Below are 115,343 nucleotides of genomic sequence, written 5' to 3'. Positions count from 1 at the left end.
CATTCCGGACCCGATTGCCATAATGGAATACATTTGCTGGGCAAAATCATTGGAATTCTCATCAGGGTGCAAAAAGGTCAGGATTCTTCTGACTTGATATCCCTGCAAAATCGGAATCTTATCGTATAATCCCGAAGAAAAAAGATAAAAAAGCAAAGCCAGAGCTATAAGCGCAATTCCGACAAAAGCCAGAATATAGCGTAACTTAAGCGGAGAAGCAAAAGTCATGGCAAACACGGTTACCGTCATAATAATAGCCGTGGAAAGATTGGGCTGAATCAAAACCAAACCAACCGGTAAGAGTAGGTATAATGCCTCCATAAGCAGTCCGTGAGGGGTATTAATGTCTTCCTTAACCCTTTGTAAATAGTCCGCAAAAAATAGAATCAAGGCTACCTTCACAAATTCCGCAGGCTGTATCTTTCCTAAAACAGGTACCGTAATCCATCTCATCGCACCATGTCCCGATGCGGTTCCGTATATTCGAACACCGGCCAAAAGCAGAATGGATGCTGCATATAGATAAGGAGAATACTTACAAAGTTTCCTATAGTCAAACAAGGAAATACCGATACTCATAGACAGGCCGACAAAAGACCCCATAATTTGTCTCACAACCAAGGTGTCTTTAAAGCTTTCCGCAGAAATAGCGGACCGCACAATAAAGACACCGGCGGTATTTAAGCAAATCATTAAAAACAAGAGCCTAAAGTCATATTGTTTAAAATCGTAATCCAACTTCATATCTTCTCTATCCTAATCACTCACAGTCAAAGAATTGATGTTACTTGCATCCCGAGAAAGGATTGTGTCCATACTTAATTTTCCGAAGCAATAGTCATACACCATATTGGCAAGGCTGGCTGCATTACCGGAAGAATAACCGTAAGGAATATTCACTGTTACGGAGATTTCAGGGTTATCATAAGGAGCATAAGAAACAAATACGGCGTGATTTCCTCTGTCCTCTCTCTCCTGGGCAGTACCTGTTTTTCCGGCCACAGCTATATTTTGTCCGATAAATACACTTTTTGCCACACCTTCGGTAATCACCTTTCTAAGCCCTTCATGTACCGCATTCCAGGTCACATCACTATAAGAAAGGGTTTTTTCAAGTTCCGGACTCCTCTCTTCTACTGCATTATTCCGGGGATCTTTGATTTTATCCACAATCGATAATTTATAAAGAGAACCGCTGTTTGCTACAGCCGTAATGTAGCGGGCTAACTGCGCTGCATTAAATGCATGATTGGCCTGTCCCATTGCGGAACGTTCCGGGTCATACGTAGAAATTCTGGGTTCCGCCTCATCCAGTTCCACGCCCGACTTCTCATTTAAACCGAAGTCACTCGCATATTTTCGAATTCTTTCCATGCCCAGCTCTGAGTTATAATTTCCCTTACTGTCCGTCGCAAGACGATGGCCCAAATCGGCAAAGAAATAGTTACAGGAATTCTTGATTCCGTCTACCAAGTTCTCGTTTCCGTGTTGAGAAGGCCAAATCCAACAACGAATATTCGGCGTTACTTCTTCATATTTTCCGGTACAATCAATAATTGTATCGGTATTGATTACCCCTTCCTCAAGCGAAGCGATAGAACTGATCGGCTTAAAGGATGAACCCGGTGCAAGCTGTGTTTGTGTTGCTCCGTTTAATAAGGGGAGGGAAAGATCTTCATTGCATTTTTTCAAATAGGCGGCATCGCTGATTCTGTTGTTATCAAAACCGGGGTATGTGACAAGTGCACGGATTTTTCCGGTCTTAACATCCGTTACCACGACTGAACCGTTACAGGGGTCCAAAGCCAGCTGTGCGGGAGTAAGCTCAATTTTCCTGATTTTATCCAATAGGAAGGTAAAAGCCGTATGGGCATCACCGGCAGCCAGGGCCTGGTAAGACGCATCATCCTGTGTCAGTACATTTTGCTCAAAAAGAGCTCGGAGAAGCAGATTTCCGGAAATGGTCTGTTTTGCAATAGCGTACTTATAAAGCAATTTATCAAACCCGGCATCACTTCGCAGATATTCCATGATTTTCTGCACAAAAAGCGCATAAATCTCATTCGTATCGGAATACTCCGTATTTAAAGACAACTTTCTGGTATCAATCCAGCCTTCCTCAATGCCTTTCATTAGAAAATCATGAAGAGAGATGGCATCATTTTTCCATTGTGTATAAGCTGAAGAGGATTTGTATCTTGTATCTTCCGGATCAACAATTTCTCCTTTTTTACTGAGTAGATAATCATAAATATAGACCATGTAGGCCTGCAATTCCTGTGGCAGTCCGGAAAGTTCTCCTCCGTTTTCTTCATTTAAAATGGTCTCAATTTGAGAAAGCATCTCCTCCTTATTCTGCTTAAAACGAGAAGCTATCTCCTTCTCCGCCTCACCGGCCTCTTCTGTAAAAAAATGATCCTTATTTAAGACGTTGTTGTTAATCAGTTGATAATAGGCGTCTTTTACCGGAATCATAAGTTGCGATTGTTTTATCTTACTTTGATCCAAATCATTATTTTCTGTCAGCTTGGAGGATAATATTCCGGCAAGTTCCTGTTCCAGAAGATGATAAATGGAAATCTGATCATTTGCGGAAATAGTGGTATAGATATCATTTCCGGCCATGGGTTTTTCTTCGGAAATCACTTCCATAATACTTCCCACATTGTTCAGATACATTTCCTTATATCCTTTTTTCCCTTTGAGAATCAAATCCTCACTTTTTTCCAGTCCCCAAACTCCCACGATATCATTAACCTCGTAGGAATCATCAATCTTTTTTAAATCGGACAGCTGTCCTTCCTGTACCTGTCCCGTATATCCGACAATATGCGATAAATACGGCGCATAATTGTACTTTCTGACGGAAACATTTTCCACGTCAACTCCGGGAAGATCATACTTCGACTCCAGTATTTCAGCCATGCATTCTCTGGAAATATTCTCCACAATGTTTGTACTCATATAACGTTGATACGAGGTAAGGCGCAAAGTATAAATAATCCCAATCATATCCAGAGCAGTTCTGTCCGAAAGAGAAATCGGATTTCCGTTCTCGTCCGTCAGTTTGTTGAAATGATATAGTTTTTTAGCCTGTTCAAAGCATTCCTCCGCTGTACTGTTCCGCTCCTTCTCACTTAATTTATCGGGATCCTTACGAAAGACATTGGCCAGAAGCCGAAGCCTGTCCTGGTCGGACGATGTCGCATAACTAAAGCTCCCGTCTTCGTTGAGTATTACTTTAAACTGGCTTAAAATCGGATACTGATATTTTTCTATGATTATGGCCAGTTTATGCAACATTCTGTTTCGATTGTTGATTCCCTTCGGGGTCGAATTAAAAGCACCCGTATCCGCTATGGTAATGTTGTACTGTAATTCATTGTAAGCAAGCAGTTTACCGTCTTTATCGTAGATATTCCCTCTTGTTCCCGGAAGCACCAGATTTTTTCTGGTACTCTTCAAATGACTTTCCAGATAGCTCCGGCCCTGCATAATCTGCATCTGAAAAAGATGGATACCCAGTACGGAAAAAAGACCGGTAAAGATAAGAGCCAACGCGAAAAGACGGGATGAAAAAAGCCTGGAAAACAGTTCCTTAATCAAGCTGTATATTTCTTTAATCATAGCGCTTTTTCCTCCAATTGTTTGCTTGCACTAAAGAAGAAACGGTACATAATCAGCGTCAGTAAAAACGAAAAAACGATGGATGGAAGAACGATATGTACAGCGTAATAAGGAAGGTTCCATTTTCCACGAATCAAAAAACGTAAAAGATAAATATAGCTGTGGTAGGCTAAACCGCTTAAGACACAAAGAAACAAGGGAAGCTGAATGTACTCCTCGTAATAAAAAGCATGAAAATATCCGTTTACATAACCGATAAAGACAAAAATCAGGGAATAAAAGCCGAAAGGCCCCGAATAAAACAAGTCCATAAGAAGTCCTGCAGCCAAACCGTAAAGCATCCCCGGAAGGGAGCCATAATAAAAGCCGAAGGAAAAGCAGAGAATTAAAAGAAGGTTTGGACTTGCGGAAAGAAAAGGGAGCAAAGGAAATACACTGGTTTGCAGTAAAAAAGCCAGAATCAAAAGAACAAAATAAAATAAAAATTGGGTATGGTGTTTTTTCTTTCTTCTAACAAATTTATTCCCCAACGTTACTACTCTCCTTTTGGAAGCGATCATCCTTCCTGTCTGTCAACACCAGAACTTCCTGTAAGTTTGTAAAATCGGCAGCCGGAATCAGATAACCGTTTTTCATCAGCCTTTTCTCATCCACCTCTATATCAATTGCGAATCCGACAAGGATTCCCGGAAGAAACTTGGAAGAAATATTGGAAGTTACGATACGGTCTCCATCTTGAATCACCGCATCTTTCTTCATATTGGTGATACGCAGTCGTCCTTCTTCATACAGCCGTAAATCCCCTGCTACAATACAGGTATCACTGGACTGAATTCCCATACAGGAAACTCTGGATTCATCATCGATAATGGAACGAACCGTGGCATAATTTAAGCCCACATCCGTGACAATTCCCACAAGACCGCCCTTTGCCATGACATTTTGATCTACCTTGATGCCATCCTTTGAGCCTTTATCGATTCGAAAGACCTGAAACCAATTTTCCGAGTCCTTTGCAATAACTCTGGCCGCAACCTTCTTGTACTGTAAATACTCCTGATCCAGGCTGTAAAGTTCGCGCAGTCTTTGCAGCTCTTCCTCATTCTGTTTTAGAATATTATTCTCTTCCGTAAGCGTGTCGATTTTGGTTTGCAATTTCTGATTCTCCGCTTCCGCTTCCACAAGACTTTTATGCTTTTCCCATTGCAAATACATGCCTCTACCGACACGGTTCACACCGGATTGCATGGGAACCAGAACGGTTCCTACCGCATTTCTCAAGGGATTCATCAGACCGTCCTTAATGGAAGACAGAACCACCATCATAATGCAGAGCACGGTAAGAAATATAAAGATGTATCTGCTCCTTCTATTTTCCACTAAAACTTCCCCTGTTCTTTAAAACTATAATAACGATTATCTCCAATGATAATATGGTCCACTAAGGGAATCCCCATATATTCTCCTATCCTTCTGACCGAATCCGTAAATGTCTCGTCTTCCTTGGAAGGTTCCGGGTCTCCGGAAGGATGATTGTGTACTAAAATAATGCAATTGGCCGCAACCATCAAGGCTTCCCGGAAAAGCTCTCTTCCCGAGATACTTGCGGAATTCCCGCTTCCCTTTGCCAGAAAATGTTCCTTTATGAGTTTCGCTTTTGTGTCCAGATACAGTACACGAACCTCTTCATGATCCAAGTAACGCATCTCTTCCTTGAAGTATAAGAGAACCTCATGTGGGGAGCGGAAGCATTGCACTTTATCGCGAATTCTGCTGTTCCAAATCCGACGCGCAATCTCCCCTATGGCAAGAAGTTCCACCGCCTTAGTCGTTCCGATTCCTTGTATTTGCGTAAGTTCCTGCAAGGAAAAGTGCATGAGTCCGGTAAGGCCCTTACAACATTCTCTTAGATGAAGAATTTCCTCGGAAAGCTCCAAAACCGAAGCATCTTTTCTTCCTGTACGAAGAATCAGGGCTAAAAGCTCCGCATCGCTCAAGGCGGAAAAGCCCCTTTGACTTGCCTTCTCCCTGGGTAATAAATCCTGACGGTTTTTCCATTCTTCTTTCATATTTTCCTCCTTTTTATGGAGGAGTCTACAGAGGTTTTATTTTACCACGAAAACGAAGCTTTGCATAAAAACTTTTCTTAAGCTTTATTGCATAAAATGCTTTCTGCCCTATTCCGGTAAAAGCAAGAATAAACCATCAAAGTTTTATAAAGCCTTTTTTATACATGGTGTCCAAGGCTTTAATAACACCATACTTTCCATGCGGGAAGGTCAAACCGCCTTGGAAATATACGGTAAAGGGAGGACGAATCGGAGCATCTGCGGAAAGCTCGATGCTGGAGCCCTGTACAAAAGCTCCTGCCGCCATAACGACCTGATCCTCATAGCCCGGCATGTCATCCGCTTCAGGGCGCACAAAGGCATCTACAGGCGCTGCGGCCTGTATGCCCTCGCAAAAGGCAAGAAGTGCTTCCTTACTGCCCAGTGTAATCGCCTGAATAATGTCCATTCTTTTCGTATCTGCCGTAGGATGGCAGGAAAAACCTACTTTTTCAAAAAGACTTGCGGCAAGAATCGCTGATTTTTCCGCGGAAGCGGTCACGGTCGGTGCAAGGAAAAATCCCTCAATGAGATCTTTATTTAAGTTCAAAGACGGTCCCTGCTCTTTTCCGAGTCCGGGTGCATAAAGACGAACCGCACATCTCTCGATGCAGGCTTTTGTTCCGGCAATGTAACCTCCTATAGGAGCCAGTCCGCCACCCGGGTTCTTGATGAGAGATCCAACGACCATATCCGCTCCGAAGTCACTAGGCTCCTCTGCACAGACAAACTCACCATAACAATTATCCACCATACAAATAAGATCCGGCTTAATGGACTTTACAAAACGGATGATTTCTCCGATTTCCTCCGGACTGAAGCTTTTTCTATCACTATAGCCCTTAGAGCGCTGGATCTCCACAAGACGCGTTTTTTCATTGATGGCATTTTTAATGCCTTCCCAGTCAAAACCTCCGTCCGGGAGTAAATCCACCTGCCTATATCGGATTCCGAATTCCTTTAAAGAACCTAAGGATTCCCGAATCCCGATAATCTCTTCCAAAGTATCGTAAGGCTTTCCGACCGGAGAAAGCATTTCCTCACCCGGACGAAGATTGGCCTGTAAAGCAATGGCAAGGGCATGCGTTCCGCAGATAATCTGTCCTCTTACCAAGGCATCCTCCGTATGAAAATAGGCGGCATAGGCCTCTTCTAAAGCATCTCTTCCCGCGTCATTATGACCGTAACCGTTTGTTCCCGTAAGATGTGCCTCGGAAATCCCCGCCTTTTGCAGAGCGGCAAGCACCTTTAATTGATTCAGCTCTGCGATTTCATCTATTCTTTTAAATCTCTCCTCAAGGCTTTTCACCACAGACTCACTGTAGTCTACGACCTCTTTAGAAATCCCCATTTCGACATACATTTCTCTATAATCCATTCCGCTTCCTCCTCGCGACTTTGAAAATTTTCCGCTTCGACAAAAATCGTATTTTTTTCTCTCTTAAACCAGGTTAACTGTCTTTTTGCATAGTGTCTGGAATTTTGCTGAATCAGGGCTTTGCACTCACTAAGACTGCATTCTCCTCGAAGATAAGGGAAAAGCTCCCTGTATCCGATTCCCTTAAAACCCGGAGAATGCTCCGTATAGCCCTTTTTGTAAAAAGCTTCCACTTCCGAAACGAGGCCGTCTTGAAACATCTTCTCCACTCGAGCGTTAATGCCCTCATATAAGTCTTCTCTATTACGATTGAGAACCAGAAAAAGGCTGTCATAGAGTGCTTCTTTTTCCTTCTCCTCCCGATTATGCTTCGATATCGGACTTTTATGAAGATAAAAATACTCCAAAGCACGCATAATTCTTTGCCGGTTATGCGGATGAATTTCTTCTGCCGATACCGGGTCCGCCAATTTTAATTCCTCATGTAAGGCTATACTCCCCCGCTCTTCCATCTCTTTTTCGAGTTTACTTCGAAGTCTTTCCTTTTCCGCTTCATCCTCTTCCTGAAAATCAATATCTCGCAGCATAGCCTGAATATAGAAACCGGTTCCGCCCACTAAAATCGGAAGTCTTTCCCTTAGGTAAATTTCCTCTACCGTCTCTCTGGCCATGCATTGAAAGGCACTGGCATCATAGTCTTCCTTCGGATCCAGGATATCCAAAAGATGGTGGGGAACCCCCTCCATTTCCTCTTCCGTGATCTTTCCCGATCCGATAGTAAGCCCCTTGTACACCTGTATGGAATCCGCGGAAATACATTCTCCGCCTAAGGCCTTAGCCACTTTAACGGAAATATCGCTTTTTCCCACGGCAGTGGGTCCCGCAAGAATCAATAGCGGTTTATCTTGTTGATACCGATTCATAGCCTTCCACTTTTCCTATCTCTACACAATTCTCTTAAAGATAATTTTCGAAATAAATATAAACATCATTACACAATTCTCTTGAACATCATTACACAATTCTCTTAAACATCTTTTCCAAATCCTGCTTCTTAAAAGCAACAATGGTGGGTCTTCCATGCGGGCAGGCAAAGGGATTCTCCAGCTGTAAAAGTTCTTGCAAAATGGTATCACATTCCGCTACGGAGATTTTTTGATTTCCCTTTACAGCCGCCTTACAGGACATGGAGGCAATCTTATTGTATATGCTCTCTCCTTCTAAGATAGCGGAATCCTCCATTAAGCCGTCTAAAATCTCGAGAAGGACTTCCTCCTGCCTCACGGTCGGAAAATCGACAGGAATCGCCGTAAGCGAAATCCCGTTTGGCTCTTCCTCCCAAAGGTAGCCCATCTCCAGAAATTCTTTCTTATATTCCTCTAAAACCTCTCTTTCTCCGGTAGAAAGATGAATCGAGAGCGGAATAATATTTTGACTGAAAACGTCCTTTTCTTTCTTCCGTCTCATCATACGCTCAAAATTGATTTTCTCGTGTGCAGCATGCTGATCCATGATGTAGAGGCTGTTTCCATACTCAATTAACCAATAAGTCTGAAAAACTTCCCCGATAATTCTATGAGAAAGTCTGGCTTCTTCCGAAAGGAAGGGGGCGGTAAACAGGCTTTCCTGCCCTTCCTTCGTTTCTTTGGCTTCGTTACGTAAGTGTTCCCTCTCAGGACTCGGTGTATTATCTTTTTTCTTTTCCTGAAAAGCTGTATCGAAGACTTTGTCTACTCCAAACGATTGCGAAGAAACGACATCTTCTTTCAGAGTAAAAGTTTTCTCTGATGCAAAACTGTTCTTTTCTTGAGAATAGCTTCCCTCCTGAATGGAATTTAGCCCTTTTGTAAGATCGAATTCTTCATAACGTACGGGCTGTACCGGCTTCTCTGTGCCTTCGTTCTCCTGTTTACGCTCAGTATCCTTTGGTACTTCCGACGCCCTATCCTTCGTCAGTCCCTGCGCCCTCTCCTCCGACTCCTTCCGAAGTAGAAGCTCCGACTGAAATTCCACCTTCTTTTTCTCTTCTTTCAAGAAGACGGAGAGCGGATTCTCATCGATGAGATTTGCTTCGGAAAGCGTCTTATTCACCGAATTAAAAACAGCCTGATAGATGCTGTCACGATTTTGAAAGCGTACCTCAAGTTTCTGCGGATGAACATTTACATCCACTAAATTCGGAGTTAAATCCAGAAAAAGAATGGCAAAGGGAAACTTGTGTTGCATTAAAAAAGGTTTATAGGCGTCTTCCAGGGCACGGCTTAATAGACCGTCATGCACAAAACGCCCATTGACAAAAAAGAGTTCATACTGCCGATTTGCCCTCGTAATACTCGGTCTTCCAAGAATCCCCCGAATATGTACGGTCGGCATACCGGTGATTTTGGAGGGATAATACGCCCCTTCTAAAGGAAGACTTTCCTTGCTCTGTTCTTTCCCGTAAATGCTGTAAACCACATCCTCGATACGAGGGGAACCGATGGACTGAAAGCGGGTCTTTCCGTCTCGTATAAAGTGAAAGGAAACACGGTGATTCGCTAATGCAAGCTTCTCCACCATTTCCTCCACTCGATTACTCTCTGTACTCTCACTATATAAAAATTTCTTTCTTGCCGGCACATTAAAGAAGAGGTTTCGAATAATAAAGCTGGAGCCGTCCACTCCCGCAACTTCCTCGACCTCTCCCCTTTCTCCGCCGTGAATCTGTATTCTATGGGCAAAGAAATCTTCTTTCGTCTTCGTAATCAGCTCCACATCGGAAACGGCGGCAATCGAAGACAGCGCCTCTCCACGGAAGCCGAAGCTTAAGATACTGTTGAGATCGGAAATCCCCCGAATCTTACTTGTCGCATGGGGAAGAAAAGCATTTACAATATCGTCCTCCCCGATTCCGTCTCCGTTATCGCTGACACGAAGATATTCTATTCCGCCTCCTCTTATTTCTACGGTAATCTGCGTAGCATGGGCATCGACAGCATTTTCCACAAGCTCTTTCACCATACTGCTCGGGCGCTCAATCACTTCTCCCGCCGCTATTTGATTTACGGTATCCGTTCCCAGTACATGAATTTTCACTGTAAAAGCTCCTTTAATTCAAACAAAAGACTGCAAGCCTCAAAGGGACTGATTTTCTCCGGAATGATACTCCGGAGCTTCCGAAGAACCTCCTCTTCTCCCTCGGTAAGAGCGGGTTTGTCCTCCAGTTTATTTAAGCTCTTAAGAAGCTTTGCCCCGGAGGCACCGTTCTTTGATTCGCCTTTCTCAAAGGCACCATTTTTTGTCTGCTTTTCTTGACTTTCCAAGTTATCGTCTGTTTCCAAACCGCCCTCTTTTGCAACGATATTTTTATTTTCCTGCATAAAATCATTGTCCGATAAAAAGGCGGAAATCTCTCTTGCGCGGCTTAAAACGCCCTCCGGCACACCTGCAAGCTTTGCTACATCAATACCGTAGCTTTCGTCTGCACCTCCGGGAATAATTTTCCGAAGAAAGCTGATTTCGCCGTCCTTTTTGGAGACGGCAATGCAGTAATTCTTCACATTGTTCAGCTTTCCTTCCAGCTCCGTAAGCTCATGGTAGTGTGTCGCAAAAAGCGTCTTCGCCTGAATATGTCTTGCAATATACTCCACAACCGCCCAGGCAATGGATAGTCCGTCGAAGGTCGAGGTTCCTCTTCCGATTTCGTCAAGAATAAGAAGGGACTGCTTTGTGGCATTTCGTAAAATGTTCGCGACCTCGCTCATTTCCACCATAAAGGTCGACTGCCCCTGCGCAAGGTCGTCCGATGCTCCAACACGGGTGAAAATTCTGTCGCAAATCGGAAGCTCCGCCTCTTTTGCCGGAACAAAGGAGCCGATTGCGGATAACAGCACGATTAGCGCAACCTGCCGCATATAGGTGGATTTTCCCGCCATATTAGGGCCGGTAATAATCGCAATCTCCTGATTTTCCTCCAAAGAGGTATCATTCGGAATAAAATGCTCTTCCTCTAAGAGCTTCTCCACTACAGGATGTCTTCCCTCTTTGATGAAGAGACTTCCTCCCTCGCTAAGACGGGGACGCACATAGTTTTCTTTTATGGCTAGCTTCGCCAAAGAAAGATAGGCGTCCAAATGAGCAAGCTCTCTTGCCGTTTTCTGTATTCTCGGAAGCTCCTCTGCAATTTCCTCTCTCAGGGTACAAAAAAGAGCATATTCCAGATCCTTTAACTTCTCTTCCGCACCGAGAATCCGATTTTGAAGTTCCTCGAGTTCCGTTGTGATATAGCGTTCTCCCTGTGCAAGAGTCTGTCTCCGGATAAAATAGTCCGGAATTTCCCCCTGATAGGCTTTGGAGACCTCAAAGCAATAGCCGAAGATACGATTGTACTTGATTTTTAAATTCTTAATACCGGTTTTATCTCTTTCCCTTGCTTCCAGCTCCTGCAGCCATTCCTTTCCATTCACTCCGGCATTTCGGTAGTCTTCCACATCCTTACTGAAGCTCGCCTTAATAAGGCCTCCCTCCTTAACGGATAGAGGCGGCTCCTCCACAATTTCTTCTTCAATTTTTCGGTATATATCCTCTAATGAGTCCATCTCCTCCCCCATTTTGGAAAGAAGCGAGGATTGGAATGGCGAAAGTGCCTTTTTTATGTCCGGTAAATATTGAAGAGAGAGCTTTAAAGCAAGAAGATCCCTTGCATTTGCCGTAGAAAGACTGATACGGGCAAGAAGCCTTTCTATATCGTAAATGCTGTCCAAATACTCCCGAAGCTCCTCCATATCGATATAATGCCCGGTGAATTCTTCCACGGCATCGAGTCTAGCTTCTATTTTCTTCTTATCCCGAAGCGGTCTTTCCAGGAAATGGCGAAGCATACGACTTCCCATAGCCGTTTTCGTATAATCCAGCACCCAAAGAAGGGTTCCCCTCTTCTTTTTCTCTCGAAGTGTCTCCCAAAGCTCCAAGTTTCTCTGACTGTAGCTGTCTACAATCATGTAATCCTTATTTTGAAAAAAATCTATCTTTCGAATATGCGAGAGCAGGTTCTTCTGCGTGTCATAAAGATAAGAAAGACAGCCTCCTAGAGCTCTTCTAAGATCCGCCTGGTCGGAAAGCCCGAGTCCCATGATGGAGGACTGAAAATGCGCCGTAATCAGCTTATCCGCTTCTGTTAAGGAGAAAAACCGTTCTTCCTTTTCGGTAAGGCTTATACTAAAACGACTGTTTATCTGAGAAAAGAGCTCTTCCTCCTCTTTTAAAGAAGGATTTATCAGGATTTCCTTCGGAGAAAAGCGGGAAATCTCGTCAAGACATTCTTTAGACGAATCCACCGCTGTCGCATAGCATTCTCCGGTAGTGATGTCCACCGTCACAATGCCTCTTTTTTTCTCCCCCAAATAAATAGACAACAGGAAATTGTTTTTTCCTTCTTCTAAAGCCGTTTCCTCCGTCTGCGTTCCCGGGGTAATCACCTTAATAATTTCCCGCTTTACCAGTCCCTTTGCTTTCTTCGGATCCTCTACCTGTTCCCCTATTGCGACCTTATAACCTTTAGAAACCAATTTGCTGACATAGGAGTCAGCCGCATGATAGGGCACACCGCACATGGGCGCTCTTTCCTCTAGGCCACAGTCCTTCCCGGTTAAAACCAGATCCAGTTCCCTCGATGCCGTTAGCGCATCGTCAAAGAACATCTCGTAGAAATCCCCGATTCTGTAAAAGAGCAGGGCATCGGGATATTCTTTTTTACTGTCTAAATACTGTCTCATCATTGGCGATAACTTACTCTCGTCCATTCCCCTAACTCCTTTACATCTTAATATTGATTCAAAATTCTATTCAAACAAAATTGACAAACAGCTCTACAAACGCTTGCAAGTTTATGCTAAACAATCAACTAACTTAGACTACGCTCCCGTAGTAGTAAAAGCCCATCGACTTTTCAAGCTTCACCGGAACAATCTCTCCAAGGAGTCGCTCTCCGCCTTCAAAATGCACTAAAATATTGTTTTCCAGGCGTCCTGTCAGCATATTGCTTTCCGGATTTCGCTCTTCCACAAGGACCTCCATGACCTTACTAAGATCCTTTCCTTCGCGCTCCTTGGAGGACTCACGGATAGTATCCAGTAATCTCTGAAAACGCTCCGCCACAATCTTTTCATCCACCGCTTCCCACTTCGCAGCGGGAGTTCCGGAACGCTTCGAATACTGGAAGGTAAAGGCAGAGTCAAACTGTGCCTCTCTAACCACGGAAAGGGTATCCTGAAAGTCTTCCTCCGTCTCTCCCGGAAAGCCCACAATAATATCCGTGGTAAGTCCAAGATCCGGAAGGCTTTCCTTAATTTTACGGAGTAAGGAGAGATAAGATTCCTTCGTATAATGCCGGTTCATTCTCTTTAAAATGTTTGTGGAGCCCGACTGTAAGGGGAGGTGAATATGATTACATATGTTCTCATTTTCCTTTATCACAGAAAGGAGTTCATCCGAAAAATCCTTCGGATTCGGAGTCATAAAGCGGATTCTCCTAAGCCCCGGAATCTTTGCAACCTCGCGAAGAAGCGCGGGAAAGGAAAGCTCCTCTTTTCGATCTAAGCCGTAGGAGTTCACATTTTGCCCAAGCAGCATAATTTCCTTCACGCCATCCCGAACTAAAGCCTCGCACTCCTTCACGATTTCTCTCGAATCTCTGGACTTCTCCCGTCCGCGCACATAAGGGACGATGCAGTAGGTACAGAAATTATTACAGCCGAAGCTGATATTAACGGATGCTCGGAAGGGATATTTCCGCTTGGAGGGGAGATTTTCCACGATAAGACCGGTATCCTCCCAAGTTTCCACCTTTCGCTCCTTGGAAATCAAAGCCTCCAAAAGAAGCTCGGCAAGCTTATAGATATTGTGCGTACCGAAAATAAGATGCACATACGGATACTTCTTTTGAATGGTTTCCACCTCGTCCTTTTCCTGCATCATACACCCGGTAATCCCGATTACCATGTCTTTATTATTTTTATATAAATGCTTTAACTGCCCGATTCTGCCATATAGTTTCTGGTTGGCATTTTCCCGGACGGTGCAGGTCGTAAAGAGAATCACATCCGCTTCCTCTTCCGACTCCGTGCTCTGATAACCGGCCCCTTCTAAGATACCTTGCAGCTTCTCTCCGTCCTTTGCAGACATCTGGCATCCTATCACCGAGACCATGGCTTTCGCCTCGTACCCTTCACCCTTCTTCATCTCCACAAAAGAACGAAGAGCCTCTATAAAATAAAGCTGCCGAGCCGGCTCCTCCTTCGGCGCATTTCTCTCTATCTCTTCAAACACTAAATCCTTCACTACAAATTTCCTCTCTATACTCTTACGGGCTTATAAAAATTGGATGTAAACAATAGAACTGAATTCTTTTCTTTGTTTGTGGATATGGGAACAAGGGGTAATCTGAGCCCGCCGGTACTTGCGGAAAACAAAGGTACTGCAGTTTTTCGCTTAGTACTGCTACAAGGACAAACTTTTCATCAGAAAAGTTGTACTGTACAAGACCAACTTCCGAAGGAAGTTGCTTTGCGTAGCAAAGTGAGCAATGGGCTACCGTGCCCATGCTCAGTCAGGCGAGGTTAGCGAGAGCGTGCTCCAATTCTCATACTTTCTAAAACAAAGCAATAACAATGAAATGAATTTTACCCCTGCTTATCATAAGACAAAATCAAACTTTCCGCTACCTTTAAGCCGTCCATTGCGGCACTCATGATTCCTCCGGCATATCCCGCACCTTCTCCTGCAGGATAAATCCGCCTTCCCATAGTGCTGTAGTCCTCTCCCCTAAGAATACGAAGCGGAGAAGAAGTACGACTTTCTACACCGTAAACCAAGGTATTTCCCTTGGAAAAGCCTTTGATTTTCTTTTCGAAGGCTTCCATGGATTCCACGAAATCCTCCTCCAAATGACTTAATTTCGGGTAGTTTTCCAACCGGAAAAGGGACGAAATATCACATTCCTCTCCCTCACCTTTCAGCATAAGCTCTTGCGCTTTCTCCTCGCTTGCGACATTTTTAATTCTGTCGTACCTACTGTAAGGAACTTTTCCTCCTGCTAAGCTAAAAGCCTTCTTTTCAAAATCCCTTTGCAGAGCAATTCCGGCTAAAGGATCCTCTTCTCCCCCGTATTCTTCCTTAGAAACGGAAAAAATAATGGCCGAGTTGGCCTTTCCGCTATCTCTACCGCTATAGCTCATCCCGTTCACGCAAAGCCCGCCTTCCTCCGAAGAGGAATTTACGACATAGCCCCCCGGGCACATACAGAAGCTGTAAAAAGCTCGATTATGCTTTGTGTGATGACTGATTTTATAGCTTGCTGCGCCAAGCAGTGCTCTCGTCTTTTCGTCTATTTCTCCGTAAAGCGCAAGGTCTATATCCTTTTGCTCATGCTGCACACGAAATCCCATCGCAAAGTCCTTCGCAGTCATAGGATACCCCAGCGTATGAAGCTCCCGGAAGCTATCTCTTGCACTATGCCCTATGGCAATAATGAGCGGTTTTTTTTCATGCTTTTCAAAATGGTATTGGCTCTCAAAACGAACTTCTCCACCCAAGCTCTCTATTTCCTTTCGAAGAGAGGCAACAATAGAAATCAGGGCATCCGTTCCGACATGAGGCTTTGCATCGTATAAAATCTCTTCCTTTGCACCGTAATGAACAAAAGTTTCCAAAACAAAACGAGAGCGGCCGCAGCTGTCCTTTACCAAGGTGTTCAGTTTTCCGTCCGAAAAGGTACCGGCTCCTCCCTCGCCAAACTGCGGATTGGAGTTTGGATCAAGCTTTCCTTCCGTCCAAAGTCTTGTGACCGCTTCCTGTCGTTTTTCTACAGCCTGTCCTCTCTCATAAATGATGGGACGAAGCCCTGCTCTTGCAAGGAGAAGTCCGGAAAACATACCGGCAGGTCCGAAGCCGACAATCACAGGCCTGTTTTCTTCTTTTTGAAAATACTCTTCCTGCGGTATTCCTTCTATTTCCAAGGGAAGCTCCGGAGCTTTATATCGCACCGGTGCTGTGAGAACGATATCCTTCGAGCGAAGCTTTTTCACAAGCTTCTCTTCATTTACCCCTTTTAAACTGAGATAAACCGAATACACAAAGTAAAGCTTCGGCTTTTTTCTGGCATCTATAGAGCGTCTTTCTATCAAAAAATCGGAAATTACGGAGCTGTCCAGATGTAATAGCTTGGCAGCCGCTTTCTTAATTTCCTCTTCTTTATGAAAAAGCTCCATTTTTATTTGCGAAATTCTAATCATTTCTTCTCCCCATCGCCCTTCCCGAAAGGATTCCCGAGCCAAAGGCAAAATGCAGGTTATATCCCCCGCAGAGTCCGTCTACATCCAGGATTTCTCCCGCAAAATAAAGCTTCGGGCAAAGCTTACTCTCCATGCTTTCGGGATACACTTCCAAAACGGAAATTCCTCCAGCAGTACACTGCGCCTTAGTGAAATCCGCTATTTTACTTGCTTTAAAAGGAAAATGAAAAAGCAGCCTGCAAAGCTCTCCGATTTTCTCTTTGGAAATCTCGGAAAGCGTTTTGTCTACGGGAAATTGTGCTTTTTGGAATAGAACGGACACAAGCTTATCCGGAAGGAGTGCAAGAAGAAAATCTCTTCCATATTGCGCACTTCTTTCTTCCTTTCTTTTCAGTAAAAAGTGAAGGAATTCCTCTTCTTTAAACTCCGGAAAAAAGGAAAGGGAAAGCATCGCCTTTCCGTTTTTTTCTAGTACGCTATGCACTAGACGACTGCACTGAAAAACCACAATGCCGGAAATTCCGTATTCCGTGCATTGTAATTCCCCTCTATCTCTAAAAAGAAGCTCCTCTCCCTCAAAAAGACTAAGCTCCGTATCCACTCGAACACCGGCCCAAGCTTTTACAAACTTCTCTTCCGTATAAATCGGGCAAAGAGACGGATAGGGGCTAAGTACAGTGTGTCCCAGTGCTTCCGCAAAACGATACCCCTCTCCGGTAGAACCCGAGCTTGGCATTGCAAGTCCTCCTGTACAGACTAAGAGCTTCTTCGCTTGCAGTTTAAAAGTTTTTTTCGGCTTTATATCTTTTTCCGCTTTGAAAGCCTTCTCTTTTTTTAGCTCTTCTTCTGTACAACAGTTGATTTCAAAAAGAGAATTCTCTTTCTTTCCACTATTCCGAATGGCCTTTACTTCCGTAGAGCACATCAGCTCTACACCTAATTCTCGCATTGTATTTTCCAAAGAAAATACCAAAGACTTCGCCTGGTCGGAATGCGGGTAGACATAGTCTCCCCGCAGCTTCTCCAAAACACCGATAGAGTGGAAAAAGCGGAGGCAGTCCTCATAGGAAAACTGTTTTAAAAAAGCCTCAATAAAAGTAGGAGATTCCGAACGAAAACAAGAGGCTTGCATATTCCGGTTCGTAAAATTACACCTGCCGTTTCCCGTCTGCTTAAGCTTCTTCCCTAAACTGTCATTTTTTTCTATAAGAAGAACCGACTGCGCGCCGGAACGCTTCGCCGCAATCGCTGCCGCCATTCCTGCCGCTCCTCCTCCGATTATCACACAGTCCTGCATCCCCACTCCACTCCATTCTATTCCATTCCTCATGCCTTAGTCTTTTTCATCTTTATGTAAGCTTAGATTAATACCATTTTTTAGAGAGCGTATTCTCATTCACTTTTTCGAGCTCGGCCCGTATCCATACGCCCAAATCTATAAATAAATCTATATCCTTCCATTTTACAGGAAGCGCTTGAGTCTTCCGCTTTACAGGAAGCGCTTCAGTCTTCCGCCCATCGGCATTTCATCCAAATCTTCCCTTGTCAAAGTATGGCTCTTTAAAAGAAGGAAGAAGTAAATCAAAATGGCGATAAAAACAGCAGGAAGAAGAGACAGCGCCGATCCAACTCTTCCCTTTCTCAAGCCTTCCGGAAGCACAATATGAATCACAAAGTAAATCACATAGGCTGCACCGCCCATAATCAGTCCCGAAAGCATCGGCATCACAAGACTTCGGAAGAGATCAATCCGAAAACGGGTATGCCGGAAAATAGCACGTTGATTTAAGAAACACATAATCAGCGCAAAAACAATATTCGATAAAACGACGCCATAGATTCCTAGACCCGCATAGAGGAAAAGCACCAGGGATAGAAGGTGTAAAACGAGGGCAACCATGGAGTGATAAAGAGGCAGATTCAAGTGCCCGAGTCCCTGTAAAATGGCATTCGTAATCGTAGAAAGCGAGTAAAGCAGTACGGCAAAGGAACCGACTCTTGTAAGTTGAATTAAAAGCTGTACATTTTTCCCGGGGAAAAGCATGCGGGAAAGCGGATCCGCAAGCACGGCCATACCGATGGAACAGGGAATGGCAATGAGGAGGGTAAAGCGAATACTCACCCGAATCTGAGTCAGCGTTTTCTTTCTGTCGTGAGATGCTACCGCCATGGTAAGAGCCGGTATCAAAGACGAAGAAAGCGCATTGGCCAAGGCAACCGGGATATTAAAGAGCACATGGTACTCTCCGAAAATTCCCCATTCCATGACAATCTGCTTCGTTTTTGAGCCGAGGCTTGTCATAATCGAGGAATAAAGAAAATCGTCCAAAACGGAAGAAATATTGTAAACCGTACTGGAAAAAAGAATCGGCAGCATGGTAAAGAGAAGGAGCATCGCTGAACGCTCATAACTCTCCGTAAGCCCCTCATCCCGCTTCGCCTTTCTTCTTAATGCAGGGCTCTGATAGCGGTATAAGAGGAACATAAAGAGTAGGGCCAATCCCGCACCCGCACCGGTTCCGATTGCTCCCCCCATTGCACCGTAGGCATAGGAAAACTCCGTATTTTTATAAAGCAAATCCGCCTGCTGTCCCTTGGCAAATAAAACATAGGCCATTAAAACGGATACGACGGCATTCGCAATCTGCTCCAAGATCTGTGAAATCGCAGTGGGAATCATATTTCCCATTCCCTGAAAATAACCGCGAAGAAGTCCCAAGTAGGCCATAATCCAAACGGTCGGGGCTAAAGCGCGAAGTGCAAAGGCCGCATAAGGCTTCTTTAAAAGCTCCGCAATCCCGTCCGCTCCGAAGAAAAGAACCGACGCCATAACCGCCCCCATTAAGGAGGAATACAGGAAAGAAACGCGAAGCACACGCTCCGTGTTTCTGTATTGCTTCTTGGCTAAATTTTGGGAAATCAGCTTGGAAATTGCCGTAGGCATAGAATAGCTGGAAAGAATGAGGAGCAGAGTATAGATGGAAAACGCGGAGGTATAATACCCGTTTCCCTCATCGGAAATAATCGCCGTCAAAGGAATACGGTAAACCATTCCGATGATGCGGACTAAAATCCCCGCTACGGCAAGAAGAGAGCCTTGCAGTACGAAATTATTCCTATGTCCTGTAGCCTTAGTAGAAACTGTCGCCTTAGAAGAACCTCTTCCCTTACTCATCTTAGATACCCTCTATTTTGTAAAATCGCTTCCTGCTTCTCTTCCATCACCTTTCGCTCCTCCTCTTCCATGTGATCAAAGGAAAAGAGGTGCAGCATGGAATGAGCAATCAAAAAGGCAAGTTCTCTCTCTACACTGTGTCCGTATTCTTCCGCCTGTGAAAGCACCCTGTCCCAGTTGAGAATAATGTCTCCAAGCAGAAGCTCACCACTGTCCGGATCAAAGTTACCGGGATCCTCTTCCAGTTCCTCCGTAAAAGCTCCGGGACTCTCCAGTTCGAACATCGGAAAAGAGAGGACATCGGTAGACTTATCGATTCCCCTATTCTCCAGGTTAATCCTGTGCATTTCCTCATCCTCTATAAAAAGAACGGAAATGGAAATATCATAGGGGCAGCCGACAAAGTCCACTGCCTCTTCCACAATTTCTCTCGCAATCTTCTCATACGGAACGCTTGTTTCTTTCCCTACTTCCCACTCTATGTCGATTTGCATGGTTTTCCCTCTTTTTTCTCTCCTCATCCTTCTCGTAGGCATTGACAATTCTCTGCACAAGAGGATGCCTTACCACGTCTTCGCTGGTCAGCTCCGAAAAGGCGATTCCTTCCACATTTTTTAAGATAAACATGGCATCTTCCAGACCGGAACGCTTTCCCTCTTCCAGATCCTTCTGCGTAAGGTCTCCTGTCACAATCACCTTCGAGCCGAAGCCGATTCTTGTCAGAAACATCTTCATCTGCGCAGGAGTGGTGTTCTGCGCCTCATCAAGGATAATATAGGCATTGTCCAGTGTTCTTCCTCTCATATACGCAAGAGGAGCCACTTCAATGAGTCCCTTCTCGGCATTCGCAAGGTACTGCTCCGGACCCATGATATTATAAAGGGCGTCATAAAGCGGGCGAAGATACGGGTCCACCTTCGACTGCAGGTCTCCCGGTAAGAAGCCGAGCTTCTCTCCCGCTTCAATAGCAGGTCTTGTCAGAATAATACGGGAAACCTCTTCCTCTCTAAAGGCGGTAATCGCCATAGCCATCGCAAGATAGGTCTTCCCAGTTCCGGCAGGACCTACACCGAAGGTAATCATATTTTTTCGAATCTTATCGACATAGGACTTCTGCCCCAAGGTCTTCGGCTTTACCGGCTTTCCAAGAGCGGTTCTTGCCACAAAATCCTCTTCCAGCTGTAAAAGCTGCTCCGCCTTTCCTTCCTTTATGGTAAGGGAAATGGCATAGTCCACATTTTGCTCGGAAATCCGATTGCCTTTTTGGGATAACTTTAAAAGGGAAAGAAGAACCTCTTTTGTCTTTTCCGCATTTTCTTCTTCCCCGATAATCTTTAATAAACCGTCCCGGTCAATGATGTTCACCGAAAACTGTCTCTGTAACTTTCGTAAATATTTGTCCATATCCCCCAGGATGTTCATTTCATGTTCTAAGGGGATGTCTAAAACCAGTTCTTTCTCCGCCATTATACTCCTTCATGGAAGGAAATAGCCCCAATTCAAAATGAATCGGGGCTATCTCTACGCTATAAACGAGACCAATAGCCTCGCATGAATTAATTGAACTTACGCTTTCTAGCCGCTTCAGACTTCTTCTTACGTCTAACGGATGGCTTCTCGTAATGCTCTCTCTTACGAATTTCTTGCTGGATTCCTGCCTTAGCACAGTTTCTCTTGAATCTGCGTAATGCACTGTCCAAAGACTCGTTCTCTTTTACGATAACACTTGACATGCGAACTCCCAAACCTCCCTTCGGGCACAAACTACGCTTTATTATAGCAAAATTTTCCTTTAAGTCAAATGATTTTTTAAGGCATGGAAAAAGTTTTAGCGTAAGTTTATATCATGATGAATCTCTGCTTTCCCATAATTGGGAAAGCTTTCTGTTTGGCTTGTCCGTACATCCCCTTACGGTCCTGTGAAGCAGATGCAATCCGAGTCCGGACTTCTTTCCATCAGCTTTCTGACTCTTTTTACAAAACGAGCATAGAAATCAAGTGCAATGCCAAGATTTTCCCGAATAATCTGTCTTCTCTTTTCCTCATTCCAATCCTCTTGATGCGGCAAATTCCATAATTCATCCGGAAGAAAATAAGATATGGAAAATTCATCTATCAGTTCGATAAGTTCCGGATTTTCAAAGTCCTCTTGTAAGAGTCTTGCCTTTTCTTCTATTTCCAGCAGCATTTCTTTCATGGCAGGGTAGCTGTAGAGATTCGGGTCTAAGTATGATTCAAATCTCACACTATCATAAGGATCTCTATCAGCATATTTTTTATTGTAGTCTTTGTCAAAATACTTATACAAGAAATAAAATAGGAAGGATTTCACATCATCTTCTTCTATCATTATTCCATTTTGATAATAATCTTTTGTTTCCCAAGAAAAACTAGAGTCTATTTCTTGCTCTTCTGCCATTGTGGGAACAATCATAAAATAACTGCTATAATCTGTTCCTTCCAAAATTGGAATTTGCTGAACATCCTTTAGAGCTTCGTTTATTCTTCCCAAAGAAATCTTATGGATGTTTTGCTCCCAATTAAACTGATATCGGAAGTTCAGACCGCAAGTATACGCGGAATCATGCCCGGCACGGATAAAAAAACGCAAATCGGAGTCTCCGGACAGTGTAAAAACAAAGGCATATTCCTCCCTTTGCACGCTTTCTCCTTCACCGGAGCCTTGATAGCTGATTCTATGATAGAATTCCGGTCTTCTGCACTTCCGGGATAGTATTTCAGAAAAGAGGATATTGGCATTGCAGTCCCCGTGATTCGTGCCTTCCGTCGTATCAGGATCAATCTGATTCACGGACACGCCGAGTACTCCATCAGGAAAAATCATAAGCTCAACCGTGGAACGATCCTCGAGTACAAAAACAATTGGCTCCCAAAGTTTCAACTCGGCGTTCAGTTGAATATTGTCATGCCAATCCCAGTCCATTTTCTGCATAAGCTCATCCGAAACGCCTGCGGAACTTAAAGTTTCCTGTATGCGTTCTCCTAAAGACCACCCATCCAGATTAAGCGCTATTCCAATGGCATTTATTTTCATGATTTTCTTTCTTGCAATCTGATGTTCTTCCCAAAAAGCCTTCAACTCTTCTTCCGTCTTACAAATTGTCGGTTTCCATTCCTGAATATCAAAGGGATTCATCATACGCTTTCTCCTTTAAAGAACTTATTTATGTTTACATGGTAGCAGTCTGTTCACCTTCTTGCAGTAATTCTCATATTCTTCCCCGAAGAGCTCCTTTAACCACTGCTCCTCCGTTCTCTTTAAAACTACCGTTAAAAGCACCCACTGCAAGGGTATCAGGGGAAGGGTCCAAAGGTTATGGAAAAGAAGCAGAATCCCGATTAAAACAAACCACCAGCCCGTATACATGGGGTTCCTTGTCCATGCGTAAATTCCGTCGGTTTTCAGTCTGTTTTCCTTAATATAAGTATCCACATCGGAATGCACCGCTCCGAAAAACCAAATCAATAATCCCGAGGAAATCAATAAAAAAGCGGCAAAATAAAACCATAGCTTTCTCGGTCCATTCACCGTTCCTCCCGATAAAACGGTAAGGGATAAGAGGATTCCCAGTAAAGAAAGAAGGGCAACGGCCAAAATCAGAAAAGGTCCTATGCCGTATAGAGGCATTTTCTGATGTTCATTACAATAATTTTTCATACGACGACTCTCCTATAAGGAGAGTTTACCTCGCCTAACTATAGAAAACAAGCAACAAAGTTCCTAAAATCGAGATATTTCATACTTAAAAGACGCACGACATCTTTCAAAAATAAATACAATTTCATTTCTAATTACATATGATTAAATGTTTTTATTTAGATATTATTATCATTGTATTATTTTAAGATTATGATATTATTAATTTATGAATTAACTATTAAATTCAAGAAAAATTAGGAGGTATTTACATGGTTACAGATTGTGCCCAATTCATTAAGAAGTGGGTTCGAGGAGAAGTACCGGCAATTTTGGTATTTTTTCTTGCATTCATCTTATCTGCATCCTTTCTTCCGTCCGATATGAAGTTTGCCTACGCTCGAGAAGCGGGCAGCATCTATCTCAACGGAGAAACGGGAAATGACGAAAATGACGGAATGTCGGAAGGAAATGCAGTAAAAACTTTTGAGAAAGCTAAGGAACTCGCAGGAGCGGATCTCGACATAGAAACGATTTATATTAACGGTACTGTAGATATCTCCGGTGAAATCAGTCTGGACGGAACAAATGCCGTTTTGATGCGTAACCCCGGTTTTCGTGACTACCTTTTACGGGTAAAGAAGGGTGAGACTGCAACACTGAAAGACATCACGGTCGATGGTGGCGGGTTGAACGACCGTCTTACTTTGAAATCTCTGCTTCTCGTAGACGGAGATTTGAATGTGACGGACGGAACGATTCTGGAGAACAACATCGTCCTCGATTTGGAAAACTGGCTTGCCTTTGGAGGAGCAATTTACACAGATCGTGATAAGGAATATAAACGAACCATCAATATGACGGGCGGCATTATCCGAAACAACAGCGCACACCAGGGAGGGGGAATCTATTTAGGACGGAATACCGTTCTGAACCTGTCCGGCGGTGCAATTGAAGACAACAAGGCTTATATGGATCGCAGTAAAAAATCCCTTACCAATGCTGAGGCCGGTGGCGGTATCTGCACCTATATGTCTTCTACAATTAACTTAAGCGGAGATGCCGTTATAAGCGGAAACAGTGCAACGGAATGCGGTGGAGGAATCTCTCTGGGTTCCTATGAGCCGTATGGCGGATTGAAATGCATCCTGAATATGACCGGCGGAGTTATTAAGGAAAATAAAGCCGGATCCGCCGGTGGAGGCATTTTCGTTCAAACCGATAACCAAAAACGGGATACAGACGGTTCCAATATTGCAAACATCAGTGCAGGAGAAATTCTGGACAATGAAATGACCGGATACGGTACCTCCGATAAGATGTTCGGCGGCGGCGGTATCTACGTCAACGGCTTAAGCCAGACTCTGCAGGGTGTCTTAAACCTGAAGAATGCCTTAATTACGGATAATGAAGCGCTCATTGCCGGTGGTGGTTATGCGTCCTGTCCGGTATCCACGACGAACATCTTTGAAAAAGACGGCCTTGCCATTTATGGAAACCGAGCAGCGGTAGGACAGGATATCGATATTGAATCGGGTATCTTCGGTTACGGGGCACACAACGGATTCCCGCCGTATACCATTTCTCCCGTAATGCTTGGAGGCACTCCGTATCGCTGGAAATATAACAACAACACCGAAGTTTCTCTGACAAGGTTGACCGGGGTTTTGGATGGTTCCAGATTCCAGACGATGCAATTGCACACCGATGTAACAGAGGACGCACAGGCAGAAAGTCTTGCCACGGTCATCATTAAAGGAAACAAATCTTCTACTCGCGGCGGCGGAATCGGTTCCAATGGCGGACTCGTTGCCGGAAAGAAGGAAATAACGAATATTAAGGTCACTAAGCTCTGGAAGTATGATGATGCGGCAAATCGTCCGAGAAGCATTACGGTTGAACTCTACCGAAAGGCGGAAGAAGATCCGGATAACCCCACTTTAATCGGTACAGGCATCATGTGGGAGAAGGATGGCGTTTGGGAACTGAACTTTGAGAATCTTCCCAAGAGGGATGAAAACGGAAAGCTTTACCGCTATACAATTAAAGAGCAAAGCATAGAAGGCTATGCTGTACTGCTTAGCGGAAATCAGAACAGCGGTTATACTCTGACGAATATTCCGGAGACAACGGTACAAGTAGAAAAGAAATGGAATGGAGAGAAAGCCAATCAAGTTGAAATCAAACTCCTTGCAGACGGCGCAGAAAAGGACAAAGCTATTCTTACCGAAGATGAGCAGTGGACTCATACCTTCTCGAACCTTCCGAGATTTGCAGAGAACGACGGACATGAAATTGTATATACGGTTGCCGAGGTCGCTTTAAGCGGTTACACCTCTTCTATCAGCGGAGATGCCGCAAGCGGATTCATTGTTACAAATACGAAGACAACCACACCGCCGGGGCCGAATCCTCCCGATCCGAATCCGTATACACCCCCCTCTCCTGTCACTCCCGGTAGACCGGTAAATCCTGTACCGTCTACTCCATCTACACCGACTTCACCGAATCCGAATACGCCGACTGTTGCCGGTGAATCCAGAGAGACTCCGAATCCGACTGAAGTCATAGAGAATGACAAGATTCCGACAGTTCTGGGAGAATCCAGAACGCCTGCCGAAGAGAATAAGAGAAATACTCCCACCGGAGACACTTCCCATCTTCTTCTCTGGGCAAGCTTACTGGGACTTTCCATCCTTGCATCCGTTTTTTACGGTGTAGCAAGAACACAGAAAAAGCGGAAATAAATAAAACGGGTTGACGCATGTTTTGCAATGGACACTTGTTAAAAACAGAAAAACCGTATCCTTGAGGATACGGTTTTTCTATTCTTCAAGTTATAGGACCCTATTCTTCTTAACAGGCATTGCTCACAGAGTGCACAGAGTTCCGTTCTTTCCCGGAAAAATAGGAGAACCCTGGACATCCGATTTCATCATGATGACGCCCATTGCATAGCCCAGCCTCTTTTTATTTTGCATAGCGAGTACTTGTAAACTCGTCCATTTTTCCTTCGGCAAACTTTTCGAGCCGTAGGAAAAGATTCTTTCCATTGCCTGCTTGCAATCGGGACAAGAGGCTATAATCGTAAAGCGCAAAGCAAACTGTCTGATTTTTGATTCTTCTCCTAAAAGTGACAGCATAGGCGGATACAACAGCCAGCTGCTACAAACAAAGGCCCTGAAGTTCGTATGAGGATAATGCTCTTTAAAAAAGTCTGCAGCTTTCCGGAACGAAGCTTCTACGGCAATGCTACTCAGTTCCACTCCATGCCGGATATGGCAGCTTAACACATCGCATCCTTCCAGTAAAAGCGCTTTCCCTTTCACTGAGACTTCCATATACGGTTCACCCTTCTCTTTACCGGGATACTGCAGCTTCGTGATTTCATATTGCAATACCCCGATTTTAAATATGGTAGTAGAGATAATATGATTGAACCAAAGAACTTCTTCCTTCGAGATTCCCATCTTTCCTGTAGCTTGATATGTCAAGTTACATCGAACGGAGACATCTTGGAACGTGTCCCAGATTATCTCCTTTGACGCGCCAAGCTTTTGATAATCAAAAAACTTAGTCTTAAGTAAATAACAAAGCACCAGAAGTCTTGTAAAAGGTCTTCTCTTCAACAAAGGAAAGGCAGAGTCTGTCCCGCTATACGCAGTTTCGGCTATCTCTTGAATCCACTTTTCTTTTCGGGAAAATGCCCTCAAAATTTCTTGTTCTATATAAGGTATAAAGTGCAGATTCCGTACAACTTCTTCAAAAGAGAGTGTAAGCTCCTCCATAATGCATCAGCCCTGTAATTGTGCCTGCATCAGTTCCTTTGCCTTCTCTAAGGCACGCGGTATAGCGGAAACATCCTTTCCACCCGCCTGTGCCATCTGGGGTTTTCCACCGCCACCGCCTCCAAGTACTGCAGCAACCTCTTTTATCAGATTTCCGGCATGAGCGCCTTTCTTTACAGCACCGTCACTGGCTGTCGCCATAAGGACAGGTTTTCCGTCCTCCACGGAAATGAGAAGTACAAAAGCGTTCTCATACTTATCCTTCAAACTGTCTCCCAAGGTTCTAAGACCGTTTCTGTCCACTCCCTGTAGTTCCTTAATGATGACAGAGCATCCGTTCACTGTTTCCGCACTCATCTCACCCATCTCCTCCTTCGCCATCTTAGCCTTAAGCTTATCAAGGTCGGACTTGCTGGATTTCAGTTCCTGTTCCAAGCTCTCTACTCTTTGCAGTAAATGCTCGGGGTCAGACTTTAACTTGGAACTCAGCTCTTTTAGCAACTCCTCTTCCTTTTGGAAATAGTCAAAAAGATTCTGAGAAGTCAGCGCTTCAATTCTTCTGATACCGGCTGCAATTCCCTGTTCGGAAATAATCTTAAAGCCCTGAATGCTGCCGGACTGAGAAACATGGGTTCCACCGCAAAGCTCTACAGAATAGTCGCCAACGGAAACAACTCGTACCTTGTCTCCGTACTTTTCTCCGAAAAGCGCAATTGCACCGGACTTCTTTGCGTCTTCCAGGCTCATTTCTTCCGTCTTTACCAAATCTCCCTTTGCAATTTCCTGATTGACCATCTCTTCGACTTTCTTCAGCTCCTCTTTTGTGAGCGCTGCAAAGTGGGTAAAGTCAAAACGAAGACGCTTATCGTCATAGTAAGCACCGGCCTGCTCCACATGCGGTCCTAAAATGGTTTTTAATGCCTTTTGTAAAAGGTGGGTAGCCGTATGATTTCTGGCTGTTAAATTTCTGGCCTCTTCATCAACGGAAAGATGAACCCTTTCCTTTACACTGATTTCTCCCTGCTCCATTACACCAAGGTGCGCAATCTTTCCTCCTTGTAAATGAATGGTTTCATCTACCACAAATAAAGAATTCTCTCCGGTGATTTCTCCCTGATCGCCCTGCTGTCCGCCCATAGTGGCATAAAATGGGGTTTTATCCGTAATAATCGCAGCCTTCTGTCCCTCTGTGATTTTTTCACAAATCTTGCCCTGTCCTTCTTCGTCGGATAAGAACACCAAAGCTTGTACCGTGGCATCCTCTTCCAGTCTGTCGTAGCCTGTGAACTCCGAACTGATACTCGGATCCAGATTCTGGTAAATATCATCACGGCCCATGTAGTTTGTTGTCTTTCTTGCGGCACGGGCAGTATCCTTTTGTACCTTCATAGCCTTGTGGAAGGCTTCTTCATCGAGATCCATTCCGGCATCTTCCAGGATTTCCTTTGTTAAATCCAAGGGGAATCCGTAGGTATCATAGAGGCGGAAGGCTTCCTCGCCGGAAAGCGTCTTCTCTTTCTTTTTCTGTAAATCCTGAATCAGGGACTGCAGAATCGCAAGACCGTTGTCAATAGTCTTATTAAATCTCTCTTCTTCCTCGGAAATCACACGAAGAATCATATCCTTCTTCTCTTCCAGTTCTGGGTATCCGTCCTTAGAAAGCGCAATGGCCTTCTCGGAAAGCCTGGCCAGAAAGGCACCTTCGATGCCTAAAATTCTTCCGTGCCTTGCCGCTCTTCTTAGCAATCTCCTGAAAACATAACCCCTTCCTTCATTGGAAGGCATAATCCCGTCCGACGCCATAAAGGTACAGCTCTTCACATGGTCGGCAATAATACGGAAAGAAACGTCATCCTCCTTATTTTCCAGATAATGCTTATGGGAAAGTTCCGCAATCTCTTCCATCATAGCCTTATTGGTATCCACATCAAAAAGGGAAGGAACATCCTGACAAACTACCGCAAGTCTCTCCAGTCCCATACCGGTATCAATATTTTTCTGAATCAGATCCGTATAATGCCCATGGCCATCGTTGTTAAACTGGGAGAACACAACATTCCATACCTCAATAAAGCGGTCCCCTTCTCCGCCCATAACATCTTCCGGACCCGTTCCGTATTTCTCTCCTCGGTCATAGTAAATCTCCGAACAAGGACCGCAAGGACCGGCACCGTGCTCCCAGAAATTGTCTTCCTTTCCAAAACGGTATACACGGTCTGCAGGAACACCGAGTTCCTCTGTCCACACACGGAAAGCCTCTTCATCATCCAGGTAAATACTTGGATAGAGACGGTCCTTCGGAATCCCAACCCGTTCCGTTAGGAACTGCCAAGCAAAATGCAGTGCTTCAGACTTAAAATAATCACCGAAAGAGAAGTTCCCGAGCATCTCAAAAAAAGTACCGTGACGCGCTGTTTTTCCGATATTTTCAATATCGCCGGTACGAATACACTTCTGGCAGGTAGAAACTCGTCTCTTGGGCGGAATCTCCTGTCCTGTAAAATAGGGCTTTAAGGGAGCCATACCCGAATTGATTAAAAGCAAGCTGTTATCATTGTGGGGAACCAATGAAAAGCTCTTCAAAATAAGATGATCCTGTTCCTTAAAATAGTCCAGAAACATCTTTCTTAATTCATTTACACCGTATTTTTCCATAAATTCTCCTCTAAAATGTATATTCAACAAGATATAGCAAAGCTATATCCGTTTACGAAATGGCGTGTAAGCCATCCCTTTCTTTCTCAATTCAAACTTCAAAATTATACCCTACTTAGAGGGCAAGTTCAAGCTTAGGCAATACGCAAAAACAGCAAGCCGATACGCAAAAACAGCGAGAAAAAGCTTTTTAATGCTTCTCTCGCAGACACTATGAAATCCTCAATTCTTTTGCCTAGTTTCATATAAAAATAGTTTCCAACACAAAACTTCAGTCGTCACTTTCGGCGGATATCTTCTCCAGTATGGTACTACAGCGCATTTTCGTTAAAGCAATATATTTTTTTAAGTAATCTATATTTTCCTCTACACCCGTCTTATCCTGACTCAGTTCTTTCTTACTTTCCCTGGATCTTTCCGCTAAAAAGATACTTTGCTCCGCAAAAAAATTATCTCTTTCTGTCCCTTTAATTTGCTTTCCGTAATAGGATACCAATCTTTGCAATTCTCCATCATACAGAGACGCTATTTTTTCATATCGTCTCCTTAAAGGCAAGTCTCTTTGCCAATTCTTATCTTTCTCCAGTTCCTCCAGCTTCGAAAACTCATTTTGAAAAAAAGAGCCGCTATCTTCTTCCGAAAGCTCTATATCCTCTTCCTCCACGGGAAGAATTTCCTGGGCTTCTACCTGTTGCGGGTTTCCCTTTGTTTCATACTGCATAAGCCTTCTCTTCCACTGTCTGTGAAGAAGAAGGCTTATACACAGTCCGAAAATGATGATCAGGACTACAAGGATTAAAAATTGCAATAGGCTCTTTTTACTCATTTTTACTCCGAAAGGTAGGCAGCCTTGACCTTTGGATCTTCTAAAAGTTGTTTTGCATCACCTTCCAAGGCAATGGAACCTGTTTCCAGTACATAGGCACGATCCGCAATCATGAGCGCCTTATTCGCATTTTGCTCTACTAAAAGCACCGTAACACCGCTATCGTGAATCATTTGAATGAGGGAAAAGATTTCATTAACATAAATGGGAGAAAGCCCCATAGAAGGTTCATCCAGAAGAATCATTTCCGGCTTTGACATAAGAGCTCTTCCCATCGCAAGCATCTGCTGTTCTCCTCCGGAAAGCGTTCCGGCTACCTGATTTCGTCTCTCTTTCAGCCTGGGAAAATGATGATAAATCATTTCCAGACTGTCTTCAATTTCTTTCTTATCTTTTCTGGTATAGGCTCCCAGCATGAGGTTCTGATAAACGGAAAGACTGGCAAAGACTCTTCTTCCCTCCGGAACATGGGCTAATCCCCGCTCTACAAGCTTATGTCCCGGAACCTTTTCAATATGTTTTTCATTATAGATAATTTCTCCGGAGGAAGACGGAATCAGCCCGGTAACCGTCTGTAAGGTACTGGTTTTTCCCGCGCCGTTTGCTCCAATCAAGGTGACAATCTCTCCCTTATTCACATGGAAGGAAATTCCCTTGATTGCATGAATCATGCCGTAATGCACATGTAAATTTTTAACTTCCAGTATCTTTCCCATACTACTCTCCTAAATAGGCTTTAATTACTTTTTCATCATGCAGAACTTCAGCAGTTTCTCCCTCTGCCAGTACTTGTCCGAAATTGAGTACCGTAAGTCTGTCGCAAATTCCCGAGACAAGCTTCATATCATGCTCAATGAGTAAAACGGTCATATCAAAGCGGTCTCGTACAAGACGAATCGTTTCCATGAGTTCTTCCGTCTCACTCGGATTCATTCCCGCAGCCGGCTCATCGAGAAGAAGGAGGCACGGATTTGTAGAAAGAGCTCTCGCAATCTCCAGCTTCCGCTGTTTTCCATAGGGAAGATTTCCTGCAGATTCCCCGGCCAGGTCTTCCAAGTGAAAAACGGAAAGTAAGTCCATAGCCAGATCATCCATGGTCTTTTCTTTCTTAAAATAATTGGGAAGACGGAATATTCCGTCTAAAAAACTGTACTTTTGAGATGCAAAATAGCCTGCTTTCACATTGTCCAAAACAGAGAGCTTGTTAAACAAACGAATATTCTGAAAGGTTCTTGCCACTCCCTGATGGTTAATCTTAATACAGCTCATTCCCACCAGATTTTTTCCATTCAAAAGGATTTCTCCCGCATTTGGCTTATATACCCCCGTAAGAAGGTTGAAAATCGTGGTTTTTCCGGCACCGTTCGGTCCGATTAAGCCGTAAAGTTCATTTTTCTTCACGGAAATATGAAAATTATCCACCGCCTTCAGGCCGCCAAAGGAAATCCCGAGGGCATTTACTTCTAATAAATTCATGCTGTAACCTCCTTTTTACGGAACTTCTGCAAAATGTTCTTCCGAAAGGCAATAAAGCTCGGAGCGGAGGTAAAGAGCATCATTAGAATTAAGACTACTGCATAAATCAGCATTCTATAGTCATTTAAAGAACGAAGCATCTCGGGAAGGAGGGTCAAAACTACGGCAGCAAGAATGGATCCGCGCATATTGCCGATTCCGCCCAATACCACGAAAACCAGAATCATAATGGACTGATTATAGCCGAAGTTTTTCGGAAGAGCCTGCAGAGAACTCAAATTATGGGCATAGAGCACACCTGCTATACCGGCAAAGGCTGCAGAAATAGAAAAGCAAAGTAACTTTAATTTGGTTACCGGAAGGCCGATACTCTCCGCCGCAATGCGGTTGTCACGAATCGCCATCACTGCACGTCCTGTTCTGGAGTGAATAAAATGCTGAATAAAAATCATGGAAAGAATAAGTAAAATCATTCCGATTGTAAAATTGCTGTATTTCGGTGTTCCGGTTATTCCCTGAGCACCCTTGATAATCCATGTGCCGCCTTCGCCCAAAGAAATCGCGTTACTGTCCTTTAAAGAAAAATGCCAGCCAGCCTTATCCACGCCAAAATAAAGCGCATTAATGAGGTTTTTGATAATCTCACCGAAGGCCAGGGTCACAATAGCCAGATAGTCCCCCTTCAAACGAAGTACGGGAATCCCGATTAAAATCCCAAGAACACCTGCGGAAAGTGCTCCGACAAAAAGAGCGATACAAAAAAGTAAAATAGGAGGAAGTCCGCTTCCCTTTAAAAGCATGGAACAGGTTGCGGAAGAAAAGGCTCCCACACACATAAAGCCGGCATGTCCAAGGGAAAGTTCCCCGGATATTCCGACAACCAGGTTTAAGCTGATTGCCAGGATAGAATAAATACAGAGAGGAACCAAAAGGCCCTTCATGAGAGAAGAAACGGATCCGGCCTGTAAAAAGAACTGTACCACAAGATAAACGAGAATCAGTATCCCGTAGTTTAGAAAAATCTCTTTCGATTGCTTTAGTCTTGTTTTATTCATTTTACACCTTCTCCATAATCTTCTTTCCTAAAATGCCGGTCGGCTTAATCAGGAGAACTACAATTAAAACAGAAAACACGATAGCGTCAGACAGTTTTGAAGAAATATAAGCCTTGGACAGGTTTTCTAAAATTCCGAGTAAGATGCCGCCGATAAAGGCTCCCGGAATAGATCCGATTCCTCCAAGTACTGCAGCGACAAAGGCTTTAATACCGGGCATTGCCCCCGTAGTCGGCGTTAAACTCGGATAAGCCGAGCACAGCAGAATACCCGCCACACTGGCCAGAGCGGATCCGATAGCAAAAGTCATGGCAATGGTCGCATTGACATTGACCCCCATAAGGCTAGCCGCACCCTTATCCTCGGAAACGGCAAGCATCGCCTGTCCCGCCTTTGTTTTATGGATAAAGAGGAGAAGAAAAACCGCAACCAAAGCCCCCACAATAATAGTTACTACCGTCTCCCCGGAAATCACAAGATTTCCGCCGGAAAGTTTAATCGGAGAAATTTTCACAAAAGAAGTAAAGCTCTTCGGATTTGCACTAAATAATAATAAAGCCAGATTCTGGAGCAAATAAGAAACGCCGATGGCAGTAATCAATACTGCAAGAGCGTTTGCATTTCGAAGCGGCTTATAGGCAATCCTTTCAATTAAAACACCGAGCGCCGTGCAGACTGCCATGCTGAGAAGCACGGCAAGCGGAATAGGAAGGCCCATTTGATTAAAGGCAATAAAAGCCGTATAGCTGCCGACCATGAGTACGTCTCCATGTGCAAAATTCAGCATCTTCGCAATTCCATATACCATGGTATAGCCCAGCGCAATAATGGCATAGACAGAGCCTAAGCTTATACCACTTAAAAGATATGAAATAAAACTCATCATAGAAAAATTTCTCCTTCATAGTAAGAAAAAGGCAAAGCGAAAGCATTGCCTTTTTCCTTATAGCTAAAAACGTAAATCTTGGAGCTTTTATCCATTTACATAAAAACACACAAGCCGAAAATCAAATCTCTGACTGAAATTTTTTATATAAAGAACTTGCTCTACAAAGGGTTACTCTGCGGAAACATATGCTCCGTCTTTGATGATAACAGCCTTCGGCTCTTTATCTACATCTCCGGAAGCATCCCACTTCATACCGGAACCGGTAAGACCGTCTAAAGAAATCTCCGTCATGGCCTTCTCCATAGCATCTCCCAACTCGGAAACACTCTGGTCCGGTGTCAGATTTGCTTTCTCAACGGCAGCTTTAATAGCATAAACCGCATCATAAGCATCCGCAGCAAACTGAATCGGTGTATCCTTATACTTCTCTTTGTAGTTCTTTACAAAGTTTACGGTCAAATCATCTTTAGCATCCGCAGCAAACGGTGTCAGAAGCATCAGACCTTCAGCAAGCTTTGTATCAAAATTCTCCACGTTCAGGATTCCATCCATACCGTCACATCCGAAGAAGGTCGGCTTATATCCCATAGTATTGGCCTGGGTAAGAACCAAAGCCGCCTCTGTATAGTAGAAGGGTAAGAAAACAAGGTCCGCTCCGGAATCCTTCATCTTCTGTAACTGCGTGGAGAAATCCTTGTTGGAATCCGCGGTAAACTGCTCATCCGCTACGATTTCTAATCCCTGCTTCGGAGCTTCTTCCTTGAAAGAATCATGTACACCGGTAGAATATACGTCAGAAGAATCATAAATGATACCGATCTTGGTTCCCAGCTTATGAGAACCGATATACTGTGCAGACTTCGCTCCTTGTGCAGGATCAGAGAAGCATACACGGAAGACATTCTTAGGTGCAGTTACTTCCAAAGCGGAACCCGACGGAGAAAGAATAAACATATTATCCGGCTCGGACTCTGTTCCTACAGCGATAGCAGGTGCAGAAGTTGTCGGTCCTACAAGGAACTGCATTCCCCAGTCCTTCAAGCTGTTATATGCATTGATAGCCTTTTCCTGATCATGCTCATCATCGGCCTTCTTGTATTCAATCTGGTAGCCGTTGATTCCGCCGTTTGCATTGATTTCATTCACGGCAATTTCCGCACCGTTCACTACAGCGTTACCATAGACTGCCGCTCCCCCTGTTAAGGGTCCCTGAGAACCGATTTTCCAAACTTTTCCGTTTGCATCCGCTTTCTCAGTTGCAGTACCGCTTGTTTCATTACTACTCTTTGTATTCCCGCCACAAGCCACTAAGGACAAAGCCATAAGTGTCGCTAAGGCAAAACTGATTTGTTTTTTCATTGCAATCCTCCCTTAATTCTTAAAATCTTTCCGTATTATAGGGAAGACTGCCCGGCTTGTCAATTCTTTTTATAACAATATTTACGGAATATTTATCTTGTTATAACCCAAAGGAATACCTATTATGATTGCAATGCTTTGAAGCTTATTCTTTCCAGCCTCCATTTGCTTTATATTGATTAAAAGCCGACGGCCGGGCTTTCACTTCGACTATCCCTGAGCATTAAATCGGATACTGCGTCTTTGGCAGGCTTTCCCTCAAAAAGAACCGCATTCACTTCTTTTACAATCGGAAGATCGACATGATATTTTTCACCAAGCTTTTTGGCCGCTTTTGCGGCATACACGCCTTCCACTACCTGTCCGACTTCCTTCATTGCTTCTTCATAAGTCTCACCCTTTCCGATTAAGATTCCCGCTCTCCTGTTTCGGGAATGCTTGGAAGCACAGGTAACAATCAGGTCTCCAATTCCGGAAAGCCCGGCAAAAGTTTCCAGATGACATCCCATAGCCTGTCCGAGCCTTGCAATTTCTGCAATTCCCCGCGTAATTAAAGCCGCCATCGTATTGTCCCCGTAACCCAGTCCATCCGCAATGCCTGCGGCAAGCGCAATGACGTTCTTTAAAGCCGCACCGATTTCCACTCCCAGAACATCTTTATTGGTATAAACCCGGAAAGTATCGCTGATAAAAACAGACTGAATCTTTCTTGCTGTTTCTTCATCCTTAGACGCACAAACTATGGTAGTCGGAATAAAGCGGGATACCTCCTCCGCATGGGAGGGCCCGGAAAGCACGGCAATTTTATTTTCCGGAAAAAACTCTTCCAAAATATCCGTCATGGTATAGAGCGTACTCTCTTCTATTCCTTTGGAAACGGTCACAAGGATTTGCTCCTTCCGAACGAAGGGAAGCGTTCTTTCCCCCATGGATCTTGTAAAAATAGAAGGTACTGCATAAACCAGCACTTCCCCCTCTTTTACCGCTTCTTCCAAAGAAGTAAGAATTGCAATTTCTTTCGGAATCACCACATCCGGAAGATTCATGCATTTTCTCTTCTCCTCCAAGTACTTTGCTTCCTTCTCGTCATGTGTCCACAAGTAAACGGAATGCCCATTTTTCCAAAGTGTCATTGATAAGGCCGTTCCCCAGCTTCCGGCACCAAGCACTGTGATTTTCATAAAAGCTCCTTTTCAAAATTACCGTTCTTTTTCCCTCGGCTCTTTCTTCTTTTTTCCGAAACGATTTTCCGTACCGTTTAAAAGTCTCTTGATATTACCTCTATGCTGGAAAATGAGCATAGCCATAAGTAGAAAACTTAAAGCACACATGGGAAGATAAACCGCATTTGAAAAAGGAAAAAGCAGTGATGTCTTCCCAAACAATACGACAGAGAAGAAAAATACCGTAACAGCCAGCATAGATCCCAGACTTACATAGCCGGTAATCAGGACAACCAGAATAAAAAAGAGCAAGAGACAGAGTGTATAGATTGGAGATAAGGCAATCAAAAGAGCCCCTGTACAGGCTACTCCTTTTCCTCCCTTAACCTTGGGAATACAGGGAAAGTTATGTCCAAGAATTGCTCCGATACCCGTCACCATCAGAATAAGACTCTTTAAGTCCTCATTTTCCGGTTTGAATAACAGCACCATAAAAAAGATGGGGAGCATACACTTTGCAATATCCATAAGAAGCACGGTAATCCCCGCTTTTTTCCCCAGAGTACGAAGAATATTCGTGCTGCCCGGATTCCCGGATCCTTCCTTATAGATATCAATTCCTTGGGTTTTTGCATACAAATAGCCGTTAGGGATGTTCCCGAAAGCATAACCCACAACTAAGCAGAACAAAATTTCCTGTACCGGCATTTATTTCTCTTCCCCTCTTTCTCTGATGATAAAGCGTATAGGGGTTCCTCTAAAACCGAAGTTCTCCCGAATCTGATTCTCAATATAACGGGTATAGGAGAAATGCATCAGCTCTCTGTCATTGACAAAAATCACAAAGGTAGGAGGCGAAACGGAAGCCTGCGTAATATAAAATAGCTTGAGTCTTTTTCCTTTATCGGAAGGCGGTTGCTTCATGGCAGTCGCTCTCGCCATAATTTCATTTAAGACACCGGTCTTTATGCGCAAAACCTGATTTTCATGGATTCTGTCCACCATTTCAAAAATCTTCTGTGTGCGCTGTCCGGTTTCCGCGGAAATAAAGAGAATCTCCGCATAGTCCATATAAGAAAACTTTTCACGAAGCTTCTTCGTAAACTCCTGCATGGTCTTGTCGTCCTTTTCCACAAGATCCCATTTATTGACTGCCAGGATTACTCCTTTTCCGGATTCATGGGCTATACCGGCAATGCGGGTATCTCCATCCGTAATACCCTCTGTAGCATCCAGTAAAACAATGCATATGTCTGCTCTATCTACTGCAGAAACGGTACGAATCACGGAATACCTTTCGATTTCCTCCGTCACTCTTCCCTTTCGGCGAAGCCCCGCCGTATCGATGAATACATAGGGAACGCCATTATGAATGATTTCCGTATCAATGGCATCACGAGTCGTTCCGGCAATATCCGAAACAATAACACGGTTCTCTCCCAGAAGCTTATTGGTTAGAGAGCTCTTTCCCACATTCGGTTTTCCGATGAGCGCAATCTTCAAGCGATCATCCTCTTCCTCAGCTTCCCCTTCCTTCGGAAAGTGTTTAACCACTTCCTCCAGCAAATCTCCGATTCCCATATGATTCGCGGAAGACACGGCAAAGGGTTCTCCCAAAGCCAAAGAATAAAATTCGTAAATATCATTTCCGAACTTCTTCACACTGTCTACCTTATTTACACAGAGTACAACCGGCTTCTTGGACTTCCTGAGCATATTGGCCACTTCATAGTCCGCATCCACCACTCCGCTTCTCACATCGGTAACAAAAATAATCACATCTGCTGTCTCAATCGCAAGTTCAGCCTGAGAGCGCATTTGCTTCAGTAAAATATCATCGGAAACAGGCTCAATTCCACCGGTATCGACCAAGGTAAAATGATAATTCAACCAGGACGCTTCGGCATAGATACGATCTCTTGTTACCCCCGGCGTATCCTGTACGATGGAAATCTGTTTTCCGGCTATTGTATTAAATAGAGTGGATTTTCCCACATTAGGACGCCCCACTACGGCGACAATGGCTTTTCTCACGCTATTCCTCCCTTTCAATACTCGAAATCGATTCATTTTACCATTAATTCAGGATAATGTCACATGCTTAAAAAAATAGCTGAACAAAAAGGAAAGAAAAAAAGAAGGGAACAAAGTCCCTTCCTTTTTCTTGAATTCATAACGAGTATCGTGCGCAAAGCGTGCGATATCTCGTTTAATGAGTATCCCTGAAAAACTACGTTGGTCTCATAGAAAGCTCTTAATGAATATAAATCCATCTGAATGAAAAGGTAATTCAATTAGTTGTTGTATAAATCAACCAATCTCTTTAACTTCTCGTATCTCTCTCTAGCTTCCTTCTCGTTCATCTCGTCCAAAGCCTTTGCTCTCTCCGGATTCTTCAGAGCCAGAGAAAGGTAACGAACCTCACCCTGTAAGAATTCCTGATAAGATTCGAACTTCGGTTCCTTGGAGTCTAAGCTGAACTTCTTGTCTCCGCCAAGCGGATTAAAACGGAAGTTGTTCCAGTAACCGGCCTCAACGGCAAGCTTCTCTTCGGTCTGTGCCTTAGCCATACCCTTCTTGATACCGTGGTTGATACAGGGAGAGTAAGCGATGATAAGAGACGGTCCCGGATATGCCTCCGCCTCGGAAATAGCCTTAACGGTCTGTGCCATATCTGCACCCATTGCGATGTGTGCTACATAAACATAGCCGTAGGACATTGCAATTCCGGCAAGATCCTTCTTCTTAGTCTCCTTACCGCCGGCAGCAAACTGTGCCACAGCACCGGTCGGAGTAGACTTGGAAGACTGTCCGCCTGTGTTGGAGTATACCTCAGTATCGAATACCATAACATTGATATCTTTTCCGGAAGCAAGAACATGATCCAATCCGCCGAATCCGATATCATATGCCCAACCGTCACCACCGAAAATCCACTGGCTCTTCTTTCCTAAGAAGTCCTTATTCTTCAGAAGATCCTTAGCCACTTCGTCGGTCTTTCCTTCCAAAGCAGCAACCAGCTTCTCTGTAGCGGTACCGTTTGTAGCACCGACAGCAAAGGTATCCAAATATTCCTTAGCCGCTTCCACAACAGCGCTGTCCTTATTGTCTTCTACAAGCTTTTCAACCTGCTTCTTCAGACGGTTACGAATCGCATTCTGTGCAAGAAGCATACCGTATCCGAACTCTGCATTGTCCTCAAAGAGAGAGTTATCCCAAGCCGGGCCCTGTCCCTTTGCGTTTACCGTATACGGTGTAGAGGGAGAAGAGTTACCCCAGATAGAAGAACATCCTGTAGCATTACTGATGTACATTCTCTCTCCGAAAAGCTGTGTGATGAGCTTGGCATACGGTGTCTCTCCACATCCCGGACATGCACCGGAGAACTCGAAGAGCGGCTTCTTAAACTGAGATCCCTTAACGGTAGTCTCCTTAAACTTTGCAATAACTTCTTCCTTCTCGGGAAGCTTAACAGCATAGTCGAAGTACTTCTGACGATCCAGATTGTCCTCGATTGGGGACATAACAAGAGCCTTCTCGCCCTTCATACCCGGACATACATTTGCACAAGATCCGCAGCCTACGCAATCCATTACGGAAACCTTGATACCGAACTTGTAGTTGGGCATTCCGTTCATAGCCTTCTGCTGATCTGCTTCCGGAGCCTTTGCAGCCTCATCCTCCGTATAAGCAAAAGCACGAATTGCGGCATGAGGACAAACATAGGAACAGAAGTTACACTGAATACAGTTATCCGGATTCCATGCAGGAACGTTAACAGCAATACCACGCTTTTCGTAAGCAGCCGTTCCAACCGGTGTGGAACCGTCTACATAGCTTGTGAAAGCGGAAACCGGAAGATTGTTACCTTCCTGAGCGGATACATGATTCTGCACATTGTTTACAAAGTCGAGAATGTCCTTTCTACCCTCGGTCTTCGTCTTAAATTCAAGACCTTCATCTGCGCAGTTAGCCCATTCCTTCTTTACTTCCACTTCTTCAAAAGCATTGGCACCGGCATCAATTGCAGCCCAGTTCTTCTTAACGACATCTTCACCCTTACGACCGTAGGTCTTCTCAGCGGCATCCTTCATGAGCTTGTTAGCCTGCTCCTTCGGAATGATACCGGTTAAGGTAAAGAATGCGGACTGCAGAATCGTGTTGATACGCGTTGGTCCCATGCCGGTTTCGATACCGATTTTAACACCGTTGATTACATAGAACTTGATGTTATGCTCGGCCATGTACTTCTTTACCTGGCCCGGAATATGCTTTTCCACCTCATCCTTGGACCATGTACAGTTCAGAAGGAAGGTACCGCCGTCAACCAGCTCTTGTACCATATTAAACTTAGTCATATAGGAAGGATTGTGGCAGGCAACGAAGTCAGCTCTCTTAATCAGGTAAGTAGACTTAATCGGCTTATCACCAAATCTTAAGTGAGACATGGTAACACCGCCGGACTTCTTGGAATCATAATCGAAGTAAGCCTGTGCGTACTTATCTGTATTGTCACCGATGATCTTGATGGAGTTCTTGTTTGCTCCAACGGTTCCATCAGCTCCCAGTCCCCAGAACTTACAGTTTACGGTTCCTGCAGGAGTTGTAACGATGGAAGGCCCAACCTCCAGAGAAAGATGGGTTACATCATCATTGATTCCGATAGTGAATCTCTTCTTATCCTTGTTGTTGTATACAGCTACAATCTGTGCGGGAGTAGTGTCCTTGGAACCTAAGCCGTAACGGCCGGAAAGAACAGTCACGTCCTTAAACTCGCTGTCGGAAAGTGCAGCAACAACATCTAAGTATAAAGGCTCACCGATAGATCCCGGCTCCTTGGTACGATCCAATACGGAGATAGTCTTTACCGTCTTCGGAATAGCCTTCAAGAAAGCATCGGTTGCAAACGGTCTATACAATCTTACCTTGATTAAACCAAGCTTTGCGCCGGTCTTTTCCGCTAAATAATCGATGGTCTCTTCAATGGTCTCATTTACAGAACCCATAGCCACAATAACGTGCTCTGCATCCTGTGCTCCATAGTAGTTGAACAAAGCATAATTTGTTCCGATCTTCTTGTTTACCTTATCCATGTACTCCTGCACAATAGCCGGAAGTGCATCATAATAAGGATTGCAAGCTTCTCTTGCCTGGAAGAAAATGTCCGGATTCTGTGCGGAACCTCTCTCAACCGGGTGATTCGGGTTTAATGCATTCTTACGGAAAGCATCAATATACTCCCAATCTACCATATCCTTCAAATCTTCATAATCCCACTCTTCAATCTTCTGGATCTCGTGAGAAGTACGGAAACCGTCGAAGAAGTTAATGAAAGGAAGTCTTCCCTTTAAGGCTGCAAGGTGCGCAACCGGAGTTAAGTCCATAACTTCCTGTACGGAAGATTCACAAAGCAGTGCAGCACCAGTCTGACGGCAAGCCATAACATCGGAGTGATCTCCGAAGATGGAAAGCGCATGTGTTGCAACAGCTCTTGCAGATACATCAAAAACACCGGGAAGCTGCTCACCGGCAATCTTATAAATATCCGGAATCATAAGGAGCAAACCTTGGGATGCCGTAAAAGTAGTTGTTAAAGCACCGGCAGCGAGTGCTCCGTGTACTGCTCCTGCAGCACCGGCCTCGGACTGCATCTCCGTTACCTGAACGGTTTCCCCGAGAATGTTCTGTCTTCCCTCTGTTGCCCACTCATCCACATGCTCAGGCATAACAGAAGAAGGTGTAATCGGGAAAATTGCAGCCACTTCCGAGAACGCATAGGATGCATGAGCCGCAGCCTGGTTACCGTCCATGGTCTTCATTTTTCTTGCCATAAAATACCCTCCTGAAAAAAATGAAACATTATCCTTAAAGTCCTTTTTGGGACCTTACATACCGAAAATTAGTATAACATTCCCCCTTTGAAAAGCAATGGAATTTGCCTCCGTTCCTTATTTAGTACAATTATCAAAACTTTCACAAAAAAAGAGTACCAAACGCAAAGCGCTCAATACTCTTTTTAAATACTCTTTTAAATACTCTTTTTAAATACTCTTTTTAAATACTCTTCTATTAATCGGAACCCGGCCCCGGAGAAATATAGTCTTCTGCTGTAGTCGTTACCGTATTGCTTCCACTCGGTCCATTGGAAATCACCGGATTTTCAGCGGTTTTAGACTCACTTTGCTTCGTTTCCGAACTCTTTGTTTCCTGTGCAGAGCTTGCCTGCGTACTTCCGGTCTGACTCTCTGCCGCAGAGGAACTTTCCGTACTGCCCTCCGCATATTTTTTCGGAGTATGCCCTTTATAGCTGGCATAATGGTCTTTCACCTTCTCGGTCTTTCCGTCTTTCGTAATGACCTTGAACGCCTGCCATTCGGATCCGGCGGAACCGCTACTCTCCTTGCCCTGTTCAGGGGTAATGATCTGAGGCTGCGGAACAGGTAAATCTTTAACTTTCTCCGATACCAGTTCCCACTTCACTCCCTCCGGAAGAACCGGCAAACCGTATATTTGTACCGTAGCCGTTTGATCCTTGTACCAAGCCAAAATACCGACAGCGTGCTTGGAATTGTTTACAAATTTATAATCCGGTCCCGGCCAGGAAACGGTCGCATCGGTTCCCGGTGTAACATAAGTCGGGGCAAAGGTATGCGCTCTTCTATAGGTAGTCGTAAGTCCTGCACGAAATACCGCGTTATAAAGTGTAGAGGAAATCTGGCAAACGCCTCCTCCAACTTCTTCCACAACTTCTCCCTGGTTGTAAGCAGCTGCAGGTTTATAGCCCTTCTCCGCCGTTCTTTGTCCGACAACGGTATTAAAGGAAAACTCCTCGCCGGGCTCTAACACCGTACCGTTTACCGCCTCTGCAGCAAGCTTGACATTCGTATTACGCAATTGATTAGAGGTTGTTTTTGTGGTTACGCTGGCAATAATTTTATATTTATCCTTAATAGAGTCGGTTGAAGCCGGAATGGCGGAACCAACAGTCTCTACTTCCCCGGAAAACTCTTTTGCATCGAGCAAATCCATAACCTTCTTGGCTGTATCGCTTACATTAACGGCATAGCCGTCCTTGGTTCCTCCGAATTCAAATTCCCCGGTTGATCTGTTGTATTTTGTAATATCTCCGTTTTGAGGAGCCATCTTCCAAACAATTGCAAGCTGATTGACATAGTCCGTTATCTTGTCGTTGAAATTCGGCAGTTGTAACACATAGTCCGCTGTAGGAGCCTGTGTTTCCGTTTCCGATGTAGTTTCTTCTTTTTTCTTCTTTTTCTTTTTTTCTTTCTCTGTGGAACTCTCTTCCGTACTGCTTTCTACCGTCTCACTCTCTTTGTATGCCGTAAAAATCTGCTCTACAAAATCGTGAATACTGTCTTCCAACAAATCCGGAACGTTGTATTCCGTTTTTTCCGGTCGAATGGTCACATCGGAAAGAGAATTGGCAATTTTAACAATTTCCTCCGTACCCTGGTCATCTACTCCGTCATCAGAGCTGCTATTCTCTTTATGCTCCGGAAACTCCGGCATGGAAAAATACTGAATATTGGGATTCGCATTTTTAATCACAATATTCCACTGGTAGGATTTGTGCAGAAAATCCTCCACTTCCTCCTTGGTCATGCCCTTCATATTTAAAAGCTCGGCATCTTTCTTGAAAGCGGAGTAATCCAAATATAAATCTTTTTGAATTGCATCGGGATTGATTGCCTGTGTTTCTACCGCACTTTCCGTCTCTTCCGCATGAGAAGAAGGACGGGACAGCGCATAAACTCCCGTACCCAGTACGGCAATAGCCAAAACACCGATTAACACAAAAGGAAATGGAGATTTTTTATTGGGTCTTCTTCCACTTCCGCCGTTTCCGCTACCTCTCCCGGACCTTACTCCTCTATCATTATAGCTGTAGGATGCGCTACGACTTCTGGAACTTCCCTGCGCTCTACTGACTCCTCTTGATAATCTTCTTTGACTGGCTAGCATATTTCATCCTCTGTCTTCTATACAAACAAGATCACAGTATCCTCCTGTGACTCCACAATAAATTGAATAAGCATTTTCCGTAAAGTCTGAAAACGAAATAAATTTTGAACAATTCTCCCGTAACAGCATTGTAAAAAAGGATAACCCCCGCCTGTTGCGATATTCGTTATTCATTACGAAAGGGCGTCGTTTCCTATACAGAAAACGACGCCCTTTATCATACCACAGTATTTTTTTTTGTGTAGAAAAACTTCCTAAAATCTTTCTGTAGTCAGTCACAAAATTGTAAGAAAATGAATCAAGCTTTTACTACAAAATTCACAATCTTACCCGGAACATAAACTTCCTTGATAAGTTCACCGGAAAGCTTGTCTCCGAGAGCTTTCTTCGCCTCTTTTAAAATACTCTCCTTATCGATATCCTTCGGCACCTCGAGTACAATCTTTACTTTCCCGTTAATCTGCACCGGCACCTTGATTTCATCCGATTCTCTTTCCTTATCGCTGTACTCCGGCCAGTTTGCGGAAAAGACGGAAGTCTCTCCGCCGCATAAATGATAGCATTCCTCCGCAATATGCGGTGCAAAAGGAGCCAGTAAGATGGAGAAGGTCTTTAAAGTCTCTAAATCCATTCCCCCTTCTCTTTTAGCGATATCGAGCATAGCATTGTTATACTCCATAAAACCGGAAACCACGGTGTTTAAGTTAAAGCTTTCGAAACGCTCCTCAATATCATGAATTAAGTTATGGCGAAGGCGAACCATCTCCTTTGTCTCTGCTACATTTTTCTCTTTTGAATCGAGTACCAGAGAATAGAAACGGTTTAAGAAACGGTAAACGCCATCTATTCCTCTTGCGTCCCAGGCTGCATCCAGCTCGGGAGGACCGACAAAAAGTTCATAAAGACGCAGGGCATCACAGCCGTAATCCGCCACTAGATCATCCGGAGAAACTACATTCCCCATGGACTTGGACATCTTCTGCCCGTCCGGTCCTAAAATCATACCTTGATTAAAGAGCTTTTTAAAAGGCTCCTTAAACCCTACTACACCGATGTCATAGAGGAACTTTGTCCAGAACCGGGAATAGAGCAGGTGAAGCACCGCATGCTCCACTCCTCCGATATACATGTCCACCGGAAGATACTTATCCGCCTTTTCCCTGCTGATCAGTTCCTTATCATTGTATTTATCCACATAACGGATAAAGTACCAAGAAGAACCTGCCCACTGGGGCATCGTGTTCGTCTCTCTCTTTGCCTTACCGCCACATTTCGGACAGGTACAATTTACCCATTCGGGAATGCCGGCAAGAGGGGATTCTCCCGTTCCGCTCGGCTCATAATGCTCTACCTCGGGAAGCTTTAAGGGCAATTCCTCAACCGGAACCGCAACATTTCCACATTTCGGGCAGTGCACGATGGGAATCGGTTCTCCCCAGTAACGCTGTCTGGAGAATACCCAGTCTCTTAATTTATAGCTGACGGTCTTCTTACCGAGACCCTTCTTCTCTATCTCTTCCGGAGCGCTTTCTTTCAATACGGAGGATTCCTGTCCGTTCCAAGCGCCGGAATTAATCATTACTCCGCTTGCTTCCGTATAAGCCTCTGTCAGTTCCTCTTCCTTTCCGTCCTTGGAAATAACCTGGACGATGGGAAGATTAAATTTCTTTGCAAAGGCAAAGTCACGGGAATCATGCGCAGGCACGCACATGATAGCACCGGTTCCGTGGTCGGCAAGTACATAGTCGGAAATCCAAACCGGAGTCTTCTTACCGTTCATCGGATTGATAACATAAGCCCCGGTAAAGACGCCGGTCTTATCTTTATCCGTAACGGCCATTCTGTCCACATTGGACTTATTTGCCGCTTTTTGAATATACTCCTCTACCTCGGGAAGCTTCTCCGCTGTCGTAATCTTTTTTACCAAAGGATGTTCCGGAGCAAGAACCAGGAAGGTCGCCCCGTAAAGCGTATCGGGTCTTGTGGTAAAAACGGTAATCTTCTCTTCGGCGTTCTCCAGCTTGAAATCCACCTCTGCACCGTAAGAACGACCAATCCACTCTGCCTGCATCTTCTTTACCTTTTCCGGCCAGTCCAGAGTGTCCAGATCATCGAGTAAACGGTCCGCATAAGCGGTAATCTTCAGCATCCACTGGCGAAGATTTTTCTTCGTCACTGCAGTTCCGCACCGCTCGCATTTTCCGTCTACCACCTCTTCGTTCGCAAGTCCGGTCTTACAGCTTGGGCACCAGTTGATTGGGAATTCTTTCTCGTAAGCAAGACCCTTCTCAAACATTTTCACAAAAATCCACTGTGTCCACTTAAAATAATCCGGATCCGTGGTGTTCAGCTCCATATCCCAGTCATAAATGGCGTTAATCTGCTGCAGCTGCCTCTTTATATTTTCCACATTCTTTTTGGTCGTAATAGACGGATGAATGCCCATCTTGATAGCATAGTTTTCCGCAGGAAGGCCGAAGGCATCCCAGCCCATGGGGTGAATCACGTATTTTCCCCTAATCAACTGGTAACGAGACCAGGCATCGGAAATCACATACCCTCTCCAGTGTCCCACATGTAAGCCGGAGCCGGAAGGGTACGGAAACATATCCAAACAATAATACTTTTCCTTCTTATCATCTTTCGGATTAATGGGATTCTTCTCCCAAAATTCCTGCCACTTCTTTTCCACTTGTGCATGATTATATCTTGCCATGTTTCACCTCTATCTTCCTACAACAATGCTGTTTATTGTATATCCAAACTTCGAGTCTCGTCAAGGCGTAGACCGCGCGCCTGCTGATTTCTTAAAACTGAGTTAGCTGAAAGCTATCCCTTTTTGCTTTATGGCACAGAGCGTGCACTTTCAAAGCCTCTGTCCTTCGTTATTCCCATTCTGTCCGTTGCCTTGAAGAAGAGCTTCGCATTTTTTCGAGAAATTCCGAACTCTTCCCGAAGCGCATCGATGGTGATTTCTCCCTCTTTTTCCATTTTATCCAGAGAAAAATTCTTTAAGTTTTCGAAGAGTTTTCGGAGCGTATAGTATTCTCCGTCCAGCTTGACGAGTGTTCCCTTATTTTCCAAGCTTGCCACAACATCGCTAAGGCGATTTTTTTCCTCCGAAAGCCAGAAATGATCGGAAAGTTTCATAAAGCTGTACTTTCCTTTTTGCATATCGTTTACAAGAGCATTGGCAATCTTCGTGTACAGTGCATCCTTAATCAGCTTAAAATCCGATAAGGCGATGAATTCCTCTCCGAAGCGAAAATCCCCCTTCTCTTCCCAACTGTCGAGTAGTGCCTTATAGGTATTTTTGCTATAAGAAGAGAAGAGCTTACTGTAGAGCACCATGGGCTTTTCCCCCAATTTATACGGATTCTTCTTATGAAAGTCACGAAGGTAATCCTCTACTTCTTTTCGCATAAGTATCTCCTCTTCGGAAAGAATAGCAAAAAGTTCTCCATTCAGCTCTATCGTAAAAAGGAAAGAGTTCCCATTCTCTTCCGTAAAGAAGACACTGTTCGTATTGTTGTCCGCATCGGAGGAAACTAAGTGGCTTATCTTTTCCGCCTCTAAAATTTCCTGAATTTTCGGAAAACCGCTGAAGCGTTTTTTCAATTCCGTAAAAGAGCTGAAGTTTCTCTTCCGCTTTTTTAAGAAAGATGCGAGTAAAGCCTCTTCACCCTCATTTTCCAAAGCTTCTAAAAATGTAAGCGGAAATCTTCCCCTTCTATGGCGCCCTCTCGGACAAGGATCCAAAACAAGACCTCCTCCGAGTGTCTCTCCCTCCGCATCATTTCTAAGAATAAAACGTTCCCGAAAAACGGACACCGTCTTTTCTTGAAGTTGTAGCTGGACGAAAGAGGACTCTCCTTTTTTTATCCTTTCTCCCTCCAAAAAAATGACCTTACACGAAATGTGTGCAGTCCCTATCAGTAATTCCAGGTGCTGATTATGCTTTATTTCGGAAAATGGGGAAATACATTCTATACGGCAGTCTAAGAGGAAGCTTGGCTGTAAGCTTCCCTTTTCCGCTATGATATCTCCTTTTTTACAGGCTGCTTTCTCCATTCCTTGCAGATTCAGCGCGATTCTTTCTCCTGCATAGGCTGAGTTCACATCTTCCCCATGCACCTGTATATTTCGGATTTTTACTTCTCTTTCTTCGGGATAAAGTAAGTAAACTCCGGCGGCACCCCCGCTTTCTCCGCTATCACCGGCTTCTCGAATTTCCTCGCTTACTCCGCTTTTTCCGCTGTGCTTATCCTTTTGAATCTTACCGGAAAGAGCCGTCCCGGTAACAATGGTTCCGGCACCTGCCACGGAAAACACTCTATCCACCGGCATGCGAAAGACTCCCTTGGAAGACTTTCCCACTATTTTCTCCGCTTCCTCGCTTAAATACGTTTTTAAAGCGGAAATCCCTTCCCCTGTATAAGAGGATAGCGGAAAAATCTTCGGCTCCGACTCATGAGGAAAAAACTTTTTATAGAGTGTGTAAACCTCCTCTTCCCTTTTCATCAAAAGAGCGGAATCCACAAGATCCACCATAGTAAGCACTAAAACGACTTTCTTTATCTGAAGCAGACGAAGAATCGCAAGGTGCTCCTCCGTCTGCGGCATGACACCTTCCTTTGCCGAAACAACAAGGAGAACCAAATCCATTCCCATAGCACCGGAGACCATACTGCGAATGAATTTTTCATGTCCCGGCGTATCAATTATGGAAATCTTCTTTCCGGACGGAAGTAAAAGAGAGGCAAAGCCCAATGCAATGCTCATTCCTCTTTCTTTTTCTTCTTTCAGTCTGTCCGTATCACAACCGCACAAGGCTTTCACGAGAGCCGTCTTTCCATGATCGATATGTCCGGCAGTGCCGATTACATAATGTCTTTCCTCCATACTGTTTCCTTATTTTTTGCCTGCGCTTTTTATCCTATTCTTTTCTATATCCATGCTATTTTTCTATTTCTATCGATTCAATTTCCGCATCTTTAATTTCAGAAGCGCCTTTGCTTTTTTGGCATCGGTACGTACAAGATTATTTTCTCCTACCACATTCGTCTCGATGCCTTCCACGCTCTTATTGATATCCACAATACTGTCCATATAACGATTTGTCACCACAAAAGCCCCCTGCACACCCACAAAAGAGACTCCAACCACGGCAATCTCTCGCTTTCCGATCTCCTCTATTGCATGAGCAAAATCCACATTGCTGTTCCCCCAGCTGTCTTCACTGACGATTGCCCCCTTAACGCGCATCGCCTCCGCTAACGCACCGATACGGTCTCCCGTAAAATATTTACTGGCATTGTCCTGCGGAATCCCGGCAAGAATCACCCCGACAAAATCGATATCCGTATCGTCGCAGAGTTCATCCACAAGAGGATCCCGAAAATGATGCAAAGTCGTTTCTTTGGTAGAAGGACCGATTCCCATAAGCTTCTTTCTTCCTTTCTCTTCCGATTCTATCTCTTTTCAAAAAGTAAAGTCAAATTGATGCATCTAATACAGCGCCCGTATCGCACCGTCCCGGTATTCATTCGGAGAAAGAATCACGGGAGAGCCTGTGCTTTCTATAATGGAGCGACTTCCATTATAGCCGGAAGGCTCGGGAGAGAGAAAATGTGTATCGTACATCGCGCCCTGTCCGCTCACCATTTTCACTAAAACCACTTTTTCTTTCCCGGGTCTCTCTATATCCTGATAATCATGTCTTTCCGTGCAATGCCTTCCGTCCAGCTTTTTCAGAACATGCCGTATTTCCTGACAAAAAGAGTCACAAATCCTGTGGCAGGCATCCGGTCCCGAACGGGAATATCCGGCTCTTGCCTCAAGACAAATATCCATAAGGAGAATCAAGTCCTCCTTTCCCGGTGTACCTGCACGGTCAAAGACAATCTGTTCATCCAGAAAACCGTCTGAGTTTCCGAAGGCGGAAATGTAGTTTCCTTCCGTATCCGTTCCGCAAAGAACCAGATAAATTCCGGTCAGCGTATGCGTAATCCCCTCTCCGATTTTCCCGAGTACCTTGGTGGAAATGGGAATAATGTCCATAATGGAATGAATAGGAACGTGTCGTTCTTCTTTGGAAATAAGCTTAAGAGAGGCCGAGTGGATTAAAGGTTCTTTTTCTGCCAGTTTTTCCGGAACGGAAGAATCAAAACAGAGGGTATATTGATTGTTCGCCTCTTTTTCCAAAGAAAAACATTTTTCCTCTCTTGCCGCTTGAACATGAAAAGCTTTGATGCTTAAAGTTCTAAGAATTCTATCTTCCATAATATCACTCTCTATTCTCGATTTTTATATTTCTCGATTTTCCTTACTGAATAAGCTTAATCGAGAAGCTCTATATTTCGCAAGGGCTACTCCTAAAGAATACAAAAAAAAGACCGTTAAAAATCAAAAATACACTATGCCGGCAAGTTCCTTTCCGGCGTGCTTTCACTAAGCTCGTCGGAAACCCGCATGGCAAAAAACTACAGTTTTGATTTTTCACAGTCCTTTTCACGGAGTAGGAGATATCGTGTAAAGTACACGGTACCTCCTTCTGAACAAGTATCACTCGCGGTTCACGCGGTACTTCGTTTATACCTTCGCAATATATTCATAGGGAAGGGATACAATCTTTCCTGCAGACTCGATTTTCTCAAGCTGCTCCAAGGTATCCTTTACAATATGATATTGCATTTCTTTATTGTTCGGCTCTCCTGCATTTGCACCCATCGGAACGAGAGGAGCAACTGCTCTTGGACTACCGGTCTGTCTTACGACAGGAGGAAGGGCGGCGATAATGATTGTGGGAATGCCAACCTCCTCTATAGCTCTCTGCACAAGCACGGCAGAACGATGACAGGTCCCTCAGCCTGCGGTAAGGATTACGGCATCCACGCCTTCATCCTTCAAAATCTTCGCAATAGCCGGACCGGTTTCGTTTTTGAATTTTTCCTGGTTTCCGCCACCGCCCATGAAGCCGATGTGTACAGGCGCTACCGCCTTAATGACTCCATCCTTTGCAAGTTCATGCAATCGGTCAATGGGGAACATACAGTTTATATCTTTGTTAACATCACTATTGTCATATCCGCCGTGAGAAACCATCAGCTCCGCAGAAGGCATCGTATCCTTAATGATTCTGAAACTGAAGTCACCGGCAAGATTAAATCTCTTATCATCCTTATGATGCACCCCTGCCGCCGTGGCAATCGCTACAACCATATCCTTTAGAGGTTTGGTAACCGGTGCCCATACGGGAGGAGGCGTTATCGGAACAAAGATTTCAGACTGCATCCCTTTTACTACTGTAAAATCCATCTTTTTCTCCTTTCTTTCGTATTTTATGTAAATATTCTAAAGCTCTTTGTGCTTTTGAATATTACTAACATATTTCTCATTTACTGCAGGACCGAGCTGTTCGATAAAACTCATGTTAAAGCCCACCTCCTGTCCGACCTTGATTTCGTAGTCGGAAATCAGCATGCGCATAGGGATTTTCAAGTACCCGAGTCGTCCCTTTAAATCAATTCCTACCGCCCCATCGTGAACTTCCACGATAATGCCTTCCATGTAAATGAGCCTGTCCGTATATTTCGGCATCAGGACTGCAGGTACTTTTCCTTAAATTTATCACTCATGGGAAGAGAAGTTTCATTCTCCACGAGTTGAACAGGTTTTCCGCTCAGATTGGAAATCAGTTCAACATTCTGCAACTTTACATTCGGATTCCATTTTCTTTCCGCCTTCGTAATTTCCTCTCCGAACATCTCGGCTTTAAGCATGTAGATTGCACGGATAGCATCCTCATGACAGAGCGTATTGTTTGCCAGAATTTCATTTTCAATACCGGCCTCGGATTTATTGTTGTCTACCATGGCATTCATATATTTATTTCCGACAACGAGAGCACCCTGATTTGCACAGAAGGACATCCCCACAACCTTAATACCTCGTTTTCCAATCTGCTCAATATGGCTTGCGAAGTCGATATGGTTATTTCCAAATCCCTCCGTGGTAACAAAAGCGCCGTCCGCGCCTATAGCTTCCAGGGTCATCCCTACACGACGGGAAACATAGAACTTTTCCGAATTAATCTGCGGAGATCCTACAAGAACCACTCCGCAAAGATCCAGTTCCTTATCATGTAAAACCTCCAGAACCAAAGGCTCTCTCCAGTAGTGACGGGACATTTCCTTCGATGCCGGCCCTATACAGGTTAAAGCATGAATGCAACCGTCCAGGACTTCCAAAGGGGAAACCACGACAGGAACATTTCCAAGGTCTACATTCGGCTTTGCTCCGAGCACGCCTACCGGCTCTACCGGAAGAAGCAGGTTATCATGCATAGCACCCTGCCCCATGATTTCCTTTACAATAACCACTTTCTTCTTACCCGGTCTTCTCAGCTGATTAAAGGTCTCCGTATCGACAACAAGACTTTCCTCCGCCTTCTTTAAGGCCTTACGGATTTCTTCGGTAATGACATCCGTTGCCGCATGCGCTGCCAAGGGTCCCGGACGTTCCATATTGGTCTTTTCTTTAATCGTCACATTAGTCTTGATGAAGATTTCTCCCTTATCCGGGCATCCGGGACGTCCCCACATAATATTCTCATCAAGGTAACCTTCAGAAGACCCGAATTCTCCGATTTGTACCCCGTTGGAATCCGTTCCGGAAACCATCATGACCACGCCATCCAAGACTCTGGTTGTTCCGCATCCAAGCTCCTCATCCCCCTCTTTTGTCGCAATAGGCTGTACATCCATGATGGTGTTGGAAAAGCTGTGGTACTGCGCCGGTGTAATAATATCCAGCTCCAGCTTCTCCACAAGTTCCTGAGAAGCTGCAGCTTCTTCTTCGATTCCTTCTCGTATGAAAAGGATTGTTCCTTCCAGTTTTGTTTCGGAACCGCGCCTAACCTCCGTAACCTTATAATGCTTTCTGACAAGAGAACGGACAAGAATTTCCTCTTCTTTTTTCTCTTTCTCTGTGTTTTTCCCGTTCTCGGAAGAGAGCTGAGATGCTATAGGAGAGGTAAATGCTCCCTGCACTGCAGAAGTAGCGGAAGAAATCCCGAGCGCGCCTACCGGAATCTGAATATCGATTCCCTTTCCTTCTCCGATATGAATCTTTAAGCAACCCCCGAAAGAACTGTTCTGCCCTACGGGTAGGAAAGTCTGTCCATTTTTTTCTTCGCTTACAGCATTTCCCGTGTTATCCCCTGCCTCTCTTCTTTCTTCTTTTTCTTCTGTTTTTTCTTCTCTTTCTTTCTCGGAAAGCTGCACTAAATCTTTCGTAAGAGGGGTCAGTGAATCACAGGTCTTTATCAATTTTGCCCCCAAAGCCTCCTCTATCGTAATACATCCGTCCAGCTTCAAAAGCCCTTGGTCGACTAAATCATCAAATATCTCCGGATCTTCGAGATTGTGATGGGAAAGGACGATTCCTTCCTCCGCCCTGCAGCACAAGACTGCCGGACTTTTTTTATGTTCTTCTGCATATTCTGCCGAAATTGACATTGCACACTTCCTTTCTTTTATGAAAACTCTATATGAATATCCTGCCCTTCCTCTATACGGATATGGAACAGTCCTTCTTCTATAAATGCCTCTGTATCCGACTTTCGTTCTTCTTTCTTATCGAGAGTACCGGAATCTCTCCTTTCTTCGCCTCCTCCTGAAGAACCTTGCTTTTTTGCTTCCTCCGGAAAGGGAATCTGTCTTCCCTCTTCATTTACGGGAAGCTGTTCTACCGTTTTGGATTTTGTAAGGTAGCGCATAGGCTCCATCCCGACAGTTTTAAGAACATGATCGGTTTGATGATGTACTGTTAAATTCATCTTGGGAGCGGATCCCATAACGGTATTCGTACAATCACTGCAATTCCCGATAAGAATATCCGTGCACCCCTTATTCTTAAAGTGCAAAATCTTCGCTGCCTGACCGGGACAGTTTCCCGGATTTTCACATTTCAGTGTTCCCCGTACATCCACCGCCTGTTTACATGCCTGGACTGCAGTAAGTGTAGCATTATACTTTTTACATAGATCTTCCATTCTGTCCATGTTTCCACCGCAAGCACAGATCAGAACCCCCGTTTTGGCTCCCTTAAGATCCGGAAATGGCTCTGTAACAAGAATCCCGCCGCTTGTCTTTGTAATGGGAGTGGAAAGGGAAACCGCAGTTCCAGTGAAAGGTCCTCCTAAAAGAATTTCTCCGTACTCTCCGTCTATCCCTCCTGCCATTTCAATGAGCTCTCCTACTGTAGTGCCCACCGGAATATCCATAAAGACCTGCGATTCTTTACCCTTCTTGAGCTTCCCCGCTACAGTAATATTTTTCAGGAAAGAAGGCTTCTTCTCTTCCACGGCTTCCGCAATACGAAGGCAGGTTTCCACATTGATTACCACGGCTCCCGCTTCGGAAGGAAGTGCCGTAGGCGGAAGCAAGATTCCGAGGACTTCCCGAACTACCGCTCTTTCCTCCCCCATCGGATAAAGGTCCGGAAGAAGATGCAGGGTAATATTCGGAAAATCGGGAAGAGTACGAAGCAGCAAATTGATTTCTTCCTCATGCTTCTTCTTTATCGCAATAACCGCCTTTGCCGCCTTGCAACTTTGCATAGCATAGTCTATCCCGCGAAGGGTCTTTTCCGGCTGCTCCAAAATCTGCCTCATATTATGCTGAAGGAGAGGTTCGCACTCCGCTGCATTGACCAGAAGATAGCCTCCTTTTAAATCTATATTTAATTTTATTGCGGTAGGAAAACCTGCCCCTCCCATTCCGACAATTCCTGCGTCTTGGATGAGAGAGAGGATGTCTTTCCCCGATATCGGCTCAAAACCATCGCACTGCTCTACAGATTCTTCCACAAAGATTCGGTCTTCCTTAATTTCTTTGACCAGTCCGTCCACAGAAGAATGAACATTTGCCCCAAGCCCCTCCGGAACGGCAAGAAGACTTCCTCTCCTCACTCTGTCCCCCGGCTTTACGACAGCTTTCGCAAACGACCCGATATGCTGTTTCAGTAAAATCTCCTTCATTACTAGATTACTCCTCTATCCATATAACTACTCTTCTTTTCGGCATTATACCATAACTTATATTTATATAGGATAATACCGAAAATCACCAGTAATTTATCTGAAAACAAAATCTTACTTTCTGCCAAAAGATTCTGTTTAGCTGCAAAAGTCTCTCTACGTTTCTTTCACAAATTCTTCTTTTTCTTTATCCTTTCTCTCCTGAAAGAATCGAAGAACTTCTCTGCTGGACTGTTCATCCATTTCCGGAATGGAACGGATTTCTCCATAGCTTGCCTTACTGATTCCGACTACATCATGGAATTTACGAAGTAGAGCCTTCTTCCTTTTGGGTCCGATTCCTTTAATATCGTCCAAAAGGGAATGCACCTGCTCTTTCATGCGAAGTGACCTATGATAGCTAATGGCAAAGCGGTGTACCTCATCCTGCACTCTGGTTAAGAATTTAAAGCATTCTCCATGTGTAGAGATGGGAACTTCTTTAAAATCCACCAAAAGTGCTCTGGTTCTATGATGCTCATCCTTCACCATTCCGCATACCGGTATGGATATCCCGAGTTCCTGCAAAACGGATAGACAAATACTGACCTGACCTTTTCCGCCATCCATTAAGATTAAATCCGGAAACTGTGAAAAAGAACCCATTTCATCCTTTTTATCCTGCTTTCGATTTTCCTTTTTTTCTTCCAAACCATGAGAAAAACGACGATAAAGCATTTCGCGCATGGAGGCATAATCATCCTGCCCTATTACCGATTGAATTCGAAACTTTCGATAATCATTTGTTTTTTCTTTCCCATCCTGGTATACCACCATGGATCCGACCGTAAGAGCCCCGGAGGTATTGGAAATATCATAAGACTCAATACGGGAGGGGAGTTTTTCCAAATTAGCCAACTCTTTGAGTTCTTCCAAAGCAATGGCCTGTTTCTTCTTCTCATTTCTATACTTTTCCACATAGCGAAGCATCAAAATTCCCGCATTTTTCCCTGCAAGCTCCACTAATTTTTCCCGATCCCCCTGCTTAGGATTCACAAGATGCACTTTTTTCCCCTTCAGTGCACTTAACCACTCCTCTATCATTTCTTGATCCTGCAGTTGACAAGGCAGATGGATTTCTCTGGGAAGAAAAGGGGTTCCGCTATAAAACTGTCTTAAAAAGAGAGATAAAATCTCCTCATCGCTCTCTTCTTCATCAATTTTTAAGAAGCTATGATCTCGCCCTACTATTTTACCGTCTCGTACAAAAAATATCTGAATCACACAGTCGCTATGATCTCTTCTGATTCCCAGAATGTCTCTGTCCTCTCCATCCAAAGCCGTAATTTTCTGGCGTTTCTCCAAAGTATGAATTCCGGAAATCAAGTCTCTGTATTCCATGGCTTTTTCAAAATCCAAGCATTCTGATGCTTCCATCATTTTCTCTTGAAGAGAATGAATCAGCTCCTCTGTTTTCCCGGATAAAAAAGCAGAAACTTTCGGAATCAGTGCTCTGTATTCTTCTTTCGATTGCTTTAAGGTGCAAGGTGCATCACATTGGCCCATATCATAATATATACAAGGTCTTGGCAAAGGCTTTTTCTCGGAAAATACCTTGTTACAGTTTCGGATATGTATGGTTTTTCGAAGAAGCTCAATGACCTCACGCACCTGTTCCACGGAAGTATACGGTCCGTAATATTTAGACAATTTATTTCGTTTTGACCTTGTAAAAAAAAGACGAGGATAGTCTTCTTCTACACTAAAGCGAATGTACGGGTAGGATTTATCATCCTTAAGAACCGTATTGTAGCGCGGTTTATTTTCTTTAATCAGATTCGATTCCAAAACAAGAGCTTCCAACTCCGAATCCACAATGATATATTCAAACCTTTGAATCTGTGAAACCATCTGTTGAATTTTAACGGATTTTTTATAGGATTTTTGAAAATATTGCTTTACACGATTCCGAAGATTTTTAGCTTTTCCAACATAAATAATTTCATCCATTGCACCGTGCATTAAATAAACTCCCGGTGCTTTCGGGAGTTTTTTTAATTCTTCTGGAATATTAAATTCTTTATCCTCTGTAAATGCCGAACTACTCTCCATTCCTTCTTTCCTCCGATGATTCTTCCGTTTGCGTCATTTGTACGGGAGGGCCGACTTCCTTTCTGCTCTTCTCCTCGACTTCCGCCTCTTCTTTAGAAAGGAACGCGGAAAAATTATAATTGTTCGCTGCATTCCAAATTAACCATTCTTCATATCCGCTGTCATAAACAGCCTGAATCTGAGCACGAATTTCCTCTTTTCCATAGGAAATATAGTGTTGCAGATACGAGGCCGTAAAGCCCTGCAACCAAGGACGTACCGTTGCCTGATAACTCTGATTTCCGGCTTCCAAGAAGAGAGCCTTATGTGATGCAGCCAAAGCACCTTGAATCGTTTTATAAGGCTCCGTATCCGGATAAGCAATTCCGAAATTACCGTTTCCGTAGTGAGACGGATAAATCATCGGGCACATATAATCTACACATTCCGCCATAACGGCATAGTCCTGTCCGACAGACATACTGTCTACATAAGATCCAATTATCGTTCCGAAAACATCCGTAGAAAAGAAAACTTTTTTTTGCGCCATTCTGTCCGCCATAAAGCGAACAAATTCGGTGATGATTTTTGTTTTATCCGTTTTCGCCTCTTCCGGATAGACCACTTCCTGCATCCTTTTTTCAGTACAGAAGCGAACATAATCAAGCTGTATTTCATCAAAACCGTCGTCAGCACAGCTTTCCGCTATGGAAGCAAGATAGTCCCAGTATTCTTTTTTGTATGGATTTACCCAATTTAATCCATTATTATCTTCAAAAAGACTTCCGTCAGCCTTCTGATTCATCCATTCGGGATGCTTCGAGCCAATATAAGGATCTCTAAAGCAAACCAAGCGGGCTATCACATAGATTCCCTCATCATGACAGCGCTTTAAAAGTGCCGGTAAATCGGGAATGATCTTTAAATCCGCACCCAATTCCTTTACCAGCGGATTATTCATTCTGTAGCTGATCCTTCCCTGATCATTTTTGATGTCAATAACCAAGGCATTCAGTTCCGTACCCTTCATTCCGGACAGAATCTCCTCCATGCGTTCGGAACCGGCTGTATTATCGGTAATATAAATTCCTTTTACTTTCTTTCTTTCCTTACTAATAGCGGGTTTCTTCCAGATCAAAGCGGCTTTAGCCTTTTCCTCTTCTTCTGCCCTTTCTTTGGCTTCTATACTTTCCTGTGCCAGAGATTCTTGGAACTCCGCCTTCTCTGCAAGTTCGGATTCGTACTGCTTCAGTTCAGGAGTCTTGTTCACTTTATACTTCAGAGGTGCTTTTGTGCCGCAAGCCGAAAGAAGGCAAAAAAGAATGATTAAAATCCAAAGATATGATTTAACTCTCATAATCCTCCTATTTTATCCTTAAATATAGTCCGATTATACCACTTTGACATTCTAATACAAGAAATTTTGGGATAGCGTGAATGCACACGAGATACCGCATGCTCCGCGAGAGATAAGACACCGCATGCTTCGCAAGAGATAAGACACCGCACACTTAGTGAGCGATATTCGCTGAGAATAAAACAGCCATAATGCTTAAGCTTCATTCACGCTTAACATTATGGCTATTTTTATCTCTTTCATTCAACATGAAAAATCGTTCTTCGTTAGATAGTTTCCCAAAAGCTAATTTTATTCATAATCGGCATCGTACAATTTTCGTACAATAACTCATTTAGGATAAAACGTCCTTTGCTATCCTATCGGCAAGTTCCTCTAAAGCTTCCCGATTCACTGTGGAGGACTTTACGGTAAGAGGAGATGCAAGATAAGTAATCCCCTTCATACCGTCTAAAATTTCCTTCAACAACTTAGCGCTTTGCGGTGCCCAAGTTCCATTCTCAATGATGGATACCGTTCGATTCTGCACACTCAGATTTTTCATATCCGTGAGCAAATTTTCCATTTTCGGGAAAAGACCGTTGTTATAAGTCGTTGCCCCGAATACCAGGTGGCTTGCGCGAAAAGCTTCTCCGATTAAATAAGATACTTCCGTCTTGGAAACATCATAAATTCGAATGTTCCGTACGCCTCTTGTCCCGAGTTCCAAAGCAAAATGATTGATTATCGATTCAGTATTGCCATAAACTGAATTATAATAAATCACTACAGCCTTATCTTCCGGCTGATATTTTGACCAAAGATCATATTTCTCCAAAATAAAGGAAAGGTCTTCATCCCATATCGGACCATGCAAGGGGCAAATCATCTTAATAGAACAAGCACCTGTCTTTTTCAAAGCAGCCTGTGTCTGCGGGCCATACTTTCCAACAATATTGGCATAGTAGCGTCTTGCATCATCAACGAAATCTTTGTCTTTATAATTCTGTTCACTGGCAAAAATATTACCGTTGTTACAACCAAAAACGCCAAATGCGTCGGCTGAGAAAAGAATAGAATCGGTAATATCATAAGAGAACATAACCTCCGGCCAATGTACCATTGGTGCAAAAAGAAATTTAAAGCTATGTTTTCCGAAAGAAAATTCTTCTCCGTCCTTCACTACAATTCTGTTTTTTTCCGGAATTGCAAAACTGAAAAACTGCTCCAGCATCTGAAATGTCTTCATATTGGAAATGATACACAAATCCGGATATCTCCTGTAAATATCCTCAAAAGAACCGCAATGATCCGGTTCCATATGATGAATTACAAGATAATCCAGAGCTCTACCGCCTAAAGCATGCTCAACATTTTCCAAAAATTGATGCGCTACTGTATGATCGCAGGTATCCAACAAAGCTGTCTTCTCATCTAAAAGCAGATAGGAATTATAGCTTACTCCTCTCTCCAAAGGAAAAAGATTCTCAAAGAGAGGAAGTCTTCTGTCATCTACCCCCACATATACTAAATCATCGGTAATTTTTCTGTATGAATACATCTTCACTACTCCTCTGATTACTCGTCACGATCGATTCTCAGCTTTTCAGATGTTGGGAACTTACCCTTAATCCTCAGAAACCTCGAACTGATCCTTACCTACTCCACAAAGCGGGCAAAGGAAATCTTCGGGAACATCTTCCCAAGCTGTTCCGGGAGCTACACCTGCACCCTCTTCGCCTACTTCCGGATCATAAATATAACCACAAACTGTACATACATATTTCTTCATGATAATTCTCCTTTTCTAATACTAAACTTAAGTGTTTGAGTTATTACTCGCTGGTATATTATCATTAGATTGTGCACAAGTCCAGTAATTTTAGGAATAATTTCTGTTTTTAAATTGAGTACAATTTAAAAACGGAAATGCCGTATAGCCAAGCGCACAACACCCGTTATAAGCGTGATTGCTCCCCCCTACGGCAATACTTGGAAAGAATAAAGGAGTTCCCTTACGGAAACTCCTCTTCTCATTAGTCCTCTACTTTGATAATCTCACGCTTGTTATAAGATCCGCAAGCCTTGCAAACTCTATGAGGCATAACCAAAGCACCACACTTGGAGCACTTAACAAGGTTTGTTGCACCCATCTTCCAATTTGCTCTTCTGCTGTCTCTGCGGGCCTTGGATGATTTATTTTTTGGACAAATAGACATATTTACACCTCCCGTCTTAACCGAACTGGAATCGGTAGATTTGGTCATGCTTTTTAATCGTAGTGTGAGCCCTTCCCCACACTCTAAACGGGAAATTCCATAGTAAGAACATCTCCGTCGAAAACACACTCATGATAAAATACACTATCTTTGTATAAAAAGCAAGCAAAAAATACGAAATTAACAAATATTCCCTATCGGATTACTTTGTTAAACGCTGTGTATCCCTTGCAATTGCCAACTCCTCATTGGTCGGAATCAGGAAGAGCTTTACTTTGGAATCATCTGCAGAAATCAAAGTCTCCTTTCCTCTTACATCGTTTCTTTCCGGATCAATCTTTGCACCGAGGTATCCGAGATACTGCTCTACTACCAGTCTTCTCGTCACTTTATCGTTTTCTCCGACTCCTGCGGTGAAAGCAATGGCATCCACACCGTTCATAGCGGCCGCGTAAGCACCAATATACTTTGCAACTCTGTAACGGAAAGCGTCCAGTGCTACTTCAGCCATGTGGTTGCCCTTTTCGGCTGCCTGTTCAATATCTCTGAAATCGGAAGAGATGCCGGTCATTCCGAGTACGCCGGATTTCTTATTTAAAATATTGAGAACTTCATCTACACTCTTATTCTCATGATTGGCAATAAACTGAATTACCGCACCGTCAATATCTCCGGAACGAGTTCCCATAATGAGACCCTCAAGCGGGGTAAGTCCCATGGAAGTATCCACTGCCTTTCCACCGATGGAGGCGGAAATGGAAGCACCGTTTCCTAAATGGCAAACAATAACCTTTGCCTTCTCCGGATCCAATCCGCCAAAACGAATCGTTTCTGCTGAAACATAAGCATGGCTGGTTCCATGGAAGCCGTAACGACGAATCGCATACTTGTCATAGTACTCTTTCGGAATCGCATAGAAGTACGCCTTCTCCGGAAGGGTCATTCCGAATGTGGTGTCAAAAACAGCCACATTCTGCTTTCCGGGAACAACTTTCTCACAAGCTTCAATTCCCATCAGGTTTGCAGGATTGTGTAAAGGTCCTAAATCAAAGCACTCACGGATAACCTTCTTTACCTCTTCATTTACAACGATACTCTGGGTAAATTTATTTCCTCCATGGAGAACGCGATGTCCGATTGCATTAATCTCATCAACAGACTTTACGACGCCATGCTCTCCTGTTAAGGCATCAAAAACCAACTTTACCGCTACAGAATGATCCGGCATATCGGTTTCTACAATATAGTCCTCTTGCCCTGGCACTTCATGCTTCATACGGGATCCTTGAATCCCGATTCTTTCGCAAAGTCCCTTAGCCAATACCTTCTCTCCCTCCATATCAATGAGCTGATACTTCAGAGAAGAAGAACCACAGTTAATTACTAAGATTTTCATAGAACCTCCAAAAATGATGTATTTTTCTTCGAATATCGTTTCGATATTCGTTTAAGAACACGACTACGTTTAATCGTAAAGCTGACACTGCACGGCGGTAATGGCAACAACTCCCACAATATCCTCTGCACTGCAGCCTCTGGATAAGTCATTTACGGGTCTTGCTATACCCTGTGTCATGGGTCCGTACGCTTCCGCCTTTGCCAGTCTCTGCACAAGCTTATAACCGATATTTCCCGCATCCAGATTCGGGAAAATAAGAGTATTGGCATGCCCTGCAACCTTGGAATTCGGTGCTTTTAAAGAAGCAACCGATTCTACAAGTGCCGCATCCAGCTGCAACTCGCCATCCAAAAGTAAATCCGGATTGTTTTCCTTTGCAATTCTCGTTGCTTCCTGAACCTTTGTCACATCATCATGCTTAGCTGATCCCATGGTAGAGTAGGAAAGCATGGCCACCTTCGGCTCTTTTCCGACAAGGAAACGGAAAGATTCTGCAGAAGACTCTGCAATGGCGGCAAGCTCTTCCGCTGTCGGATTCTGATTTAGACCGCAGTCGGAAAAAACAAAAGTGCCATTTTCCCCATAAGGACAATCCGGAACAACCATAACAAAGAATGCGGATACCAGCTTGGTTCCGGGCTTGGTTTTTAAAATTTGTAAAGAGGGGCGAAGGGTATCCGCAGTAGAATGACATGCACCGGAAACGAGACCGTCCGCATCTCCCTTTTTCACCATCATTACGGCAAAGTAGGTATTGCTCTCCGTAAGGAGCTTTCTTGCCTCCTCTTCCGTCATCCCCTTGGATTTTCTCAGTTCCACCAAAGTGGCAACATAATCATCCAGCGAAGGAGAAGTCTTTGGGTCTACAACCTCTATACCGGATACGTCAAAACCATAATTACGGGCATCCTTTTCCACCGTTTCCTTGTTCCCAAGAAGAATCAAATTCGCAAAGCCTTCTTTTTTAATCTGCTGCGCCGCCTCCAGCGTTCTCTTATCCTCCGCTTCCGGGAGTACAATGGTCTTCATCCTAGCCTTGGCTTTTGCTTTTACATCTTCAATAAATGACATATTCTTCCTTCTTTCTTTTCTTCCAGAATCCATCTTTTTTCATAAAAAATGGCACAGGTCACCCTGTGAAATTCATAAAACTGACTGTTATTATAGCAAAGCTATTCCTTTGAAAAAAGAGAAATATACAGAATCCTATAAATAACACCATTTTGTACATTCTAGTATTTTTCAAAGCGTTCCAAAGGCACAACCATGATGGTTGCTCCTCCGATTTCCACATTCATCGGCATTGTTGTGTAGTTCATGATGGAACTGCCGGACAAATACGGCATATTTACCGTGATTTCCTGTCTTCTTCCGCACTGTGCCTTGATGACATCGATGCATCGATCTACATCGCTGTCTTCCACGGCAATCATCAGCGTCGTATTTCCCTTTTTCAAAAAACCTCCTGTTGTTGACAGTCTGGTTACCACAAAATGTTCCTGCATCAAAGCCTGAATCACATCATCTTCATTGTCATTTCTGATAATCGCATAAATCAGTTTCATAAGGCAATTCCTCTCTGCTTAATCCTACTCTTCCAAGTCCTAAAGACCTGTTTTTCCCTTTAGCCTATAATTGGGGCATTTTTTATTCCATTTATCCTATCATATTTTTAGAAAAAACTCACGATATTCCTCTTCCGTTCCAAGTAAAATTGCCTGATAGATTTTTCTTCCGAACAGGTCTATTTTCATCATATAATTGTCTTTTAATCCGGAATTTTCCCGAAGACTGTGTCCAAGACGAAAAATAGAATTCTCCGGCAAATAAGAAAGCAGTACTTCCGCCCTTTTACTACAACCGAGAATCCTAAAGTAGGGACTTTTTTCCGCTTTAGCCTGTTTCATATCCTCTTCTCGAATATGGAGAAGGACATGCAAGAGAGCCCTGCTCACTCGGGAATAGGTGTAGTTTTTTCCTTTCAGACTCTGTATAAAACTTTCCACTGTACTTTCTTTTCCTCGTAATGCACCGCCTTCTCTTATCATTTTTAAAATGCGCTGTTCAAGGTCCGCACTAATATCCAAAAAAGAAGACAGACTCTGCCCTTCTCTTTCCAACTCGAGAATCCTGTATAAGAGGAACTCCTTTAAAGACTCCATGTCTCCATAGGCTTCTCTTCCGTCCGCAGATTCCTCCTTTCCCGAAATAAGGACGTTATCCCGCTTTTTCCCACTTTGTAATGCAGAAATTTCATTCTTCGCTTTTTCCCTTTTTTCATTTCGTATTGCATGGGCGGAGGAAAAGGCGGGGTTTCTTTGTATTACGCCGAATTCCATCCGACTTTTCAATATGTCTGCTGCCATTAAATAAGCAATGCCAAGATTGTCATTGGGTAGGATTTCTCCGGGATAATATAGACTTAATGCCTTTTCCCTGGCTTTCGGATAGCTGTCTCCTTCTGCAAGGTATTCTTTAAACTTCGCTCGATACTCGGGATTTTCCTCTTCATTCCGTAAAAATGTGGCAGTCTCCCTAAGTCTTTCCAAGTCTCCGCATTCCGACCCGAAAACAATTTGATCGATAAAACCAAGTTCGGAAAGAATCTTGACACTCCCATAAGCAAAGTCAAGACTCCCTGAAAGCGAAAAAAGGACAGGAAGCTGAATAAGAAGGTCCACACCCTTCTTAAGGGCCTGCTTTGCCCTTTCCCATTTCGAGAGGAAAGCCGGTTCTCCTCTTTGCACAAAGTCTCCGGACATCACGGCAACAATATAATCCGCAGCATATTTTTTTCTGATTTCCTGTAAAAAATAGGCGTGTCCGTCATGAAAAGGATTGAACTCGGTGACTACGCCTACTACCTTTTTCCCGTTTATCATTTTCGAAAAACCCTTTCCTTGATATCGTGCAATAGTTTTACTTTATCTACCATTCTACAATTGTAGAAATCTCCCCGTGCTTTGCTACGGTAATCGGTAAGTCGTTTTCCGAAATCTTCTCCCGAATCGTTTGTAAAGCAAGCTCCGGAGTATTATTTTCTTTGCTCAAATGCCCTAAAAAGACCTGTCTCAGGGTACTCCCGGCTACCTTTTCCAGAAGGGTCGCACTGCTTTCATTGGAAAGGTGTCCGAAGTCCGAAAGAATTCTGCGTTTCAGTTCCAGGGGATAGGGTCCCTTTTCCAGCATTTCAATATCGTGGTTCGCCTCCAAAAGGAGGACATCCGTATCTCTCAAATGTTTGATTGTATACTCATCATAGCTTCCGAGGTCTGTAGCAATGGCGCAATGCTTCTCTCCTGACTCTGCACGGTACGCAAGCGGTTCTCTGGTGTCATGATGAATACTGAAAGGGAATAAATCGAGGTCTTTTATGCTCCATTTTCGGTCGGTTAAAATCGGGTTCAAAAGTTCCTTCGGAAAATCCTTTAAACTCTTACAAAGCAAGGTTCCCTGCAATGTTCCGAGGCTCGCATAAACCGGGATTTCCTGCTTCCTGAGAATACTCCCCAGCGCCTTAATATGATCAAAGTGCTCATGGGTAAGGAAAATGGCATCGATGTCTTGTAAGGATAAATCCAAGGCCTTAAGTCCTGCCTCTATGGTTCGAATCCCCACTCCGCAATCGATTAAAATGTGTGCCTCTTCCGTCCCGATATAGCTTGCGTTTCCATCAGAACCGCTGGATAAACTGGCGAATCGCATCCTCTGTCCTTTCTCTGTTTCCATCATTGAAAAGCACAAAATCCGCTTTTTCCTTATACTTTTCAATGTCCTGTGCCTTCATCATTCTTTCCGCCTCCTCCCTTTTATATCCGCGATTCTTTGTAAGACGGGAAAGTCGCGTAGCAAATGGACAATCCACGTAAAGCACGGCGTCACAAAGAGATAAAAAGGCTTCATTCGGAAGGGCCGTCTCTACGGCAAGCTTCTTTCCTTCTTTTCTTGCCTTGTAAATAGCCTGCGCAGCCATGTGAAAGACAAGCGGATGAACTCTTTCCTCCACCGACTTTCTATAGGATTCATCCTTTAGAAGAAGAGCACGAAAAAGAGGAAAGTTTAATTCCCCCTTCTCGGTAAAAACATCTTTTGGAAGCACGGAAGACAGCTGCTTTAAGAAAACGCTATCCAGATAGCAGTTCTTTGCCAGCCGGTCCATTTCCAGTCTTTCATACTGCCCTTCGCGCTCTAAAACGGAAAGCACCGTGCTTTTCCCGCTGCCCATTCCACCTATTACAGCCAAAATATTCTTTTTGGATTTTCCGTTCTTTTCCATTAAAACAAAATACTCCTACTCATTCCCTAAACTGCTCAGATACAGGCGTATCTCTTCAAGACCTTCTTCAGAAAAGGGGAAACTTTTCTTCTCTTTCGCTTCCTCCGGCGTATGCAAAAAGGCATAGGGCTCAGGCCAAGTATAGACAAGAAGCGATTTGCCTTCTCCTTCCTCTTGTTTTTCAATGCGATAGCGTATCCCTTGAAAGGATCCCGTATAGGGAGATTTTTTTAAAAAGCTTAGCGGAAGAATATCCTTCTTATCGATTTCCATTAGTGTGCTTCCTCCCAATTTTTCCCGGTCTTCGCTTCCACAAGGAAGGGAACCGGAAGAGTCAAGGCATTTTCCATGGAGGAAACCAGAATTTCTCTTACCTCATCAAGCTCTTCCTCCGGTACCTCCAAAAGAAGCTCATCGTGAACCTGTAAGACAATTTCGCTCTTTAGTTCTTTTCTTTTAAGTTCCTCATAAACTGCATTCATAGCTACCTTCATCATATCCGCAGCCGTGCCCTGAATCGGAGAGTTCATAGCTACCCGTTCACTGAAGCTTCTTCGCATAAAGTTGGAAGCATGAATCTCGGGGATTGGGCGGCGTCTTCCGAAAACGGTCTTCACATATCCGTTTTCCCTTGCAAAGGCTATTTCCGAATCCAAATACTCCTTTACCTTCGGATAGGTCGTAAAATAGCGCTCAATATATTCCTTTGCATCGGCCCGTCCTATACTTAAGCCCTCTGAAAGTCCGAAAGCGGAAATGCCGTAGACAATGCCGAAGTTAACCGCCTTTGCGTTTCTTCTTAATTCATCCGTTACTTCATCAAGTGGCACATGGAAAACCTGGGACGCGGTAACCTTATGAATATCTCTATCCATACGATAAGCTTCAATCAGTTTTTCGTCCTTGGAAAGCGCAGCCAGGATACGAAGTTCAATCTGGGAGTAATCTGCATCCAAAAATACGCAGCCCTCCTTGGGAATAAATACGGAGCGGAAATGTCTTCCCATTTCGGTTCGGATCGGAATATTCTGTAAGTTCGGGTCCGTAGAAGAAAGTCTTCCTGTTGCCGTAACCGTCTGTTGGAATACGCCGTGTATACGAGAGTCTTCCCCGATATAGTTCAGTAAACCCTCCGCATAGGTTGAATTCAGCTTCGCATAGGTACGGTATTCCATCACCTTCGCCACAATCGGATAGTCCTCCGAAAGCTTTTCCAGTACGTCCACCGCCGTGGAATAGCCCGTCTTCGTCTTCTTTCCGCCGGGTATTCCCATTTTTTCAAATAAAATCACACCGAGCTGCTGGGGAGAGTTGATGTTAAACTCTTCTCCCGCCATGGCATATATTTCCTTCTGCAACTCGTCAATTTTTTCTTTTAGAACCTTTCCATAGGAAAGAAGCTCTTCCTTGTCGACCAAAATACCGGTCTTTTCCATAGAATAAAGCGTTCTGGCAAGCGGCAGTTCAATCTTCTCATAGAGCTCCCACTGCCCCTCTTCCTTTAATTTAGAGAAAATACTGTCCTTTGCCTTTAGGGCGATGAGTGCCTGATAGATTCCCTCTTCCCGGCGGTCTTTCAGTTCTTTTTTCCCGGGTAAAATAAGAGAAAGATAGTCTCTTGCCAAATCATCATAGAAATAAGACTCTTTCAGAGGATTTAGTAGATAGGCCGCAATGGCCAAATCATAGACCTCTCCTTCCGTGAATATCTCATGGAGGTGCATCTCTTTCTTACTTTCTAATGTATAAATCTTACAGGCCTCAAAAAGCTCCGAAAGTTTCTCCTCAGCCATACGGAGCGGAACACGGTATAAACGTTCCTCGGAAAGTGCGAGATAGAGCATCTTCTCTTCTTCCTCCGCTAAAATAAGACCTATCTCTCCCTGCTTTACAGCGTCCTTTACGACAATCTGAAAAAGATAAGGATCCGTGACATCCTTCCATGGCTTTAACTGAAAAGCAGGACTTTCCTCTGTATTTTCCGAAGAAAAACGGGGAATCAGAGAGCGGAACTCCCATTTCTTCACAAGTTCGAGACTCTTCGCATTCGCATAGTTTTCCAACTTGGCATCCTCGAAACGAAAAGCAATCGGGGCATCTAGGCAGATGGTCGCAAGCTCTTTTGATAACTTCGCAAGCTCAAAATGTGTCTTTAAATCCTCTGCCGCTTTTGGCTTTCTGGGTACCTTGAATTCCGGGTCATCCGTATGAGCAAGGGCATTTTCAATACTGTGATACTTTGCAATAATCCACGTTGCCGTTTTTTCTCCCATACCGGGAACCCCCGGAATATTATCGGAGCTGTCCCCCATAAGAGCTTTTAAGTCAATAAACTCCTTTGGACTGACTCCCCACTCCTCTTCCACATCCTTCGGGTAGTAGTTGTAAATATTGGTCTCTCCCTTTGCCGTCTTCGGAAGGGAAATCTTGATATGCTCATCAGAAAGCTGAAGAAGGTCTCGATCTCCGGAAACAATGGTGACTTCCTTTCCTTCTTCCTGCATTCTTTTGGCAACCGTTCCCAGGATATCGTCTGCTTCATAACCTTCCATGGTTAAAATGGGAACATTCATGGCAGTAAGAAGCTCCTGCAAAATCGGAACCTGCTGCTTCAATTCTTCCGGCATGGATTTCCTCGTCCCCTTGTAGTCGGAGAACATCTTATGTCTAAAGGTCGGCACAGGCATATCAAAGGCGACAGCAACATGCTCCGCCTCTTCCAATTCCAATTCTTTAAAGAAAATGTTTAAAAATCCAAAAACACCGTTTGTGGGTATTCCCTCATGATTACTCAAAATCGGTACGCCGTAAAAGGCCCTGGATAAGATGCTGTGGCCGTCGATTAACAACAATTTATTCTGCTTCAAAGAATCCTCCTACTCTGTACGAAAATGAACTGTCAGAAGTTCTGTTTTATCGAAAAATCAAGGGCAAATAGCCTAGAATAAAATAGAATAAAGAAAAAAACAGTGCCCAAAAAACAAGCGTTTCCGAGCTAATTCTCACTGCAGAAAAGAAATGTCCCAAGCGAAGAAAATGTTCCGCTTCTTCTTCCATTTTACGGTAGGATCGGTCCACCGGCATATTTTCCTTCCCATCCAGACTTCTTAAGCCATGATAAATCATATGTGTCACACGCAATTCTTCCTTGCAATCCGGGCAAGTTTTAATATGTTGCAAAAAGTCCTCCAGCCTATCCTCTTCCCAGTTTCCCTGCACGAAATCATAGATATATTTTCTAGCCTCTAAACAGTTCACTATACACTCCTATGGTAAAATAATGGCAAGTCTCTTTCCACAAAATACTTCTCCAAAAACAATACTTGCAAAAAAAAATAAATGTGCTAATCTTTATAGCGCTTGCCGCTGTGGCGGAATGGCAGACGCACTTGACTCAAAATCAAGCGGGAAACCGTGCCGGTTCAAGTCCGGCCAGCGGCATTTTGAAAGAGGAAAGAAGATTCTTTCCTCTTTTTTGTTTCTACCAAGTATGGACGGCAATACTCGAAACTCACATCTGATAAGAGTTCTTTTAGAAGCGGAACTCTTATCAGGAAAATGCTCAGTCTCCGTAGGCTAAGTTTATTTCGTTCCGAAAATTCTATCTCCCGCATCTCCAAGTCCCGGACAGATGTAGGCATTTTTATTCAATTCTCTGTCTAAATTTCCAACATAAATCTGCACATCGGGATGCTCTTCATGAAGCTTCTTTACCCCTTCCGGTGCCGCGATGATGCATACAAACTTAATCTTCTTTCCGCCATGCTTTTTAATGAGATTAATGGCATCTACACCGGAACCGCCTGTTGCGAGCATCGGATCGCAAACCACGATAATTCTCTCTTCAATCGGGTTCGGAAGCTTACAGAAATATTCTACCGGCTTATGCGTGGTTTCATCTCTGTAAAGACCGATATGTCCAATCTTTGCGGAAGGCACCAAGGCTGTCAGTCCGGAAACCATGCCGAGACCTGCACGAAGGATAGGTACAATAGCAAGCTTTCTTCCTGCAATCACATAGGTATCCGCCGTTTCAATCGGTGTCTCCACCGGAACCTTGGTCATCGGAAGATCCGAAAGTGCTACAAAGCCCATAAGCATGGCAATTTCTTCCACCAGTTGACGGAATTCATTGGTCCCGGTGTTTTTATCTCTTAATATGGAGATTTTATGGGTAATCAGCGGGTGGTCCAAAATAAATACATTTTCACCAAATTGATTCATTGCTATTCCTCTCCTCTCTTCTTTACAAGCGTATTCTTGTCTTTATAGATTGAGCCACCGGGTATTATACCCCTTACGGCGGACAATGGATAGATATTCGTATGGGAAAAAATAATTGTTCCCGGATTTAAAACACTTTGACACCCCACTTCCACATGATCGGAAAGGATAACCCCGAACTTTTTAAGACCGGTTTCTATCTCCCCGTCTTCAAAATGCAGTATGAGCAGTGTCTTATCCGATTTCACATTGGAGGTCAGTGCCCCTGCTCCCAGATGAGAATATTCCCCCAGAATGGAGTCTCCGACATAGTTATAATGCGGAGTCTGCACGTGTGGGAAAAGTACCGCGTTTTTAAATTCACAGCTGTTTCCGAGCACAGATCCGGCTCCCGCAAAGACATTTTCCCGTAAAAAAGCCCCCGGCCTAAGCTCACAATCTTCCATAAGGATAATATTCTCTCCCAGATAGACGTTCGGGTAAAGCTTTACCGTCTTATGGATAAATACCCCCGGCTTTACTTCGTTAAAGTCCTCCGGTAGGCTTTTCTGCACTTCTTTAATCCAGGCCTTAATCTTCGGAAGTGCCTCCCAGGGATAGAGCGTATCCTGTAACAAGCTGTCATAGGGTGCTTTCAGCTCGGGAAAAAGTTTCTTTGTTGTACAAGCTTCCTTTTTCATATTTTCCTTTCTACTTATTTTAAGATAACTTTACCTTTTCCGTGTTTTTCCGTACAAAATCTTCGAGTTTATCCATATACTCTTTCTCTTCTATCTTTCCCTCTTCCACATAGGAAAGTCCCTTTTCCCAAGAAGCAGTGAGGGTCGGATTTAAAAGTGAGGGAATAGAGTTCCAGAGAATCCGCACAATTTTCTCCCCTAAAAGGCTCGGAGAAAGCTGTTGGTTCTTCTTATCCAAACAAATATATTCATTCTTTTCCAGCTTGGTAAGAATCCCTGCACGCGTTGCGGAAGTTCCGATTCCGGAGCCTTTAATCTGTTCCCTTAGAGACTCATCCTCTATCAGCTTTCCCGCGTTTTCCATGGCAAGAATCATTGTTCCTGAAGTATAGCGTTTCGGAGGAGAGGTTTCTCCCTCCTTTAAGGCGGTATTCATAAGATAAACTTTAGAACCTTTTTTTAAGCCGGAAAGGCCAGAGAGGCCGCTTACTCGGTTCTCTTCATCCTCCTCATTTTCCGAATCTCCTTCCTTTTCTTCCTTCTCTATGCTTTTTTCATAGAGCTGAAGGTAACCCGGTTTTTCAAGCCGCTTTTCACTTGCTAAAAACTCTTCCCCTAAAACCGTAATAGAAAGATTGTACTTTTTGTACTCTGCAGAAGGATAAAAAATGGAGAGAAAGCGACGAACAATAAAATCAAAGACCTTCTTTTGAAGCGTTCCCAAACTATTGTACTGGGCTCTTCCCTGCCCGGTCGGAATAATGGCATAGTGATCGGTGATTTTTTTGTCGTCACAATACTTCGTCTTAGCGATACCGCTATAACTTTTTCGTTCCAAGATATCCTTTGCAAAGGAAAGGTACTGCGGAAAGGCGGAAAGGCCGTGGATATTTTTCTCTATTTCCTTGGAAACCGCAGTGGAAAGCACCCTCGCATCCGTTCTTGGATAAGTGCAAAGCTTCTTTTCATAGAGCTCCTGCACAAGCTTTAAGGTATCATCCGGACTGATTTTTAAAATCTTGGCACATTCGTTTTGGAGTTCCGCAAGGTTAAAAAGAAGGGGCGGATTCTTGACTTCTTTTTTCTTTTCCAAACTTGTAATTATCCCTTCCCGTGGATAGGGCTTAAAGAGTTCCTGGAAAGCCTTCGCTTTTTCTTCCTGTAGAAAGCCCATATTTTTATATAAGTCGGACTCTCTATAGTACTTACCCTCTTCCTTTCCTCGAAATTCACAGGAAAGGGCTACACTTTCCCCGTCCAAACTGAAATCTCCGATGACTTTCCAGAAGCTCGTCTTTTGAAAGGCGCGAATCTCCATTTCTCTCTGCACAATCATGGCGAGGACGCAGCTCATCACTCTTCCCACTGCGATAACGGTGGATTTTTCCTTGCCGAGTGCTCTCGCAAGCTCTCTTCCAAAGCGGAGGGTCAGCACACGGGAGAAATTGATTCCCATAAGATAGTCTTCCTTAGCCCTAAGATAAGCGGCCGTTCCCAGCCTGTCATAGGCGGTCTTCGCCTTCGCCTCTCGAATTCCCCGAAGAATTTCTTCCTTGGTTTGGGAGTCAATCCATACCCGTTTTTCTTCCGCTGTAATTTCCGGACATTGGGAAGCAACAAGGCGATAAATATATTCTCCTTCTCTTCCCGAGTCGGTGCAGATATAGATGGTTTCCAGGTCCTTCCTCTGTAAAAGGGCGGAAACCACGGAAAATTGCTCCTTCACGGAGGGGATTACCTCGTAGAGATACTCCTTCGGAATAAAGGGAAGTGATTCCATCTTCCACTTCTTAAGCTCCTCATCGTATTTTTCCGGATAACTCATACTGATGAGGTGTCCCACACACCAGGTAAAGATATAGTCCTGATTTTCCAAATAGCCGCGGTTTCCTCCTCCTGTTGCCACTCCCAGTGCTTCCGCAAACTGCTTGGCAACGGAAGGCTTCTCCGCAATGAATAATTTTTTCATTTTAAATTAATCTTCTAAAGAAACGATAGATTGTTTCAGACTTATACACTACTCCCGCTTTTACAACCGGAGACGGAAAATTCGGCTTATTTATCGCATCGGGGTAGAACTGCGTTTCCAGGCAAAAGCCGCTATGCTTTCCATAGTCACAGCCCCCCTTTCCAAGATCTTCCGCAGCCATAAAATTTCCGGTGTAAAACTGAATTCCCGGGCAGTCCGTCTCCACTTCCATGGCAATACCGGACTTCTTGCAGAATACTTCGGCAGCACAGCGGAGTGTTCCGTCATAGTCTCTTATACAGAAATTGTGGTCGTAGCCCCCAACTGCTTTCAGCTCATTCTTAAGACGTTTCGTATCGAGCATCGCTTTCTCTGTCCTAAAGTCAAAGGCAGTTCCGTCTACTGCGCAAATTTCTCCTGTAGGAATCAGATGAGAATCGGAAGGCGTGTAGCTGTCCGCATGGATGCAAATTTCATGCTCGGAAAGAGAACCGAAATCATGTCCCATCAGGTTAAAATAGGCATGATTGGTAAAGTTCATGATGGTATCTTTATTGGAAAGTCCCTTATAACGGATTTTCACTTCATTATCGTCTGTCAAAGTATAGCGTACGGAAAAATCCAAGTCTCCCGGGAAGCCTTGATCCATATCCTGTGAAAATAAAGCCAGCGTCAGAGTATTTTCCCCTTTCTCCTTTACTGTAAAGAGGCGCCTTCCATAATAATCGGGACCGGAGTGACAGTTACTGTACTGTCCGTCGTTTAAGAAAAGACGATACAACTTGTTGTTCAGGTTGAACATTCCCCCGGCAATACGATTGCAGTTTCGTCCCACTACTTCTCCCATGTGGCCGGGATTTTCCATAATATCTTCCCAGTTTTCAACAGATAGCAGAAGGTCAAGTTCTTTCCCGCTCCGGTTCGGAAAAAGGAGAGAAAGCCAAACTCCGCCAAGGTCGGTAAAACTTGCCTTGACTCCGTTTTTATTTTCCATCGTAAAAAGATGAACCTCTCTTCCGTCCACAAAATGTCCCAATTTTTGAACCTTCATGCGCTCCTCCTTCTGTTTTCCTGAACCATTTTACGAAATCCTAAAATTGCAGTACGAAAATTCCGAAATGAATGATAAAAAAGAGGATGCAAGAAAAGAAAAATCCCATGATTTAGTCTCTTTCTTTCCCTGCATCCTCCTGTCTTTATTTTGTAATATAACCGAGTTCCACCAGCATTTCTGCAGAAAGCACACCGCCTCCCGCAGCACCTCTTAAGGTATTGTGGCTAAGACCGACAAACTTATAGTCAAAAAGATGGTCTTCTCTTAATCGTCCGATAGACACACCCATTCCTTTTTCATAATTTACATCTTCCAAAACGGAAGGACGATTATCCTCCTCTAAATATTGAATAAAATGCTTCGGGGCGGAGGGTAAATTTCTCTCCTGCGGAAGTCCCTTATAGTTTCTAAGCGCGGAAATCAACTCTTCCTTAGTCGGTTTCTTTCTAAAAGAGACCGAAACGGTAGCCGTGTGGCCGTTTAACACGGGAACACGAATACACTGTGCACTGATAACGAGATCCTCTTTCAAGGCAATCCCCTTCTCAGTAAGGGTACCAAGAACACGCAGAGGCTCTCTCTCGGACTTTTCTTCCTCTCCGCCGATATAAGGAATAATATTTCCTACCATCTCCGGCCAGGTCTCAAAATTCTTTCCCGCTCCGGAAATCGCCTGATAGGTTGAAATCACAGCCTGATACGGCTCAAATTCCATCCATGCCGCAAAGGCCGGGGTATAAGACTGAATGGAACAGTTCGGCTTTACAGCAATAAATCCCTTCTTGGTTCCTAAACGCTTTCTCTGTCTTTCTATAATTTTGTAATGCTCCGGATTAATCTCCGGCACAACCATCGGAACATCCTCTGTCCAACGGTGTGCGGAGTTGTTGGAAACCACCGGAAGTTCCGCCTTCGCATAGGCTTCCTCAATGGCCAAGATTTCCTCCTTATTCATATCCACTGCGGAAAATACGAAATCAAGACCTTCCTTAACAGACTCAATATCGGAAACATCCTTCACAACCATCTTCTTGACGGACTCGGGCATCGGAATGTCCAACTTCCACTTATCTCCCACAGCCTCCTCATAGGTCTTTCCCTTGGAACGGGGAGAGGCCGCAAGGCAAGCTAATTCAAACCAGGGGTGATTCTCTAAAAGTGTGGCAAATCTCTGCCCCACCATTCCGGTTGCTCCTAATATTCCTACTTTAAATTTTTCCATTTTATCCCTCTTTCTATACTTCTTACATTTTTACTTTACACGGCTATACTTTGCAAAAGATTGCCCTGCAAGCTTTAAACAATACTGCTTTTACGCTTGAACCTTTTATCATTTTTCGTTAACTTCAGTATGCCAACTTTTTTATTGTATCATGCTCCCTCTAAAGAGAAAATCCCTTTAACTGTGTTTTGCCCCTTTTCCTCCGCGCTTTGCGAGCTTCAGTCTCGACAAGGACAGATTTTTTCCGGAAAGCTTCAACTCAGTCTGCTCGGAAAGAAGGTAAACCGACTTTACGCTGTCTCCCTTCCTAAGGCTCATGGCACAGACGCCCCTTGCGGTCTTTTTCTGCACAGGAAGCTCCTCTACCGGGAAACGCAGGAAGAAGGAATCCTCGGACTCCAAAACGAGCTGTTCCTCCGCCTTTACGGGAAGGACAGCTACTAAACTGTCATCCACCAGCTTCGTTGCCTGCACCAGACGATTTTGCGTATCGAATTCCGCGCCCTCTACCCTTTTTCCATAACCGTTTCTGCTTAAGAAAAGTAAGGTTTCCTGTAAAAGCGCAGTCTTTGCAAATACGGAAAGCACAATCTCCTTATCCGAGGAGAATTTACTGAGGTTATCCAGGGGGATACCCTTATCCTTGAATTTTGCCAAGGGATAGTCCAAAACCTTAACCTGATGGAGATTCCCCTCACTCGTAAAGAAGAGTAGACGATCCGTATTCTTACAGGAAAGAATAAAGGGATAATCCGCCTCTATGCTTTCCTTATTTCTCTGGTAAACCTGCGGCTCCAAAAGCTTTCCGTAGCCGAAGCGATCCTGCACAAAGAAAAGATCCATTTCTTCAATGGCATTTTCATCATAAACGGCTTCTTCCGCGTTCCGAATCTCCGTCCTTCTCTTTCTTCCGAACTCCTCTCGAATAGAAAGGAGCTCTTCCTCAAGATGCTTATACAGCACTTCCTTGGAAGATACAATCGCCTTATAGTTCTTTATATTTTTCAAGGTTTCTCTATAGGACTTTTGCAGAGACAAAATTTCCAAGCCGATGAGCTTCGAAAGTCGCATGTCGAGAATGGCCTGCGCCTGCACTTCGCTAAAGGAAAAGCTCTCAATATCCTTTAGGAAAATGAGATCCCTGTCCTTTAATTGCAGAACCGAACTGTCTCCCTGCATCAGGGCAATCTTCGCTTCCTTTTGGCTCTTTGCACCGCGAAGAAGGGCAATAATGGCATCAATCACATCCACTGCCTTAATGAGTCCTTCTTCAATTTCCTTTTTCTTCTCTTCCTTTTCCAGAAGTTTTCCGAACTTGGAATGAATCCGCTCCTCCTGGAAGGAAAGATACTCTTCCAAGACACGCTTTAAGGAAAGGGTTTCCGGCCTGCCCTTTGCGATAGCCAGCATATTGACCGGAAAGCTGTCCTCGAGTTTGGTTTTCTTGTAGAGAATATTTTCAATCTTCTCTATGTCCGCATTGCTCTTTAATTCAAGGACAATGCGAATCCCCTGCTCTCCGGACTGGTTCGATATATCCGTAATATCCGTAATCTTCTTCTCATCGCAAAGACCTGCGACGTCCTGCATAAACTTACTGATTCCGGCACCGACCATAGTATACGGAATTTCCGTAATGACGAGCTTGTCTCTATCGTTTTTTCCCTGTTTTTTCTCAAAAACGAGCTTCCCGCGAAGACGAAGCTTTCCCTGTCCCGTAGCGTAGATTTCCGCTAAATCATCTTTATTGGCAACCATTCCTCCCGTAGGAAAGTCCGGTCCCGGCATGATGCGAAGCATTTCTTCCAAGCTCATCTCCGGATTTTTCATGTAGGCGAGAATCAGGTTGATCAGCTCCGCCAGATTGTGAGAGGGAGTAGAGGTGGTCATGCCTACCGCGATTCCCTCGGAACCGTTTAAAAGAAAATACGGAATCTTTGCGGGAAGAACCTCCGGCTCAAGGAGCTTCCCATCATAGTTTGGCTGAAACGGCACGGAAAGGCTTAGGTCCTCAAGCATGGCTTTTTCCGTAAAGGCTTCCAGTCTTGCCTCCGTATATCTGGGAGCCGCTGCGGAATCTCCTTCAATGGATCCGAAGTTTCCCTGTCCCTCGATAAGTGCCTGCATACGCTTAAAATCCTGCGCCATCACGACCAAGGTTTCGTAAATCGAGCTGTCTCCGTGCGGATGATATTTACCCATGGTATCACCGCAGATTCTTGCGGACTTTAAGGTCGGGCGGTCATGGAAGACGCGAAGCTCTCCCATATCGAAAAGCACCCTTCTTTGCACCGGCTTTAAGCCGTCCCGGATATCCGGAACGGCTCTGCTCGTTATAACGCTCATGGAATAGTCTAAGTAAGATTTCTGCATCTCCTCGGAATATTCCGTGCTTAAGATTTGTTCTGCCATATTTTATCCTTTATTCTATGTATCGATTTCCGCTTCTCTTGCGTGCGTAAATATAAATTCTCTTCTAGGTGCCACTTCAGCCCCCATAAGCATGGTGGTAACCTGAGAAGCAAGCTTGGCATCCTCTATTTCCACCCGCTTTAACACTCGGTTTTCCGGGTTTAAAGTCGTGTCCCAAAGTTCCTTCGGATTCATTTCTCCCAGTCCCTTAAAGCGCTTCAAATCATAGCCTTCCGTGCCGTGCTTCTTCTGATACTCCGTTAAAGCTCTTTCGTCATAGAGATACTGCGGCTTCTCTGTCTTTTTTATCGGACTCACAAGATAGAGAGGCGGCATGGAAACATAGATATGCCCTTCCTGAATAAGCTCCGGCATAAAGCGGTAGAAGAAGGTCAGGAGCAGGGTATCAATATGACTGCCGTCGACATCGGCATCCGTCATCAGAATAATCTTATGGTATCGAAGCTTTGTTATATCAAAGTCATTGCCATAGCCCTCAGAAAAACCGCAGCCAAAGGCATTGATCATCGTCTTAATTTCCGCATTGGCAAGAACCTTATCCATGGAAGCCTTCTCCACATTTAAGATTTTGCCTCGTAGGGGAAGGATAGCCTGTGTGTGACGGTTTCGGGAAGTCTTTGCCGAACCGCCCGCACTGTCTCCCTCCACGATGAAAATCTCACATTCTTCCGCATTTTTGGAAATGCAGTTCGCAAGCTTTCCGTTTGAGTCAAAACTGTACTTTGACTTGGAAAGAAGATTGACCTTGGCCCTTTCCTCCTGCTTTCTGATTTTTGCGGATTTCTCCGCACAGGCAAGAATCGCCTTTACGATTTCCACATTGCGGTCAAAGAAACGCTCGAGCTCCTCTCCCGTAATCTGGGAAACCTCTTTGGCTGCCTCCAAAGAAGCAAGCTTCGTCTTCGTCTGTCCTTCAAAAACAGGCTCCGGGTATTTCACGGAAAGCACGGCCACCATACCGTTTCTGCTGTCCGCCCCGGTAAAATTCTGGTCCTTCTCCTTTAAAACACCAAGCTGTCTTGCATAGCCGTTGATAAGCTGCAAGAACTTCGTTTTAAAGCCCACAATATGGGTTCCGCCCTCTACGGTGTAAATCCCGTTACAAAATCCCAGAATATTTTCCTCAAAGCTGTCCGTAAACTGAAAAGCACACTCGAGCTCGGTTTTCTCACTCTTTCCTTTAAAATAAATTACGGGAGTCACCGCCTTCTCGGAATCCTTTACCAGCTCTTCCACAAAGGAAACAATCCCATTTGGCTCGTAATACTCGATTTCTACCGGCTCATCTCCTCTTTCGTCTCTAAAGAAGAGATGCAGATTCGGGTTTAAGTAAGCCGTCTCATGCAGGCGGGATTTCAGCCAATCCTCCTTAAAGCGCGTCTTCTCAAAAATCATATCGTCCGGGATGAAACAGGTTTCCGTTCCCGTCTCTCTGGTCTTTCCGACTACCGGAAGAAGGCCGTCTACAAGCTCTTTCGTAGGTATGCCCCTGCTGTATTCATCCTCATAGATTTTTCCGTCCTGAAAAACCCGAACACGCATATATTTTGATAAAGCATTGACAACGGAAGAGCCTACACCGTGCAGACCACCGGAAGTTTTATAACTTGAGTTGTCAAACTTTCCGCCGGCATGTAGGGTAGTCATCACAATTCTTTCCGCGGAAATTCCCTTTTGATGGCGGTCTACCGGGATTCCTCTACCCTTATCACGAATCGTACAGGAGCCGTCTTTTCCGAGTGTTACATCGATTTCCGTTCCGTAACCGGCCAGGTGCTCATCCACGGAATTGTCTAAAATTTCGTAAATTAAATGATTTAAGCCCCGACTCCCGATGGAACCGATATACATTCCCGGTCTTCTTCGTACAGCCTCTAAGCCCTCCAAAACCGTAATACTGTCTGCATTGTAATTCTTTGCCATCTTGCTCCTTTAACTATCCAAACCGCTTCTATCGTGATTTAACAAAAATGGTATTGCTCCTTAGGAAAATGTAATCATAAATGGGATATAAAAAAATAAAAATGACGTTTTTAGTGCTATGGAGGTCCGTTGCGAGGTTAGCGAGAGCGTGCCCCGCAACGGACCTCCATAGCATAAAGAAGTTTTTTTACAGATCCATTTATAATTGCATATTTAGGAAAGACTTGCAATAAATCTTCTGAATCCTTCTTTTCCCGCCTCATCTTCTTTAAAGATTCCGGCATCACGAAGTACCATGAGGAATACCTTTCCGACCTCTGCTCTTACTATTTCTTCCACTGTGTCCTTGGTAATGTTTTGATATTTTTTCCGGATTTCTTGAGAAAAGTTGTAATGCTTTCCGAGAACGGGATCGGAAGAGATTTCTCTATTTTCCAAAATCGCTTCTCCCAGATTGGAAAGCTCCGTACGAAGTCTGGCCGGTAAAACGGCAAGCCCCATAACCTCTATTAAGCCGATATTTTCCTTCTTGATATGATGCCGCTCCTCATGAGGATGGAAAAGCCCCAAAGGATGCTCCTCTGTCGTCCTGTTATTTCGAAGCACCAGATCCAGCTCAAAAAGCTCTCCGCGCTTTCTCGCTATCGGGGTAATCGTGTTGTGCGGCGTGTCTCCCGTATGGGAAAGAATGGAAAGGCTTTCATCGCTATAGCTTCGGAATCGATCTAAAATAAAGCTTGCTGCCTCAGCACAGCGTTCCTTATCTTTTCCGCTTAAACGGATAACGGACATCGGCCAGTTGACAATCCCGAACTGTAAATCAGGAAATTTCTCCAGACTAAACTCCTCCCGTAGCCCCGCCTTTTCCATAGGGAAAGAATAGTTTCCACCCTGAAAGTGCTCATGAGAAAGAATGGAACCGCCCACAATAGGAAGGTCTGCATTGGAGCCCAGGAAATAGTGTGGGAACTGCTCCACAAAGGAGAAGAGCTTTCCGAAAACAGCAGAATCTATCTTCATCGGCTTATGCTCTTCGTGGAAAACAATGCAATGCTCGTTGTAGTACACATAGGGAGAATACTGAAAATAAAAATTTTCTCCGGAAAGCTTTACGGGGATAATTCTATGATTTTCTCTTGCCGGAAAATCAAGACGCCCGAAATACCCCTCACTTTCCTTGCAAAGCATGCAGGCAGGATAGGAGTGAGAAACCGTTTTTCCCAGAAGAGCAATCTTCTTCGGATCCTTTTCGGGCTTACTTAAGTTAATCGTGATATCCAGTTCCCCGTATGGACTCTCTACCTTATAACGAATGTCTTTTTTAATACGATAGCGGCGGATATAGTCATTATCCTGACTGAACTTATAAAAATATTCGGTAGCCTCCTTCGGAGAACTACTGTATTTCTCAAAAAATCTGCTTTGGATATTGGATGGTCTGTCTGTCAGAATTCCCATAACCCGTGTATCAAAAAGATCCTTTGTCACCGTACTGTCGTCTTCTATTATGCCTTTTGTCAAGGCATATTCCAAGATTTCTTGTAAAACTATCTCCAGATATTCTCCGGATTCCAACTCTTCCTTTTTGATTTTTTTAATTTCTTCTTTGATATGTTCTTCGTTACAAGCCTTAGGTTCAAAGGCAAGAAGACCTGCCAGACTGTTGTAGCAGTAGATTGTATCTTCCTTCTCTATTAAACCGGTATATTCTCCGTACGCTAAAAGCTGTTCTAAAACTTCTTCCATTCCTGCTCCTTGCTGCTAAACGTATATCGTGCTTTTGCAATTATGCATGAAATACCGCCATGTAAAAAGCGGCACCTCGTATGCCTCACATGCTGTTCTTTTCCTTCTAAGCAAAATTCTTCTGCATAAAAAGATGAGCCTTCACTAAAAACATCCTTGAAGGCCGTCTTTCTTTTTATCCTCTATCAAGAATTATAGCCGTTTGGATTCCTCGACTGCCAGCGCCACGCGTCTTCACACATTTCTTCGATTCCTTTTTCCGCGCGCCAGTTCAGTTCCTTCTCCGCTTTTTCCGGGCTGGAATAACAGGTCGCAATATCTCCTGCTCTTCTTCCGTCAATTACGTAAGGAATTTCTTTTCCTGAGGCTTTTTCAAAGGCATGGATGATCTCTAAAACGGAGTATCCCTTTCCGGTTCCGAGGTTGCAAACAAAGACACCGTCATTCTTTGCCAATCTCTCGATTGCCTTCACATGGCCTTTTGCAAGGTCCACTACATGGATATAATCGCGGACTCCGGTGCCGTCCTTTGTATCGTAGTCGTTTCCGTAAACATGCACCTTTTCCAGAGCGCCGGATGCGACCTTTGCCACATAGGGAAGGAGGTTATTCGGAATTCCCTTGGGGTCTTCCCCTATTTTTCCGGAAATATGGGCGCCAATCGGATTAAAATAGCGAAGCAGGATAACATTCCACTCCGGCTTTGCCTTCTGTAAATCGGTTAAAATCTGTTCCTGTACCCACTTGGTCCAGCCATAAGGATTGGTACAGGTTCCTTTCGGGCAATTTTCCGTAATGGGAATCTCTGCAGGGTCTCCGTAAACGGTTGCGGAGGAAGAGAAAATAATATTCTTGCATCCCGCCTCGTCCATCACTTCTACAAGATTCAAGGTTCCGAGGAAATTGTCATGGTAGTAAAGAATCGGCTTAGCCACAGACTCTCCCACCGCCTTCAATCCGGCAAAATGAATCGTTGCGGAAATATCCGGATGCTCCTTAAAAATCTTTCTCAAGGCTTCCTTATCCAGCATGTCCGCTTCGTAAAAAGCAAAATCCTTCCCTGTAATTTCCTTAACTCTCTCAATCGCCTTAGGGCTGGAATTATAGAAATTGTCAAAGGCCACTACCTCATAGCCGCTTTCCAAAAGTTCAATCAGTGTGTGAGACCCGATATAACCCGCTCCTCCGGATACTAAAATCTTCATTCTCTTCTCCTTTTCAATCCGTTAAAATTCTATTTCTACCCTTTTATCGTCAAACGCAGCACATTTTAAAAGTTTAGTTCTCTCGGTCCGTCTGCTATCTCCGCCTCATAGAAGCTGCAGGGATAACCGATTTTCGGCTCGTACACCTTCTGAAGTTCTTCTTCAAAGTCCTTAATTTTATCGCGCTTTACCAAGGATACAGTACAGCCTCCGAAGCCTCCACCGGTCATACGAGAGCCCAGAACATAAGGGAGAGACCATGCCGTCTCACAAAGAAGATCCGATTCTTCACAGGATACCTCATAGTCATCCCGGAGAGAAACATGGGAAAGATTCATCAGTCTTCCAAACTCGATATAATTTCCTTCTTCCAAGGCCTTCTTTGCAGCAATGGTACGATTGTTCTCCAGTACGGCATGCTTGGCTCTTTTCCGTATAATCGGATCCTTGATTTTTTCCTCCAAACGGAAAAATTCCTCATCCGATAAATCCCCTAAAGTTTTAATCTCCGCAAACTGTTGTAATATTTCCAAAGCCTCCTCGGATTCTCTTCTTCTATCGTTGTAAGCGGAACCGATGAGTTTATGTTTTTTGTTCGTATTGGTAATAATAAGGGCATACTCCGTTAAAACAAGCGGAGCATAACTGAATTCCAGGCTTGCCGTATCGAGGAAAATGGCATGATCCTTCTTTCCCATTGCAGAGGCAAATTGATCCATAATACCGCAGTTCATACCGTTGTAATTGTTTTCACTGTATTGTCCGATTAAGGCAATCTCCGGAAAACTTACGCTGAGTCCGTAAAATTCTTTTAAAATCGTCCCCATTAAAACTTCCAGCGACGCGGAGGAAGATAATCCTGAGCCATTTGGGATATTGCCATATAAAACCACGTCAAGTCCTTCCGGAAGGCTATATCCTCTCTTCCGAAATGCCCAAATCACGCCCTTTAAATAACTCGCCCACTGCTTATCCTCCAGGGGTTGAAAACTATTTTCATCAGCGATAATCACGCCTGCGCTTTCAACATTCAAGGAATAAAAGCGGAAGAGCCCGTCCTGTCTTTTCTTTACACATGCATACGTTCCCATGGAAAGGGCACAGGGAAAAACATGACCGCCATTATAATCCGTATGCTCCCCTATTAAATTCACTCTTCCGGGAGCAAAAAAGAAACGGGCGTTTTCGCTGTCTCCAAAAAGCTCTTGAAACTTCACCTTTAAGCTTTGCATTATTTCCAACTCATCCATTTGCTATTCCCTCTCTCTTTGCCAAAAATCACCTTCCTAACTATACAAAAAAGAAGGGCAGAGTGCAATCCTTACCCTTCCGCTTTATCTTTTCTGTTTTTTTCGCTTTAAAACATGGCTAACCAGTAAATTGGGCTTACGTTTTCTTCTCCTTCTCTTTTTTTGTGTCCACAGAGCCTCTCCCTCCGGATATGTCCGTTCTAAAAGCTGAAAAGACATCTCCCGGTCCAGTTCTTCCTCGGATAATCTCTCTTTTAAATAGGAAAACTGAACTTTTTTGGACTTTTGCCTGTAAAGAGGAAAGCCAAACTTTTTCAGAATGGAAACAAGTTCTTCTTTCCAAAGCAGGCTTCCTTTCTTTGCGTAGTCACGATAAGGATTTCGTTCTTCTTTTCTTAATGGATAGAAATCCGCTTTTCCCTCCACCTCCTCTACCGTGATAATTCCCCAAAACGGAGGGACATGATCCTTGGCACTGTGTGCATGCTTTGTTCCTACAACAAGAATATTGTAGTCAAAAAAAGAATTATACTGTTTTACTTGCTCGGAAAGCCTTTGATATGTATCATGGTCGGATTTTATTTCCACTCCGATAAAAGCGTTTTCCGTAATCAGTACACAGTCTGCTCGTGCCTTTCCGATTACCTTTTCCTCGATTACCCGGCTCTTTCCATATCTCTCTTCCAGAAAGAAGAACAGTTCCTCCCGAATTTCTTCATCATACATCTTTTATCTCCGATAAATGAACTCCGTATGTTTCACGGATAGGCTTCATAAGAGTTCCGCAGACTTTACGAAAGATATTCCTTATGAATGGGCATCTCCATCATAAATGCCGATCAGTTCTTCCGTACTTCCTTCCATTGTATTTGTTTTCTCTTCCACTTTATTCTCTGCATCGGAATTTTTTTCCTGCGTTTGCCTATCGGTACTGCTTTCTTCCGGAACGGCTGTTTCGGAAGGCATCTCTTGGCTACTTTCCGCTGTAATTTCAGGTAACGGTAATACTGTCCCGTTTTTTAATCCTTTTTCCAGCGGTATCGGAGAGAGAAAGTAAAGACTTTGAAAATTATTTTTTTCTTCTTCCGTCTCAAAGTTCAAGATACATTGCTGTCGCATACTGACATCTCTTGAAAGAATGCCCAGGTAGGATTCTCCTGTTAAAGAATAATTTCCCTCCAAAATACCGTCTACATAGAGATTTCCTTTATTTTCTCCTGCATGTAATGCAGTAGATAAAGCCAGCATCCCATGTCTCCCCTTTAAGGATAGTTTTTCCAATTCTTCTTCAGAAAGAAGCAGGGCTGTCGTCCCATAATCCTTCCACAAAGACCTGGGAATCGCTATGCACTCCCTACCCTCTTCTAAAATAGGATTAATCGGTGACGCCTCTTCACCCTTCTTTACCGTTTCCATAGCGGAAATCATGGCCGATACAAAGTATTTTTCCTGAAAGCGTTGAAATTCTTCCTGATTTTCCATAACGGAATCGGGATGCTCTTCCTGCTTTGCCAAAACCGCTGCAAAATTCAGGGGCTCTATGCCATAATGGCTACTGATATTCTGCAGAACCATGGCATTATCCTTGCTATAGCCCTCCGGGCTCAGCGCTTTATAGGAAATAATCGGAAGGATGGATGCCTCGGAATAGTTCTCCATCACTGTCCTAAGAAGTAATTCATAGTAATAAGGAAAGGTATAGGGCTCATCATAATTGCCAAAAGAAAGAACAATCAAATCCGGATTGGAAGAAAGATTCGTGCCACTCCCCTCACCTTTCAGAATAAGATAGCCTGAAAGAGAAGTTGCATTATCCGGAAGCTCAGCTTCTTCAAAAACGATTTTTCCGCCAGAGTCCTTTTCCAGTTTGCTTTTGAGTGCCGTAAGGCTTACGGAGTCGGAATGAAGATCTCCATCTCCTAAAAGAAGGATTCGAAGTTCTTCTCCATTTTTCAGTTTTTCAAATAATGCCCCGCTATAGTCTGCATCGGAAGGCGCCTGTGCCGCCTCATGGATCAAAGCCTCGTTATGCGTATCCCGTTCTCTGATTACTTGCTTTCCGTAGCGGTAAAGCAAAAATACGACAAGGGCGCCTAAAATGAGAGGGAGAACCGTTAAAAAAATCCCTAAAAGGCTTTTTCTTTTCTTCCCGTAGGATTTCTTCTCTTCCTCTCTCTGCTTTTGCTGTATTTCTTCCACAATCCCCCTCTGCTCTTTCTTTAAAAATGACAAACTACAGGAATTCCTTGATAAACCTTTTGGTACAAATTCTCTGCACTGGAAAAAGGCAGATTAATGCAACCGTGCGAACCGGCATTTTGATAAATCTTTCCACCAAAACGATTTCTCCATAAAGCGTCATGGAATCCGATTCCCCGGTTAAAAGGCATCCAGTAATTGACTTTCGTCTCATAATCCGGTCCCTTTAAGGTCGCATTTTTAGCCTTATAACTTAAAGCATAAATTCCGTCCGGAGTACCGTTTCGTCTTGCCAGGTTTCCGGTAACACAATCGGAACTGAGCTGTAAAACACCGTCCTCATAGTAGAATATCTTTTGTCTTCCGATATCCACTTCAACATAAGTATTCCCGATATCTTCTGCACCGCGGGCAAGCGCAACCATATCATATTCCGCATCCCGAATAATGTTTTCTCTCATAAGAAGACTATCCGTCAGTTTTTTTATTTCCTTCTTTTCCGATAAAGAAAAGCCGTATTTTCCGCCCAAGGATAAGATTCTGCCATCCTCTGTCAGAAAGCTTCTCTCTGTTCCGCTGGTGTCGGTATAATTTTTCAAATTTTTCACATACTGCTTCACCCGGCCGATATCCAGTTCCGTTCCGCCGTCTTTAAACCAACTCAGCGTAGTATCGCTATTCAGTTCTATCACTTCACCCGAAAAATTATATCGAATGATTCCGGGAAGGGCGTTGTTCTTCTCCTCTTTAAGATTCTCCAGGTTTTCCGCGTTTTCCGCCTTCGGGTAAACTCCGGCATCTGCCAATTTAATTTGATTTTTTCCTTCTGCAATGGCGGACTTTATAGCATTTTGAAGCGCTTCTTCAGAGATTTTCCCGCCCGGCCTCTCTGCACCGAGCAAATATCCCGCTCCCGGTACATATCCGCTTAAAAACATCGCTCTCGGCGCTTCTTCCGTACTATGTGAAGCCGCATAATTCTTCACATACTCCTCTAAGGCACTCTCATCATATTGCAGCTTTCCTTTTAAAGGATAGTCTTTCTTTTTTCCGAGAGAAAACAGAATATAAAACGAATCTAATTTCGGAATCTCTGAAAAATCAGGCTCATAGCTTAAATGAATATCCTTCCCTTCCAATGCTTCCGAATTCCCGTCCTTATCCATGATATAAAGCTTGAACTCGTCCCGCTTCCACTTGGAAAAGTAAGCAGCAGCCTCCTCCCGTTTCATAAGAGAAAGATCGACCTGATTTACCATAGTTCCCGGAAAAAAACGGCCTTCCATAAAGGTCAGAACCAATAAAACCAGAGAGATCATACTGAGTAATGAAACTCCAAGGGATAGTAAAATTTGTTTTTTCAAAAAAATCTCCTTTTATGTCTGTTTCCCGGTTGCAAACAAGATGTCTCAGGCTTCGCCTTAGCCACTTGTTAAGAATTAAAATGTACCGAATAGTTAAAGGAAGAACCCCCGCCGTCTTGACAGACTAATCATATTCCACTTTCATAAGACATAGGCCCTTGGCCGGAGCGGTATACCCCGCTCTCGTTCTGTCTTTTGCCAAAAGAATCTCTTCCACCTCTTCCGCTTTTCTTTTATGGAATCCCACTTCCAAAAGGGTTCCCACCATGATTCTGATTTGATATTGCAAAAATCCGCTTCCGTGAAAATAAAAGCGTAACACAGAGCCGTTCTTTTTGATGTCAATATTGAAAATCTTCCTTACCGTAGACTTCTTCATCTTCGGATTTCCGCAAAAAGACTTAAAATCCTTCTCTCCGATAAGAAACTCCGCCGCCTTTTGCATTGCTGCGATATCCGGTTCTTCCTCCAGATGATAAAGGTACTTTCTTTCGAAAACCTCTTTGTTTTTGCCGGTATGGCAGGAATAACGATAGATTTTTCCTGTTGCAAGATACCTGGCGTGAAACCGTTCACTTGCTTTTTTAAGGGAATGAACCGCAATATCCTCCGGAAGATAATGATTACAATAGTTCTGTATTTCTTCTTCGGAGAAGTCCGTGTCCAAAAATACGTGGCAACACATTCCCCTGGCATGCACACCGGCATCCGTCCGTCCTGCAGAAAAAGTCTCCACCCGATCTGTATCGTTTCTGGGCATTGCCGTGAGCACCGCCTCCAATTTCCCCTGTATGGTCAATTCCTGATCCTTCTGTCTTTCAAAGCCAAAGTATCGTGAACCGTCATAGCTAAGCAGAAGCTTGTAGTTTTGTTTCATTTTTCCTCCGAGTAAGCACAGTGCCTTGACAAGCAATTACAATCAATAAGATTCTCTCCTCTTGTAGAAACTTCGGAATTCCATTCATACGAACTACAATATTTTTCTTTTATCCACATGATTTTGAATCATTTGCATAAAAAGCTTTGCTCTTTTACTTAAGGGATAATTGGAATTGCTGACCATGTATATTTTTCTGAAGTAACCGCCTTCCTGTAAAGGAAAGTCCAGTACTTCCTGATTTTTAATCTCCGAACGTGCGGCAAGCTTAGAAACAATAGCAACCCCTACACCTTCTTTCACGGAAAGAAGTACCGCACCGGTATTCGCAAAGCGGGCTACCACCTTCATATTGTCCAAATTCATGCCGTTTTGCTGTAAAATCTTCAAGGCTTCCTGTTTGGTACCGGATCCTTGTTCTCGCATCACAAAATCCGCCTGTGCAAGAAAACTGAGATCCTTACTGTCCTTCTTCTTCTGATAGTACGGAGTATTCGGTGTAATCAAAATGAGTTCATCCTCATAAAAAGGAAGGAACGTACAAGCCATCTTCGGGACAATCGTCCCGCAGAAGCCGATGTCTGCACGATGCTCCGCAACATCACTGACTGCTCCTTTGCTATCTGTCTCATGTACCCGAAATTCCGTACTGGGATAACGCTTACTGAAATTGGCAAGCATTCCCGGAAGTAAATACTGCCCCGGAATACTGGAGGAAGAAATCACGATTTCATTAATATCATCCTTTTGTTCTTCTTTAAACGCATTTCGAATTTTATTCGAAAGATTCACAATATCCTTGGCATAGAGATAAATCTGTTCCCCTTCACTTGTGGTATGCACTTCTTTCGTGGTTCTGGTAAAAAGTTGCACTCCAAGGTCTTCCTCTAAACTGCTGATATAAGAGCTGACCGTCGGTTGTGTCAGATACAATTCTTTTGCAGTTTGAGAAAAGCTCTTGTTCTTCACAATCCGAACAAATGCCTCTAATTGTTTGATGTTCATTCTGCCTCTCCTTCTGTTGCGGGTTATGATTATTTATTAATGGCACAAATGCCCTGTTTAAACACGTTTAAGCCTTAATCCACAAAAATATTCTTTCCCGAAAACTCTACCACTTCACCTATACAAGAAAAACGAGTTGGAAGATCCGCCTTACACAGCGCTTCCAGTACCGCATCCTTTTCTTCCTTCGGGACACTGTACAGTAGGCCTCCGGAGGATTGCGGATCAAAAAGAATATCCTGAAATGCAGTATCTATTCCCTTAAACTCTACCTTCTCCTCTTGGAATTTTCTGTTTTCATGTGCCCCTGCGGGAACCAGTCCCATCTCTGCATACTCCAAGCTTTCCGCAATAAACGGAATATCCTTTTTGTGCAAAAGAAAACTAACCTTGCTTGCCTCCGCCATTTCAAGACTGTGGCCTAAAAGGCCAAATCCGGTGATATCCGTACAGGCATGTACCGAAAATCGATCCATCACTTCCTTCGGTTTTCTGTTTAAGCTCGCCATAACGGTAGTCGCCTCCTCTATCGCACGACTGTCGGCCAATGAAACCTTCGCAGCCGTATTGATAATGCCTGTTCCGATTTGCTTGGTTAAAATAAGGACATCCCCCGGTTTAGCACCATAATTCTTCAAAACTTTGGACGGATGAATCAGCCCCGAAACACAAAGGCCGTAAAAAGGCTCATCATTCTGGATGGAATGTCCGCCAATCAGGATGGCTCCGGCTTCCATAACCTTGTCGGCTCCTCCCTTCATGATTTCAGACAACACATCCGGGGAAAGGCAGTTCGGAAATCCCACAATATTGAGTGCCAACTTGGGAATGCCTCCCATGGCATAGACATCCGACAAGGCATTTGCAGCGGCAATCTGCCCGAACATATACGGGTCATCCACTATCGGCGTAAAAAAATCCACAGTCTGTATCATGGCAAGTTCATCGGTCAATTCATACACAGCGGCATCATCCGATGTATCCAAGCCGACTAAAACTTTGGGATCAAAATCAAATTTCGGTAACTTACTCACAACCTGAGCAAGGGTCTTGGGACCTATTTTGGCCGCTCAACCGGATAGCTTCGTCATTGATGTCAGTTTAATCTCGCTCATCTTTCCCCCTTACTAACATTTATGGGAAGGTACGGAAAATACCCTCCCATTTATTTCTTTTCCAAATAATTATTTTACTGCAGTAATAGAGAAAGTCAATAAAAAGAATTATTTCATAACAATTTCTTAAAATAAATAAGTTCAATTTAAGCTTTCTCTATGATTTTTTTGCAGATCGAAAGCCACGACAGATGGGAAAGGGATGCCATTTTACTATAGTGATACACGATTGCCCTCTGTATCACTTCCTCTAATCGCTTTTCAAATAGAGTTTGGTCCTCCTCACGCATCTCGTCCTGATTGACCATTTCCGGCAGTTCCGCAAAGAAAACCGGAGCATCCGGACAATTTTCCCGGAAAAATTCTTCCAAACCGTCCAGGCCGCTTAATACCGCCTTATTTCCGCAAGCCAAAGCTTCTAAAGCGGTCAGGGGTACAGCATCAAAGAAAGACGGCAAGGTGAAGACATCGGAAAACTGATAATACTTTACAAGCTCTTCCTGTTCTAAACGCCCCAGAAAATAAAGCGGATAGCTGCATTTCTTTCTCAAAGCATAAACCGCCTCTTTTTCCACTGTATTTCCGTTGTCTCCGGCCAGAAATAAACGAATGTTTTTGTTCTCCTTGTACAGCATTTCTACCGCTCGAAGTAAGGAAAATACCCCCTTCTTTTCCCCAAGCTTTCCTGCAAAAAGAAGATCCGTACTATATTCTTTTTGCAACTTTTCACCGGATGGCAGAATAATCTCTTTTCGCCTCTCTATCCCGTCTCGTAATACGGTATTCTCATGCGGAAGGTGGAAACGCTCTGCATTATAGCCGACAGCAATATTCTGAATTCGTGCAGACTCAACTCCGTAAATCCGCATGACCTCTTTTTTTTGTGCATCCTTAGGAGTATAGATGCGATCCAATCTTTGTATATTTTCCTTGATAAAATCTCGCATCAATTCATGTTTTTCCATCTGCCGAAGATCCGTATTATGACAAAATCCGTAAACCGGAATACTTGGAAAGGCTTCCCTGATGATTGCTGTTAAGAGATAGAGATGATGACACAAAATGATATCCGGTTGAAAATGCTCCACGGCTTCTTTTACTTTCCTGAGAAAGGCTTCCTTAAACTGCATCAGCATCTCCGGTGTCATATCACGATAGCGTGTACTTTTATAAGGCATTTCATCACTCATCCCAAGAACCGCAAACGGCAAGTCTTCGGATTCATAGTATACAGGATAACTTTCCACATCGGTAAACTCAGGCAATTTATCCTCTTTCGCGATGCCGTAAAGCACGGCCTGCTTTTCTCCCATCTTTTGAAAATTCTTCAGGAGTTCCGTTAAAAAAATACCGGACCCGGTACTGCTCGGTTTTTGGGCTAAAATACTTAGTATTTTCATGGATTCCCTCATTCTTATACTTTTTTCACAATGTAACATTAACAAAGGCAAAATACCGCATTTCTTGCAATATTTATAGGAAACGAAATACCGTATGGATAGCACACGTTATCTCTTAGATAAAGAAAAAGCCGCCCGAAAACGGACAGCTTCTATAACGGTAAACTTACCGGGATATTTGGCGAAGGCGTGTGAGAATCGAACTCACCTAGGACGCTCTACGCGCCCAACACTGGTTTTGAAGACCAGGAGGCTCACCAGGTACCTATCCACCTCCAAAGCGAACGGATAAAATAGTATCATAGGAAAGAGAAACTGTCAAACCCCGAAGCGTTTAAAAAACGATTTCATGCATGGAAGCCGGCTCCAGTCCCTCTTCTTTTATGACGGAAAGGGTTAATTCTCTATTCTCAGGCTCCGTAGTCCACGCCAGTCCGCATCCCGCGGAAATCACGGACGGAAGCGGAATCAGGCGCCCCGGAAGATTTCTTTTCTGTCCGATTTGTTCCATTTCCAAGGCATCCACGGTATTTTTGAAACTCAATATAAATTGTAATTTTTTTTCTCTCATTACGGCTTAATAATCTTTTGGGACTGCATCTGTGTTTCCACAATCTCATACATATTGGAAATGATGCCGACTCCCAGCTTCTCCTTTATCTTATAGTAATCTGCGCAAAGTCCACAGGTCATAATCTTAACTCCCGCCTTCTCGAGATTCTTTAAATCGGCAAGAACCGGAGAATCCTCGGAAGTAAGATAAGCTCCTCTATTATAGAAAACCATAGCGGTCGGAAGCGGATCCACATTACTCAAAGCAAAAATAAAGGACTTAATTAAAGTTTTTCCGAGTTCTTCCTCTCCCTCACCCATCTTATCGGATGAAAATACCACGGTGCAGGTTCCCTCGTCCTTCCCCTTTAAGGCATGCTCTTTCTTGACTTCCATCTTTACCAAAAAATGACTATCGGAAAGGCTTTCACTCGCCACCGTAAAATCATACTTTCCTGCCAGACGACGAAGATTTTCCACACTGGTCTGATTATCTACCTCAACTTCCAGAATTCCGTCTTCTTCCATAGCATCAATCGCCTTTTTAGCCTCTACTACAGGCAAAGGACAAGCCATCCCCATGCAATTCAGTTTTTTATTCATGTACCGCTCCTTTCCATCAACAGATGCGTAATATCAAGTCCAAACTCCTTAAACTATAATGAGTTTTAATTCATTTGTCTAATGTGAAAACGCAATAAAACCGGAGATTTATTGGTATTTTCTTTCATCTTTATCCTTCTTCGGAGAGAATTCTTAACGCTTCAATGGTCTGATCCACTTCTTCCTTTGTATTAAAGTGAGAAAAGCTAAAACGAACAGAGCCTTGGTTCACATTCTTTAGTGCTTCATGCATCAACGGAGCGCAGTGTCCGCCTGAACGCGTCGCTATGGAAAATCTTGTAAAAAGCTCATCGCTAACCACTGCAGAATCATAGTCATATAAATTTAAATTGAGAATGGGACAGCGCTTCCCGGTTTTAAAATTGCCATAGATTCGAATTCCGGGAAGATGTACTATTCCGGTGTACATCCTTTCCATAAGCTCCAGTTCTATACTGCGAATCTTATCTATGCCTGTCTCCAGAATATATTCCACTCCGGCATGAAGTCCGGCAATCCCGTGCCCATTCAAGGTTCCGGCTTCTAAATGATTGGGATTTTCCAAGGGCATTTCCGGATTATAGGTTTCTACTCCGGTACCGCCAAAGCTAAGAGGTGCGATTTCCACACCGGGTGCAATAATCATGCCTCCCGTTCCCTGCGGTCCCAAAAGAGACTTATGTCCGGTAAAGCAAAGAATGGAAATTCCCCACTTTGTACAGTCTATTGCATAAACCCCTGCCGTCTGCGATGCATCCACAATGAAGAGGAGTCCGTGTTTCTTTGCAAACTCTCCCATCCTCTCCAGGTCCACCATATCCCCGGTAAGGTTGGAAGCATGGGTACAGACAATTGCTTTGGTATTTTTCTGTAGGAGGGAATCCAAACTGTCATAGTCCAAGCCTTTCTCTTCCGTATACTGCAAAAAGGATAATTCCACTCCTCTTTTTTCCATGGCATAAAGCGGACGCAAAACCGAATTGTGTTCCATGACCGTTGTAATCACATGGTCTCCGGCTTTCAAACTCCCTTGAATGGCAATATTCAAACTTTCCGTAGAATTTTTTGTAAAGATACAGTTGGAGATCTTGTCTCCGTGAAAAAACTTTGTCAGAAGTGCTCTTGTATCAAAAACGGTTTTGGAACTGCCGTGAGAAGCCGCATGCGTGGCACGCCCTGCATTCCCCATATGTCCCATGGCATAAAGCACGGCGTCATAAACCGCCTGTGGTTTTTTCTGACTCGTTGCCGCATTATCCAAGTAAATCATGATTCCTCCAATCTGTGAAAAAACAACTTAACGCGCTCTCCTTCTTCAAAAGGAGCGCGAGAAGAAATTTTCACCTTTATTCTTTGTCCTTCCCACTCTACATAATATTGCTTCAGTATTGCAAGGAATTGCACGGTAAGAACGGTAGCTTCCAAGATGACTTCATTTTCTTCCTTCCCCAATTCACCGGAAAGGGAGGGTACGGAAGCCTTTTCATTTTTCATCCCGATTTCCTCCGGACGAAGTATATAGTCCTTCCCTTGATAGGAAATACGGTTGCTTTCTCCGAAGAAATCTCGCACATAGTCACTGACCGGTCTGCGGTAAAGATCTTCTCCACTCCCTATCTGCAGTATTTTTCCTTCCCGCATAATACCGATACGATTTGCAAGCCCCATAGCCTCTTCTTGATCATGGGTTACAAAAAGCATGGAAATTCCCAGTTTCTTTTGCAATATTTTTAATTCTTCACGAATTTTCTGACGAAGCCCCGCATCCAAGTTACTTAAAGGTTCATCCAGAAGAAGCAATTTCGGCTCAATCGCCAAAGATCTGGCAAGAGCAACCCTTTGCTGCTGTCCTCCGCTTAATTCTGTTACATTTCGACTTTCGTAACCCGAAAGGCCAACAAGAGAAAGATATTTCTCTCCTAAATCTTCTCTGGTCTTTTTTTTCATTCCCTTCTGCTTCAATCCGTATACCACATTTTCCATTACGGAAAAATGCGGAAAAAGAGCGTAGGACTGAAAAACGGTAGCTACGGGACGTTTTTCCGGCGGAATCCTGCTATAATCCACCCCCGCTATAGTAACTTTCCCGCATTCCGGAAAAATAAAACCGCCCAAAATTTGCAAGCAAGTTGTTTTTCCACAGCCTGACTCTCCCAAAAGGCAAAATATCTCCCCCTCTTCAATGGACAAAGAAAAGTTCTCCAATACATAAGGCTCTTTTTTTCCATAGCGGAAGGAAATTCCATCCATGTTTGCCACTATATTTCCGATTGCTTTCGTATATTGAGAAGCCGGTATTTCATTTCTGCTCATAAGACCCCCGTTCTTTCTTAATATCTGTTCTTTGCTAAAAATCTACATCCCTCCAAAAGCAAATAAAAAGCCAGAGACAGTAGAATCATTATGCCGGATATCAACGACGCCACATTATAACTGCCTCGATTAATGGCGTCGAAAAGCGTATAAACCAGCACCTTATATTTCGCTGAAATCAGAAAGATAACCGCTCCCATTGTAGTCAGGCTTTGCGTAAACTGATTATAGACTGAGGATAGAAAGCTTGGAAGAAGAATCGGAAACAGAATGTCCAAAAAGACTCTTATCGGGTTTGCTCCCAAGTCTCTCCCCGCTCTTTCCATATTTTTCGGCAAGGAACTGATTGCTGCTGATGCCATACGACTCCCGAGCGGCATCTGACGAAAAATCAGGGAAAAAAGAATAATCCATACCGTTCCCGTAAGTCGAAAAGGGGCTTTATTAAAGGCGAGAATATAAGCGAGGCCAAAGCAGGTTCCGGGCAAAAGATAAGGCAGGGACAGAACAAAATCAATTGTTTTCTTACCGAACGGAAGCTTTCTCTCCACAATATAGGCCAAAACAAAGGAAAAGAAACTTCCGAAAAAGCCGGTTATTACAGACAAAGCCAGTGTTAAATACATCGTAGAAAGGTTGTATTGAAACAGCTCTCCCATATTTTCCAAAGTAAAATGCACCTCGCCTTGATCGAATCGGAGGAAGCCGTAAAGAAAAATAGAGAGATATTGCAAACATTCAAACAAAAAGAATAAGCATAACAAAATAGAAAGCACTGTTCTGATCAGAAAATTTGCTGGAAAGTCCGGACGGGTTCTTCCCTTTTGTTCTCCGTTCCACTTATCGCTCTGCTCCATGGCTCTTCTGTAGAAATAAAAAGAAAAGAGAGCAGGGAAAAGTAAAAGAATGTTCATCACCGCTGTCTTTTGAAAATCGGAATATCCGATTAACTGCAGATAAATCTCCGAAGCCAGGGTACTATATCTTCCACCGATAATAATGGGAGTACCGAAGTCTGCCAAGGCTCTCAGAAAACTGATAAAAAAGCTTGCTAAAAAGGCAGGTCTGAGAAGTGGCAAAACAATATCCTTTACTATAGATAAAGGACCGGCTCCCAAATCTCTTGCACTATAAAATAATTTCCCGTCCATAGCGCGTAAGGCATGGATAAAAAACAAAATATTTAAACAGGTAAAATGCAGGCTTTGCATCCCTATCACACCATATTTATTGTAGGGATCCAGAGAAAGTTTGAGAAGTCTATAGCTGATAAGTCCTCTTCTCCCATATAAGCTGATAAAAGACAGGGAAGAAATGAAAGGGGGAGACACTAGGCTGATGGACAGGATGATTAAGCAGATTCTTTGTATATTGGATTTAAGCTGTAAAATCCCGTACGCCAAGAAAAAAGCGAGTATCGTGGAGAGAAACGCGGAAAAAAAAGAACTTTCTATACTGTTCCAAAATGCAAGACGATATCTTTTTAAAACATCCGAAAAAACCGCAAAACCGTTATCTCCTTGAAACGCTCGGATAAACAGGAGCAGAGTCGGATATACAATAAATAATACCAAGGGAAAACACAATAAAAAAACAAAAATCCAAAAGAATGGATTTCCGTATTCCTTAGTATGAAAGTCTGAATGCTTATCTTTTGAAAAAAGGGTGGATAAATCCACCCTTTTTCTTTGCAAAAATGCCATCTCTTAAGCCTCGTTCTTGGAACCGGCAAGAGTCTCCCATTTCTTTAAGATGCTGTCTCTCTGAGAACCGAAAAGAGATAAATCCTCTTTCATAAGCTTTGCGGTATCAAAGGAAAGCTCAACATTCGAAAGCTTGGGAAGAACCACCTTAATGGTATCCTTTCCGTCGATTTCAGCCAGCTCCTTCAAGTTATCCTCACTGTTATACAACCAGTTTAAGAATTCCTTTGCCTGCTCTACATTGCTTGCCCCCTTAAATACGGCTACTCCTTCCGGAACATAGGGAATTCCGTCTTCCGGATAGACTAAAGAACAGTTTTTCTCTGTCGCAAGCTTCTCTACCTTCTTATCCATCGGGGTGATACCGATAGCTACTTCGCCCTGAGCAGTCTTCTCTTTGGGGTCTGCGCCTCTCTTGGAATAGTACTTTACATTCTCATTTAAAGCAGTGAAATACTTCCATCCTTCCTCTTCGCCCTTCTTCTGTAACATGGCATTTACCACACCGTAGTTTGTTCCGGATACGGCAGGGTTGGACATCAAAACCTCATCCTTGTAAGAAGCATTGGTAAGATCGTCCCAAGTCTTCGGTGCTTCCAGATTCTTGGACTTTAAAAGCTCATCATTTACGATAAAGCCGACAACGGTAACGCCCTTTGTATACCAGTAGTGATCCGGATCTACATAACCTGTAGCAAAATCATTTGCACTGTCCAAATCAATTTTCTCTAAAAGGCCGTTGTCCTTTGCGCTCATAAAAGCATCGATTCCGCCGCCAAACCAAACATCCGCAGACGGTGTTCCGCCTTCCGCCTTCAGCTGACTAAGCACGTCTCCGGAAGACTTGGAAAGCAAGTTGGTCTTAATTCCGGTCTCCTCCGTGAACTTATCAAAAAGCTTCTTATAGTCCTCGGAAGTTGCTACAATATTCAGCTCTCCGCCTAAATCGGACTTTGCCTTTTCAGCCTCTGTTGCAGCTGCAGTGGTCTCTCCGGCTTTTTCCGTTGCTGCTGCAGTTGTTTCAGCCTTAGCCGTTGTCTCCTCGGCCTTTTTTCCGCCGCAAGATGCCAGCAATCCCAAAGAAAGAATCGCTGCTGTTGTCAAAACAAGTCTTTTTTTCATAATTCCACTCCTTTTTTATCTGGGAACTTACTACTCCCTAAAAAAGAGGGGGAAAATCCCCCCTTTTTTTACGAATTCAATAAGACAAAGAGCAAATTCGGCTCGATATCGCCTGACTCTAAGTCTTACTTCATCTGCGCAGCAACCTCTGCAGCGAAGTCTTCATTCTTCTTCTCGAGTCCTTCACCGGTCTCAAAACGAACAAAACGAACTAAGGAAAGCTCCGCTCCCGCCTGCTTGGCAACGCTCTCTACATACTGCCCTACAGTCTGCTTTCCGTCCTCTGCACGAACGTAAACCTGATCTACAAGGCAAACTTCCTTTAACTCCTTGTTCAGTCTTCCCTCAACCATACCGAGTAAAACCTTCTCCGGAGCGTTCGGCTTTTCATTCTTTGCAGCAGCAAGAAGGATTTCCTTCTCATTCTTCAAATAATCCTGATCCACTTCAGCACGAGTGATGTACTTCGGATTCAATGCAGCAATCTGCATGGCTACATTCTTAGCCATTTCCTTAATCGCATCATTGACTACAGAGGACTTCACCTGAAGAAGTACACCGATTCTTCCGCCGGAGTGAACATAATCCTGTACAAGACCGTTCTGCTCTTCCAGCTTCTCGAAGCGACGAATGTTCATATTCTCTCCGATTACGGAAATCGTAGTGGAAAGCTGCTCGGAAACGGTTTTGGATGGATCAAGAGCCCACTTCTCAGCAAGGAAAGACTCGATATCCTTCGCATTACTGGTGAGAGCCTGTGCAGCAACTTCATCCACGAAATTACGGAATTTCTCATTCTTCGCAACGAAATCCGTCTCGGCATTTACTTCTACAACCACGCCGCTCTTTCCGTCCGCGGAAAGCTTTGTAAAGGAAACACCCTCAGCAGCAATTCTTCCTGCCTTCTTCTCCGCTCCGGCAAGTCCCTGCTCTCTCAAATAATCTACAGCCTTGTCCATATCTCCATCCGTAGCGGTAAGAGCCTTCTTACAAGCCATCATTCCCGCTCCGGTTATATCTCTTAACTCTTTTACCAATGCAGCCGTAATTTCTGCCATGTTACTTTCCTCCTTTTTAAATGAAACGAGACTTATACATTCTTTATGAATAAACAAACCCTTCTGCATTAAGCCAAAAGCAAAGTGCAGAAGGGAGATTCATAGTCCTTATGCTTCCTCTTCGGAGAAGTTCTCTTCACTGCTGGCTAAAGCAGCCTCTTCTTCCGTCATATCGCCCTGCTTTGCCTCGATAACGGCATCCGCCATCTTGGCAACAATCAGCTTAATAGCACGAATAGCATCATCATTTCCCGGAATGATATAATCCAGCTCTTCAGGATCCGCATTGGTATCCGCAATACCGAAAAGAGTGATTCCTAAAGAATGCGCCTCCTGAATGCAAATCTTCTCTTTCTTCGGATCGATAACAAAAATCGCATCCGGAGTTCTCTTCATATCCTTAATTCCGCCCAAGTTTGCCTCAAGCTTAGCCCACTCCTTCTTTAAAAGGGTAACTTCCTTCTTCGGAAGAACATCGAATGTTCCATCCTCAGCCATCTTCTCGATATCCTTTAATCTCTGGATTCTGGAACGGATGGTCTTAAAGTTCGTAAGCATTCCGCCGAGCCAACGCTCATTTACATAGAACTCTCCGCAACGAAGAGCCTCTGCCTTTACAGCATCCTGAGCCTGCTTCTTAGTTCCTACGAAAAGAACGGTTCCGCCGTTTGCAACGATCTGAGAAAGAGCGTTGTAAGCGTCATCCACCAACTTTACAGTCTTCTGTAAATCAATAATGTGGATTCCGTTTCTCTCTGTGTAGATGTAAGGAGCCATCTTGGGGTTCCATCTTCTTGTCTGATGTCCAAAATGTACACCGGCCTCCAGTAACTGCTTCATTCCAATTGCACTCATTTTATACCTCCTTGGTTTCTCTTCCCCTATACACTGTGTGCACACCGAAATCATCTTAAAAGACACCGTCGGTTTTTTATATAGGGTGTTCATTTTCTTGCAAAACCAAACAAACTCATCAATCCGGTCTTGCAGCCTAAAATTGGCAGTAAAAAACTCGCCTTAAAAAGACGCAGAGACTACTATAACAAAATAGTCTCGGCTTTGCAAGGGATTTTACGCCATGATTTCTCCTTCTTTTTTCTCACCGCTTACGGCATCCTTCGGTTTTTGCCAGGTCATATACTCACATTCCGGATATCGAGAGCAGGAATAGAAAATCCTTCCCTTTTTGCTTCTCTTCTTTACGCACTCCGCCCCGCAAGTAGGACATAGGAATCCGGCATACTCCACATAGGGTTTTGTATTCTTACATTCAGGAAAACCGGGACAAGCAAGGAATTTTCCGTGGGGACCGTATTTTAAGACCATCTTTCGTCCGCACTTATCACAAATAACATCTGTTTCTTCTTCTTTTATGTCCACCTTACTGACTTCTTCTCTGGCTTTCTCGACAGCAGTGGAAAGATCCGGATAAAAATTCTCTATAATCGTCTTCCACTGTGTATCTCCCACACTCACAGAATCCAGTAATGACTCCAGGTTTGCGGTAAAAGCCTTATCTACAATCGTCGGAAAATTTTGAGACATCATCTCATTTACTGCATTGCCGAGCTCCGTAACAAAGATATTTTTCTTTTCTTTCGTAACATAACGTCTTAAAAGTAGGGTAGCGATTGTAGGAGCATAGGTTGAGGGCCTGCCTATTCCGCCTTCTTCCAACGCTTTAACAAGCGATGCCTCCGTAAAGTGTGCGGGAGCTTGTGTAAAATGCTGTTCCTTTATCCATTCCTTTACCGAGAAGGAATCTCCTACTTCCATGGCCGGAAGCATTACATTTTTTTCCGCCTTATCCTCCTCGGACATATATACCGCAAGAAAACCGTCAAAAAGCAGCTTACTTCCGCTCAAGGTAAAAATATAGTCTTTTGCGGAAAGCATGATGGTCTCCGTCTGATAAACCGCACTCTCCATTCTGGAGGCTACAAAACGCTTATAAATCAATTGATATAATTTGTATTCATCCTTTTCCAGACTGTCTTTTGCCTCAAAGGGTGTAATTTCCAGGTAGCTTGGACGAATTGCTTCGTGTGCATCCTGAATCTTTACATCCGTCTTTTCTTCTCTGTTCTTCTTTTGGCAATAGTCCTCGCCATACTCTGTTCGAATTTTTTCCAGAACCGCCTGCTGCGCCTCCTCCGAAATACGGGTAGAATCGGTTCTTAAGTACGTAATAAGACCTACAACACCTCTCCCCTTCACATTTACACCCTCGTATAGCTTCTGTGCAATACGCATGGTCTTCTGGGTCGGAAAAGACAGGAGCTTTGCCGCTTCCTGCTGCAAAGTGGATGTCGTAAAAGGCAGGGGGGCTTTTTTCCGCCTCTCTCCCTGTTTTTTTTCGACTACAGTAAGCTTATTCTTTCCGATTTCCTTTATAATAGCACTGACCGTTTCTTCCTTATCTAAAGGAATTCGCTTTTCTTTTCCGTAAAAGCTTGCTTCAAGCGTCTTCTTTCCAACGTTGAAGGCTGCTTCAAGCGTCCAATATTCCTCGGGCACGAAGGCTGCAATCTCTGCTTCTCTGTCACAAATCATTTTCAGCGCTACGGACTGAACTCTTCCTGCAGAAAGCCCCTTTCGAATCTTTTGCCAAAGCAAAGGACTGATGGTATATCCCACCAAACGATCCATTACTCTTCTGGCCTGCTGTGCGTTAACCAGATTCATATCGATTTCTCTCGGATTTTTTAAGGCGTTTTTCACTGCATTTTTTGTAATTTCATTGAAACTAATACGAGAAATCTTCTTTTTATTCTTCTCATCTTTCAGGAGCTCATTTTGCAAATGCCAGCTAATCGCTTCGCCTTCACGATCCGGGTCGGTTGCCAAGTAAATCTTATCGGCTTTCTTTGCTTCCTTTTTTAACTTACTTAAGAGATCCCCTTTTCCTCGAATGGTAATGTATTTCGGTTCATAGTGATTCTCCACGTCCACTCCGAGGGAACTCTTGGGCATGTCAATCAAGTGCCCCATTGTTGCGTCAATCGTGTATGATTTTCCCAAAAACTTGCTTATTGTTTTAACTTTTGCCGGAGACTCTACAATAATTAAGTTATCTGCCATGAAAAGCCTCTCCTCCTATTCCGTTCCTTTTTCTTATAAAAACGTGGACAATATAAACGATGAAGAAAAAAATTGCAAGGCTAAGATGTTTTTCCTTACAAACTTCTACGGGAATATGTATTCCCTTTAGACTCACAATAGCCCGAAAGTTCAAGTCCAATCAATATGGGATACAGCTTTTCTACGGACATCTTTAATTCCTTTGCCAAACAATCAATATGTTTTCCGTCCAAGCGTAAGGCCTGATAAACCCTATTTTCTTCTTCATTCAAATGGATTTCCGCTTGCTTCTTCTCTCCTGCTTCTATAGAAAAGCAATGCAGGATATCCGCTTGGGACAGACAGATTCCCGCTCCCTCCATAAGCAATTTATTACACCCCTTGGAGAGCGCATCGCTAATCCTACCGGGTACCGCAAAAACCTGTTTCCCCTGTTCCAATGCACGATCCACGGTGATAAATGTGCCGGAACGTTCCCTTGCCTCAACCACAATCAGAACGTCGGATAAACCGGCAATCAAACGATTTCTTTCAACAAAATGATGGGGTAGAGGAGGGGCCCCGGGTGCATACTCACTAATAATCCCTCCCGTCTTTGCAATTTCCTCATAGAGCTTTTGATTGACCGCAGGATAACAAACATCAGCACCGGAACCCAAAACCGCATAGGTTTTCCCGCCTCCCTCCAATGCCCCTCTATGTGCTGCACTGTCAATTCCGTAAGCCATCCCGCTAACTATTCCTATACCGTAAGCGACAAGCTCCCGCGCAAGACTCAAAGCAACTTTTTTCCCATATTCCGTTCCGTTTCTTGCCCCGATAATACCAACCGTCGGTTCTTTCTTTTCAGGCAGATTCCCTATCAGATAAATACATTTCGGGCTATCCGGTATCTCTCTAAGTCTTTCCGGAAAGTCTTCTTCCATCGCTAAGATTTCCCGCATATTTTCCCCCTTAGTATAAATTTTCCTCTACAATTCGATAACTTACCGCTTCCGCCAAATGTTCTACAGTAATGTCCTCTTTTCCATCGACATCCGCTATGGTTCTTGCCACCTTTAATACCTTGTGATAGGTTCTCATTGACAAGTTTTTTAATGCAAAAACCTTTTTCATAAAGTCTTCTTCCTTCTTGCCGAGAAAGCAGTATTTTTCCAGCTCCGAAGGCCCCATCTGACTATTCCACTCTATGTATTCCTCTGCCTTGAAGCGCTCATTTTGTCTTCTTCTTGCTTCAATAACCTGTTTGCTCAATTCTTCCGAAGAAAACTTCTTCTCTTTTCCCAAGGCATTTTCCAAGGCTACCGGAGGCAATTCCAAAGAAATATCAATTCTCTCCAAAATCGGCTTGGAAATTCCCCTTTGATAGGCACGGATCTGCCCGGGTGTACAGTGACAGCGATTTCTGTCCGGAAAAAAGCCGCAGGGGCAAGGATTCATCGCAGCAACCAAAATACAATCCACTTTATAGGAAAACACTTGCTGCAAACGATGCAGTACAACCTCCTTTTCCTCTAAAGGGCTACGTAGAGCCTCTATGGTTTCCTTACGAAAGAGAGGCAACTCATCCAAAAACAGAACTCCCTTCGTAGCGAGTGCAAGTTCACCCGGTACCAAGTTCCCCCCTACCATCCCACCCAAAAGGGTATTTTGACTAATAGCTGTATGAGGCGCGCGAAAAGGTCTTTCTTGAAGGAGTCCCTCTTCTCCGGATAAGTCACCGGCAATAGAATAAATTTTACTTACCTCCAGCTTTTCTTCTTCGGAAAGCTTCGGCAAAATCCCGGGAATCCGTCTTGCCAACATACTTTTTCCACTGCCGGCAGGTCCCGAAAAAAGCATGGCATGCATACCGGCAGCAGCAATGACACAAGCGCGAATTCCCGCTTCTTGCCCGGCAATGTCACTAAAGTCGGCAATCTCCTTTTGTACTTTATTATCTTTAGCGGAAAGTGGAAAACCCATACAAATCTTCTTCGTTTGATTTTGTGAAATACAGGACTTCTTGACCTCAATTTTTCGACTTCCTTTCAACTTCATTTCCAAGCTGTTTAGAGATGGTTTTTTAATCAAAAAGGGATATAGAATTTTTATCCATTCCCGAACACACGATAGGGCAATGATTTTCAATTTCTTACAATGTAAAGCCTCTTTTTCATCCTCCTTTCCCACAAATACCCCTTCTATCCCTGCTTCTTCCATAGCCAGAGTCATGGGAAGTACTCCGGGAATATGCTTAATTTCTCCATCCAATCCAAGTTCTCCCAGAAAGGCATAATTCTGATAAGGATTTTCTTTTACGTTCGTTGCAATAAACATGCCTGCAAGAATCGCAAAATCAAAAGAAGTTCCGTTTTTTCTGACATCTGCCGGTTGAATATTAATGGTTATTTTTTTGGGAGGTAAGTCAAAACCATTATTTTTCAAAGCAATAATGGCTCTTTCCAAACCTTCCCGAACAGACGGCGATACATTTCCCACAATAATAGAGCGGGGTAAGCCATTGCATTCGTCCACTTGAACTGAAAAAAGACAGGCATTCAGTCCAATAAGACCGGCCGAGTAAACATTTGCCAACATAGCAGCCTCCTTATTTATGAATTGGAAATACGTGGAGTAAAATGTAGAAAAAGAATTGAAAAAGCTTTTTGAATCTTTGGAATTGGAAAGCTTTAAAACGAAAAAGAAACAAGTCTATAATAGTTTATGTGCCAAAATACTTTATTCGGAATTTTTCTAAATGGTCTAATACAAAGAAGTAGATTTTTCTGAATGCTTTGCATAGAAAAAAGCAGATTTTTCTGAATACTTGAATAGAAAGAAATCAATATGGAATATTTCGGAAGATGAAACTGTTTTACAACGAAACGATTTAACTTAAGAACTTTCTGAAACACTTCTATCACAAGACTATGCAGCAGATGAAAAGAAGTCAAATAAAAATATTCTATCTATCACAATTAAGAATTTAATACTTTCTTTATATCTCTTGATTGCATATCTTTTTCAAAAAAAGTTCTTGCATATAGAGCAACATTATGTTAGTATCACTCTGTTGCGCGGGAGTGCTGGAATGGCAGACAGGCAAGACTAAGGATCTTGTGTCCGGTTGGGCGTGTGGGTTCAAGTCCCATCTCCCGCAGAAGAGAAATCCTAAAAAGTACTTTGTATTTTTTAGGATTTTTTGCTATATAAGTGATTGTATCTTAGTTCATGCATGTTTTTTACAAGATTTCCCCGCTTCCTATGCGAAGGCTGTTTCCGTTTTGCTTACATAAATCGGGGATACTTTAGAGGTATACTATGAATGTTGCAGTGATTAACGGCGCGAGTTCCGGTATCGGAAGAGAACTTTGTCTTTTATTACAGGACCGGATTCCGGCAATTCAGGAATTTTGGTTCTTTTCACGGAATAAGTCCGCCTTAGACGAGCTATCTCATCTATTCTTTCGAAAAGTGAAGATTTTTCCTTATGATTTAACAAAAAAGGAAAGCCTTTCTCAATATAAAGAAACTTTGAGAAAAGAAAATCCCAAAATTCTTTTTTTGGTGAATGCCGCCGGTTTCGGAAAACTGGGGGAGGCTTGCAGTCTTTCTTCTGAAGCGCAACTAAATATGATTGATTTAAACATAAAAGCACTGACAGCATTCACCCTCTATTCCCTTCCTTACATGAGAAGAAAATCCAGAATTATCCAATTTGCTTCCGCTGCCGCTTTTTTACCCCAAAGAGAATTTTCCGTTTATGCCGCAACAAAAGCCTATGTCTACTCCTTTTCTCTTTCTTTAAGAGAGGAACTGAAGCAAAAAGAAATCGGCGTTACCACAGTTTGTCCCGGTCCGGTTGACACCGCCTTTTTCTCTGTAGCCGGAAATGAGAGTAAGTTAAAAGCAATCAAATCCTTCTTTATGGCCAATCCCAAGAAAGTAGCCAAGACCGCCCTGGTGGACAGCGTTCTGGATCGACCGCTTTCCATCTACGGTTTTCCTATGAAGGTTTTTTATGTTCTTTCTCAAATAATTCCTGACGAGTTTCTCTTACTGCTTCTTAGAAAGCTATATAGGTGACACATGCGCGAAATTTTGGTTTCGGAAAATGAAAAAGAGCAAAAGCTCTTAAAGCTTCTACAAAAATTTTTTAAAGGGCAGAACGATGCATTTCTCTATAAAATGCTACGGAAAAAGAATATTCTTTTAAACGGGAAAAAAGCAAACGGAAAGGAACTTTTATCTTTCGGAGATAAAGTTCAACTCTACTTTAGTGAAGAAAGCCTACAAAAGCTATGTTCGTTGCCGAGAGTGGAAGAAGGCATTTGGAGCGACTTCTACAAGAAGTTTATCGTGTACGAAGATCAAAACCTCATTGTTTTCAATAAGCCTGCCGGGCTTTTATCCGAAAATGACGCGAAGTCCACTTTATCCGTAAATTCGCTACTTTCCTCCTATCTTTTGGATAAAGGAGAACAAAGCAGCGAAACAAGGGAAACCTTTCGTCCGGGTATAGCCAACCGATTGGATCGTAATACCTCCGGGCTGATTCTGTTTGGAAAAACTTTGACAGCCTCACAGAATTTAGGCAGATTGATTCAGGAGCACAAAATTCAAAAGCGGTATCAGGCGCTTGTCGTAGGCGATTTTCGGGAAGACGGCTTACAGGAAAGCTTTATCCGAAAGAATTCTAAAATCAATAAGGTGATACAGGTGCAAGAAGGGGAAGGAGAACACATTCGTGCGGACTTTTCCGCTATTCAAAAATACCGGGATCGGGAACAGCTGTTTTCACTTCTCTCCATTCAGTTGATAACGGGAAAAACACATCAAATTCGTAGTCAGCTTGCCTTTCTGAAACATCCCATTCTAGGTGATGAGAAATATGGCGAGCAAGGAATAAACAGGGAATATCGAAAAAAAGGCATTCATCGACAACTCTTACACGCCTATTCCCTCAGTTTTCCGGAAATCCAGGAAAACAATGCTTTATATCCACTATCCGGAAAAAATTTTGAAATTCCTCTGCCCGATGATTTTCAAAACTTAATTCGAAATTTAAAGCTTCAAACGAGATAACGCACGCTTTGCGAGCGATACTCGTTATGAGTAGAAAAAGGAAAAGCGAGTATTGCAGGTTTTTCACCCGATACTCGCTTCTTCTTTTCTACTCCTTACTCTTCTCTACAGGTTCAGCACTTGTACTCTCTTGAACGTTCAAACCCTCTTCCTTTTTTTTACTCTTTTGTGTATTGCTTCTTCTCCTGCTTCTTTTTTCAGTATTCTCTTTATTTCCTTCCGCCTTTTCTTCTTGCTTTATCCTATTTTCAGTCGTTGTCTCTGTTTGCTTCTCTTCCGCCTCTTGCTTTTGGGATGCAACTTTTGTTTCTTTCTTTGTACCCTTCTTGGTCGATGCAGGCTTCTTTTCTTTCTCTACGCCTTTCTTTCTTGCCTGAGGCCGCTTTCCTTTTGCAGCATCCTTTTTGCTTTCCGACACCTGCTTTTCTTTTTCTATGTCCTGCTTAGCCACTACAGACTGCTCTTCTTTTACCTCATCCTTTGGGGCAGTCTTAACTTGCTTATCCTTCTTTTCCTCTTCCTTTTCCCTGCTTATAGACAGCTTTTTTTCTGTTTCCTTCTTCCGTCCGCCTCTTCTTCGATTATTTCTCTTCTTATGTTCTTCATGGACATCCTCAGGGTGAGTCCGAGCCGATTCGACATGTTCACCGGAAAGTTCCAAATTGCTTACAGGGGAATGATTCTCTTCTCTTTCTTCCGAAGAAGCCAGGGGTTCCGTCTCTTCCACTTTCATCATAGCCTTCTTCACAGGATCATAAACAAAACGAACTTGATTGTCGTTCTTTTTCATCTCCCTGCGCATAAGCTGAGGATTGTCATTTCGGAAACTTTCATGCTTTATTTCCGGAATGCTTTCCGTTTTATCCTCAATATGCCCCTCTTCCTTCATTTCTTCTTTTATAGCTTCGGAACCATCCGAAACCGCATCCGGAGTAGATTCCAAAATAAAAGAATCCTCCTCTTCCCTATTCCTCTTTAAGGCCAGCTCTTCTTTGATTTCCTCCACCAGGTCGACGAGTTCCGTTTCCTCCACGGAATATCCGTTTTCCTGTTCCGGCTTTGCCAAAGGATTCGGCAAAATTTCGACCGGTGCCAAATGTTTGCTTAAATCATAGTTAATCTGTTTTTTTCTTCTCCAATAATTGCTTCTGCTTAAAGTTGGCCTGGTAGGAATATTATTCATCGTTTCAAAGGATTCCGTCAGCAGTGCTTTTTGACTCCGGTCCTTTGCTCTTCGGATTCTTTCATCATCATTTGCTACGGAATTTAAGAAACATTCCTCTATGGTTTCTCCCAAAAGAATTTCCGCGCCTCTTAAGCTGTGCCAAAAATCTCTCACCGCGGCATAACCTCTGTCCTTTGAGACAATGCAGATTTTTTCTCCCGTATCCAGAAACATCCCCGTGGTAGAGGCAATATACATATCCAAGGCATTACTGTGTTGTTTTAAAAGCTTAACCATTCTGACATGCACATTTTTTTGTCTTAAATCCTCAACCAGACCCTTGCTTACCGCTGAATTTTCGTCACTGTAATACACAACCAACGTATCTTTCTCATCCAAGTATTCTACACCTTGAAAGCCGCTGGCATGCGTATTTTCAAAATCAATTAAAATAATCACTTGCTCTCCTTCTAAGAAGCTTTTCTATGCTTCTTCATCCGGATTATTCTGTGATAAGAAATTATAGAACCCGCCGTCGTCTATCTTTCGCACGATAAACTTCGTCTTCTCCAAAGGATACGGTACATCCTCTTTTTTACAATACATAATCTCTGAAATCATGACTACCGTTTCCGCATTTTCCTGCTTAGTGCTGGGAACCAGAACAAAATCTCCAATGGACAAATTATCCTCTTTACTCCTGTAATAATAAGTCTTCCCATTGGGTTCAAAGATACAGGAAAGATAAATGTATTCCTCTTCCTTCACACCGTGATGATACAATCCGGAATCAAATAGGATCCCGAAAACTCCATGATATGCCAGCGTTTTCCGAAAATCATCCAAAAAATCATCCCAATCATCCGGTAACCCGTATCGGTCATAAGTTCTTCTCAGGACTCGCTTTGTACCATTCTGAAAATACAGGCTGATTATCACCTTTGACGATGCCTCTCCGGCATCTTCCTGCTCCTTTTCAGAAAAAGTAGAAAAATAACGTTCTATATTTCCCAACAGATAATCCACTATGTTGGGTATATTGTACTCGTGCTTTACCGTGAAAATATTGTTAATGTACTGCTGGTATATCAATTTCTTGTTTGTTCTGGAAATCTGCAAAAACTCTTGATATTCTACCTCTACAGAATTTTCTTCCTTACTAAGCGGATTCCATAAAATCTGTTCGCGACAGTCCCTTACATCCAGACTGAATGCAGAAAGTTCATTAAAGCGGAGACAATCCATGTCTACCGTAAGATCTGCAATTAAGCTCATCAGGCTTTCCCACTCTTTAGGGAAATCGTTTAAGCCCTGAAACTCTCTTGCCTCCTTATCAACCTCCTTATACAGAAGATACCAGCGAGAAGAAAGCGCGGAAATCTCCCTTCGCTTCTCTTTCTTCTCTCCAAAATATTGTTCTTTCCAACGATAAAGATTCAAGTTCTCCAGGTTTTTTAAAAAGTAAGACGCACGCTCTCTGGAAACGTTCAAAATCATTGCAGGACCGTCTTCTTGCGTTGCAGAATCATAGGAGTATCTTAGTCGACCGTTCTTCATCCAAATGTTCAAAGAACTTTCCCCTACGCCCAGTCCATCCAACTTTAAGTTCAAATATTCCAGCATATGCATCCTCCTTTCTCCCGGCTATTCTTATTATATCGTATTTCGGTATATTGAAAAGAAATATCGAATAGAATCGAAAAAATTGCATAAAAAAAGCTCCAAATCCTTAAAAACATAAGAACCTAGAGCCTTTAGCGACGAGGATGGGACTTGAACCCACTCAAAAAGGCTCTAGCGTGGCTAAAACTCTAACTTTTTCAAATTCGTGGTCAATTTCGTGGTCACCTTGGTCATATTTTTACCCCATTTTGTGTAAGATTATTCCACCACTTCGATATGGCTGTCTCTTCCTATTAGAATAGATTTCACAGGATCGTACACTCCATCTGCACCTACAAAGTCATAGCCATCACCCTTCGCTTTTCTGACTTTGGCAGTGGTTGCCATTAAGCCGGACTTAGTTAAATAGTACCACTTGCCTTTATCCTGCAACCACTGCCCGGAAAGCATAGCTCCGTCCTCTCCAAGGTAGTACCAGCCTTCTACGGACTTGAACCAGCCCTTAATCATAAAGCCGGCATCATCGAACACATACCAGCGACCGCTGATATATTCAAATTTGCCACATACAGGCGCATTGTCCTTGTAGTACAGCCATTTATCCTGTTGCTGTTTCCAACCCTCTAAACTGGGCTCCTGCTGCACTGCGGAAGCTTTCCTCTCTTGATGTAGCTTACAGGCTTGATAGAAGCACCAGCTTACAAGCTCTCCGCACCACGGCTCGGAGATAACCTTTCCGTGGTTATACCATAGTCCGTACTTAGTGTAATTATTCTTTCCTCGATTGGCGTGTTTATCCTCAAGGTTCCGCGGGGTAGCCTTCTCTTCGTAACCGATTTCCCCTCTAACCACTTCTAGGAACTCTTCTACGGTGCAAGTCTCATCATCAAAAATAGGTCTACCAAAGCCGCACGGCCAAGACCTATCGCCTACTTTGAAATTCCGATAAATCTTTTTCCGGCACTCTCCGCCGTTTCTATCCTTGTCTGCGCTGGAGGTGTTCCCTTCAACTGCAGCTAAATCAGGTAATGGCACTTCGTCAACCACACCGGTATGGCCGATTCGCCCCAGTGCTTCGCTGAAATAGAAAATAACATCCCCTTTCTGCGGCTGCTTATGCCAGCGCCCTGCTCTTTTAAAGCGTCCTGCTCCATCAGGTGTAAATTTGAAATAATCTCCACAGAGCGCCCTTTGTCCTCTTTGATATGGATTCATGTTTTGTCCTTTCTGAATGAGAAACTATCTTAAAGTTTCTCAACTCTTCTCAACTTTTCTCAACTCCATAAATTAAAAAAGGGCAATACATTTCTGTACTGCCCCTAATGGTTGCTGTTTTCCTTATCTCTTTCTCGGAACAGGACTCGGAGAGGTGTCCACCGTAGCACCTGTCAATCCGACACCCGGACCGGTGGTTTTATCCGGATTCGGTGTCACTCCCGGGCCGTGTCCCTTATCCTCCTCTCCGACTCCGTGATTGTAGCCAAGAGGACTTCTGCTGTTATCTACAGCACCCTTGCTCGGTACAGGCACAGTCTGATTCTTGCTATCCTTTTTGATTCCGTCATACGTCCAACTTGCTTTTCTCTTAATCATAATCTTTCTCCTCTCTTAAAAACAATTTTTTCAATGTTGGCCAAACTCAAATTCCTTGAAAGTGGCTCCCAGTCTTACGGGCCAACATCATGACTTCAATAATTTTTTCAATGTTGGCCAAACTCAAATTAAAACAGTTGCTTACCAAGCTGATTCGCTCCCGTGCTGGCCAAACCGGAAACAATACCGATTGCGACCGCATTGATAACATCTTTTGCCGGGAAATCGGGCATTGTCATCATGGCGATAACGCCTAAGACCGCTCCGATAACACCGCATACGACAGGGATGTACTTGTCATTAAGCGTATCTGCCGCTTTCCATCCCATACCTACGAGGTATGCGATGACTGTAATACCAACTACACTTGTGATTCCAAAATCCATTTTCTTTTCCTCTCTTTCTACCGTGAAAAATCATGCTTTCTAAGTCTCTCTTGATACTGCTCTTTGATAAAGCCACTTGTCGGTTCTGTAATACCGTTTTTAAAATCTGAGTGCTTTACACAATATTCTTCATACTCATTAATATCCGCTAGTGCTTGGTCAAACCGCCCCTTGCTAGGCTTTTTCTCCTCTTGCAGTTCATCACCAAACCGAAGAATCCTAACCCGTGCAGAAATAGCTACGTTTTTGTCAAGCTTCTTATCCGTGTTCACTATCTTTTCATCAAGGGCGTCAATTCTATCTGACATATCCTGCTGGATACTCTCGAGCTTTTTGTCAAGAGCATCAATTCTTTCAGACATCTCCTTTTGTGTCTGAATTATGTCAGCATTTATCTCTCTCCCTATGAAGGAAAGCAGGATGCTCCAGGGCTTTTTCCCTTGCGGAGCATACTTCTGCGCCAGTGTAAAAATCCCTGCGGTAATCCAACAAAGCGATGCAAGAACGGTATTTAAATCCATAAGGCTGAACAACGTATTAAAATCTATCATTCATTTCCCTTGCCTCCTTCCTCATTTGCCTCTGCTGCAATTTTTAGAATCTCAGCTTCTTGCTCCTTGGTAATCCATCCCTCGGACACAACTTTGTCTAGGATTCTTTTATTGAGTTTTCCTCGTCCTGCCATCCTTTTTAGATACTCAAACATAATACTTATGCACCTCCTAAACTCTTAAGTACAAGCTGGTCTAGTACTTCCTCCAACTCCTCATTCCGCTTCTTCAGCTCTGCAATCTGCTCTGCCGGTGTCGGGATGTACTCTGCCGGAGTCTCACCGACACGGACGAAAGAAAGCTTTCCGTCTTCGCCTCTCAGCTCTTTCATTTTGTAGTTGTAGAAAGTGCCTTCCTTTACGATTGCCGGGAGCTGAACATCATACTGCGAAGATTCCTTAGCATAAGCTGTCGCTCCGTAAATCGCTCGTGCGGCCATGTCTGCCTCGGTTGGATTGTCAAATAAGGTGATTGTCATCACCTCATGCTCGCCCGTCTCTGCATTAGGCTTGATTAGTGCAAAATCTCTTTTCATTTTTTCTCCTCTCTTTTTGATATATAAAAAGAGGAAGCCTATTAAAGACTTCCTCCGTAGGACTGTAGTAAATATTTAGTTGTAAATCTCGCTTCGGTGTCCGACCGACAAAGCATACACTATGACTTCTTTGTCTAGTATCTCACAAATCACTCTGTAATCCCCTATCCGATACCGCCACTGTCCACCTTTATCTCCCACCAAGCCTTTTCCTTTAGCTCTAGGATTGTCTGTGTTGTCGATATTTTTCTCTAACCAATTGATGATGAGCTGTTGAGTATGCTTATCGAGTTTCTTTATGTCCTTAAATGCTTTTTTACTAAAGACCAATCGATACATTATTCAAGCCCCAATCTTTCCTTCATTTCATCAAGCGTATAAGTGGTAGAGTCTTTCTTGAAATCGTCTACGGCTTCTCTGTATACCTTCAAATCGTACTCGTCTTCAATTCGCTCAAGAACGGTGTTACGGATAAATTCGGACAGAGTCATACGATTACTCTTTGCGTAGGATTTAAAAAGCTTTTCATCTTCATCAGATAATCTTAGTGAAATAGTCATGAGCACACCTCTCTTTCTGTATTACAGAATAATACAGACAACAAAAGAAGTCAATAATGTTTTAGTTATTAAGTGCCATCATTCATTAGGCTGCCCCACGCTATGTAAATACAGCCGGTGCCGCCACCGCCACCATGAGTAAGTACCGAACTTCCGCCAGCTCCTCCGCCACCTTCACCTAAGCCGTTTGTACCATATTTACCAGTGTTTCCAGCCGCATATGAACCACCGGCGCCACCGGAGGAGTACAAAACGCCATTAAATCCTCTAGTACTTACATGGGAACCCTTTCCGGCAACTCCGATAACCGGCTTCCTTCTATATCCGTGTGGATATGTACCGCCACTAGAGCCATCAGAACCATCTGTTCCTCCTGCTCCACCAAGTCCTCCTCCACCACCGGAGCCGCCATCACCTCCGTAAATCTCTGTAGTATCTGAGATAGCAATATACGTCAAACCCGGTTTCCCGTGTTGCGCTCTTATTCCAGAAAAAACAGTGTCAAGTCCGGGGATATTCTTCTGTTTATAATAATCCGAATATTTTTCATTGGAAACAATGGTAATAGAGTAAAGATTTTGTCAGTTGATAAAGAAATAAAAAGAGAGTAATCATTAATCCTTTGATACAATGGTTTCGACTAAAAAACTATGCAAAGGAGACTACTCTCATGGATATTGTAGCACTATTAGAGGTTTTGGTAAAAGGTTTACTTGATGCAGAGAACAAATTTTTTGAAAATCCTAAGGACTTTAGTTCTCTGGAGAGGTCTGTGAAAAGCTCTACAGAGGCTTTTTCTGCTTCTTTCTTGGGTGAAGTTCTTTCAAGAATGAACTCAATGCTTAGTGATTGCGGAGCCAGAAAAGAGCGTTTTAACATTCAGAGGGTCGATAAGCGGACGCTGATTACCTCTGTTGGAGATGTGGTGTTTGATTGTACGTATTTCAAGAGGAAAGCAGAGCAAGGAGGTCACTCATACTTGCTGGAAGAACTTATAGGGTTGGATTCTCATGAG

General features: G+C 43.6%; 96 protein-coding genes and 3 tRNA genes (1 of these 99 cut by a window edge). 6 read left to right on the top strand and 93 right to left on the bottom strand.

Annotated elements, in window-relative coordinates; translation table 11 throughout:
* The 18 genes from HMPREF9624_RS01810 to HMPREF9624_RS01725 all read right to left on the bottom strand — a co-directional run.
* Positions 1 to 744, bottom strand: the 5' portion of a protein-coding gene (locus HMPREF9624_RS01810; protein WP_009427667.1) for an FtsW/RodA/SpoVE family cell cycle protein. The gene continues 390 nt to the left of window position 1, outside the view; the window shows 744 of its 1,134 coding nt (coding positions 1-744); its start codon is at positions 742 to 744; the stop codon falls past the left edge of the window.
* 12 nt (positions 745 to 756) lie between these two features.
* Positions 757 to 3,627, bottom strand: coding sequence for a penicillin-binding transpeptidase domain-containing protein (locus HMPREF9624_RS01805; RefSeq protein ID WP_009429797.1), 2,871 nt, complete (start codon positions 3,625 to 3,627; stop codon positions 757 to 759).
* A complete protein-coding gene (gene mreD, locus HMPREF9624_RS01800) occupies positions 3,624 to 4,157 on the bottom strand; it encodes a rod shape-determining protein MreD (RefSeq protein WP_009429346.1) in 534 nt (177 codons plus the stop codon). The genes HMPREF9624_RS01805 and mreD overlap by 4 nt, the downstream gene beginning before the upstream one ends.
* Positions 4,147 to 5,007, bottom strand: a complete 861-nt coding sequence (mreC, locus tag HMPREF9624_RS01795; protein WP_009536278.1) for a rod shape-determining protein MreC — start codon at positions 5,005 to 5,007, stop codon at positions 4,147 to 4,149. The genes mreD and mreC overlap by 11 nt, the downstream gene beginning before the upstream one ends.
* Entirely contained in the window at positions 5,007 to 5,696 is a 690-nt protein-coding gene (radC, locus tag HMPREF9624_RS01790; RefSeq protein WP_009536277.1) for a RadC family protein, read from the bottom strand. The genes mreC and radC overlap by 1 nt, the downstream gene beginning before the upstream one ends.
* Positions 5,697 to 5,832: 136 nt before the next feature.
* Positions 5,833 to 7,113, bottom strand: a complete 1,281-nt coding sequence (locus tag HMPREF9624_RS01785) for a methionine gamma-lyase family protein (protein ID WP_009536276.1) — start codon at positions 7,111 to 7,113, stop codon at positions 5,833 to 5,835.
* The gene (miaA, locus tag HMPREF9624_RS01780; RefSeq protein ID WP_009536275.1) at positions 7,062 to 8,036 is read right to left on the bottom strand and encodes a tRNA (adenosine(37)-N6)-dimethylallyltransferase MiaA; all 975 of its coding nucleotides are present in this window, start codon (positions 8,034 to 8,036) and stop codon (positions 7,062 to 7,064) included. The genes HMPREF9624_RS01785 and miaA overlap by 52 nt, the downstream gene beginning before the upstream one ends.
* Before the next feature lie 91 nt (positions 8,037 to 8,127).
* Complete coding sequence (gene mutL / locus HMPREF9624_RS01775) at positions 8,128 to 10,188, bottom strand: DNA mismatch repair endonuclease MutL (RefSeq protein ID WP_009536274.1); 2,061 nt, start codon at positions 10,186 to 10,188, stop codon at positions 8,128 to 8,130.
* Positions 10,185 to 12,893 (bottom strand): DNA mismatch repair protein MutS, encoded by a 2,709-nt coding sequence (gene mutS, locus HMPREF9624_RS01770; RefSeq protein ID WP_009536273.1) that lies wholly within the window; start codon positions 12,891 to 12,893, stop codon positions 10,185 to 10,187. The genes mutL and mutS overlap by 4 nt, the downstream gene beginning before the upstream one ends.
* A gap of 106 nt (positions 12,894 to 12,999) precedes the next feature.
* Positions 13,000 to 14,430 carry a tRNA (N6-isopentenyl adenosine(37)-C2)-methylthiotransferase MiaB gene (gene miaB, locus HMPREF9624_RS01765; protein WP_009536272.1) on the bottom strand — a complete coding sequence of 477 codons (1,431 nt, stop codon included), beginning with the start codon at positions 14,428 to 14,430 and terminating at the stop codon, positions 13,000 to 13,002.
* 341 nt (positions 14,431 to 14,771) lie between these two features.
* The gene (locus tag HMPREF9624_RS01760) at positions 14,772 to 16,382 is read right to left on the bottom strand and encodes an NAD(P)/FAD-dependent oxidoreductase (protein ID WP_009536271.1); all 1,611 of its coding nucleotides are present in this window, start codon (positions 16,380 to 16,382) and stop codon (positions 14,772 to 14,774) included.
* Entirely contained in the window at positions 16,375 to 17,712 is a 1,338-nt protein-coding gene (locus HMPREF9624_RS01755) for a BaiN/RdsA family NAD(P)/FAD-dependent oxidoreductase (RefSeq protein ID WP_242822603.1), read from the bottom strand. Before HMPREF9624_RS01755 ends, HMPREF9624_RS01760 begins: the two co-directional genes overlap by 8 nt.
* A 159-nt stretch (positions 17,713 to 17,871) precedes the next feature.
* A complete protein-coding gene (locus tag HMPREF9624_RS01750; protein WP_009536269.1) occupies positions 17,872 to 19,557 on the bottom strand; it encodes a putative polysaccharide biosynthesis protein in 1,686 nt (561 codons plus the stop codon).
* Positions 19,554 to 20,051 carry an rRNA maturation RNase YbeY gene (ybeY, locus tag HMPREF9624_RS01745; RefSeq protein WP_009536268.1) on the bottom strand — a complete coding sequence of 166 codons (498 nt, stop codon included), beginning with the start codon at positions 20,049 to 20,051 and terminating at the stop codon, positions 19,554 to 19,556. The genes HMPREF9624_RS01750 and ybeY overlap by 4 nt, the downstream gene beginning before the upstream one ends.
* Positions 19,999 to 21,024, bottom strand: a complete 1,026-nt coding sequence (locus HMPREF9624_RS01740) for a PhoH family protein (RefSeq protein WP_009536267.1) — start codon at positions 21,022 to 21,024, stop codon at positions 19,999 to 20,001. Before HMPREF9624_RS01740 ends, ybeY begins: the two co-directional genes overlap by 53 nt.
* A gap of 89 nt (positions 21,025 to 21,113) precedes the next feature.
* The gene (gene rpsU / locus HMPREF9624_RS01735; protein WP_009429204.1) at positions 21,114 to 21,290 is read right to left on the bottom strand and encodes a 30S ribosomal protein S21; all 177 of its coding nucleotides are present in this window, start codon (positions 21,288 to 21,290) and stop codon (positions 21,114 to 21,116) included.
* Positions 21,291 to 21,466: 176 nt separating this feature from the next.
* Complete coding sequence (locus tag HMPREF9624_RS01730; RefSeq protein WP_036594526.1) at positions 21,467 to 22,717, bottom strand: hypothetical protein; 1,251 nt, start codon at positions 22,715 to 22,717, stop codon at positions 21,467 to 21,469.
* Between the two features lie 21 nt (positions 22,718 to 22,738).
* Positions 22,739 to 23,236 carry a methyltransferase family protein gene (locus HMPREF9624_RS01725; protein WP_009536265.1) on the bottom strand — a complete coding sequence of 166 codons (498 nt, stop codon included), beginning with the start codon at positions 23,234 to 23,236 and terminating at the stop codon, positions 22,739 to 22,741.
* Positions 23,237 to 23,487: 251 nt separating this feature from the next.
* On the opposite strand from HMPREF9624_RS01725, the gene HMPREF9624_RS01720 reads away from it, so the two are divergent.
* Positions 23,488 to 25,962, top strand: a complete 2,475-nt coding sequence (locus HMPREF9624_RS01720; protein WP_009536264.1) for a Cna B-type domain-containing protein — start codon at positions 23,488 to 23,490, stop codon at positions 25,960 to 25,962.
* Between the two features lie 123 nt (positions 25,963 to 26,085).
* On the opposite strand, the gene HMPREF9624_RS01715 is transcribed toward HMPREF9624_RS01720, so the two are convergent.
* The 35 genes from HMPREF9624_RS01715 to HMPREF9624_RS01540 form a co-directional block, all read right to left on the bottom strand.
* Entirely contained in the window at positions 26,086 to 27,003 is a 918-nt protein-coding gene (locus HMPREF9624_RS01715; protein ID WP_009536263.1) for an acyltransferase domain-containing protein, read from the bottom strand.
* Between the two features lie 6 nt (positions 27,004 to 27,009).
* Positions 27,010 to 29,658, bottom strand: coding sequence for an alanine--tRNA ligase (gene alaS / locus HMPREF9624_RS01710; RefSeq protein WP_009536262.1), 2,649 nt, complete (start codon positions 29,656 to 29,658; stop codon positions 27,010 to 27,012).
* Positions 29,659 to 29,929: 271 nt separating this feature from the next.
* Positions 29,930 to 30,484, bottom strand: a complete 555-nt coding sequence (locus HMPREF9624_RS01705) for a hypothetical protein (protein ID WP_009536261.1) — start codon at positions 30,482 to 30,484, stop codon at positions 29,930 to 29,932.
* A 2-nt stretch (positions 30,485 to 30,486) separates the two neighbouring features.
* Positions 30,487 to 31,200, bottom strand: a complete 714-nt coding sequence (locus tag HMPREF9624_RS01700; RefSeq protein WP_009428203.1) for an ABC transporter ATP-binding protein — start codon at positions 31,198 to 31,200, stop codon at positions 30,487 to 30,489.
* Between the two features lies 1 nt (position 31,201).
* The gene (locus HMPREF9624_RS01695) at positions 31,202 to 31,960 is read right to left on the bottom strand and encodes an ABC transporter ATP-binding protein (RefSeq protein WP_009427748.1); all 759 of its coding nucleotides are present in this window, start codon (positions 31,958 to 31,960) and stop codon (positions 31,202 to 31,204) included.
* Entirely contained in the window at positions 31,957 to 33,015 is a 1,059-nt protein-coding gene (locus HMPREF9624_RS01690) for a branched-chain amino acid ABC transporter permease (RefSeq protein WP_009536260.1), read from the bottom strand. The genes HMPREF9624_RS01695 and HMPREF9624_RS01690 overlap by 4 nt, the downstream gene beginning before the upstream one ends.
* Before the next feature lies 1 nt (position 33,016).
* Positions 33,017 to 33,898, bottom strand: a complete 882-nt coding sequence (locus HMPREF9624_RS01685; protein WP_036594690.1) for a branched-chain amino acid ABC transporter permease — start codon at positions 33,896 to 33,898, stop codon at positions 33,017 to 33,019.
* Between the two features lie 174 nt (positions 33,899 to 34,072).
* Complete coding sequence (locus tag HMPREF9624_RS01680) at positions 34,073 to 35,263, bottom strand: ABC transporter substrate-binding protein (protein WP_009536259.1); 1,191 nt, start codon at positions 35,261 to 35,263, stop codon at positions 34,073 to 34,075.
* Between the two features lie 179 nt (positions 35,264 to 35,442).
* Positions 35,443 to 36,444 (bottom strand): NAD(P)H-dependent glycerol-3-phosphate dehydrogenase, encoded by a 1,002-nt coding sequence (locus HMPREF9624_RS01675; RefSeq protein ID WP_009536258.1) that lies wholly within the window; start codon positions 36,442 to 36,444, stop codon positions 35,443 to 35,445.
* Between the two features lie 18 nt (positions 36,445 to 36,462).
* Positions 36,463 to 37,134 carry a glycerol-3-phosphate 1-O-acyltransferase PlsY gene (gene plsY, locus HMPREF9624_RS01670; RefSeq protein ID WP_009536257.1) on the bottom strand — a complete coding sequence of 224 codons (672 nt, stop codon included), beginning with the start codon at positions 37,132 to 37,134 and terminating at the stop codon, positions 36,463 to 36,465.
* Complete coding sequence (der, locus tag HMPREF9624_RS01665) at positions 37,135 to 38,460, bottom strand: ribosome biogenesis GTPase Der (RefSeq protein WP_009536256.1); 1,326 nt, start codon at positions 38,458 to 38,460, stop codon at positions 37,135 to 37,137. It lies immediately after the preceding gene.
* A 260-nt stretch (positions 38,461 to 38,720) separates the two neighbouring features.
* Positions 38,721 to 42,257: a pyruvate:ferredoxin (flavodoxin) oxidoreductase gene (nifJ, locus tag HMPREF9624_RS01660; RefSeq protein WP_009536255.1), complete on the bottom strand. Its 3,537-nt coding sequence runs from the start codon at positions 42,255 to 42,257 to the stop codon at positions 38,721 to 38,723.
* A 238-nt stretch (positions 42,258 to 42,495) separates the two neighbouring features.
* Entirely contained in the window at positions 42,496 to 44,409 is a 1,914-nt protein-coding gene (locus HMPREF9624_RS01655) for a VanW family protein (RefSeq protein ID WP_009536254.1), read from the bottom strand.
* 298 nt (positions 44,410 to 44,707) lie between these two features.
* Positions 44,708 to 47,125, bottom strand: coding sequence for a leucine--tRNA ligase (gene leuS, locus HMPREF9624_RS01650; protein ID WP_009536253.1), 2,418 nt, complete (start codon positions 47,123 to 47,125; stop codon positions 44,708 to 44,710).
* Between the two features lie 128 nt (positions 47,126 to 47,253).
* Positions 47,254 to 49,311, bottom strand: a complete 2,058-nt coding sequence (gene selB / locus HMPREF9624_RS01645; RefSeq protein WP_009536252.1) for a selenocysteine-specific translation elongation factor — start codon at positions 49,309 to 49,311, stop codon at positions 47,254 to 47,256.
* Positions 49,312 to 49,380: 69 nt separating this feature from the next.
* Entirely contained in the window at positions 49,381 to 49,851 is a 471-nt protein-coding gene (locus tag HMPREF9624_RS01640; protein WP_009428674.1) for a glycine/sarcosine/betaine reductase component B subunit, read from the bottom strand.
* 66 nt (positions 49,852 to 49,917) lie between these two features.
* A complete protein-coding gene (gene prdD, locus HMPREF9624_RS01635; RefSeq protein WP_009536251.1) occupies positions 49,918 to 50,691 on the bottom strand; it encodes a proline reductase cluster protein PrdD in 774 nt (257 codons plus the stop codon).
* 309 nt (positions 50,692 to 51,000) lie between these two features.
* Complete coding sequence (prdB, locus tag HMPREF9624_RS11470; protein WP_081465277.1) at positions 51,001 to 51,726, bottom strand: D-proline reductase (dithiol) protein PrdB; 726 nt, start codon at positions 51,724 to 51,726, stop codon at positions 51,001 to 51,003.
* A 36-nt stretch (positions 51,727 to 51,762) separates the two neighbouring features.
* Positions 51,763 to 52,008 (bottom strand): CBO2463/CBO2479 domain-containing protein, encoded by a 246-nt coding sequence (locus tag HMPREF9624_RS01620; RefSeq protein WP_009536249.1) that lies wholly within the window; start codon positions 52,006 to 52,008, stop codon positions 51,763 to 51,765.
* Positions 52,008 to 53,927, bottom strand: a complete 1,920-nt coding sequence (prdA, locus tag HMPREF9624_RS01615; RefSeq protein ID WP_009536248.1) for a D-proline reductase (dithiol) proprotein PrdA — start codon at positions 53,925 to 53,927, stop codon at positions 52,008 to 52,010. Before prdA ends, HMPREF9624_RS01620 begins: the two co-directional genes overlap by 1 nt.
* Positions 53,928 to 53,944: 17 nt before the next feature.
* The gene (gene prdC / locus HMPREF9624_RS01610; RefSeq protein ID WP_009536247.1) at positions 53,945 to 55,450 is read right to left on the bottom strand and encodes a proline reductase-associated electron transfer protein PrdC; all 1,506 of its coding nucleotides are present in this window, start codon (positions 55,448 to 55,450) and stop codon (positions 53,945 to 53,947) included.
* A 156-nt stretch (positions 55,451 to 55,606) separates the two neighbouring features.
* Positions 55,607 to 57,541, bottom strand: coding sequence for an excinuclease ABC subunit UvrC (gene uvrC / locus HMPREF9624_RS01605; RefSeq protein WP_009536246.1), 1,935 nt, complete (start codon positions 57,539 to 57,541; stop codon positions 55,607 to 55,609).
* Positions 57,531 to 58,877: a putative glycoside hydrolase gene (locus HMPREF9624_RS01600; RefSeq protein WP_009536245.1), complete on the bottom strand. Its 1,347-nt coding sequence runs from the start codon at positions 58,875 to 58,877 to the stop codon at positions 57,531 to 57,533. Before HMPREF9624_RS01600 ends, uvrC begins: the two co-directional genes overlap by 11 nt.
* Before the next feature lie 334 nt (positions 58,878 to 59,211).
* On the bottom strand, positions 59,212 to 60,417 hold the full coding sequence (locus HMPREF9624_RS01595; RefSeq protein ID WP_009536244.1) for an FprA family A-type flavoprotein: 1,206 nt from the start codon (positions 60,415 to 60,417) through the stop codon (positions 59,212 to 59,214).
* Between the two features lie 66 nt (positions 60,418 to 60,483).
* Positions 60,484 to 60,648, bottom strand: coding sequence for a rubredoxin (gene rd, locus HMPREF9624_RS01590; RefSeq protein ID WP_009427993.1), 165 nt, complete (start codon positions 60,646 to 60,648; stop codon positions 60,484 to 60,486).
* 244 nt (positions 60,649 to 60,892) lie between these two features.
* A complete protein-coding gene (gene rpmF / locus HMPREF9624_RS01585; RefSeq protein ID WP_009534235.1) occupies positions 60,893 to 61,075 on the bottom strand; it encodes a 50S ribosomal protein L32 in 183 nt (60 codons plus the stop codon).
* A gap of 202 nt (positions 61,076 to 61,277) precedes the next feature.
* Positions 61,278 to 62,471, bottom strand: coding sequence for an acetate kinase (locus HMPREF9624_RS01580; protein ID WP_009429378.1), 1,194 nt, complete (start codon positions 62,469 to 62,471; stop codon positions 61,278 to 61,280).
* A 69-nt stretch (positions 62,472 to 62,540) separates the two neighbouring features.
* Positions 62,541 to 63,578: a phosphate acetyltransferase gene (gene pta / locus HMPREF9624_RS01575; RefSeq protein ID WP_009429968.1), complete on the bottom strand. Its 1,038-nt coding sequence runs from the start codon at positions 63,576 to 63,578 to the stop codon at positions 62,541 to 62,543.
* A gap of 128 nt (positions 63,579 to 63,706) precedes the next feature.
* Positions 63,707 to 64,039, bottom strand: coding sequence for a cyclic-di-AMP receptor (locus tag HMPREF9624_RS01570; protein ID WP_009428892.1), 333 nt, complete (start codon positions 64,037 to 64,039; stop codon positions 63,707 to 63,709).
* Positions 64,040 to 64,138: 99 nt separating this feature from the next.
* A complete protein-coding gene (locus tag HMPREF9624_RS01565) occupies positions 64,139 to 65,356 on the bottom strand; it encodes a tRNA(Met) cytidine acetate ligase (protein WP_009536242.1) in 1,218 nt (405 codons plus the stop codon).
* Positions 65,357 to 65,402: 46 nt separating this feature from the next.
* Positions 65,403 to 66,179, bottom strand: a complete 777-nt coding sequence (locus tag HMPREF9624_RS01560; protein WP_009536241.1) for an MBL fold metallo-hydrolase — start codon at positions 66,177 to 66,179, stop codon at positions 65,403 to 65,405.
* The gene (gene coaE, locus HMPREF9624_RS01555) at positions 66,148 to 66,750 is read right to left on the bottom strand and encodes a dephospho-CoA kinase (RefSeq protein ID WP_009536240.1); all 603 of its coding nucleotides are present in this window, start codon (positions 66,748 to 66,750) and stop codon (positions 66,148 to 66,150) included. The genes HMPREF9624_RS01560 and coaE overlap by 32 nt, the downstream gene beginning before the upstream one ends.
* A gap of 15 nt (positions 66,751 to 66,765) precedes the next feature.
* Positions 66,766 to 67,023, bottom strand: a complete 258-nt coding sequence (locus HMPREF9624_RS01550) for a hypothetical protein (RefSeq protein ID WP_009536239.1) — start codon at positions 67,021 to 67,023, stop codon at positions 66,766 to 66,768.
* Positions 67,023 to 69,617, bottom strand: coding sequence for a DNA polymerase I (gene polA, locus HMPREF9624_RS01545; protein WP_009536238.1), 2,595 nt, complete (start codon positions 69,615 to 69,617; stop codon positions 67,023 to 67,025). The genes HMPREF9624_RS01550 and polA overlap by 1 nt, the downstream gene beginning before the upstream one ends.
* 46 nt (positions 69,618 to 69,663) lie before the next feature.
* The gene (locus HMPREF9624_RS01540; protein ID WP_009427997.1) at positions 69,664 to 70,008 is read right to left on the bottom strand and encodes an anti-sigma factor family protein; all 345 of its coding nucleotides are present in this window, start codon (positions 70,006 to 70,008) and stop codon (positions 69,664 to 69,666) included.
* 104 nt (positions 70,009 to 70,112) lie between these two features.
* Here HMPREF9624_RS01540 and HMPREF9624_RS01535 point away from each other — a divergent pair.
* Positions 70,113 to 70,191, top strand: a tRNA-Leu gene (locus HMPREF9624_RS01535).
* A gap of 141 nt (positions 70,192 to 70,332) precedes the next feature.
* On the opposite strand, the gene upp is transcribed toward HMPREF9624_RS01535, so the two are convergent.
* From upp to HMPREF9624_RS01395, 29 genes are all read right to left on the bottom strand, one after another.
* Positions 70,333 to 70,974, bottom strand: coding sequence for a uracil phosphoribosyltransferase (gene upp / locus HMPREF9624_RS01530; protein WP_009429921.1), 642 nt, complete (start codon positions 70,972 to 70,974; stop codon positions 70,333 to 70,335).
* A 2-nt stretch (positions 70,975 to 70,976) separates the two neighbouring features.
* On the bottom strand, positions 70,977 to 71,654 hold the full coding sequence (locus tag HMPREF9624_RS01525; RefSeq protein ID WP_009536237.1) for an LbetaH domain-containing protein: 678 nt from the start codon (positions 71,652 to 71,654) through the stop codon (positions 70,977 to 70,979).
* Positions 71,655 to 71,673: 19 nt separating this feature from the next.
* On the bottom strand, positions 71,674 to 73,623 hold the full coding sequence (locus tag HMPREF9624_RS01520; RefSeq protein WP_009536236.1) for a DNA topoisomerase: 1,950 nt from the start codon (positions 73,621 to 73,623) through the stop codon (positions 71,674 to 71,676).
* Position 73,624: 1 nt separating this feature from the next.
* Positions 73,625 to 74,674: an aldose epimerase family protein gene (locus tag HMPREF9624_RS01515; RefSeq protein ID WP_009536235.1), complete on the bottom strand. Its 1,050-nt coding sequence runs from the start codon at positions 74,672 to 74,674 to the stop codon at positions 73,625 to 73,627.
* Positions 74,675 to 74,819: 145 nt separating this feature from the next.
* A complete protein-coding gene (gene asd / locus HMPREF9624_RS01510; RefSeq protein WP_009536234.1) occupies positions 74,820 to 75,899 on the bottom strand; it encodes an aspartate-semialdehyde dehydrogenase in 1,080 nt (359 codons plus the stop codon).
* 177 nt (positions 75,900 to 76,076) lie between these two features.
* A complete protein-coding gene (locus HMPREF9624_RS01505) occupies positions 76,077 to 78,311 on the bottom strand; it encodes a DNA gyrase/topoisomerase IV subunit A (RefSeq protein WP_009536233.1) in 2,235 nt (744 codons plus the stop codon).
* Positions 78,312 to 78,326: 15 nt separating this feature from the next.
* Positions 78,327 to 80,255, bottom strand: a complete 1,929-nt coding sequence (locus HMPREF9624_RS01500) for a DNA gyrase/topoisomerase IV subunit B (RefSeq protein ID WP_009536232.1) — start codon at positions 80,253 to 80,255, stop codon at positions 78,327 to 78,329.
* Between the two features lie 213 nt (positions 80,256 to 80,468).
* The gene (locus tag HMPREF9624_RS01495) at positions 80,469 to 82,001 is read right to left on the bottom strand and encodes a UDP-glucose--hexose-1-phosphate uridylyltransferase (RefSeq protein ID WP_009536231.1); all 1,533 of its coding nucleotides are present in this window, start codon (positions 81,999 to 82,001) and stop codon (positions 80,469 to 80,471) included.
* A gap of 185 nt (positions 82,002 to 82,186) precedes the next feature.
* Positions 82,187 to 83,206, bottom strand: coding sequence for a UDP-glucose 4-epimerase GalE (galE, locus tag HMPREF9624_RS01490; protein WP_009429595.1), 1,020 nt, complete (start codon positions 83,204 to 83,206; stop codon positions 82,187 to 82,189).
* Between the two features lie 65 nt (positions 83,207 to 83,271).
* Positions 83,272 to 84,456, bottom strand: a complete 1,185-nt coding sequence (locus HMPREF9624_RS01485; protein ID WP_009536230.1) for a galactokinase — start codon at positions 84,454 to 84,456, stop codon at positions 83,272 to 83,274.
* Between the two features lie 84 nt (positions 84,457 to 84,540).
* A complete protein-coding gene (locus HMPREF9624_RS01480; protein ID WP_009536229.1) occupies positions 84,541 to 85,182 on the bottom strand; it encodes a sce7726 family protein in 642 nt (213 codons plus the stop codon).
* 81 nt (positions 85,183 to 85,263) lie between these two features.
* The gene (locus HMPREF9624_RS01475) at positions 85,264 to 86,655 is read right to left on the bottom strand and encodes a hypothetical protein (protein WP_009536228.1); all 1,392 of its coding nucleotides are present in this window, start codon (positions 86,653 to 86,655) and stop codon (positions 85,264 to 85,266) included.
* Between the two features lie 20 nt (positions 86,656 to 86,675).
* The gene (locus HMPREF9624_RS01470) at positions 86,676 to 88,019 is read right to left on the bottom strand and encodes a L,D-transpeptidase family protein (RefSeq protein ID WP_009536227.1); all 1,344 of its coding nucleotides are present in this window, start codon (positions 88,017 to 88,019) and stop codon (positions 86,676 to 86,678) included.
* 124 nt (positions 88,020 to 88,143) lie between these two features.
* Positions 88,144 to 88,896: a tRNA pseudouridine(38-40) synthase TruA gene (truA, locus tag HMPREF9624_RS01465; RefSeq protein WP_009536226.1), complete on the bottom strand. Its 753-nt coding sequence runs from the start codon at positions 88,894 to 88,896 to the stop codon at positions 88,144 to 88,146.
* Positions 88,897 to 88,989: 93 nt separating this feature from the next.
* The gene (locus HMPREF9624_RS01460; RefSeq protein ID WP_009536225.1) at positions 88,990 to 89,901 is read right to left on the bottom strand and encodes a selenium metabolism-associated LysR family transcriptional regulator; all 912 of its coding nucleotides are present in this window, start codon (positions 89,899 to 89,901) and stop codon (positions 88,990 to 88,992) included.
* Positions 89,902 to 89,975: 74 nt separating this feature from the next.
* A complete protein-coding gene (gene selD / locus HMPREF9624_RS01455) occupies positions 89,976 to 91,016 on the bottom strand; it encodes a selenide, water dikinase SelD (protein WP_081465276.1) in 1,041 nt (346 codons plus the stop codon).
* Between the two features lie 146 nt (positions 91,017 to 91,162).
* Positions 91,163 to 92,416: a glycosyltransferase family 4 protein gene (locus HMPREF9624_RS01450; RefSeq protein WP_009536223.1), complete on the bottom strand. Its 1,254-nt coding sequence runs from the start codon at positions 92,414 to 92,416 to the stop codon at positions 91,163 to 91,165.
* Positions 92,417 to 92,595: 179 nt separating this feature from the next.
* Positions 92,596 to 92,693, bottom strand: a tRNA-Sec gene (locus tag HMPREF9624_RS11705).
* A 57-nt stretch (positions 92,694 to 92,750) separates the two neighbouring features.
* The gene (locus tag HMPREF9624_RS01445) at positions 92,751 to 92,987 is read right to left on the bottom strand and encodes a DUF3343 domain-containing protein (protein WP_009536222.1); all 237 of its coding nucleotides are present in this window, start codon (positions 92,985 to 92,987) and stop codon (positions 92,751 to 92,753) included.
* The gene (gene yedF, locus HMPREF9624_RS01440; protein ID WP_009536221.1) at positions 92,987 to 93,571 is read right to left on the bottom strand and encodes a sulfurtransferase-like selenium metabolism protein YedF; all 585 of its coding nucleotides are present in this window, start codon (positions 93,569 to 93,571) and stop codon (positions 92,987 to 92,989) included. The genes HMPREF9624_RS01445 and yedF overlap by 1 nt, the downstream gene beginning before the upstream one ends.
* Positions 93,572 to 93,701: 130 nt before the next feature.
* Complete coding sequence (locus tag HMPREF9624_RS01435) at positions 93,702 to 94,841, bottom strand: aminotransferase class V-fold PLP-dependent enzyme (RefSeq protein WP_009536220.1); 1,140 nt, start codon at positions 94,839 to 94,841, stop codon at positions 93,702 to 93,704.
* Positions 94,838 to 95,884, bottom strand: coding sequence for an ABC transporter ATP-binding protein (locus tag HMPREF9624_RS01430; RefSeq protein ID WP_009536219.1), 1,047 nt, complete (start codon positions 95,882 to 95,884; stop codon positions 94,838 to 94,840). Before HMPREF9624_RS01430 ends, HMPREF9624_RS01435 begins: the two co-directional genes overlap by 4 nt.
* Positions 95,885 to 95,901: 17 nt before the next feature.
* Positions 95,902 to 97,587: an ABC transporter permease gene (locus tag HMPREF9624_RS01425; RefSeq protein WP_009536218.1), complete on the bottom strand. Its 1,686-nt coding sequence runs from the start codon at positions 97,585 to 97,587 to the stop codon at positions 95,902 to 95,904.
* A 3-nt stretch (positions 97,588 to 97,590) separates the two neighbouring features.
* Positions 97,591 to 98,709: an ABC transporter substrate-binding protein gene (locus HMPREF9624_RS01420; RefSeq protein ID WP_009536217.1), complete on the bottom strand. Its 1,119-nt coding sequence runs from the start codon at positions 98,707 to 98,709 to the stop codon at positions 97,591 to 97,593.
* Positions 98,710 to 98,834: 125 nt separating this feature from the next.
* Positions 98,835 to 99,767, bottom strand: coding sequence for a translation elongation factor Ts (gene tsf, locus HMPREF9624_RS01415; protein WP_009536216.1), 933 nt, complete (start codon positions 99,765 to 99,767; stop codon positions 98,835 to 98,837).
* A 108-nt stretch (positions 99,768 to 99,875) separates the two neighbouring features.
* The gene (gene rpsB / locus HMPREF9624_RS01410) at positions 99,876 to 100,622 is read right to left on the bottom strand and encodes a 30S ribosomal protein S2 (protein WP_009429121.1); all 747 of its coding nucleotides are present in this window, start codon (positions 100,620 to 100,622) and stop codon (positions 99,876 to 99,878) included.
* 216 nt (positions 100,623 to 100,838) lie between these two features.
* Positions 100,839 to 102,848 carry a type I DNA topoisomerase gene (gene topA, locus HMPREF9624_RS01405; RefSeq protein ID WP_009536215.1) on the bottom strand — a complete coding sequence of 670 codons (2,010 nt, stop codon included), beginning with the start codon at positions 102,846 to 102,848 and terminating at the stop codon, positions 100,839 to 100,841.
* A gap of 95 nt (positions 102,849 to 102,943) precedes the next feature.
* Complete coding sequence (gene dprA / locus HMPREF9624_RS01400) at positions 102,944 to 103,792, bottom strand: DNA-processing protein DprA (RefSeq protein ID WP_009536214.1); 849 nt, start codon at positions 103,790 to 103,792, stop codon at positions 102,944 to 102,946.
* Positions 103,793 to 103,802: 10 nt separating this feature from the next.
* Positions 103,803 to 105,428 carry a YifB family Mg chelatase-like AAA ATPase gene (locus HMPREF9624_RS01395; RefSeq protein ID WP_009536213.1) on the bottom strand — a complete coding sequence of 542 codons (1,626 nt, stop codon included), beginning with the start codon at positions 105,426 to 105,428 and terminating at the stop codon, positions 103,803 to 103,805.
* Between the two features lie 479 nt (positions 105,429 to 105,907).
* Between HMPREF9624_RS01395 and HMPREF9624_RS01390 the strand changes: the two genes are divergently transcribed.
* The 3 genes from HMPREF9624_RS01390 to HMPREF9624_RS01380 all read left to right on the top strand — a co-directional run bounded on the left by HMPREF9624_RS01390 (position 105,908) and on the right by HMPREF9624_RS01380 (position 107,915).
* Positions 105,908 to 105,990, top strand: a tRNA-Leu gene (locus HMPREF9624_RS01390).
* A gap of 161 nt (positions 105,991 to 106,151) precedes the next feature.
* Complete coding sequence (locus tag HMPREF9624_RS01385; protein ID WP_009536212.1) at positions 106,152 to 106,916, top strand: SDR family NAD(P)-dependent oxidoreductase; 765 nt, start codon at positions 106,152 to 106,154, stop codon at positions 106,914 to 106,916.
* Between the two features lie 3 nt (positions 106,917 to 106,919).
* The gene (locus HMPREF9624_RS01380) at positions 106,920 to 107,915 is read left to right on the top strand and encodes an RluA family pseudouridine synthase (protein WP_009536211.1); all 996 of its coding nucleotides are present in this window, start codon (positions 106,920 to 106,922) and stop codon (positions 107,913 to 107,915) included.
* A gap of 88 nt (positions 107,916 to 108,003) precedes the next feature.
* On the opposite strand, the gene HMPREF9624_RS01375 is transcribed toward HMPREF9624_RS01380, so the two are convergent.
* From HMPREF9624_RS01375 to HMPREF9624_RS11695, 11 genes are all read right to left on the bottom strand, one after another.
* Positions 108,004 to 109,539, bottom strand: coding sequence for a PIN domain-containing protein (locus HMPREF9624_RS01375; RefSeq protein ID WP_009536210.1), 1,536 nt, complete (start codon positions 109,537 to 109,539; stop codon positions 108,004 to 108,006).
* A gap of 24 nt (positions 109,540 to 109,563) precedes the next feature.
* The gene (locus HMPREF9624_RS01370) at positions 109,564 to 110,703 is read right to left on the bottom strand and encodes a hypothetical protein (RefSeq protein ID WP_009536209.1); all 1,140 of its coding nucleotides are present in this window, start codon (positions 110,701 to 110,703) and stop codon (positions 109,564 to 109,566) included.
* Between the two features lie 258 nt (positions 110,704 to 110,961).
* Positions 110,962 to 111,918 (bottom strand): hypothetical protein, encoded by a 957-nt coding sequence (locus tag HMPREF9624_RS12070; RefSeq protein WP_009536208.1) that lies wholly within the window; start codon positions 111,916 to 111,918, stop codon positions 110,962 to 110,964.
* 123 nt (positions 111,919 to 112,041) lie between these two features.
* The gene (locus HMPREF9624_RS01360; RefSeq protein ID WP_009536207.1) at positions 112,042 to 112,296 is read right to left on the bottom strand and encodes a hypothetical protein; all 255 of its coding nucleotides are present in this window, start codon (positions 112,294 to 112,296) and stop codon (positions 112,042 to 112,044) included.
* A gap of 128 nt (positions 112,297 to 112,424) precedes the next feature.
* The gene (locus tag HMPREF9624_RS01355; protein WP_009536206.1) at positions 112,425 to 112,682 is read right to left on the bottom strand and encodes a phage holin family protein; all 258 of its coding nucleotides are present in this window, start codon (positions 112,680 to 112,682) and stop codon (positions 112,425 to 112,427) included.
* Positions 112,683 to 112,699: 17 nt separating this feature from the next.
* Positions 112,700 to 113,233 carry a hypothetical protein gene (locus tag HMPREF9624_RS01350; protein ID WP_009536205.1) on the bottom strand — a complete coding sequence of 178 codons (534 nt, stop codon included), beginning with the start codon at positions 113,231 to 113,233 and terminating at the stop codon, positions 112,700 to 112,702.
* The gene (locus HMPREF9624_RS11700) at positions 113,230 to 113,388 is read right to left on the bottom strand and encodes a hypothetical protein (protein ID WP_009536204.1); all 159 of its coding nucleotides are present in this window, start codon (positions 113,386 to 113,388) and stop codon (positions 113,230 to 113,232) included. The genes HMPREF9624_RS01350 and HMPREF9624_RS11700 overlap by 4 nt, the downstream gene beginning before the upstream one ends.
* A 5-nt stretch (positions 113,389 to 113,393) precedes the next feature.
* Positions 113,394 to 113,768: a hypothetical protein gene (locus tag HMPREF9624_RS01345; protein WP_009536203.1), complete on the bottom strand. Its 375-nt coding sequence runs from the start codon at positions 113,766 to 113,768 to the stop codon at positions 113,394 to 113,396.
* 75 nt (positions 113,769 to 113,843) lie between these two features.
* Positions 113,844 to 114,107, bottom strand: coding sequence for a type II toxin-antitoxin system RelE family toxin (locus tag HMPREF9624_RS12230; RefSeq protein ID WP_009536202.1), 264 nt, complete (start codon positions 114,105 to 114,107; stop codon positions 113,844 to 113,846).
* Positions 114,107 to 114,328, bottom strand: a complete 222-nt coding sequence (gene relB / locus HMPREF9624_RS01335; RefSeq protein WP_009536201.1) for a type II toxin-antitoxin system RelB family antitoxin — start codon at positions 114,326 to 114,328, stop codon at positions 114,107 to 114,109. The genes HMPREF9624_RS12230 and relB overlap by 1 nt, the downstream gene beginning before the upstream one ends.
* 274 nt (positions 114,329 to 114,602) lie before the next feature.
* Positions 114,603 to 114,740 carry a hypothetical protein gene (locus tag HMPREF9624_RS11695; protein WP_154646735.1) on the bottom strand — a complete coding sequence of 46 codons (138 nt, stop codon included), beginning with the start codon at positions 114,738 to 114,740 and terminating at the stop codon, positions 114,603 to 114,605.
* Positions 114,741 to 114,998: 258 nt separating this feature from the next.
* Between HMPREF9624_RS11695 and HMPREF9624_RS01330 the strand changes: the two genes are divergently transcribed.
* A partial coding sequence (locus HMPREF9624_RS01330) for a UPF0236 family transposase-like protein (RefSeq protein WP_009536199.1) occupies positions 114,999 to 115,343 on the top strand: 345 nt, incomplete at its 3' end.

This window comes from Oribacterium asaccharolyticum ACB7, assembly GCF_000238075.1.
Classification (GTDB): domain Bacteria; phylum Bacillota; class Clostridia; order Lachnospirales; family Lachnospiraceae; genus Oribacterium; species Oribacterium asaccharolyticum.
The sequence above is the reverse complement of the archived record's forward strand: the minus strand, read 5'-3'. Positions and strand labels throughout refer to the sequence as shown.

What these genes read in the sequence shown, in the direction of transcription:
- HMPREF9624_RS01805 (WP_009429797.1), bottom strand. Translation starts at nt 3,627, where the DNA reads ATGATTAAAGAAATATACAGCTTGATTAAGGAACTGTTTTCCAGGCTT.
- radC (WP_009536277.1), bottom strand. Translation starts at nt 5,696, where the DNA reads ATGAAAGAAGAATGGAAAAACCGTCAGGATTTATTACCCAGGGAGAAG.
- HMPREF9624_RS01785 (WP_009536276.1), bottom strand. Translation starts at nt 7,113, where the DNA reads ATGGATTATAGAGAAATGTATGTCGAAATGGGGATTTCTAAAGAGGTC.
- miaA (WP_009536275.1), bottom strand. Translation starts at nt 8,036, where the DNA reads ATGAATCGGTATCAACAAGATAAACCGCTATTGATTCTTGCGGGACCC.
- mutS (WP_009536273.1), bottom strand. Translation starts at nt 12,893, where the DNA reads ATGGACGAGAGTAAGTTATCGCCAATGATGAGACAGTATTTAGACAGT.
- HMPREF9624_RS01760 (WP_009536271.1), bottom strand. Translation starts at nt 16,382, where the DNA reads ATGATTAGAATTTCGCAAATAAAAATGGAGCTTTTTCATAAAGAAGAG.
- HMPREF9624_RS01755 (WP_242822603.1), bottom strand. Translation starts at nt 17,712, where the DNA reads ATGAGGAATGGAATAGAATGGAGTGGAGTGGGGATGCAGGACTGTGTG.
- HMPREF9624_RS01750 (WP_009536269.1), bottom strand. Translation starts at nt 19,557, where the DNA reads ATGAGTAAGGGAAGAGGTTCTTCTAAGGCGACAGTTTCTACTAAGGCT.
- ybeY (WP_009536268.1), bottom strand. Translation starts at nt 20,051, where the DNA reads ATGCAAATCGACATAGAGTGGGAAGTAGGGAAAGAAACAAGCGTTCCG.
- HMPREF9624_RS01740 (WP_009536267.1), bottom strand. Translation starts at nt 21,024, where the DNA reads ATGGCGGAGAAAGAACTGGTTTTAGACATCCCCTTAGAACATGAAATG.
- rpsU (WP_009429204.1), bottom strand. Translation starts at nt 21,290, where the DNA reads ATGTCAAGTGTTATCGTAAAAGAGAACGAGTCTTTGGACAGTGCATTA.
- HMPREF9624_RS01730 (WP_036594526.1), bottom strand. Translation starts at nt 22,717, where the DNA reads ATGATGAATCCCTTTGATATTCAGGAATGGAAACCGACAATTTGTAAG.
- HMPREF9624_RS01725 (WP_009536265.1), bottom strand. Translation starts at nt 23,236, where the DNA reads ATGAAAAATTATTGTAATGAACATCAGAAAATGCCTCTATACGGCATA.
- HMPREF9624_RS01720 (WP_009536264.1), top strand. Translation starts at nt 23,488, where the DNA reads ATGGTTACAGATTGTGCCCAATTCATTAAGAAGTGGGTTCGAGGAGAA.
- HMPREF9624_RS01715 (WP_009536263.1), bottom strand. Translation starts at nt 27,003, where the DNA reads ATGGAGGAGCTTACACTCTCTTTTGAAGAAGTTGTACGGAATCTGCAC.
- alaS (WP_009536262.1), bottom strand. Translation starts at nt 29,658, where the DNA reads ATGGAAAAATACGGTGTAAATGAATTAAGAAAGATGTTTCTGGACTAT.
- HMPREF9624_RS01705 (WP_009536261.1), bottom strand. Translation starts at nt 30,484, where the DNA reads ATGAGTAAAAAGAGCCTATTGCAATTTTTAATCCTTGTAGTCCTGATC.
- HMPREF9624_RS01700 (WP_009428203.1), bottom strand. Translation starts at nt 31,200, where the DNA reads ATGGGAAAGATACTGGAAGTTAAAAATTTACATGTGCATTACGGCATG.
- HMPREF9624_RS01695 (WP_009427748.1), bottom strand. Translation starts at nt 31,960, where the DNA reads ATGAATTTATTAGAAGTAAATGCCCTCGGGATTTCCTTTGGCGGCCTG.
- HMPREF9624_RS01690 (WP_009536260.1), bottom strand. Translation starts at nt 33,015, where the DNA reads ATGAATAAAACAAGACTAAAGCAATCGAAAGAGATTTTTCTAAACTAC.
- HMPREF9624_RS01685 (WP_036594690.1), bottom strand. Translation starts at nt 33,898, where the DNA reads ATGAGTTTTATTTCATATCTTTTAAGTGGTATAAGCTTAGGCTCTGTC.
- HMPREF9624_RS01680 (WP_009536259.1), bottom strand. Translation starts at nt 35,263, where the DNA reads ATGAAAAAACAAATCAGTTTTGCCTTAGCGACACTTATGGCTTTGTCC.
- HMPREF9624_RS01675 (WP_009536258.1), bottom strand. Translation starts at nt 36,444, where the DNA reads ATGAAAATCACAGTGCTTGGTGCCGGAAGCTGGGGAACGGCCTTATCA.
- plsY (WP_009536257.1), bottom strand. Translation starts at nt 37,134, where the DNA reads ATGCCGGTACAGGAAATTTTGTTCTGCTTAGTTGTGGGTTATGCTTTC.
- nifJ (WP_009536255.1), bottom strand. Translation starts at nt 42,257, where the DNA reads ATGGCAAGAAAAATGAAGACCATGGACGGTAACCAGGCTGCGGCTCAT.
- HMPREF9624_RS01655 (WP_009536254.1), bottom strand. Translation starts at nt 44,409, where the DNA reads ATGCTAGCCAGTCAAAGAAGATTATCAAGAGGAGTCAGTAGAGCGCAG.
- leuS (WP_009536253.1), bottom strand. Translation starts at nt 47,125, where the DNA reads ATGGCAAGATATAATCATGCACAAGTGGAAAAGAAGTGGCAGGAATTT.
- selB (WP_009536252.1), bottom strand. Translation starts at nt 49,311, where the DNA reads ATGGAGGAAAGACATTATGTAATCGGCACTGCCGGACATATCGATCAT.
- HMPREF9624_RS01640 (WP_009428674.1), bottom strand. Translation starts at nt 49,851, where the DNA reads ATGGGAATCGGTCCTTCTACCAAAGAAACGACTTTGCATCATTTTCGG.
- prdD (WP_009536251.1), bottom strand. Translation starts at nt 50,691, where the DNA reads ATGGAAGATAGAATTCTTAGAACTTTAAGCATCAAAGCTTTTCATGTT.
- HMPREF9624_RS01620 (WP_009536249.1), bottom strand. Translation starts at nt 52,008, where the DNA reads ATGCCGAAATATACGGACAGGCTCATTTACATGGAAGGCATTATCGTG.
- prdA (WP_009536248.1), bottom strand. Translation starts at nt 53,927, where the DNA reads ATGTCAATTTCGGCAGAATATGCAGAAGAACATAAAAAAAGTCCGGCA.
- prdC (WP_009536247.1), bottom strand. Translation starts at nt 55,450, where the DNA reads ATGAAGGAGATTTTACTGAAACAGCATATCGGGTCGTTTGCGAAAGCT.
- uvrC (WP_009536246.1), bottom strand. Translation starts at nt 57,541, where the DNA reads ATGGAGAGTAGTTCGGCATTTACAGAGGATAAAGAATTTAATATTCCA.
- HMPREF9624_RS01600 (WP_009536245.1), bottom strand. Translation starts at nt 58,877, where the DNA reads ATGAGAGTTAAATCATATCTTTGGATTTTAATCATTCTTTTTTGCCTT.
- HMPREF9624_RS01595 (WP_009536244.1), bottom strand. Translation starts at nt 60,417, where the DNA reads ATGTATTCATACAGAAAAATTACCGATGATTTAGTATATGTGGGGGTA.
- rd (WP_009427993.1), bottom strand. Translation starts at nt 60,648, where the DNA reads ATGAAGAAATATGTATGTACAGTTTGTGGTTATATTTATGATCCGGAA.
- rpmF (WP_009534235.1), bottom strand. Translation starts at nt 61,075, where the DNA reads ATGTCTATTTGTCCAAAAAATAAATCATCCAAGGCCCGCAGAGACAGC.
- HMPREF9624_RS01580 (WP_009429378.1), bottom strand. Translation starts at nt 62,471, where the DNA reads ATGAAAATCTTAGTAATTAACTGTGGTTCTTCTTCTCTGAAGTATCAG.
- pta (WP_009429968.1), bottom strand. Translation starts at nt 63,578, where the DNA reads ATGGATTCTGGAAGAAAAGAAAGAAGGAAGAATATGTCATTTATTGAA.
- HMPREF9624_RS01570 (WP_009428892.1), bottom strand. Translation starts at nt 64,039, where the DNA reads ATGAAACTGATTTATGCGATTATCAGAAATGACAATGAAGATGATGTG.
- HMPREF9624_RS01565 (WP_009536242.1), bottom strand. Translation starts at nt 65,356, where the DNA reads ATGATAAACGGGAAAAAGGTAGTAGGCGTAGTCACCGAGTTCAATCCT.
- HMPREF9624_RS01560 (WP_009536241.1), bottom strand. Translation starts at nt 66,179, where the DNA reads ATGCGATTCGCCAGTTTATCCAGCGGTTCTGATGGAAACGCAAGCTAT.
- coaE (WP_009536240.1), bottom strand. Translation starts at nt 66,750, where the DNA reads ATGGAAAAGAACGGAAAATCCAAAAAGAATATTTTGGCTGTAATAGGT.
- HMPREF9624_RS01550 (WP_009536239.1), bottom strand. Translation starts at nt 67,023, where the DNA reads ATGGAAATCGATAAGAAGGATATTCTTCCGCTAAGCTTTTTAAAAAAA.
- upp (WP_009429921.1), bottom strand. Translation starts at nt 70,974, where the DNA reads ATGAATCAATTTGGTGAAAATGTATTTATTTTGGACCACCCGCTGATT.
- HMPREF9624_RS01525 (WP_009536237.1), bottom strand. Translation starts at nt 71,654, where the DNA reads ATGAAAAAGGAAGCTTGTACAACAAAGAAACTTTTTCCCGAGCTGAAA.
- HMPREF9624_RS01520 (WP_009536236.1), bottom strand. Translation starts at nt 73,623, where the DNA reads ATGAAAAAATTATTCATTGCGGAGAAGCCTTCCGTTGCCAAGCAGTTT.
- HMPREF9624_RS01515 (WP_009536235.1), bottom strand. Translation starts at nt 74,674, where the DNA reads ATGAAGGTTCAAAAATTGGGACATTTTGTGGACGGAAGAGAGGTTCAT.
- asd (WP_009536234.1), bottom strand. Translation starts at nt 75,899, where the DNA reads ATGGAAAAATTTAAAGTAGGAATATTAGGAGCAACCGGAATGGTGGGG.
- HMPREF9624_RS01505 (WP_009536233.1), bottom strand. Translation starts at nt 78,311, where the DNA reads ATGGCAGAACAAATCTTAAGCACGGAATATTCCGAGGAGATGCAGAAA.
- HMPREF9624_RS01500 (WP_009536232.1), bottom strand. Translation starts at nt 80,255, where the DNA reads ATGGCAAAGAATTACAATGCAGACAGTATTACGGTTTTGGAGGGCTTA.
- HMPREF9624_RS01495 (WP_009536231.1), bottom strand. Translation starts at nt 82,001, where the DNA reads ATGGAAGAAGTTTTAGAACAGCTTTTAGCGTACGGAGAATATACCGGT.
- galE (WP_009429595.1), bottom strand. Translation starts at nt 83,206, where the DNA reads ATGAAGATTTTAGTATCCGGAGGAGCGGGTTATATCGGGTCTCACACA.
- HMPREF9624_RS01485 (WP_009536230.1), bottom strand. Translation starts at nt 84,456, where the DNA reads ATGGATGAGTTGGAAATAATGCAAAGCTTAAAGGTGAAGTTTCAAGAG.
- HMPREF9624_RS01480 (WP_009536229.1), bottom strand. Translation starts at nt 85,182, where the DNA reads ATGTATGATGAAGAAATTCGGGAGGAACTGTTCTTCTTTCTGGAAGAG.
- truA (WP_009536226.1), bottom strand. Translation starts at nt 88,896, where the DNA reads ATGAAACAAAACTACAAGCTTCTGCTTAGCTATGACGGTTCACGATAC.
- HMPREF9624_RS01460 (WP_009536225.1), bottom strand. Translation starts at nt 89,901, where the DNA reads ATGAACATCAAACAATTAGAGGCATTTGTTCGGATTGTGAAGAACAAG.
- HMPREF9624_RS01450 (WP_009536223.1), bottom strand. Translation starts at nt 92,416, where the DNA reads ATGAAAATACTAAGTATTTTAGCCCAAAAACCGAGCAGTACCGGGTCC.
- HMPREF9624_RS01445 (WP_009536222.1), bottom strand. Translation starts at nt 92,987, where the DNA reads ATGAGAGAAAAAAAATTACAATTTATATTGAGTTTCAAAAATACCGTG.
- yedF (WP_009536221.1), bottom strand. Translation starts at nt 93,571, where the DNA reads ATGAATAAAAAACTGAATTGCATGGGGATGGCTTGTCCTTTGCCTGTA.
- HMPREF9624_RS01435 (WP_009536220.1), bottom strand. Translation starts at nt 94,841, where the DNA reads ATGATTTACTTGGATAATGCGGCAACGAGTCAGAAAAAACCACAGGCG.
- HMPREF9624_RS01430 (WP_009536219.1), bottom strand. Translation starts at nt 95,884, where the DNA reads ATGAGCAGAAATGAAATACCGGCTTCTCAATATACGAAAGCAATCGGA.
- HMPREF9624_RS01425 (WP_009536218.1), bottom strand. Translation starts at nt 97,587, where the DNA reads ATGGCATTTTTGCAAAGAAAAAGGGTGGATTTATCCACCCTTTTTTCA.
- HMPREF9624_RS01420 (WP_009536217.1), bottom strand. Translation starts at nt 98,709, where the DNA reads ATGAAAAAAAGACTTGTTTTGACAACAGCAGCGATTCTTTCTTTGGGA.
- tsf (WP_009536216.1), bottom strand. Translation starts at nt 99,767, where the DNA reads ATGGCAGAAATTACGGCTGCATTGGTAAAAGAGTTAAGAGATATAACC.
- rpsB (WP_009429121.1), bottom strand. Translation starts at nt 100,622, where the DNA reads ATGAGTGCAATTGGAATGAAGCAGTTACTGGAGGCCGGTGTACATTTT.
- topA (WP_009536215.1), bottom strand. Translation starts at nt 102,848, where the DNA reads ATGGCAGATAACTTAATTATTGTAGAGTCTCCGGCAAAAGTTAAAACA.
- dprA (WP_009536214.1), bottom strand. Translation starts at nt 103,792, where the DNA reads ATGCGGGAAATCTTAGCGATGGAAGAAGACTTTCCGGAAAGACTTAGA.
- HMPREF9624_RS01395 (WP_009536213.1), bottom strand. Translation starts at nt 105,428, where the DNA reads ATGTTGGCAAATGTTTACTCGGCCGGTCTTATTGGACTGAATGCCTGT.
- HMPREF9624_RS01385 (WP_009536212.1), top strand. Translation starts at nt 106,152, where the DNA reads ATGAATGTTGCAGTGATTAACGGCGCGAGTTCCGGTATCGGAAGAGAA.
- HMPREF9624_RS01380 (WP_009536211.1), top strand. Translation starts at nt 106,920, where the DNA reads ATGCGCGAAATTTTGGTTTCGGAAAATGAAAAAGAGCAAAAGCTCTTA.
- HMPREF9624_RS01370 (WP_009536209.1), bottom strand. Translation starts at nt 110,703, where the DNA reads ATGCTGGAATATTTGAACTTAAAGTTGGATGGACTGGGCGTAGGGGAA.
- HMPREF9624_RS12070 (WP_009536208.1), bottom strand. Translation starts at nt 111,918, where the DNA reads ATGAATCCATATCAAAGAGGACAAAGGGCGCTCTGTGGAGATTATTTC.
- HMPREF9624_RS01360 (WP_009536207.1), bottom strand. Translation starts at nt 112,296, where the DNA reads ATGATTAAGAGAAAAGCAAGTTGGACGTATGACGGAATCAAAAAGGAT.
- HMPREF9624_RS01355 (WP_009536206.1), bottom strand. Translation starts at nt 112,682, where the DNA reads ATGGATTTTGGAATCACAAGTGTAGTTGGTATTACAGTCATCGCATAC.
- HMPREF9624_RS01350 (WP_009536205.1), bottom strand. Translation starts at nt 113,233, where the DNA reads ATGATAGATTTTAATACGTTGTTCAGCCTTATGGATTTAAATACCGTT.
- HMPREF9624_RS11700 (WP_009536204.1), bottom strand. Translation starts at nt 113,388, where the DNA reads ATGTTTGAGTATCTAAAAAGGATGGCAGGACGAGGAAAACTCAATAAA.
- HMPREF9624_RS01345 (WP_009536203.1), bottom strand. Translation starts at nt 113,768, where the DNA reads ATGAAAAGAGATTTTGCACTAATCAAGCCTAATGCAGAGACGGGCGAG.
- HMPREF9624_RS12230 (WP_009536202.1), bottom strand. Translation starts at nt 114,107, where the DNA reads ATGTATCGATTGGTCTTTAGTAAAAAAGCATTTAAGGACATAAAGAAA.
- relB (WP_009536201.1), bottom strand. Translation starts at nt 114,328, where the DNA reads ATGACTATTTCACTAAGATTATCTGATGAAGATGAAAAGCTTTTTAAA.
- HMPREF9624_RS11695 (WP_154646735.1), bottom strand. Translation starts at nt 114,740, where the DNA reads ATGGCGGCTCCGGTGGTGGAGGAGGACTTGGTGGAGCAGGAGGAACAG.